78 protein-coding genes, 2 pseudogenes and 1 riboswitch are annotated in these 90078 nt (G+C 33.1%); of the genes and pseudogenes, 61 read left to right on the forward strand and 19 right to left on the reverse strand.

What is annotated here, in order from left to right; genetic code table 11:
* The 14 genes and pseudogenes from FS935_RS19205 to FS935_RS19270 all read left to right on the forward strand — a co-directional run.
* Nucleotides 1-1876: pre-toxin TG domain-containing protein (locus tag FS935_RS19205; RefSeq protein ID WP_240050965.1), on the forward strand; the 1876-nt coding region annotated here is incomplete at its 5' end.
* Between the two features lie 18 nt (nucleotides 1877-1894).
* Nucleotides 1895-2251, forward strand: coding sequence for a hypothetical protein (locus FS935_RS19210; protein ID WP_146950270.1), 357 nt, complete (start codon nucleotides 1895-1897; stop codon nucleotides 2249-2251).
* A gap of 450 nt (nucleotides 2252-2701) precedes the next feature.
* Nucleotides 2702-3148: pseudogene (locus tag FS935_RS19215) on the forward strand (hypothetical protein); the annotation flags it as partial.
* Entirely contained in the window at nucleotides 3148-3588 is a 441-nt protein-coding gene (locus FS935_RS19220; protein WP_146950271.1) for an SMI1/KNR4 family protein, read from the forward strand. The pseudogene FS935_RS19215 and the gene FS935_RS19220, both read left to right, overlap by 1 nt.
* A gap of 140 nt (nucleotides 3589-3728) precedes the next feature.
* Complete coding sequence (locus FS935_RS23740) at nucleotides 3729-4676, forward strand: HNH endonuclease signature motif containing protein (RefSeq protein WP_193559382.1); 948 nt, start codon at nucleotides 3729-3731, stop codon at nucleotides 4674-4676.
* A 2-nt stretch (nucleotides 4677-4678) separates the two neighbouring features.
* Nucleotides 4679-5140, forward strand: coding sequence for a YrhA family protein (locus tag FS935_RS19230; RefSeq protein ID WP_146950272.1), 462 nt, complete (start codon nucleotides 4679-4681; stop codon nucleotides 5138-5140).
* Nucleotides 5141-5620: 480 nt separating this feature from the next.
* Nucleotides 5621-6175 (forward strand): annotated as a pseudogene (locus tag FS935_RS19235) (T6SS immunity protein Tdi1 domain-containing protein); the annotation flags it as partial.
* 410 nt (nucleotides 6176-6585) lie between these two features.
* On the forward strand, nucleotides 6586-7308 hold the full coding sequence (locus FS935_RS19240) for a hypothetical protein (protein ID WP_146950274.1): 723 nt from the start codon (nucleotides 6586-6588) through the stop codon (nucleotides 7306-7308).
* A gap of 582 nt (nucleotides 7309-7890) precedes the next feature.
* A complete protein-coding gene (locus FS935_RS19245; RefSeq protein WP_146950275.1) occupies nucleotides 7891-8865 on the forward strand; it encodes an SIS domain-containing protein in 975 nt (324 codons plus the stop codon).
* Between the two features lie 36 nt (nucleotides 8866-8901).
* The gene (locus FS935_RS19250) at nucleotides 8902-10179 is read left to right on the forward strand and encodes an ABC transporter substrate-binding protein (RefSeq protein ID WP_146950276.1); all 1278 of its coding nucleotides are present in this window, start codon (nucleotides 8902-8904) and stop codon (nucleotides 10177-10179) included.
* A 72-nt stretch (nucleotides 10180-10251) separates the two neighbouring features.
* Nucleotides 10252-11136, forward strand: a complete 885-nt coding sequence (locus FS935_RS19255; protein WP_146950277.1) for a carbohydrate ABC transporter permease — start codon at nucleotides 10252-10254, stop codon at nucleotides 11134-11136.
* 5 nt (nucleotides 11137-11141) lie between these two features.
* On the forward strand, nucleotides 11142-12032 hold the full coding sequence (locus FS935_RS19260) for a carbohydrate ABC transporter permease (RefSeq protein WP_146950278.1): 891 nt from the start codon (nucleotides 11142-11144) through the stop codon (nucleotides 12030-12032).
* 6 nt (nucleotides 12033-12038) lie between these two features.
* Nucleotides 12039-12863: a PfkB family carbohydrate kinase gene (locus FS935_RS19265; RefSeq protein ID WP_146950279.1), complete on the forward strand. Its 825-nt coding sequence runs from the start codon at nucleotides 12039-12041 to the stop codon at nucleotides 12861-12863.
* Nucleotides 12864-12922: 59 nt separating this feature from the next.
* Nucleotides 12923-13648, forward strand: coding sequence for a GntR family transcriptional regulator (locus tag FS935_RS19270; protein WP_158638661.1), 726 nt, complete (start codon nucleotides 12923-12925; stop codon nucleotides 13646-13648).
* A 513-nt stretch (nucleotides 13649-14161) separates the two neighbouring features.
* On the opposite strand, the gene FS935_RS19275 is transcribed toward FS935_RS19270, so the two are convergent.
* Entirely contained in the window at nucleotides 14162-14308 is a 147-nt protein-coding gene (locus tag FS935_RS19275) for a BH0509 family protein (RefSeq protein ID WP_146950281.1), read from the reverse strand.
* 291 nt (nucleotides 14309-14599) lie between these two features.
* Between FS935_RS19275 and FS935_RS19280 the strand changes: the two genes are divergently transcribed.
* From FS935_RS19280 to FS935_RS19325, 10 genes are all read left to right on the forward strand, one after another.
* On the forward strand, nucleotides 14600-14860 hold the full coding sequence (locus FS935_RS19280; protein WP_146950282.1) for a hypothetical protein: 261 nt from the start codon (nucleotides 14600-14602) through the stop codon (nucleotides 14858-14860).
* A 149-nt stretch (nucleotides 14861-15009) separates the two neighbouring features.
* A complete protein-coding gene (locus FS935_RS19285) occupies nucleotides 15010-15489 on the forward strand; it encodes a hypothetical protein (RefSeq protein WP_146950283.1) in 480 nt (159 codons plus the stop codon).
* 82 nt (nucleotides 15490-15571) lie between these two features.
* Nucleotides 15572-16336: a MerR family transcriptional regulator gene (locus FS935_RS19290; protein WP_146950284.1), complete on the forward strand. Its 765-nt coding sequence runs from the start codon at nucleotides 15572-15574 to the stop codon at nucleotides 16334-16336.
* A 136-nt stretch (nucleotides 16337-16472) separates the two neighbouring features.
* Nucleotides 16473-16934: a glycine zipper domain-containing protein gene (locus tag FS935_RS24025; protein ID WP_240050967.1), complete on the forward strand. Its 462-nt coding sequence runs from the start codon at nucleotides 16473-16475 to the stop codon at nucleotides 16932-16934.
* A 114-nt stretch (nucleotides 16935-17048) separates the two neighbouring features.
* Entirely contained in the window at nucleotides 17049-17480 is a 432-nt protein-coding gene (locus tag FS935_RS19300) for a VOC family protein (protein WP_146950285.1), read from the forward strand.
* A gap of 54 nt (nucleotides 17481-17534) precedes the next feature.
* On the forward strand, nucleotides 17535-17993 hold the full coding sequence (locus FS935_RS19305; RefSeq protein ID WP_240050968.1) for an SRPBCC family protein: 459 nt from the start codon (nucleotides 17535-17537) through the stop codon (nucleotides 17991-17993).
* Between the two features lie 278 nt (nucleotides 17994-18271).
* Nucleotides 18272-18547 (forward strand): autorepressor SdpR family transcription factor, encoded by a 276-nt coding sequence (locus tag FS935_RS19310; protein ID WP_168714494.1) that lies wholly within the window; start codon nucleotides 18272-18274, stop codon nucleotides 18545-18547.
* Nucleotides 18537-19175 (forward strand): SdpI family protein, encoded by a 639-nt coding sequence (locus FS935_RS19315; RefSeq protein ID WP_240050969.1) that lies wholly within the window; start codon nucleotides 18537-18539, stop codon nucleotides 19173-19175. Before FS935_RS19310 ends, FS935_RS19315 begins: the two co-directional genes overlap by 11 nt.
* A gap of 29 nt (nucleotides 19176-19204) precedes the next feature.
* Entirely contained in the window at nucleotides 19205-20077 is an 873-nt protein-coding gene (locus tag FS935_RS19320; RefSeq protein WP_146950288.1) for an ABC transporter ATP-binding protein, read from the forward strand.
* Between the two features lie 14 nt (nucleotides 20078-20091).
* Nucleotides 20092-20886, forward strand: a complete 795-nt coding sequence (locus FS935_RS19325) for a DUF2705 family protein (protein ID WP_146950289.1) — start codon at nucleotides 20092-20094, stop codon at nucleotides 20884-20886.
* Nucleotides 20887-21249: 363 nt separating this feature from the next.
* Here FS935_RS19325 and gdhA read toward each other — a convergent pair whose 3' ends face one another.
* Nucleotides 21250-22632, reverse strand: a complete 1383-nt coding sequence (gdhA, locus tag FS935_RS19330) for an NADP-specific glutamate dehydrogenase (RefSeq protein WP_146950290.1) — start codon at nucleotides 22630-22632, stop codon at nucleotides 21250-21252.
* A 144-nt stretch (nucleotides 22633-22776) separates the two neighbouring features.
* On the opposite strand from gdhA, the gene gltC reads away from it, so the two are divergent.
* The 4 genes from gltC (at nucleotide 22777) to FS935_RS19350 (ending at nucleotide 25487) form a co-directional block, all read left to right on the forward strand.
* The gene (gltC, locus tag FS935_RS19335) at nucleotides 22777-23682 is read left to right on the forward strand and encodes a glutamate biosynthesis transcriptional regulator GltC (RefSeq protein WP_146950291.1); all 906 of its coding nucleotides are present in this window, start codon (nucleotides 22777-22779) and stop codon (nucleotides 23680-23682) included.
* A gap of 116 nt (nucleotides 23683-23798) precedes the next feature.
* Nucleotides 23799-24017, forward strand: coding sequence for an EndoU domain-containing protein (locus FS935_RS19340; protein WP_275669634.1), 219 nt, complete (start codon nucleotides 23799-23801; stop codon nucleotides 24015-24017).
* Nucleotides 24018-24037: 20 nt separating this feature from the next.
* Nucleotides 24038-24358 carry a tRNA-Val4 gene (locus FS935_RS19345; protein ID WP_146950292.1) on the forward strand — a complete coding sequence of 107 codons (321 nt, stop codon included), beginning with the start codon at nucleotides 24038-24040 and terminating at the stop codon, nucleotides 24356-24358.
* Between the two features lie 829 nt (nucleotides 24359-25187).
* A complete protein-coding gene (locus tag FS935_RS19350; protein WP_146950293.1) occupies nucleotides 25188-25487 on the forward strand; it encodes a hypothetical protein in 300 nt (99 codons plus the stop codon).
* Between the two features lie 295 nt (nucleotides 25488-25782).
* On the opposite strand, the gene FS935_RS19355 is transcribed toward FS935_RS19350, so the two are convergent.
* Nucleotides 25783-26646 (reverse strand): RNA polymerase sigma-70 factor, encoded by an 864-nt coding sequence (locus FS935_RS19355; RefSeq protein ID WP_146950337.1) that lies wholly within the window; start codon nucleotides 26644-26646, stop codon nucleotides 25783-25785.
* Entirely contained in the window at nucleotides 26636-27931 is a 1296-nt protein-coding gene (locus FS935_RS19360; RefSeq protein WP_146950294.1) for a phytoene desaturase family protein, read from the reverse strand. The genes FS935_RS19355 and FS935_RS19360 overlap by 11 nt, the downstream gene beginning before the upstream one ends.
* 408 nt (nucleotides 27932-28339) lie before the next feature.
* Here FS935_RS19360 and licT point away from each other — a divergent pair, with 408 nt between their 5' ends.
* The 4 genes from licT to FS935_RS19380 all read left to right on the forward strand — a co-directional run bounded on the left by licT (nucleotide 28340) and on the right by FS935_RS19380 (nucleotide 36998).
* Nucleotides 28340-29167, forward strand: a complete 828-nt coding sequence (licT, locus tag FS935_RS19365) for a BglG family transcription antiterminator LicT (RefSeq protein WP_146950295.1) — start codon at nucleotides 28340-28342, stop codon at nucleotides 29165-29167.
* Between the two features lie 375 nt (nucleotides 29168-29542).
* On the forward strand, nucleotides 29543-31384 hold the full coding sequence (locus FS935_RS19370) for a beta-glucoside-specific PTS transporter subunit IIABC (protein ID WP_146950296.1): 1842 nt from the start codon (nucleotides 29543-29545) through the stop codon (nucleotides 31382-31384).
* Nucleotides 31385-31438: 54 nt separating this feature from the next.
* A complete protein-coding gene (locus FS935_RS19375) occupies nucleotides 31439-32881 on the forward strand; it encodes a glycoside hydrolase family 1 protein (protein WP_146950297.1) in 1443 nt (480 codons plus the stop codon).
* 361 nt (nucleotides 32882-33242) lie between these two features.
* Nucleotides 33243-36998 (forward strand): alpha-L-arabinofuranosidase family protein, encoded by a 3756-nt coding sequence (locus tag FS935_RS19380; RefSeq protein ID WP_146950298.1) that lies wholly within the window; start codon nucleotides 33243-33245, stop codon nucleotides 36996-36998.
* A gap of 49 nt (nucleotides 36999-37047) precedes the next feature.
* On the opposite strand, the gene FS935_RS19385 is transcribed toward FS935_RS19380, so the two are convergent.
* A complete protein-coding gene (locus tag FS935_RS19385; RefSeq protein WP_146950299.1) occupies nucleotides 37048-37230 on the reverse strand; it encodes a hypothetical protein in 183 nt (60 codons plus the stop codon).
* Between the two features lie 180 nt (nucleotides 37231-37410).
* On the opposite strand from FS935_RS19385, the gene FS935_RS24030 reads away from it, so the two are divergent.
* Nucleotides 37411-42684 (forward strand): LysM peptidoglycan-binding domain-containing protein, encoded by a 5274-nt coding sequence (locus FS935_RS24030; protein ID WP_240050970.1) that lies wholly within the window; start codon nucleotides 37411-37413, stop codon nucleotides 42682-42684.
* 134 nt (nucleotides 42685-42818) lie between these two features.
* Here the strand turns inward: FS935_RS24030 and FS935_RS19430 are convergent, their stop codons facing one another.
* Genes FS935_RS19430 through FS935_RS19440 form a run of 3 tightly spaced genes read right to left on the reverse strand, consistent with a single transcriptional unit; the run spans nucleotide 42819 to nucleotide 45473 of the window.
* A complete protein-coding gene (locus tag FS935_RS19430; RefSeq protein WP_146950300.1) occupies nucleotides 42819-43376 on the reverse strand; it encodes an SCO family protein in 558 nt (185 codons plus the stop codon).
* A gap of 21 nt (nucleotides 43377-43397) precedes the next feature.
* Entirely contained in the window at nucleotides 43398-44798 is a 1401-nt protein-coding gene (locus tag FS935_RS19435; protein ID WP_146950301.1) for a sensor histidine kinase, read from the reverse strand.
* 3 nt (nucleotides 44799-44801) lie between these two features.
* Nucleotides 44802-45473 carry a response regulator transcription factor gene (locus tag FS935_RS19440; RefSeq protein WP_240050971.1) on the reverse strand — a complete coding sequence of 224 codons (672 nt, stop codon included), beginning with the start codon at nucleotides 45471-45473 and terminating at the stop codon, nucleotides 44802-44804.
* Nucleotides 45474-45688: 215 nt separating this feature from the next.
* Here FS935_RS19440 and FS935_RS19445 point away from each other — a divergent pair, with 215 nt between their 5' ends.
* The 6 genes from FS935_RS19445 to FS935_RS19470 all read left to right on the forward strand — a co-directional run bounded on the left by FS935_RS19445 (nucleotide 45689) and on the right by FS935_RS19470 (nucleotide 50618).
* Nucleotides 45689-47047: a PepSY-associated TM helix domain-containing protein gene (locus FS935_RS19445; RefSeq protein WP_146950303.1), complete on the forward strand. Its 1359-nt coding sequence runs from the start codon at nucleotides 45689-45691 to the stop codon at nucleotides 47045-47047.
* A gap of 17 nt (nucleotides 47048-47064) precedes the next feature.
* Complete coding sequence (locus FS935_RS19450; RefSeq protein ID WP_146950304.1) at nucleotides 47065-47535, forward strand: FixH family protein; 471 nt, start codon at nucleotides 47065-47067, stop codon at nucleotides 47533-47535.
* 475 nt (nucleotides 47536-48010) lie between these two features.
* A complete protein-coding gene (locus FS935_RS19455) occupies nucleotides 48011-48178 on the forward strand; it encodes a YjcZ family sporulation protein (protein ID WP_420828009.1) in 168 nt (55 codons plus the stop codon).
* 222 nt (nucleotides 48179-48400) lie between these two features.
* On the forward strand, nucleotides 48401-48934 hold the full coding sequence (locus FS935_RS19460) for a sigma-70 family RNA polymerase sigma factor (protein ID WP_439116679.1): 534 nt from the start codon (nucleotides 48401-48403) through the stop codon (nucleotides 48932-48934).
* Between the two features lie 2 nt (nucleotides 48935-48936).
* On the forward strand, nucleotides 48937-49347 hold the full coding sequence (locus FS935_RS19465; protein ID WP_146950305.1) for a PadR family transcriptional regulator: 411 nt from the start codon (nucleotides 48937-48939) through the stop codon (nucleotides 49345-49347).
* A 5-nt stretch (nucleotides 49348-49352) separates the two neighbouring features.
* Entirely contained in the window at nucleotides 49353-50618 is a 1266-nt protein-coding gene (locus tag FS935_RS19470; RefSeq protein ID WP_146950306.1) for an FtsW/RodA/SpoVE family cell cycle protein, read from the forward strand.
* Nucleotides 50619-50703: 85 nt separating this feature from the next.
* Here FS935_RS19470 and FS935_RS19475 read toward each other — a convergent pair whose 3' ends face one another.
* A complete protein-coding gene (locus FS935_RS19475) occupies nucleotides 50704-52347 on the reverse strand; it encodes a hypothetical protein (RefSeq protein WP_146950307.1) in 1644 nt (547 codons plus the stop codon).
* 2 nt (nucleotides 52348-52349) lie between these two features.
* Nucleotides 52350-53129 carry an ABC transporter ATP-binding protein gene (locus tag FS935_RS19480; RefSeq protein WP_146950308.1) on the reverse strand — a complete coding sequence of 260 codons (780 nt, stop codon included), beginning with the start codon at nucleotides 53127-53129 and terminating at the stop codon, nucleotides 52350-52352.
* 420 nt (nucleotides 53130-53549) lie between these two features.
* Here FS935_RS19480 and FS935_RS24400 point away from each other — a divergent pair, with 420 nt between their 5' ends.
* A complete protein-coding gene (locus FS935_RS24400; RefSeq protein WP_338036938.1) occupies nucleotides 53550-53663 on the forward strand; it encodes a hypothetical protein in 114 nt (37 codons plus the stop codon).
* 29 nt (nucleotides 53664-53692) lie between these two features.
* Here the strand turns inward: FS935_RS24400 and FS935_RS19485 are convergent, their stop codons facing one another.
* A complete protein-coding gene (locus FS935_RS19485) occupies nucleotides 53693-53899 on the reverse strand; it encodes a hypothetical protein (protein ID WP_146950309.1) in 207 nt (68 codons plus the stop codon).
* Nucleotides 53900-54110: 211 nt separating this feature from the next.
* Here FS935_RS19485 and dsdA point away from each other — a divergent pair, with 211 nt between their 5' ends.
* Nucleotides 54111-55427, forward strand: a complete 1317-nt coding sequence (dsdA, locus tag FS935_RS19490; RefSeq protein ID WP_146950310.1) for a D-serine ammonia-lyase — start codon at nucleotides 54111-54113, stop codon at nucleotides 55425-55427.
* 380 nt (nucleotides 55428-55807) lie between these two features.
* Here the strand turns inward: dsdA and FS935_RS19495 are convergent, their stop codons facing one another.
* Complete coding sequence (locus FS935_RS19495) at nucleotides 55808-56827, reverse strand: phosphotransferase (RefSeq protein ID WP_146950311.1); 1020 nt, start codon at nucleotides 56825-56827, stop codon at nucleotides 55808-55810.
* 241 nt (nucleotides 56828-57068) lie between these two features.
* Between FS935_RS19495 and FS935_RS19500 the strand changes: the two genes are divergently transcribed.
* On the forward strand, nucleotides 57069-57266 hold the full coding sequence (locus FS935_RS19500; RefSeq protein ID WP_240050972.1) for a hypothetical protein: 198 nt from the start codon (nucleotides 57069-57071) through the stop codon (nucleotides 57264-57266).
* Between the two features lie 708 nt (nucleotides 57267-57974).
* Nucleotides 57975-58075: riboswitch (SAM riboswitch) on the forward strand.
* Between the two features lie 127 nt (nucleotides 58076-58202).
* Nucleotides 58203-59315 (forward strand): 5-methyltetrahydropteroyltriglutamate--homocysteine S-methyltransferase, encoded by a 1113-nt coding sequence (locus tag FS935_RS19505; protein ID WP_146950312.1) that lies wholly within the window; start codon nucleotides 58203-58205, stop codon nucleotides 59313-59315.
* Nucleotides 59316-59384: 69 nt separating this feature from the next.
* Here FS935_RS19505 and FS935_RS23695 read toward each other — a convergent pair whose 3' ends face one another.
* Both FS935_RS23695 and FS935_RS19510 read right to left on the reverse strand, forming a co-directional pair.
* Nucleotides 59385-59531 carry a hypothetical protein gene (locus tag FS935_RS23695; RefSeq protein ID WP_168714495.1) on the reverse strand — a complete coding sequence of 49 codons (147 nt, stop codon included), beginning with the start codon at nucleotides 59529-59531 and terminating at the stop codon, nucleotides 59385-59387.
* Nucleotides 59532-59767: 236 nt separating this feature from the next.
* On the reverse strand, nucleotides 59768-61483 hold the full coding sequence (locus FS935_RS19510) for a methyl-accepting chemotaxis protein (protein WP_146950313.1): 1716 nt from the start codon (nucleotides 61481-61483) through the stop codon (nucleotides 59768-59770).
* A 901-nt stretch (nucleotides 61484-62384) separates the two neighbouring features.
* On the opposite strand from FS935_RS19510, the gene FS935_RS19515 reads away from it, so the two are divergent.
* Nucleotides 62385-65843 carry an alpha/beta hydrolase-fold protein gene (locus FS935_RS19515; protein ID WP_146950314.1) on the forward strand — a complete coding sequence of 1153 codons (3459 nt, stop codon included), beginning with the start codon at nucleotides 62385-62387 and terminating at the stop codon, nucleotides 65841-65843.
* Between the two features lie 125 nt (nucleotides 65844-65968).
* On the opposite strand, the gene FS935_RS23700 is transcribed toward FS935_RS19515, so the two are convergent.
* The gene (locus tag FS935_RS23700; RefSeq protein WP_168714496.1) at nucleotides 65969-66115 is read right to left on the reverse strand and encodes a hypothetical protein; all 147 of its coding nucleotides are present in this window, start codon (nucleotides 66113-66115) and stop codon (nucleotides 65969-65971) included.
* Nucleotides 66116-66347: 232 nt separating this feature from the next.
* Entirely contained in the window at nucleotides 66348-66911 is a 564-nt protein-coding gene (locus FS935_RS19520; protein ID WP_146950315.1) for a TetR/AcrR family transcriptional regulator, read from the reverse strand.
* Between the two features lie 265 nt (nucleotides 66912-67176).
* Here FS935_RS19520 and FS935_RS19525 point away from each other — a divergent pair, with 265 nt between their 5' ends.
* The 6 genes from FS935_RS19525 to FS935_RS19550 all read left to right on the forward strand — a co-directional run bounded on the left by FS935_RS19525 (nucleotide 67177) and on the right by FS935_RS19550 (nucleotide 76389).
* Nucleotides 67177-69123, forward strand: coding sequence for an efflux RND transporter permease subunit (locus tag FS935_RS19525; protein ID WP_240050973.1), 1947 nt, complete (start codon nucleotides 67177-67179; stop codon nucleotides 69121-69123).
* The gene (locus FS935_RS19530) at nucleotides 69123-70919 is read left to right on the forward strand and encodes a YhgE/Pip domain-containing protein (protein WP_146950317.1); all 1797 of its coding nucleotides are present in this window, start codon (nucleotides 69123-69125) and stop codon (nucleotides 70917-70919) included. The genes FS935_RS19525 and FS935_RS19530 overlap by 1 nt, the downstream gene beginning before the upstream one ends.
* A gap of 700 nt (nucleotides 70920-71619) precedes the next feature.
* Entirely contained in the window at nucleotides 71620-73554 is a 1935-nt protein-coding gene (gene fbp / locus FS935_RS19535; RefSeq protein WP_146950318.1) for a fructose-1,6-bisphosphatase, read from the forward strand.
* Nucleotides 73555-73847: 293 nt separating this feature from the next.
* On the forward strand, nucleotides 73848-74654 hold the full coding sequence (gene thiM, locus FS935_RS19540) for a hydroxyethylthiazole kinase (protein WP_146950319.1): 807 nt from the start codon (nucleotides 73848-73850) through the stop codon (nucleotides 74652-74654).
* A gap of 35 nt (nucleotides 74655-74689) precedes the next feature.
* Nucleotides 74690-75355, forward strand: coding sequence for a thiamine phosphate synthase (thiE, locus tag FS935_RS19545; RefSeq protein WP_146950320.1), 666 nt, complete (start codon nucleotides 74690-74692; stop codon nucleotides 75353-75355).
* A 131-nt stretch (nucleotides 75356-75486) separates the two neighbouring features.
* The gene (locus FS935_RS19550; protein WP_439116680.1) at nucleotides 75487-76389 is read left to right on the forward strand and encodes a glycerophosphodiester phosphodiesterase; all 903 of its coding nucleotides are present in this window, start codon (nucleotides 75487-75489) and stop codon (nucleotides 76387-76389) included.
* Nucleotides 76390-76637: 248 nt separating this feature from the next.
* On the opposite strand, the gene FS935_RS19555 is transcribed toward FS935_RS19550, so the two are convergent.
* On the reverse strand, nucleotides 76638-77261 hold the full coding sequence (locus FS935_RS19555; protein WP_146950322.1) for a cell wall hydrolase: 624 nt from the start codon (nucleotides 77259-77261) through the stop codon (nucleotides 76638-76640).
* Nucleotides 77262-77520: 259 nt separating this feature from the next.
* On the opposite strand from FS935_RS19555, the gene FS935_RS19560 reads away from it, so the two are divergent.
* The 3 genes from FS935_RS19560 to FS935_RS19570 are packed head-to-tail and all read left to right on the forward strand — an operon-like array spanning nucleotide 77521 to nucleotide 79758.
* Nucleotides 77521-78948, forward strand: coding sequence for a DUF2157 domain-containing protein (locus FS935_RS19560; RefSeq protein WP_146950323.1), 1428 nt, complete (start codon nucleotides 77521-77523; stop codon nucleotides 78946-78948).
* The gene (locus tag FS935_RS19565) at nucleotides 78923-79489 is read left to right on the forward strand and encodes a GDYXXLXY domain-containing protein (protein ID WP_158638662.1); all 567 of its coding nucleotides are present in this window, start codon (nucleotides 78923-78925) and stop codon (nucleotides 79487-79489) included. Before FS935_RS19560 ends, FS935_RS19565 begins: the two co-directional genes overlap by 26 nt.
* A gap of 47 nt (nucleotides 79490-79536) precedes the next feature.
* On the forward strand, nucleotides 79537-79758 hold the full coding sequence (locus FS935_RS19570) for a YdbC family protein (protein WP_146950325.1): 222 nt from the start codon (nucleotides 79537-79539) through the stop codon (nucleotides 79756-79758).
* A 45-nt stretch (nucleotides 79759-79803) separates the two neighbouring features.
* Here FS935_RS19570 and FS935_RS19575 read toward each other — a convergent pair whose 3' ends face one another.
* Nucleotides 79804-80793: a hypothetical protein gene (locus FS935_RS19575; protein WP_158638663.1), complete on the reverse strand. Its 990-nt coding sequence runs from the start codon at nucleotides 80791-80793 to the stop codon at nucleotides 79804-79806.
* 163 nt (nucleotides 80794-80956) lie between these two features.
* Between FS935_RS19575 and FS935_RS19580 the strand changes: the two genes are divergently transcribed.
* The 4 genes from FS935_RS19580 to FS935_RS19600 all read left to right on the forward strand — a co-directional run bounded on the left by FS935_RS19580 (nucleotide 80957) and on the right by FS935_RS19600 (nucleotide 85446).
* Nucleotides 80957-81862: a Gfo/Idh/MocA family protein gene (locus tag FS935_RS19580; RefSeq protein ID WP_146950327.1), complete on the forward strand. Its 906-nt coding sequence runs from the start codon at nucleotides 80957-80959 to the stop codon at nucleotides 81860-81862.
* A 358-nt stretch (nucleotides 81863-82220) separates the two neighbouring features.
* Complete coding sequence (locus FS935_RS19585; RefSeq protein ID WP_146950328.1) at nucleotides 82221-83156, forward strand: aldo/keto reductase; 936 nt, start codon at nucleotides 82221-82223, stop codon at nucleotides 83154-83156.
* Between the two features lie 1268 nt (nucleotides 83157-84424).
* The gene (locus FS935_RS19595; RefSeq protein WP_146950329.1) at nucleotides 84425-85018 is read left to right on the forward strand and encodes a hypothetical protein; all 594 of its coding nucleotides are present in this window, start codon (nucleotides 84425-84427) and stop codon (nucleotides 85016-85018) included.
* 92 nt (nucleotides 85019-85110) lie between these two features.
* Nucleotides 85111-85446 (forward strand): hypothetical protein, encoded by a 336-nt coding sequence (locus FS935_RS19600; RefSeq protein WP_146950330.1) that lies wholly within the window; start codon nucleotides 85111-85113, stop codon nucleotides 85444-85446.
* A 52-nt stretch (nucleotides 85447-85498) separates the two neighbouring features.
* On the opposite strand, the gene FS935_RS19605 is transcribed toward FS935_RS19600, so the two are convergent.
* Entirely contained in the window at nucleotides 85499-86461 is a 963-nt protein-coding gene (locus FS935_RS19605) for a D-2-hydroxyacid dehydrogenase (protein ID WP_146950331.1), read from the reverse strand.
* Between the two features lie 357 nt (nucleotides 86462-86818).
* Here FS935_RS19605 and FS935_RS19610 point away from each other — a divergent pair, with 357 nt between their 5' ends.
* From FS935_RS19610 to FS935_RS19625, 4 genes are all read left to right on the forward strand, one after another.
* Nucleotides 86819-87046, forward strand: coding sequence for a DUF2187 family protein (locus FS935_RS19610; RefSeq protein WP_240050974.1), 228 nt, complete (start codon nucleotides 86819-86821; stop codon nucleotides 87044-87046).
* A 707-nt stretch (nucleotides 87047-87753) separates the two neighbouring features.
* Nucleotides 87754-88131 (forward strand): hypothetical protein, encoded by a 378-nt coding sequence (locus FS935_RS19615; protein WP_146950332.1) that lies wholly within the window; start codon nucleotides 87754-87756, stop codon nucleotides 88129-88131.
* Between the two features lie 36 nt (nucleotides 88132-88167).
* Complete coding sequence (locus tag FS935_RS19620) at nucleotides 88168-89001, forward strand: SPL family radical SAM protein (protein WP_146950333.1); 834 nt, start codon at nucleotides 88168-88170, stop codon at nucleotides 88999-89001.
* 35 nt (nucleotides 89002-89036) lie between these two features.
* Nucleotides 89037-89918 (forward strand): hypothetical protein, encoded by an 882-nt coding sequence (locus FS935_RS19625; protein WP_146950334.1) that lies wholly within the window; start codon nucleotides 89037-89039, stop codon nucleotides 89916-89918.
* Nucleotides 89919-90078: the final 160 nt, after the last annotated feature.

Genomic DNA, 90078 nt, shown 5'->3' on the forward strand with positions numbered 1-90078 from the left:
AAAATCAGAATATACACTATCAGAGGATGATGAGCATTATGTTGTGGCACTATTTCAACAACTACTTGAGGCAACTCGTCAAGGAAATGAAATTCTCCCGATCCATTTTAATGCCGAACAATACAAATCTAGTGATGTATACCTATTAAAAGAACAAGCAGAAAATCAAGCAAACGATTATCTAAACTTTAAAGAAGAACAAGAAAAAGCCAGAGAACAAATGAAACGCCTTGAAGAGCAAAAACAACGTCCATGGTATGAAAAAACATGGGATGGTGTAAAGAACTTCACAGGTGAGTTAACTGGATATTACGATTATATTCGTGCCTCTGAAGGTGTTGATCCCGTCACTGGTGCTGAACTTACAACATCTCAACGTGTGACAGCTGGAGCAATGGCAGCAGCAGGTTTTATCCCTGTTGTAGGATGGGCAGGAAGAATCGTCAAAGGTGGAGGCGCCATCTATAAAACCGCCAAAGGAATTCATGCAGCGGATCAGGCTTTGGATGTTTACTTGAACGCGAAAACCTTCTCAAATCTTGAAAAAGCAGAACTAGGAATCTATGGACTTGTGTCGGTTAATGGCTTTAACGAATATATCTTGGGAAAAGATATGTTTGGAAACGAGCTAACAGATCTTCAGCGTCAACAAAGCTTATATTATAGTATTCTAGGCCCTGCGCTATTGGCTACGCCGTTTATCCCAAGTTTAGTGAAGAATGGTAAAGTGGTTACAGAAGAGACAATTGGAAAACTGCATCAGCTAACACTGAAAACAAAAACAGGGGCTATTTCTTTTGGTAGAGAATTACAAGGTGGTTTGAATGTCCTTCTTCAAAATCCTAGAAGCAATTTGGCGTTTAGTTCAATTGGGAATTCACCAATAAATGTTATGAATCCTATGAAAATATTGAAGGATATTGACCAGGGAATGTCGAAGTTTAGTTTTGGAGATATAAGGAGCAGTGCGAAATCTGCTGGAAGTACAATTAAGTATACTCAAGTTGAAAATGTAGCAGTAAAACAAACATTCACAGACGAAGAAATAGAATCCATCAAGAAATTTATGCAAAGCAATCCAGAGTCCAATATTAAAGATTACCTTAAAAATACACCGCCTCAATACACATCAAGCTTTGATGATATTCGAAAAGTTCTTGGTGGTCAATCCGAGCTAGCTGGGGATATGCATCAAGCAGGACATTTGAACAAAGCTACGCTTGATTTCTTATTAGAAGATGTCATGACGGTTGTAAGTAAAGATTCTAGTTTGTCTGAACGGGCTTTGGCTGGATTTTTTCTAATTAATAAGCCTGGTAAAGTTGTTGATAGAATATATGATAGTGTTGGAGATGCAGGTAAGGTTGGTAATAAAAAAGTAGCAGTTGGAGAAGATATTATTACTCAAAGGGTCTCGAAAGTAGAGCTGGATTTAACACCTAAGAATACTCCATTCAAATCTTTAAGTCGGGACCAAAAGAAAAAAATAAAAGAAAAAATTGCAAATCGCACGATAACAAAAGAAGAATATAATAGATATCAATGGGATAAAAGGTTTTCAAAAAGAAGAGCTGCAGGGGTTAATGAATTTTGGAAGCAAGAAAAGAAAAGGATTTTAGATGCAGAGCCTACAACAAGGAATTGGACTATCGAACAGACACAAGAGATTTTAAAAGGGAAAAAACCTAAACATAATGAGCAATCTATAATTGGACATCATACTTACAACGCAATGAATTACCCGCATATAAGTAACAGAGGAGAAATTATTTTCCCTGTAACAAGCAAGGAACATTTAAAAGGATGGCATGGTGGAAGCTATAGTAAGAATGCACCTGGAAAACCTGTTAATCCAAATTTTTTAGAAGAATTTTAACGGATAGGAGTATTATTAATGAGTAAAATCGCAATTAAAATAAGTACAAATGCTCCATTTAGTAAAAGTTTATTACCCTTAAGAAACCATACTGGTTTAGGAATTTCAGTTATAAAAAATAAAATTGAAAATAAAGATTTTTTTGCTGAAACAGATGCCAATGATATTGATGATATGGAAAATTTAAAAGGATTAGTTGATAAATTGTTTAAGTTAGGTGCAGCAGTAAAAATATTTGACAGTGATGAATATGGGGAAGGGATATTCGATTATCAAGAAATTTCTTACGAAGAATTTAGTAATAATATTGACAGATTAAAAGAAATTGCAGAGGAATTACAGGATTACGATGATGCTTTATCTGAGGAACGTTAATTTACAAATATCAATCGCTTCGAGTTTCTTTGTGAAAAAAGGTTATTTAGAGTAGTCATTATAAATTTAAACAAATAAAATTTAAATAAAATATGACCTTAGAGTAGCTAACTTTTTGAGATTACACAATATCGCTGAATTTTAAGTAAAAAACTATTTATTTAGCCCTTTACGTTTTAAAATTGAATTATTAGTAAAACTTTATATTTCAAATCATAAAGCACTTGATTACCATAAAGGTATCAGGTGTTTTTTGTTATCTATAAAATATTAATTCTTAGGATAACATAAATGTACTTTAAAGAAATACATAACTAAGTAGTAATATCTTAAGTTATTAATCTTACGATTGAGTTGCAGAGTTTTTTATTCAAGACGGTGCATGGGCGGTAGAATCCTCTAAGGTGGTGGCGTCATCTATAAAACAGCAAAAGTAATGCATGCTGCGGAGGTACGGGTAATAAGATAGATTCTGGTACAATAAAAAAATATATTAGAGATATAGAAGGTCGAACCGGCAGAGAGTTACCTAAAAACCAAATAGAGAAGTTGAAGGAAGCCTTAAGAAATAAAGAATATAAAAAAATGTCACCAATAGAAACAGCTAAGCATAGGGCAGAATTTGATAAAGTAAAAAATAAAGTAATTAAAGAGTGGGAAGAAAATACTGGGCAAAAGTGGCCTGTTTATAATGATAATATTATTTCAGAAAGAACAGGTAAAATAATTAGGAAAAAAGGCGATAAGTATGATGCTCATCATATAATTGAAAATACTTTTGGCGGAGAACATGAATGGTGGAATATGCACCCTGCAAAATTCCCAAATGAGCATCAAGCTGGTATTCATGGAGCAGGTTCACCAGCAAATACACTATTTAAAGGAGGTAAAAAATAATGAGCTATGAATTTATTAAGGCAACCCAAGAAAATAGTTTTTATCCAGTGACTGAAAACGAAATAAAAGAGGTAGAGAGGGAACTCGATTTAAAATTTCCTAAGGAGTTAGTTAATTTTTACATAGAGGTTGGCTACGGATTTATTAAAGGTTCAGAGTTTAATATTAATCGTATTATGGACCCATATTCAGTAAGAGATTTTCGATTAAGAGTTAATGATTTTGAGTTTTATCCCGACATAGAAATCTATGATGAATTTGAGAATAACAAACTAATATTTTTTGAAGGCAGTGAATCAGCTTTAATGTCAATAGAATTTAACGAAAATAATAGAAGTGCAGTTTATTATTATGATATTCAAATTGCGACTTCTCTTGAAGAATTTTTAAGAAAGATAGAAGCAAATGATAAATATTACTTGGATTTACTAGCTGATTAAAAAACGAAAATAAAACATACCTTGAATGGTTTTTCGCCTTTCAAGGTTTTTTTCTTTAATTTATTTGAGTGAGACAAAATGAAAATAATTTGTTTGTGAATCGAGAGCTCATGACGGGAAGAAGCAAGGGGACGGATCACTTGCTTCTTTTGTTTCTCAAAGCTAAGGAAGCAAAAGAAACGTCCCTATGGTTTTCTCTTGGAGATATGAGGGGTAGTACGAAAACTGCTGAAAGCACAAATAAGTATACTCAAGTTGAAAATGTGGCAATAAAACAAACATTCACAGACGAAGAAATAGAATCCATCAAGAAATATATGCAAAGCAATCCAGAGTCCATTATTAAAGATTACCTTAAAAATACACCTCCTGAATACACATCAAGTTTTGATGATATTCGAAGAGTTCTTGGTGGTCAATCCGAATTAGCTGGGGATATGCATCAAGCAGGACATTTCAACAAAGCTACGCTTGATTTCTTGTTAGAAGATGTCATGACGGTTGTAAGTAAAGATTCGAGTTTGTCTGAACGGGCTTTGGCGGGTTTCTTTTTGATTAATAAACCTGGTAAAATAGTTGATAGAGTCTATGATGGTGTTGGAACTAAGGGTAATGGTGAAATTGATAACTACTTCATAGGAACGTTAAAAGGAGAGAAAGTTCATTTACCAGGTGTAAAGGTAGAAGAAATTATTTACACAAAGAGACTACCAGAAGAAACAGCTAAACTTAGGAAAGAATTTAATAGTTCTATTAGGAAGAATTTCCTTAAAGAATTTGCTAACAACTCTGTAAGAGCTAAATATCTTAGTGAAGCTGGTTTGGGAGTAGATGATATTGCTAGAATGAAAGATGGCCTTAATCCTAAAGGATGGCAAGTGCATCATAATTTACCTTTAGATGATGGTGGTACAAATGAATTCACTAACTTAGTATTGATAAAGAATGACCCTTATCATAAAGCGGTTACCAATGAACAAAACTCACTAACAAGAGGATTATCCCCAAAACAAAGTAAAACGATAAATTGGCCAATGTTTGAGGATAATGTTTACCCAACAAAACCGTTTAAAAGAAGGGATGAATAGATATGCCGAAGTGGAAAGACCTGTTAATAGAAATAAAGAAGATTGAAGAAAAATACGGAAGTTCACTTAGAAAACCTACAACAGCTACAGAAATTATAAAAATGAATCATAATATTGAGCAGAAATTTGGAAACATTCTATTACCCGAGGCCTACATTGAATTTTTGAGAAACGTAAATGGGTTAGATTTTAATGGATTAGTAATCTACGGTGTAGATAAAGTTTTACTTGATAACGAAGTTGATGAAGACATACATGGTTTTATTGAGACAAACGAGCTCTGGTATGAAAATGAATGGCAAAAGAAGTATATATTTTTTGGAGATTCTGATACTGCATGGTATTGTTATGACCAACAAGAAAGTGTATATGTAGAACTTGATAAACCTTCTGGAACTTTAATTCAATCATTTGAAAACTTTGATTTTATGCTAAGTGATGCATTTGAAACAATTCTTTTGTAATCCTTATAATGAATGTTGTTAAAAATTTAATGATTGAGCTATTTGACTCAACACCGATACGAGCTTTACCTCATGAAATTTAAATTCAAAAAAAACAAGAAACAAAATTTAGTATACTTCACTATTTGAAGATCAAGTCTATACTGCATTAACAAGACTAGGATATACGGTTGATACCCAGATTGAAATGTCGAGATACTGAATAGATTTATCAGTTGTTCATACTAATCAGTCAGAGAAATAGAAAAATGGTATTGAAAGTTCTATGTACTATAATTCACCATCTGGAAAAGGACGCTATGTTTATAGGTAAAGTTTTTTCGAACTAAGGTTTGGATAATCATGAGAATATAGACCAACTTGTAAAAAAAGTTAGTGAAAGAAGATATTATTAAAAAGCAGGATGTAACAAATTAATAAGTGAACTGTTCGATACATACTTCATAATGTTAAGCTAACACATTAGAGGAGGTTTGTAATTTAAGCTTATTCAAAGATTTTAAGAAAGTAAGTGAAGTAGAGGAGTACACAATTAATAAATATAAAGATATGCTCCCAGAAGCTTTGATTGATACATGGAAAACATATGGGTATGGTACATTTATGAATGGGTATTTCAAAATAATTAACCCGGATGAATATAGCTCTTTAGTAAATGAGTCTTATTTAAGAAGCAAAGGAACAATACCTATTTTCAGTACATCTATGGGTGACGTTATACTTTTTGAAAAGGATGAAAACCAAGAATCCTATCTAGTAATGATTAACTACCGAAAAGGTAAAACAAAAGTTGTAGCTTCAAAATATTCCTTGTTTCTTAGATTTTTAGAGGAAGAGGCGTTTAGACAGAAGGCATTAGACTGGCTTCCTTATCCAGAAGCAATAGAAAAATATAAAGAACCAGAGTTTGATGACTGCTTTGGCTATACACCATTACTAGGTTTAGGTGGAGCAGAAAAAGTTGAGAACCTAAAGAAAGTTAAATTGAAGGAACATATTCTTATTATTACTGAATTTATGGGACCAGTTCAGTAATATTCAAGACTACGTTAAAGAATTAATTAATTATAAGTACATGTAGGCCTTATTATGAACTGTATCCCGAATAATGGACACTTATAAAAAAGTCCATTATTCGGGATTTTTGTGTTTTATCATAAAAAAACCGTTATAATCAAAACAAATAGAGTGAACGGGGAATTAGATATGAGTAAAAAACGATTTATACAGCCCTTTAGGTTTTAAAATTGAATTATTAGTAAAATTTTATATTTCAAATTATAAAGCACTTGATTGCCATCAAGGTATCAGATGTTTTTTGTTATCTAAAAATATGAATTCTTATGATAACATAAATGAACTTTACAGAAATACATAACTAAGTAGTAATATCTTAAGTTATTAATTTTATGATTGAGTAGCAGGTTTTTTTTTCAAGACGGTGCATGGGCGGTAGAATCGTCAAAGGTGGAGGCGCCATCTATAAAACCGCCAAAGGAATGCATGCAGCGGATCAGGCACTGGTTGTTTACTTAAATGCGAAGACATTCTCAAATCTTGAAAAAGCAGAACTAGGAATCTATGGTCTTGTTTCGGTTAATGGCTTTAACGAATATATCTTGGGAAAAGACATGTTCGGAAACGAATTAACAGATCTTCAGCGCCAACAAAGCTTATATTATAGTATTCTAGGTCCTGCACTAATGGGCACACCCTTTATCCCAAGTTTAGTAAAAAACGGAAAAGTTGTATTGGAAGAAACCATTAGCAAGTTGCATCAGTTAACACAGAAAACAAAAACTGGGGCTGTTTCTTTTGGTAGTGAATTACAGGGTGGAGTGAATGTTCTTCTTCAAGATCCTAGAACAAATTTGGCGGTTAGTTCAATTGTAAATTCACCAATAAATTTAATGAATCCTATAAGAATATTGAAGGATATTGATCAAGGGCTATCGAAGTTTTCTTTTGGAGATATGAGCGGAAGTACAAAAACTATCAAAACTGTTAATGTATTAGATGGTGTTGGGAAACATGTAGATGATGGGCGAATCCCTGAAAATATAAAGAAATGGGATTATTATACACCTAGTGAAGAATTATATAAGGAATATGAGAAGGTATATAAGAATTCAAAGTATTATGACCAAAAAACGGGAGAAATTAATTGACCACCTAACGATGATATAGAGTTCAAGGTAGAATGACATATAGTAATAAAATACATGAAAAAAATCGTGAATTACAGAAAAATATGATTTAATGAACAATAGAAAAACAAGCTGTTAATAAAGAATACCATATTCATGCCATTGGAAATTGTTAGCCAAGACCTTACAAAGATGAAAGTAGGTGCAATTGTAAATCGTTCTTTAATTTGTAAATAATGAACTGTGTAGGATGTATACTCGGAAGTGGTATAAACATACGATCCTAAGGTAATTGAGGAAGAGTTTAGATTTGATCCGTGTCTTGTAAGTAAGAATCGTATAATCCGAGAACCTAGTTCCATACAATCATAATCCCAAGATGGCAGCCAATTATATTTGGCTGCTATTTTTTTCTAAATGGATAGGAATAGGTTTTTTAATTAATTGTTAGAAAATTTAAAATAGACTGTTGACCAATAACATCATATGATGTACTATAACCTTATAGATGATGTTATATGACATCATATGATCTTAGGGAGGTAGTGTTGACTGAAAAAATCATTACCAAACTAAGTTAAACTTGAAGGGAGAGTTAAATTTATGAAACAAGAACATGTGGAACAAATTCAAAACGTTATCGAGGCTGTGAAAGGGAGGGATATTAAAAACATTTTCTTTGTTGCATGTGGCGGTTCAATGGCAACGCTTTCAATCGGGGATTATTTTGTTACAAAAGATACTGATATGCCGTGCTTTGTCTATACTTCAAATGAATTTATTCATCGTTCACCAAAAGCATTGGGTGAAAACAGTCTTGTGATACTGAGATCTCATTCTGGAACAACACCAGAAACAGTTGGTGCTGCTACATATGCGAGAGAAAAAGGTGCACTGACTGTTGCCATTTCAATGGATGTTGAGTCTCCTCTTTGTGAAGAATCAGAATATACTGTACATTACAATTATAAAGATGGCTCTGATGCAATTGATGGGGAAATAGGGGTATTCTACACGTTACTCTTTAAATTACTTAATCAAGTTACTGGAGAAGAGAAGTTTCAACGTGGTGTGGAACAATTATCTAAGCTAGGTCAATTAATTGAAAGTAACCAAGCAAAGCATAAGGATGTAGCTGACGCATTTGGAAAGAAATATAAGCGTGATAAAGTTATATACACAATGGCAAGTGGAGCATATATCCATCATGCTTATTCATTCACGAGTTGTTTGTTGATGGAAATGCTATGGGTCCATTCCAACGCTATTCATTCAGGAGAGTATTTCCATGGACCATTTGAAGTAACTGATTTTGATGTTCCATTTTTAATCGTAGTTGGAGAGGGACCAAGTACACCGCTTGATCAACGTGCACTAGATTTTGTGACGAAATATAGCGAAAAAGTTGAGGTTGTTAATGTTAAAGAGTTTGATTATAAAGGAGTCGACGAAGACCTTAAAGAGTATTTTGGAACAGCACTAGCGGGTCCTATATTACGCTTATACGCCGATGGTTTAGCTGAACACACAGGACATCCATTATCAGTAAGAAGATATATGTGGAAAATGGAGTATTAATAGTCTAAAAATTGGTTACTAGGGGGAAATAATTTAATGAAAAAGTTAGTAAGCTTTTTAGTTGTTATTTTGTCTATGTTTTTAGCAGCATGTTCTTCCTCCAATGAAAGCAATGGCGAAACATCTGATGGTGATCAAGTAGTAATTGATTTTTTTCATAGATGGCCGAATGAACCTAGAAAATCATTTTATGATGAAAAAATTGCAGAATTTGAAAAGCTGCATCCTAATGTGAAAATTAATGTTGATGCTGTTTTAAATGATTCTTATAAAGAAAAGATTAGAGTACTGGTTTCAAATGATGATCTTCCAGATGTTTTCACCTCATGGTCAGACATTTTTGCCGCAAATCTAGTAAGTTCCGGACGTATAATGGAGCTAAATAATATAATGGCGGAAGATACAGAATGGTCAGGTAATATTATCGAGTCTCAATATGCTGGATTTACATTTGATGATGTTACGTATGGAATACCGTTTACAGTTGACGGTAAAGCTTTCTTTTATAACAAACAAATTTTTGAAGAAAATAATATAGCGGTACCGGGGTCATATGATGAACTTATCAATGCGTTAGATCAACTGAAGGAAGTTGGCTATGAAACACCATTAGTAGAAGGATTAACAAATGGTTGGGCCATTTCTCATTATATGGGCACAATTTTTGATAGGGTCATAGATAATGAGGTTCTTCTTAAAGACTATAACATTGAGACAGGTGAATATACAGATCCAGGATATGTACGTGGCTTAGAAATCTTCAAAGAGTTGACCACTTACATGGGTGATGTATCAACGGCTATTGATCATGAAGCAGCAAGAAATATGTTTGCTGCTGGTGAAGTTCCAGTATTATATATGCAATTTGCAGAGGTTGGATATGTACAAGATGCTGGCGATGTGGAGTTTGGGTTCTTTAATTTCCCAGCAGTTAAAGATGGAGAAGGAAGACCTAATTCACTTACTGGTGCACCTGAAGGGTGGATGTTAAGTAAGAATGCTCCAACTGAAGCTGTAGAGTTCTTGAAATTCCTGACATCAGAGGAAACTGCTAAAGAATTTACGAAAGCAGATGGACAGTTGAATGCTGTTAAAGGCGGTGTAACGGAAGAAACCTCCAATCCAACAAGTCTAGAAGCCTATCAAATTATTCAAGATGCATCAGATGCGACCCCTTGGTTTGATAATGCGGTTGATATATCAATTGCTGATATTTTCATGAGAGGTGGTCAAGAATTAGCAACAGGTCAAACTACCCCAGAAGAGATATTGGCAAAAGTACAGGAAGCAGCTGCTAAACTACGTAACCAATAAAAGGAAAGAATTGCCCTAACTAAGAAATTAAAAGGTTAGGGCAATTCTTCAAAAGAAGGGTGGGGATTTGTAATGAAGTTAAAAAAGGTGAAAATAACTCCAATCTTATTCATGTTACCAACCATTTTATTTTTAGGTCTATTTATTTACATACCACTTATTCAAAACTTCTATAATAGTTTTTTTGAATTTAGTGTATTTTCTCAATCAAAAGAGTTTGTAGGTTTGAGTAAAATTAAACAATTATTTGTTGATGAAGTAGCTCTCAGTGCATTAAACAATAATGTTAAATATGCCATCATTTCTGTGTTACTGCAAGTGTTCTTCGCTTTAGTGTTAGCTTCTATTTTAGAGGATAAGTTTTTTAGACGAGTCGCTCCTGCTTTACGAGTTATATATTTTATGCCAGTTATGATTTCAATCTCTGTTATCGCCTTACTATTTGGATTTGTCTATAATCCCCAAATTGGATTAATAAATAGTTTACTTGAGCTCATTGGATTAGATCAATTGACCAAGCCTTGGTTAGGTAATTCAACAACTGCAATATATAGTGTTATCGCAATGTCTCAATGGCAAAGTATTGGGCTAATTACGATGCTCTTTATCGTTGCGATTCAGAAAATTCCGAAGGATTTATATGAAGCTGCAGAGATAGATGGTGCTGGAAAGATACGAAGATTCTTTAGTGTAACTGTACCTCAAGTGAAAGAAGCTACTTTTGTTAACTTATTAGTTACTGTGACTGGATCTATTCTAGTATTTAATGAACCTTACATTCTAACAAATGGTGGTCCAGGAAATAGTTCCATGACATTAGCGGTTCACATGTATCAAACAGGCTTCTTTAAAGATGACATGGGCTATGCATCAACATTAGCATCTCTTATTTTCTTATTATCTGCTATATTTGCGCTTATACAAATCAAAGTATCGAAAACAGGGAAGGAGGATTGAAATATATGATAAAATTGAATTTGAAGAAGTCAACATTCTCTAGTACCGTACCTACAAATAAAATAAAAATCCCAGTTCGCACACGAATTACCAAAAATATCGTATTTCTCGGTTTGCTGATCTTTGCTGTTATCATTCTATATCCACTATTCTGGATGTTTATATCATCATTTAAAAGTTATCAAGAAATTTACAGTAATGTGTGGGCTTTTCCAACGGAATGGAAGTTTGAAAATTATTCCCTTGCATGGTCAAAAGGTATTTCAAGCTATTTTATCAACAGTGTGTATGTAACAACATCAACGATTATTCTAACCGTCCTCATAGGATCAATGGCTGCATTCGTATTATCTAGGTATAAAAATCGATGGGTTGAAGCATCACTCTTATTTACTATTGGTGGGTTAATGATGAATCCACAAGTTGCTTTAATCCCTTTATTTGAAATTTTAACTCTAACAAACTTAATAGATACACATTGGGCACTCATTTTGACCTATGTAGCTTATCGACTACCTTTAACGATAATATTGATTCGAGCTTTCTTCTTAACAGTACCTAAAGAGTTATCTGAATCAGCTTTGATGGATGGCTGTACTGAATTTGGAATCTTTTGGCGTATTTATTTGCCTATATCACTACCCATTGTTGTTACATCTGTTATTTTAACCGCATATTTCGCTTGGAATGAATTCTTATTTGCAACCGTTTTCATTAATTCCAGTGAATTAAAAACGATCCCATCAGGGTTAATGGTCTTTAGAGATGCTCTACGGACAGATTGGGGGGTATTGTTATCAGGGATGGTTATTGCAACAGTACCAATGATTATTTTACTTATATTCTTACAAAAATACTTGGTTAGAGGTCTTGCAGAAGGATCTGTGAAAGGATGATTATTTATGAAACTAATAACAATTGGTGATAACGTAGTTGACTGCTATTTGGATCAAGATAAATATTATCCTGGTGGTAATTGTGTCAATGTAGCAGTAAATGCTAAACGTAATGGAGCTAGTGAAGTTTCGTATATAGGGATATTTGGGAACGATGAGCCTGCTAATCATATCAAGTATGTACTAAGTCAAGAAGGGATCGATTATGGTTTTTCACGCGACGTTTCTGGTATTACTGGACAGCCGCAAGTTACATTAACAGAAGATCATGACCGTGTATTTGTAGGTGGTCCTAAAAATACCGTACAGCATAAATTTAAAATTCAGCTCATTCAAGAAGAATTGGATTATATAAAAACCTTTGATTTAAGTCATGTGAGCTGCTATTCTTCCATGGAGAGTGAACTACCAAAATTGTCACAAGTGTCAAAGGTATCATATGACTTTTCAAATAGGAGGGACCTATCTTATATTGAAACGATTGCTTCACATATAACTTATGCTTTTTTTTCAGTTGCTGAACTTTCAGATGAAGATTTTGAACGTTTTATTAGAGATATAAGTTCATTTCGGTTTGAAATCATTGGGCTGACTAGAGGAGGGAGACCCGCAATCTTTATCAAAAATGGAGAGATCTATGAGCAGAAGTTAAAGGAAGTTGATGTGATTGACACAATGGGTGCAGGTGATAGCTTAATCGCAGGATTTTTAACTTCTTATATGAGTGGTGATGACATCGAAGTTGCGATTGAGAAAGGAACAAGATCCGCTGAAAAGACATGCCAAGAATATGGTGGATTCGGTTACCCAAAAGAAAAACAAAAAATTTAACGAGTAATATATGTTCATGTATAATTATTAGTAACGTTAGAAATATAGGAGCGAATTTTATGAGTAACCGTGATCAAATTCAAAATTATTTATATGAAGAAATCATGACCGGAATTAAACAATATATTGAATCGAATCAGCTAAATCATGGTGATCAAATTCCTACTGAAGCTGAATTATGTGAAATTTTTAAAGCTAGTAGAATATCCATTCGTCGTGCAATTAAAGAATTAGTAGACGAAGGTGTTCTTCAAATTAATCGTGGAAAAGGTACCTTTGTAAATACATTTCGTAAAGAGATTCACCTTTTACATTTTCAAGGTTACACCGAAGGCTTAACGACAAAGAGTGAGTTTATTACAAAAGATATTATTTCAATGGATAAAATAAAGGGTACACCCTTTATTAATTATAAATTTAACAATAAATTTGATGAGTACATTGAACTGGTAAGAAAAGTATATCGAAATAACCAAATTTTAAGTTTGGATTATGCATACTTTCCAACAGCCCTTTATCCCTCAATAGAAAATAAAATAACATCAGACAGTTCAACCTTTAAAATTATTAACGAAGATTATGGAATAAATTTCAAAAAAGTATGTAAGGATCTTGAGTTTGTACATCCAACAGAAGATGTACAAAAGCATCTAGAGGTCAATAGAATGACACCTATCATTTTAGTAGATAAGATTATCTATAATGAAGAATTAATCCCTGTCCACTATTCAAACTACCATTTGATCGCAGATCGGGTGAAATTACGACTAGAAACGGATTACTGAATAGGGCAACAATATAAGTAGAGGGATTGATTTAGACGTATAAAGCAGTGGTTTTGACTCTAGTGGTTTGATCTCTGATACAAAATCAAATAAGAAAGAATGGTCTTTTTTAAACAAGAATTATTTAAAACTGCCATAAAACAACTATCCAAATAAGATGCTTGAAATCTTAAAAACGTATATTGAGTTCATGCTAATATACTTTAAATTATAAAAGGTTAACTTGTAATATTCTCAAGTTAACCTTTTTATTTTTATATTACTTTTCTTTTACTTCAATAGACCTTTTTCACCAAATTAATGTGTTCCTTTATCCTGATTCCAATTAAATGGAATCAATCTATTCATATCCTTTAAAATAAGTATTGATTTGGTGAACTAGTTTTTTATTGTTTCTCACAACTTCCTGTCTTTTAATTTATATAAAGTATTACACAAACAAAAACAGCATTTGTATAAGCTACAAATGCTGTTTATTTATATTATCATTCAATTATTAACGAATATCTCACCTTACATATAATCGTAAACAGAATCTTCAAAATAGAGCCAGTGAAAGTATTCAATCTGTGGATCTGTCATATCTGAAATTTGTTTCTCGCTGAATTTTTGCTTATTTAATAAATCTTTCACTTTAGAATCTCTTGCTGTTTGGCTCATTTTAAATCCTCCCTTATGTACTTGTAAACATTTCCTTTGTTCTTCTTGATCTCATTATATATCTCAATTTGATATTAAACCAATATCATTTTGAGATGGATTAGTGATAAATAATATGGAAATTGCATTTAGTACAATTGCTATTTATGTTGCTAATAGGAAGGGGTATTTAAACACGATAAATAAAGAGATTTTTTGATATTAGTGTATTAAATATCATTATTTTTGATGGTTAACTATTTTAATGATGATATAATTAAGTATGGAATATCTTGAGCGGAGGTAAAAACTGTGGAGGATATATTAAACCAAATTTTAAGTGAGCTGAAAGACATAAAAACAGATGTTGTAGATCTGAAGGCAAATGTTGTTGATCTAAAAGCAGGACAAGAAAGGTTAGAAATCGGGCAACAAAAATTACAGAAAAACTTAATTGAAAATCTAGGATCATACACAGAAAAAATTACTGAACATGTTGATGATAAAACGGAAGTGCTAAACAAAAGAGTTTACAAAGTAGAATCTGAGATAGAGAGATTAAACAGACAGTAGAGAAGATATCACTTCAACACTGTCTTTTTCTTTTGGATAACTGATTTTGTGAATGTTACTTAGCAACATCATTCCAGAAAAGATCCTTAAAGACGTATATAAATATGGAATTAGAACAACTTCACAGTATCTGCAAAGTGGGGAATAAAATGAGAGCGTATATTTTGATTTTACTAGTATCTTTGTTATTAATACTTTTATCAGCTTGTTCTGTAAATGAAGAAGAAAAACAGAATTATTCAGGCATTATTGGTGAAAGAAATGTTTTGGGTTATGGTTATATCGTAACAAAAGAACAAAACACATATACATGGGAGATTATTTACAAAGAAGATAGATCTGTAATCAATGAAGGTAAGCATAATATAGATACTTTGGACAATTTTAGAATGGCTGTTAATGAAACTGAATCAACATTAGTAACATTAACTATTTCATTAGCATACATTCTAATTCTTGCTATAACGACACTGATTATATTTAAGAAAAATAGAAAGATATTAAAACAAGCGGTCCCAGTTTTAGTTTTAATGGCCCTTATTACAATATATATTTCGTCAGATGCATTTTTTGAATTAACTACAGCCTTTAAAGATGTAAAATACTATTACATAATACTAACTAATTAAGTACATTAAAAAAACAAAAATAATCTATTGACCTTCACGCAACGTAAATGTGTAAAGTAAAGTTATCAAGGAGGTTAACAAGATGGAATATACAATCCAAAAGCTTGCAGAGATCGCGGGAGTGAGTACGAGAACATTACGGTATTATGATGAGCTTGGTATTCTTAAGCCGGCTAGAATCAACTCATCAGGATACAGAATTTATGGACAATATGAAGTCAATCTTATGCAACAAATTCTCTTCTACCGTGAGCTAGGTTTGCAGCTAAATCAAATAAAAGACATCATAACGAATCCTTCCTTTGACTTTTCTAGAGCGTTAAAGGAGCATAGAGAACGTCTCCTTGATAAACGTAGCCAATTAGATCAACTAATTGAAAACGTGGAAAAAACCATTGCACAAAGTGAAGGGAGAATAACCATGACTGATAAAGAAAAATTTGAAGGCTTTAAGAGAAAAGCTTTAAATGGAAATGAAGAAAAATACGGAAAAGAAATCCGTCAAAAATATGGTGAAGAAACCATCAATAAATCCAATGAAAACTTCATGAATATGCCACAAGAAAAGTATGAAGAATCAGTTAAGATTGAAAGTGAAATGATGGAAACATTAAGTGAAGCAATGAAAACGGGAGATCCTGCAGGGGTATTAGGACAAAGAGCAGCTGAGTTGCATAAACAGTGGTTAACGTTTTACTGGCCAGCTTATAGTAAAGAAGCACATGCAGGTGTTACACAAATGTATGTGGAAGATGAAAGGTTTACTGTTTATTATGATAAAAAGCAACAAGGAACAGCCCAGTTTTTAAGAGATGCTGTTGCTATATACACTGGTATAAAAGAATAAGAACAATATCGTTTTGAAAAAAACAGCTAAAACAGTTCAGTACAAAAATGTGCTGAGCTGTTTTGTTTCGACTTGAAACTTTTTCACTGGTGTAACGTAAATAACTGTAGAAGGTTTTCATTTGGAGGTTATTACTTTGAAGGAACATGTTGAAAAGATAAAAGCAACATTAACTGAGTTAAGAAAAATTGATAACAAAAAAATAAATACAGTGCTTGTTTTAAATAAATGTGAAAGAGTTATCGATAAGTTAGGAAAGTTAGCAAATGAATGTCGAGAATGTGAGCAGCAATTAGTAGAGTTTGAGAAGCATTATACCCACATCTTGGAGAAGAACAACCAGCTCCAAGAATCTGATTACAAGCATCATAAAAAGCTCATTCGTGCAGCTTACTCCCATCTTCAAAAAAAACATAAGCTTTTGCCAGAGGGATATTATCTTAGTTTATTTATATCAGTAGGAATGAGTATCGGTGTCATGTTTGGATTAACGATATTTGATAATATCGCCCTAGGCTTACCGATTGGAATGTGTATGGGGATAGCCATTGGATCCGGCTTGGATGCAGATGCGAAGAAAAATGGGAAAACGATTTAATTATTAATAAATAATTGGTAGTGATGAAACGCTATTTTTGTATTAGCTGTTGCAGGAAAACCTCCTACTATTATAGAAAGTAACACATACTTAATTATTTAGGAGGTTACAATTATGGTGCTGCAGCGAGTAAGTTTGTTAACAATCGGGGCTTATGATTTACCTTTGCTTCGTTCTTTTTACCAAAAATTAGGCTGGGAAGAAACAGAATTTAGTTCAGATAACTATGCAGCATTTAAAACAGCAGGCGTGATGCTTTCGATTTTTCCTATTAAGGAGTTATCGAAAGATGCAGGTGTAGAAATCGCTCATCATCCAGAACAGTTCCGTGGTGTTACGTTTGCCATCAATGTTGATTCTTTAGAAGAAGTTGATGCGACCATCGAAGAAGTTCGATCTGTTGGTGGGAAAATTCTAAGAAAACCAAGTGATGCCTTTTGGGGAGGAAGAACAGCCTATTTTGCAGATCCTGAAAATAATCTGTGGGAAGTTGCTTGGAATCCATCAGCTGTTTTTGATGAAAGTGGTGCGATGGTTTCTTATTAAAATAGCTGTGAATATACTTAGGTGCTTTTGATAACGATATTGAATTAAGGAGGGGTGAATTTGAGTATTAATTTTGAAGTAAAAAAAACAACGGATGTATCTATACAAAAAGCTTACAAAGGTTTGCTTGATCTTGACGCTGCTAAGAATTGGATGCAAGGATTAGTGAAAATAACTCGCTTAGATGATGGTCCTATTCAAGTGAAAAGTGAGTGGAAGGAAACAAGGAAAATGTATGGCAAGGAAGCTTCTGAATACTTTGAAGTAGTTGAACTTCATGAACCTAATAAAATTGTGCTTCGCTGTGATGGAACAAAAGGTACAACAGGCAAAGGCGAATATTTGTATACATATTTACTTACTTCGGTAGAAGATAAAACAGAGATTACATTAAATGGTGAGATCCATGGACTTACTGGTATAACTAAATTGTTTGGTAAAATGATGGCAGGGATGTTTAAGAAGGCGTGTGCGAAAGATTTGGATGCGTTAATTGAGTATTTGGAGAAATGAAGGATATCGTTTAGCTGACGGATGAAATACTTTCGGATTTATCTATCAGAATATATATAATGAATCTTTTTAGGGTGTGCTAAGTGGTATACCCTTTTGTGCATAATCAAATGAATATGTAAAAGAAGAAATATAAATAAGAACTTTCTGATAAAGATCGAGTGACAATTGCACTCGATCTATTTTGATTTTTTTCTAAATAGGTATAGATTAATTTTACATAATATTGTAAAATTCTATTTAGATATATTTCTAAATACTGAAAAGGAGCTGTTATCGTGGGGTTTCCGGAAACATTTAAAGCACTCTCTGACCCCATACGACGAGAAATTTTAGTTATGTTGAAAGATGGGAAGATGTCAGCAGGGCAAATAGCAAAGCAATTTGATATGACTGGTGCGACTATTTCGTACCATTTGTCACAATTAAAAAAAGCTGGATTGATTTACGAAACGAAATATAAGAACTTTATCTATTACGAAATAAATGTGACTGTATTTGAAGAAGTTATGTTATGGTTTTCACAGTTTGGAGGGAAGGGAATTGACAAGTAAAATTGATAGGACGTTAATGACGACTACATTAGTTTGTTTGCTACCTATAATACTCTCGTTTGTACTATATAATGACTTACCTAAACAAATAGCCATTCATTGGGATTATGCTGGGAATCCAGATAATTTCGCCCCAAAATCAATAGCAGTGTGGGGATTACCACTATTTTTGGCAGGAATGAATATATTTACGCATATTGTCATAAATGGCGATCCTAAGAAAGCAAATGCATCTTCTGTTTTAAAACAGTTCGGAAAATGGATGATTCCACTTCTGTCAGTCATTATAGTGCCAATTATTTTGTTTAAAGCTCTTGGTTATCCTATTCAAATTGAAGTGATTGCTCCTGTGCTAGTCGGGATCATGATCATAATCATTGGAAATTATTTACCGAAATGCAAGCAGAATTATACGATCGGGATTAAATTACCATGGACGCTGAATAGTCACGATAATTGGAATAAAACACATCATTTGTCAGGGTATTTGTGGATCATTGGTGGATTATGTATTGCTGCGGGAGGTTTTCTAAATGGGTACTGGTTACCGATAACTCTTATAACAACAGCCATTCTAGTTGTCGTACCGTTTATGTATTCGTATTTCCTATATAAACAGGGGATATAAGGAAGCGAAAAATGAGGGAGTGATCCATCTTGAATGTAATCGAAATGAAACAACTAACGAAAATGTATAAAAAAGGTCGTGGAATTGAGAATATTTCTTTTTCAATTAAAGAGGGTGAGATCTTTGGTTTTATTGGTCCTAATGGGGCTGGGAAAAGTACGACAATTCGTACATTACTAAACTATATCCACCCGACTAGCGGAAGTGCAACAGTTTTCGGAAAAGATATTGTGAAGAATTCCAAAGAAATTAGACAACGTGTAGGCTATCTTCCATCTGAAGTCCATTATTATGATGATATGAAAGCACTTGATTTACTTTTGTACTCTGCGAAATTTCATCAATATAAACAAATAAATCGAATTAATGAGCTTGCAGAGAAGCTTCAATTAGATCTAACGAAAAAGATTGAAGATTTATCTTTTGGTAATCGAAAGAAAGTAGGAATTGTTCAAACGCTTCTTCATGAACCGAAGCTACTAATCTTGGATGAACCAACAGGTGGATTAGATCCTTTAATGCAAAATATATTCTTTGATTTGTTGAACGAAGAAAGAGAAAAAGGTGCAACAATTTTCTTTTCGTCACACATTTTAAGCGAAGTACAAAAGATGTGTGATCGTGTTGCGATTATAAAAGACGGTCAGCTTGTAAAGGTTGAACGTATTGAAACATTAACAAAAAACAACTTAAAGAAAGTAAATGTCAAGTTGGAAGATGGCAAGTTGTTTCATTCAACGTTAGAAGGGATCATCAATCTTGAGCATAATGGAGACAATAGTTCGTTTTTATATAGTGGTAGAATGAAGGACTTGCTGCAGCATATTCATACCATGGACATTTCCGATATTTCAATAGAAGAGCCTTCATTAGAAGAAGTGTTCATGCATTTTTATGAATAGAAGGGAGCGAGAAGATGTTTATTTATCAACGTGAACTAAAGAAAAATGTCAAGTCACTCATAATTTGGAGTATTATTTTGAGTGGTCTCATTCTTATGACACTTAGTGTGTACCCCCAGTTTACAAAAGATCAACAGATGTTGAATGATTTGCTGAGTGCATATCCAGATTCATTTAAAGAAGCATTTGGAATGAACCGGCTTGATATTGGCACATTATTAGGTTTCTATGGCATGCAAATACATTTCATGACAACATTACTTGGAAGTATATATACGGTTATGCTAGCATCTAACATCATTGTTAAAGAAGAAAATGAAAAAACAATTGAATTCTTATTATCTAAGCCCATTTCAAGGTTCCGTGTAATTGGAGAAAAACTACTTGCTGTCTTCACAAATGTTCTTCTATTAAATACTGTTATTGTTGCAACAAGCTTTATCGGCTTTCAATTTGCAGACGAACAAGTCTCCCTTAATACTTTTAATATTATCATTATCTCCACATTACTACTACACATGACATTTGGTGCTGTGGCTTTTCTATTATCGGCTGTGATGAAGAAATCACGCACAGTAACAGCGGTTTCGTTAGGAATTGTATTCATCTCGTATTTATTCAGTGTTATATCCGGTATCTCAGAAGAATTAGAAGTGTTAAAATATGTTAGCTTATTCAAATATGTTGATGCAGCTGATTTGATTACAGAAAATGCAATCCAACCACTTTATATAGTGATTATGCTAGCAATAATATTGCTTGGATCACTGCTGACATTTGTTGTGTATCAAAAGAAGGATATTGCTTAATGTAGGAGAAGTGTAAGGCTAAGGAATCGTGCAAAACGTATAAAACTTAGGACAATGTCGTTCATTTTTTATTTATCATTAAATTGATCATCACCAATTCAAATGTAGCTTTGTCATACTTAGTTCTTTACGTCTGGATTTTTTTATACCAAAAATGATAAAATCGAACATTTTGAGTAATGATCGATTGAAAATGTATAGTCAAATATTAAAAAGCAAAGTATGTCTCGAAAAGAACATTGACTAAGATAATGTAATAATTAAATGGTATGAGTCCGGTAAATTACCGAACTCATACTAAAAGAATTGCTAAATCAATTTATGTCTTATTTTTTTGTTTAGTTCAGACCTATTCCACAAAAATCAAATAACACCTTGCTCGATCATGGCATCTGCTACTTTAACAAATCCAGCAATATTCGCTCCAACTACAAAATTACCTGGAGCTCCATATTCACGGGCTGCTTCTTTACTATTTTGATAGATGTTTTTCATAATGGCTTGTAATTTGCTATCAACTTCTTCAAATGTCCATGATAGTCTTGAGCTATTTTGAGACATTTCCAATGCTGAAACAGAAACTCCGCCTGCATTTGCCGCTTTAGCAGGGGCGAATAAAACGTTATTTTCTAAGAAAATCTCAACCGCCTCTAGTGTTGAAGGCATATTTGCTCCTTCGCCAACGGCTTTTACACCATTTGAAACTAACATCTCTGCTGAAGCCGAATCAATTTCATTTTGTGTTGCGCAAGGTAAAGCAATATCACAAGGAACGCTCCAAATGCCAAGACAATTTTCTGTATATATCGCTTCTGGATGATCTGTTACATAGGCACTTATTCGTTTCTTTTCCACTTCTTTAATACGCTTAACAGTTTCTAAATTGATCCCCTTTTTGTCATAAATATAGCCATTTGAATCACTGCATGCTACTACTTTAGCGCCTAGCTGAGCCGCTTTTTCCATTGCATAAATAGATACATTTCCTGAGCCTGAAACAACAACTGTTCTTCCTTTAAAGCTTAAATTTTGGTCTTGTAACATTTCTTCTACAAAATATACAGTTCCATATCCTGTTGCTTCTTTACGAGCTAAGCTTCCTCCATAACCAATGCCTTTTCCAGTTAAAACGCCAGCTTCATAGCCGCCACGCATTTTTTTATATTGGCCAAACAAATAGCCAATTTCTCTAGCGCCAACACCAATATCACCAGCAGGAACATCAGTATCAGGTCCGATATATTTACTAAGCTCTGTCATAAAGCTTTGACAAAAACGCATAATTTCTCGATCTGATTTTCCTTTAGGATCAAAATCTGCACCACCTTTACCTCCGCCAATTGGTTGACCAGTTAATGAGTTTTTAAAAATTTGTTCAAAGCCTAAAAACTTAATAATACTGGCATTTACAGAGGGGTGAAATCTTAATCCTCCTTTATATGGTCCTATTGCACTGTTATATTGAACACGAAATCCACGATTCACCTTTACATTACCTTCATCATCAACCCAAGGAACACGAAACGAGATCACTCTTTCAGGTTCAACGATTGTTTCAAGGATACCTTGCTTAATATAGTGAGGATTTTTAACAAGAACAGGTATCAAAGAATCAAATACTTCTTTAACTGCTTGATGGAACTCGTTTTCATTCGGATTGCGTTTTTTTACTTTTTCAAATACACGATTAACATAATGGTGAACACTTTCTGTATATAATTCTTCCTTGTTTTCAATTGTTTTCATATGCTTACACTCCCTAATTTTTATTTTTATATTTACAGAATTGTTATTATGGAATATTTTATAATTAAACAAACGATCGAATCAATATAAAGAAACGATAATATTAATGCGTTTTTTGCATTAATTAAATTGGAGGATAAGACATTGGATTTTAGACAAATTCGTTATTTTATGGAAGTTGCCATTCGTGAACATGTAACAGAAGCAGCAGATGCTTTACATGTTGCACAATCTTCTGTAAGCAGACAAATTGTTAATTTAGAAAGTGAACTTGGAGTCGATTTGTTCATAAGAGAAGGAAGAAGGGTTCATTTAACGCCTATAGGTAAAATATTTTATGAGCGGATGAAACACGCGATGAATGTGATGGATGATGCAAGACGTGAGGTTGAAGAATATTTAGATCCGGAAAAAGGGACAATCCGTATTGCGTTTCCAATTAGTTTAGCCGCTTATACTTTACCTACTGTGATTTATGCATTTAGATTGCGTTATCCAGAAGCAAAATTTCAGCTAAAACAAGCACTTTATCGTGACTTAATTGAAGGTGTTATTAAAGGAGATTTTAATCTTGCCTTGATGGGACCACTGCCTCTTGAAGAAAAGAAACTAAATCGTAAAGCACTATTTACTGAAAATATCGTTGCTCTTTTGCCAATTAATCATAAACTGGCAAAAAAATCATCAATAAAACTATTAGAGCTAATAGATGAACCTTTCGTTTTATTGCCAAAAGGCTTTGTATTTCGAGATATTGTTGTAAATGCATGTCAAAACCTTGGTTTCACCCCACATGTTGCTTTTGAGGGTGATGATATTGATGCGTTAAAGGGTCTTGTTTCAGCAGGCTTAGGCGTTACCCTCATGCCTGAAGTGACATTAGTCGATAGCTTGCCAAGATCAACAGTGAAGATACCAGTAGCAGAACCAAATGTTACAAGAACAGTAGGTGTTATTACACCTAAAGATCGAGTATTATTACCAACAGAGAAGTTGTTTTATCAGTTTTTACTCGAATTTTTTGCGAGATTAGATCATTTTAAGTATTGAGTGTTAGTAGGAGTTCTAAAAACTTAATAGTAATTTAAATGATTACATAAAGTTAAAATTTAGTATATATAAGTAATGTTGATTTCGTTTTATACAGCTTAAAATATGAAGCCAAAATTGAAATAGAAGGGAAGAGAAAAGTAGCTAAATCTAGTTTCTTTCCAAAGGAATGGAATCGTGTCGATGTGTTAAAAGCTATTGATGAAGCGTATCAAAGTAAAAAACAGATAGGGTCTAACAAGTATATAGGTGAAACTTCAGCAGGAATTAAAATTGAAATGTTCTTAAATAAGGACGGTTCAATAGCTACAGCTTATCTATTATATAATAAATAGCATAGAAGGTGATAAACAATATGAAATATTCATATGAATTTAGAAAAGATCCATTTGGCATCACAAGAATAATACTACCGGAAAAATTATCTATTTTCTCGGATGTTTTCGAGGATATTTCAACAAAAGAAGAAGCAGATGAGTATATAGGATACATTAAAAAGGTTTTAGAAGGAGAGTATGAAGACTTTGAAATCACGTTGAATGCTACAAGTATAAATATTAAGAAAAACGTTACAATAGCTGAGCATCATTACCGGGTTGATGAGCCTTTTGTAAGTCCTATAGAAACTGATGAATTTTTAAAGTTGATGTTAATATGGCAAGAAACAATAGCATAAATAATAGGAGTTTGAGAATGTTATAGGACGTAGTTACTTAAGCACTTGATTGCTTATTAGGCAACAAGTGCTTTTTTATAAGAAATGTAAAATTGAACAAAATTAAAATGGTGAGTATGAAAATCATAACTCATGATGGTTAAACCATCAAAACATTATGTTTTAATAATTTCTCTACTAGAGTAGTACGATAAATAGTCGAGATGACATTTTACATGTTAAGAGCATTTATGATACTGTCAAAAAAAAAAAAAAAAGGTTTGAAAAAGCTTGTTGCGATAAAGAAGATGTAAACGTTAAGGGTTACAAGTTTGGCAATAGGGAGACAAAAATTATGTTATATTTTTTTACTAAAGACGGTCGTATAAAACTCGCTATTCGTTGAAAAAAGCGGTACACAAACTAAAATTTAGTAAACGGGAAGCTGAAAAGTTGAACGTTGTTGGATATATACGAGTCTCACTCAAACTAGCTAGAGATGAAGGAATAAGCGGTGCCAAACTAATTAAAAAGTATTGGAAATAAACAACAGGGTGGGCTTACAGGAGATGTTGGCTCACCTTTCGTCTATCACATTGATTATGTGATGCTCAACACAAATAATTATTGCGGTCAGATATTGTAAAAGTACTGATTCAACGAGATTAGAAGAACTATGGCTTTAACATTAAAAGCATATAACATCCCTTTATCAATCTCTATTAGAAAGTACAAAATGATTTTTGGTGAATGACTTAATGGCGTATTATAAAAATACAAAATCTAGAAATAGTTAATTTCTAGAAGATACGATGTAAATATAATATAGGTTATTGTTAGGGGGAAAGAAATGGCTGAATCAATTGGGTTTGTCATAGGAACGATCATAGGAGTATTTGTTATAGGGTTTATAGGATTTAAGGTTATTCAGATTATTTATTTAGCCATTGGAGGGATTTTTAGGTTTATTAGATTTCAAACAATGACTCCTGAACAAAAGAAAGAAGCAGTCTATAAGCGGAAAAAATATAAACGAACTGCCTCAAGATCAGATACCGGTGGTGGTAATTGGTTCTGGTCATCTTCGGATTCAGGCTATGATGGTGGAGGAGATTCCGGAGGAGGAGATGGTGGTGGTGGTGGTGATTAATTACCTTATCTAATAATTACTATCAAAATTTAAGACTGTTATAACAATATATAATTTAAACTTTCACGCATTAAAAGGTTGTTAATAAACAATTCTAAGTGAGGAATATAGGAAAGACAATAATGAGATCAACAGGTGTTTTTAGATAAGCCGATTAATTTATTAGTAGATATAAAACGAGGCTGTTCATAAGTACAAATAAATGTACTTATGTAGAACAACCTCATTTTTAATAGTTAACCAACTCTGAAAATCAGGACTATGGCTAACGCTGATTTTATTACATCGTTTATCTCTATAAAATAGGCAACTTATCAGGATTCATAGTTATATAGATTTCGTTAATTTTGTTATCACAAATATAAAAACTAAGGATGCTTTGAAGTGTTCCATTCATATAAATGATGATTGCAGGTTGACCATTGACATTTTTAATTTCAAAATAAGAGTCTTCTGGAGCCTTTTTTAGGATACCGAATAATAATGCCAAGACGTTTGGAAGGGATACAATTGGACGAACAGCAGCATTAACTTTTCCTCCGCCATCGGAATATAGTGTGACATTTTCTGATATAAGTTCTAATAAAGCATCCATATTTTGCATTTGAAACGCTACTATAAAACGATTAATCATTGACTTATTCTTCTCATAGTTTAAACTTTCGCCTTCAACAAAGGAGATCTTTTGCTTAGCTCTGCTAAAAATCTTTCTACAGTTTTCATCTTTCTTTTCTATGATGTTAGCAATCTCTGAGTATGGGAAATCAAATACCTCTCTTAACAGGAGGACTGCTCGTTCATCTGGTGTCAAATGCTCCATCATTCGTAAATATGCAATACTTAATCCTTCATTTTGTATCATTTTTTCAGATGGATCAAAGGTATGCAATTTCTCTAGTAATAGTGGCTCAGGATTCCAAGGACCTACATATTGTTCTCGTTTGTACCGAGCTGACTTTAGTACATCAAGACAGCGGTTGGTCATCATTTTGCAAAGATACGCTTTTTTATTATCTATGTTTTGTTCATTTATTTCGAACGCTTTTAAAAAAGTTTCTTGCATAATATCTTCCGTTTCTATGACTGAACCTAACAGCCTATAACCTAATGAAAACAACAATGGCTTAAATTGTTTATAATCCTCATTACTAATTTGCACTATTTTTCCTCTTTTCATATAAAATAAGATCTTCTGCCGCATCTTTTCCGCTGCTAACAGCTCCATCTGCCAATATGGAGTTTGGAGAAGCCCAGTCTCCTGCAAGATATAATCCTGGAATTTTTGTTTTCAAACGGTTCAACCAACGTTCATCTCCACTTTGCGGTAAGCGTTGATTCACCGTAATGTTAGGCAGAAAACGTTTTGTGATTACATATTGCTGCCATCCTGGCTGCAGCTTATCTAAGAATTGTTCAAGCTCAGTTTTAACACTTGCTTCATCGATATGCTCACCTGGGTGATGATATTTAAATACATGAAGAACAGCACTTGTTGTATCATCAGAGAGGCGGGCATAATGTGAATGAACAGAATAATAGAGGGGCTCAGAAATGCCCATGGCGAATAATATCTTTGGATTAGGTAACTGTGTTAAAGCAATATCCAATGTTGCGCCTTTTACAGGTGTTATTTGGTCATATACGCTGTCTTGTTCATGATTACCTTCTTCAATTAACATTTCATTTAGTTCATGAGGGCCAGTTGTACAAATTACATACTTCCCGAGAATTTCTTCGTTAGTAGAGAGAATCAATTTAAATTGATCTTGTTCTATAGGTTTTATTTTTTTAACAAGAGTTTGTGATTGAACCTGAACACCTGAAACGATTGCTTTATTGTGAAGTTGGTCAACAATCATTTGCCAGCCACCATCTAAATAAAGTACGCCTCCCATAGCAATTTGCAGATTCGATACCACTAATTTTGCACTTACCAATTCAGGAGCATGACAATAGGTAGCAAGTCTTCCAAGTGTATATAGTAATGATTCAACTTTTTTAGATTGTGTTACGTCTTTAGCCCAATGTTGGAATGTTTGATTTGCTAATTTTTCCGGGTTTATCTTCATTATTTTCAGCAAAACTGAGATCCACTCTAAACGTTCTTTCCAATTCAAAAGCTTAGTCGTAAAAAGGTCTAAAGGTGAAAACGGAGCAGCATATTCGATATTGTTTTCAATTAAAATGCCACCTAATTTTGGGGATTTCCCATTAAGAGTAATACCTAATTCTTCGAGAATAGACTTTGCTATTCCTTTATTATTAAGGGCGTGAGGACCTAAATTTAAATACTGATTATTCATCTTGTTAGTTCTCGCTCTTCCACCAACACTTTTGCCTTTCTCTAATATTAATATAGATAAGTTTGTTCTACTTAAAAGATTAGCTGCCACATAACCTGCTAATCCACCACCAACAATGACAACATCCCATTTTTGAGTCATAAGATAACCTCCTATTTTGTTATTTCATAACTTAAGACGACAAAGGGTGGTTAGATGTGACATCGTTTTAAAAATTTATTAGAGATTAAATGAAAGTGAGAATAAGAACCATTTTATTCATAATTGTACGTTATAACTTTTATCATAGCTTTTGCTTTTTCAGTCATATCCTTCTATTTGTAATGGGATATAAATGCATTCATAAACTATTTCTATTTAAAATCATTTGATGCTGGATATATTTGCAACAACCAAGCCAAGAAGAAAGGGGTTGCACATAAAAAAATCATGTAGTATAATCAACTCAAAGTTAATATAGTACGGATTGTTACTGTTAAATCAGGCAAAACCGAGTCCTTGTTACACAGGGAGGGTTTTGTCTTTTTTTGACTCTTCGGGGGTGATTAAATGAAGATTGCAAAGATACTAAATAACAATGTCGTAATCTCAGAAAAAGACAAACAAGAAGTGATTGTCATGGGCCGTGGTATTGCTTTTAATAAACGTGCCGGTGATGATGTAAACGAAGAACAAGTAGAAAAAGTCTTTATTTTGGAAGGTGAGGACCTAACAAGTAAATTCAAAACATTAATTTCATATATACCTATTGAATATATGGAAACCTCTGAAAAAATAATCCAGTATGCTAAATTACAGCTTGGTAAGAAGCTTAACGATAGTATTTATATCTCTTTAACAGATCATATCCATTTTGCTATAGAGCGTCACAAAGATAACTTACCGATTAAAAATGCATTACTATGGGAAACAAAACATCTTTATAAAGAAGAGTTCGAAATCGGGCTAGAAGCATTAAATATGATTTGTGATCAATTTAATGTGATTTTACCCGAGGATGAAGCTGCATTTATTGCGCTCCATATTGTGAATGCTCAACTGAATGAAGATATGTCGAACATCATGGATATGACAAAGGTGATGCAAGATATTTTATCAATTGTTAAATATCATCTTAAAATGGAATTTGATGAAAATTCCTTAAACTATTATCGCTTTATCACTCATCTGAAATTCTTTGCACATCGATTAGTAAAAGGCACTCATTATAAAAATAACAATGAAGATGACTTGTTAAATGTGATTAAAGACAAGTATCCAAAAGCCTATCAATGTACAGAGAAAATCAAACGCTTTGTTGAAAAACAATATCGCTATGAATTAACAGAAGAAGAAATGCTCTACCTAACCATTCATATCCAAAGAGTTATAAAATAATTTAATCATTTATTAGGATTGTTACTTTTATTAGGCAAAACCTAAACTAATCTTTTCAAAACTAGAAGAGATCAGTTTAGGTTTTTATTTTTGCCAAAGTTCATGTCATCGTGAAGACCTTTGTTTTCTAAAGTTAAAAACTGCGGAATGGAGCGGAAGACACTCGACTCCTGTGGGTGTAGAGGAAAGGTCGAGACCCCACAGGCGAAGCCGAGGAGGCTTGACTTCCTCCCCACGGAAAGCGAGTGTCTGGAGCGAAATGGAACGATTTAATTCTCTGAAAATTGATTACTAAGTAACATAGTTTGCGAAAAGAAATCTATTTATTAAAAAAAATATATAAAGCAAAAACACAACCTAGAGGAGGAAAAAACAATGAAGTACGAAAAATTAGCAAAAGATATCGTGCAAAACGTTGGTGGAGAAGAAAATATTTCTAGCCTTGTTCACTGTGCAACTCGCTTAAGATTTACACTAAAAGACATAAAAAAAGCTAATAAAAATGAACTGGAAAATAATGAAGGTGTACTTAGCGTCGTTCAAGGTGGCGGTCAATTCCAAGTTGTTATTGGTTCACATGTGTCAGAAGTTTTTAAAGAAATCTTGAAAAATACCAATATTAATAATGGAAACTCCTCAGAAGAATTAAAGGGATCCATTCCTTCACAAATTTTTGATGTAATTTCACGAAGCTTTTCACCATTATTAGGAGCACTTGCTGGGGCAGGTATGCTTAAAGCGTTATTAACCGTTTTAGTAATGGTAGGATGGTTATCAGCTGAAAGCAGCACGTATTTAATCTTGTCTGCTGCTGGAAACGCTGTATTCTTCTTTCTACCGATATTCCTAGGAATTACACTTTCTATCAGATTAGGATCTAATCCATATGTTGGTGGGACGATTGGGGCAGCTTTACTAGAGCCTAATTTAACTGGTTTAATTGGTAATCCTGCTTCTTTCCTGGGAATTCCAGCAATTGTTGTTGATTACTCTTCAACAGTATTTCCTGTGTTTATTGCCGTTTGTATTTATGCTGCATTAGAAAAAGGGTTAAAGAAAATGATTCACAAAGATATCCAAATGTTCTTAGTTCCGATGATTTCATTAGTTGTTATTGTACCGTTAACTGTTTTACTGTTCGGTCCATTTGGAACGTATGTTGGAAATGGAATTAGTGTGGTTATCGAATTTTTATCTGAAAGAAGTGGGTTATTAACTGGTGCTGTTATGGGCGCTGGCTGGACATTCTTGACATTATTTGGATTGCATTGGGGACTTGTTCCAATTATCATACAAAATCTTGGTGCAGGTGGAGATCCACTTACTCCTATGTTAGCTGCAGCACCTTTTGCACAAATTGGTATAGCATTTGCAATATTTATGAAAGCCAAAGACAAACAACTCAAAGCTTTAGCAGGATCAACAATGCTTCCTGGAGCATTAGCTGGTGTAACAGAGCCAATACTATATGGTATTATCCTTCGTTATAGAAAGACGCTTGTTTATGTTATTGTTGCTGGTGCAATTGGTGGAGCAATAAATGGTTTACTTGGTACAAAAGCAATGGTATTTGCTTTCCCAAGCTTTCTTGCTATCCCAGCTTTCTCACCAATGAGTTTATTTATCATAGGTGCGTTTACTGCCTTCATTTTAGGTGCTCTATTAACAATATTCTTAGGCTTTGAAAATAAAAAGATAGAGAATCGCGATAATGAAATTATTACACCAAATGATGAACAGTCTGAAGCTTTAACAAAAAGAGAAACACTTGTAAGTCCATTAACAGGTGAAGTAAAAGAGTTATCTGAAGTTAGTGATGCTGCATTTTCTTCTGAAGCAATGGGTAAAGGAATTGCGATTATTCCTTCAAACGATGAAGTTGTTTCACCAGTAAATGGTACTGTAACAGCAGTTTTTCCTACAGGTCATGCGATCGGAATTACTTCTAATGATGGAGCAGAAATCTTAATTCACATTGGAATTGATACTGTTCAACTAAATGGAGAGCATTTCACACCACTAGTACAATCAGGAGATACTGTCACACAAGGTCAGCTTCTAGTAAAGTTTGATAAAGAAAAAATTAAAGAAGCAGGCTTTGATATAATCACTCCTATCATTATTACAAATACAGATCGTTATATTGAGATTTTAAATGTAAATAAAGATAAACGAACTATTGATGCTAACGAAGATTTATTAACACTTATTGTTTAAATTGAAGGGGATACTTTCCCTTTCTTATTACATACATTTTAGGAGGAAAATCATATGACAAATTCAACTAAACAATTTCCAGAGGGCTTTTTATGGGGTGGCGCAACAGCAGCAAACCAAATTGAAGGTGGCTATCATGAAGGAAACAAAGGCTTAAATATTGCAGACGTTCTTCCGGGCGGAAAAGAAAGACTACGTATATTAACTAATCCAGGATTTGATTTTGAGATCGATCATGATAAATATAGCTACCCAAATCACGAAGCGATTGACTTTTATCATCGTTATAAAGAAGATATCGCGTTGTTTGCAGAAATGGGATTTAAAGCATATCGCATGTCGATTGCATGGTCACGAATTTTCCCAAATGGAGATGAACTAGAACCAAATGAAGAAGGCCTTGATTTCTATGATCGTGTATTTGATGAATTACACAAGCATGGAATTGAGCCAGTTGTCACAATTTCTCACTATGAAATGCCTTTAACGTTAGTAAAGCAGTATGGTGGATGGAGAAGTCGAGAAGTGGTTCCTTTCTTTGAGCGGTATGTGAAAGCTATTTTCGCTCGTTATAAAGACAAAGTTAAATACTGGATGACATTTAACGAAATCAATAGTGCTCTTCATTTCCCGATTATGAGTATGGGATTCTCGATTGAAAAGGAAGAAGACAAATATCAATCGATTTTCCAAGCATTTCATCATCAATTTGTCGCAAGTAGTATTGCTGTTAAAGCATGTCATGAAATGATTCCAGATGCTAGGATTGGTTGTATGCTGTTATCTGCTCCTGTTTATTCTTATGATAGTAAACCAGAAAACGTCATGTTTGCTCTGCAAGAAGAAAGAATCTTTAATTATTTCTGTGGTGATGTTCATGTACGTGGTGAATATCCAGCATTTGCGAAACGTTTCTTTAAAGAACATAATGTAAATTTAGATATTCATGAAGGTGATTTAGAATTAATCAAAGAACATACAGTTGATTATATTGCGTTAAGTTATTATATGTCTCTTACACAAGTAAAAGATAAATCTGGATTTGAGATAACACCTGGTAATCTGCTTGAAGGAGTGAAAAACCCATTCTTAAAAGCGAGTGATTGGGGCTGGGAGATTGATCCAGAAGGATTGCGTATTACATTAAATAAACTGTATGATCGCTACCAACTTCCTTTATTCGTCGTTGAAAATGGCTTAGGAGCTTATGATAAAGTAGAAGAAGATGGGTCGATTAACGATGATTACCGAATTGATTATCTACGTAGTCACATCAAAGCAATGGGTGAAGCTATTGAAGATGGAGTCGATTTGATGGGATACACAAGCTGGGGCTGTATTGATGTAGTAAGTGCATCAACAGGAGAATTCTCAAAACGTTACGGATTTATCTATGTTGATAAACAGGATGACGGTAGTGGTACATTGAATCGTAAAAAGAAGAAGTCCTTCGATTGGTATAAAGAAGTTATCGCAAGTAATGGAGAGAAATTATAAGTTTCAGAACAAGATAAATATAGAAATACCTGTGCAGTCATATTAAGTTGCACAGGTATTTTTGTGCTTAAAAATCTAAATTACATAATTAGTAGAGGATATAAAACGTTGCTTCTAATCTAAAGTTCAAAACAACAATTAGGTAGATATTTGTAGAAAAATTAACGAAATTTAAAAATAATAAACTTTACTATTGGGAAATAAGTAGTTTACTATTATAATAGTTATAAGTACAAGTTATAACAAAAACTAGATATTACATTAACTTGTAAGTACATGGTTAAACGCTTCCAAATTTATATAACCATAAAATGTACTTTTTATTTGTACTTACATATCTAAACAGCAAAGGAGACTATTCATGACACCAGACAAAACAAGCATATCATTTAATGACCGCATCCTAGCTCATTATCAATTTAATGATTCAAATTCTGTTGGTAAAGATAGTTCAAGTCATGCTAATGATGCAATTGCAAAAGGTACAATAAAACCACAAATAGGAACAGTAGGAGGAAGAAAAGCTGTTACGCTTGCAGGTGGAGATAACGGTACTTCTTATTTAAAGCTTCCTTCAGGATTTCTTGAAAGTATAAATGACTCTACTGGTATTACTGTTAGTACATGGGTTTATTTAAGAAAAGGAACAAATGTATGGGAAAGAATTTTCGACTTTGGTAAAAGTGCGGCAGGGCCATACCTTTTCTTGTCACGAAATTTACGTGGCGTTTGTTTTTCAGATTCAGATATTGTTGCTGATGCTGGCAAAACATATTCAGCTGGTGAATGGCTACATATTGCGATGTCTGTTAGAGGAACAGAAGGCGGAACATTAAGTAGTGCAGGACCAATTATTTATGTAAATGGTGAAGTTGTTGGAGATGGATCAATTAGCCAAACGTCAAGTGGTACGTATAAGAAGCTACGTAGCTGGTTTGAAACATTTAGTGATCAACAAGGATATAGTCATAACTATATTGGACGATCACAGCATGAGGTAGATACAGATTTCAACGGTTCACTGTCTGACTTCCGTGTGTATAAAGCAGGATTAACACAGGATGAAGTGATTGAAGTAATGTGTGAATCTCTTACAGATGCCCAAATCGTTCAGCTTGCGAAAGACAAATATCTATCATTTCCAATAAAAGTTGTTACAAAGGATGTTTCGTTAGCTTCATCTTTAATGGGTGACAAGGTTACAGTTGCTTGGAAATCAAGTGATTCAGCCGTATTATCTGATGATGGTGTAGTTGGACAAATCACTGAACCAAAAGGTGTAACATTAACGGCTGTAATAACAAAAGGAAATCAAACAACTGAAAAAGAATTTACTGTGTCTGTACTTCCTAGTGGAGTTCCATCACATTTGTTAACTATTGATGGTAATAATGAAGTGTTAGATATTAGTGAAACATTATATGGTCTATTTTATGAAGACATTAACAATGCAGCAGATGGCGGTATTTATGCAGAGCTTGTTCAAAACCGTTCATTCGAGTCATTTGTATTTGATACGTATTCTCATGCTTCAGGTGAGTGTGGCTGTTCAACAGGACGAAATCATCAACCACTTCATGCCTGGTTTGGAGATATTGAAAAAGTAACCGTACATAATACGGGTGGATTGAACGAATATTTTGGAGTAACTGATACAGAAGTTAACTCTCATTACATTACTGCGCCTAATGGCAGCACAATCGTAAACAAAGGATTTACAGATTCTAATCATCATTGTGCGATGTCAATTAAACAAGGTGATAAATATGACTTTACCATTTGGGCAAAAGCAGAATCAGAGGGAAGCATCACATTACAGCTTCAAGATCAGAACGGTGATTCAATCAGCGATTCAGTAACAATTCAAATTGAAGGCGCTAACACGTGGAAGAAATATGGAGTTGACTCGAAGATTGTGTTAACGGGTACGAAAAATGTACTTGGACAGTTAGCATTAACGTTTAATGGTAATGTTTCAATCGACATGGTTTCTTTAATGCCACAAGATGTATGGGGAGCTAGTGAAGAAGAAAGATCACAAACTGCTCATACAAATTATAAAGGCAACTCGAATTATCGTTTAAGAAAAGATTTAGTCAACGCACTTGTTGACTTGCACCCAACATTCCTGCGTTTTCCAGGAGGCTGTATTTCAGAAGGCTCATATATTTGGGATAATGTGTACGAATGGACAGATTCTGTTGGCGATGTTGAGCTACGTAAAGAAAACTTTAATGTATGGGGTTATATGATGACAATGGGGTTAGGTTATATGGAATATTTCCAATTAGCTGAAGACCTTAATGCAACTCCACTACCAGTTATGGCTTGTGGTGTACTTTGTCAGGCGCGATCTGATTATGTCCATCCCGCAGGTGGAGATTTGAGAGATTATTTTGTTAAAACATTTACAGATTTAATTGATTTTGCGATCAGCACAGATTTTGACGGTAACGAGTGGGCAAAACTACGTAAAAAGATGGGCCACGCGGAACCATTTGATCTACGCTATTTAGGTGTTGGTAATGAAAACTGGGGCACAGAGTTTTTCGCTAATTTTGAATACTTTAAAGCTGCGATTGATGATTATATGGAGAAACATTATCCAGATCATGAACTGCATATCCTTTCAACAGTTGGTGCTCAAGCAGATGATGACGCGTATCAAGAAGGCTGGAAGTTTTTAAGTGGTAATTTGAAAGGCTCTGCAACAGTGAACTTTACGGATGGTAAAAATGTAACAGAAGAAACCGTCACTTGGTATGAAAAACAGCCAAACTATATGGATACAATTGCTGATGAGCATTATTATCGTTCGAATGACTATTTATTAAACAATGTTGATAGATATAACTATTATTATAGAGCATATGAGCAAGATGGCAGCTTAAATGAAGCAGAAAGCTCAAAGGTGTTTGTTGGTGAATTTGCTTCAACTGATAAAAATACGTTAGCAGGTGCTGTTGCTGAAGCAGCGATTATGACAGGATATGAAAAAAATTCTGATGTTGTTAAGTTAGCTGCTTATGCACCGCTATTTAACAAAGTATTAACAGACGGCACTTACCGTTGGACACCAGATTTAATTTGGTTTGATGATGAAACAGTTTGGTACACTCCGAACTACTATGTTCAACATCTTTTTGCTAAATATCTTGGTACTACATTGTTAGGTACATCATTCTCAGCTTACCAAAATGGAAAAATGACAGAGCTTGCTCCACATGGTGGAATTGAAATTGCAGCTGGCAATGCTGAGGTACATGTGAAACGTGTAAAAGTTATTGATAATAAAACGGAAGAAATTCTACTTGAACAAGATTTTACAAAAGAATTACATGCTGAATGGAAAGAGATCCCTGGTTCTGTTGGATACACAATTGATTCAGAAAAAGGTCTTATTCTAAAAGCACAAAATGGTGGATTAAACGGTTTATATTTAATGAATGACAATTGGACGGATTATAAAGTGGAAGTAACTGCTTCAAAAGAAGCCGGAAACGACGGTTTTTATGTAGGAGTAGGCTTAACGGATATTTCACCTGAGAAAAAGAATGTTCACGAATATGCTGTAGGTTATAACGGAAATAGCACAGCTGTGAAGGTATACAAAGATGGCATCGAAGGTTATACACTAGGCGATTATTCATCTAGTACGGCTGCTGGTAACCTGCGATCAAGCTGTTATGAAGAGCTGGCAGATCATACTTCATACACGATTACTGTTAATTATGGAGCTGGAACAGGAGATCGCCTTATCTGCTCGTACACAGATGGAACGTTTACAAGTAAAGTGTTGGATTACAATTTAGAAGCTTATAACCGTGATATTTTCAACTCTGTTACAAAAGATGATCAACATGTTTATGTAAAGCTTGTGAATGCAGATCCATTTGAGAAAATAACAAAAATCTCATTAAAAGACCTTGCTGTAGCAGAAAAGGGGAAATTGATTACAGTAACAGGAGATGAAAGCCTCGTTCACACACCGAATGTGAACAAAAAGAACGCTGAACAAATTGTACCTTCAGAATCAGAAATCAACTTAGATGATAACTGTACTGTGGTTACTTTAGCAGCAAATTCAGTAAATATTATTGTGCTTGATAAAAACTAAAAGTTGTCAGGACATGCTTGTCATCACAAGCATGTCCTGTTTCAATACTTTAATGAAAGGCAATCTCCTCATAAACTTTATCTACAAGAACATCATCTGTTACATCAAATTCCATTCTTAAATTGTATCGAATAATCTCTTTATTAACTGAGCCTTCAACAACCTCAATAACATTTCCTTTAAGCCACTCGGCCATCTTTTTTATTTCGTTTTCATTTGTAGAATGATCCATCTTAACCTCTCCTTTCACGAGGAACCTTTTTTATAGAATTTTCTAATAGGAAAATTTATATACGTAATAGAAGTGGTACAGAAGGTCCTGATAAAAATAACAATCCTAAAAATGCATGAAAGATGAACATGTAGGTAAAACCTAATAAGTAAGATTTTAACGATAGAGGTGTTTTTTCTCATGAAGTTTGATCGCTATGAAGTAAAGTTAGATCAGCAAAATAATTATACTCTTATTATCTATCTTGACTCTTACTTAACAGAGTTTTCAGATGAATTTCATTCGTTGCAAATAGAAAAACAAGATTTACAAAAAAACATTCGACAGCTGATCAAAACAAAATTTCCCAACATTCCAATTAAAACGGCAAAAGTTATGGCGGGTACCATTATTGTGACCACTTTATATTTTTATGGAACACCTGGTTTACAGAATCAAAAAATGGTTAGTGCACAAACACTACAAGGAGTACAACACGATACGTACAAGGTTGCTCCAGGTGATAGTTTATCTTTAATAGGCAAAAAATTTAACGTTTCTATTTCCACAATCAAGACGTTAAATAATTTAACTTCTGATACAATTTTCATTGGACAAACGTTAAAATTACCTTTTTTCACGTATACCGTTGTATCAGGGGACAGTCTTTCATTGATTGCCAAACGCTACAATACAACAACTGAACAAATTGCTTCGTTTAATGAATTAACATCTTATACGATTAACATAGGTCAAAAACTTAAAATACCACTTAACATATCAACACCTGTGCAGGAACCAGTTTCAAGACCGATTGAACCTGTCATAAAAGAAGATACATACACAGTTGTATCAGGTGATACTCTTTCACTGATTGCTAAAAAATTGAATACAACTGTCGAAAACTTAAGAACATTAAACAATTTAACAACAGATATGATTTACGTTGGTCAGGTTTTGGTTGTTACAAAGCCTGTTCAAGAAACTGTTATACAAGAACCAACAAATTCTCCTGAACCAGTACCACCAGAAAATGCTACTACTTACACGGTTGTTGCAGGTGATTCGTTATCACTTATTGCTAAAAGATTTTCTACAACTGTAGCTTCAATTCAGGAGAACAATCAGCTAACTTCTACAGTCATTCGGGTAGGACAGGTTTTAAAAATTCCTACAAATCAAGAGATGGTAGTCACACCTGAGATTGTAAAAGAAGAAAACGCTCCAATAGTGTCTACTTCAACTTATACTGTGGTTTCCGGAGATTCTTTATCTCTTATTGCTAAGAAATTCAATACAACCGTCACTGCGCTAAAAGAAAATAATAAATTAACAACAGATATCATTTATATTGGGCAAGTGTTAACGATACCGCAATCAGCACAACAAGCACCAACTGATACGATTGCACCAACTGCTCCAGTAATAGAAGTCCCAAATGTAATTAACCAGTATCTTACATCAAATGTATCACTGTCTGGAACATCTGAAGAAAATGCAACAATCGTAGTAAGGATCAATGATCAACAACAAAATTCTAAAAGCTTTGAATTTGAAGCTGATAATAATGGTCATTATCAACAAAATGTAGATATATCAATGCTCAATGATGGTATTATCACTGTCACTGCAATTGCAATCGATCGTGCTGGTAATAAAAGTAACGAGGTAGAGGTTGCTGTGAAGAAAGATACGTTATCAACAACACCATCGATAACAACACCTGTTATGAAACAAGAAAATATGAATTCGTATTCTATATCTGGTACAGCAGATGCCGGTTCAATGGTAAGTATTACCGCTTCAGATCATACAAAAAATATTAGTACCGAAACGATCGCAAATGAACGCGGAGAATTTCAAATGTTTATCAATGTGTCATCATTACAAGATGGAGATATCACGATTACTGCTAAAGCCATTGATTCATCAAAAAATGAAAGTGATGCGACAACAAAGATTGTGACAAAAGATACAACAACTGCTATACCTAGAATGGTACCGATTTCTTTTATTAATTTAAATTCGTCAACAAATGTTGTTGTCGAAGGAAGTAGTGAGATGAATACCTCGATTTTGCTAACAGCAACAGACGGAATTCAAGAAGTTAGAGAAGAAGTGAAAACAGATGAAACAGGTACCTTTCAACAAACGCTAGATCTCTCAACTCTTAATGATGGAAGTATCACGATTACATCTATTTCAACAGATGCTTTTGGAAATAAAAGTGAAGCCGCAACAATTTCAGTTGAAAAGGATACGAAAAGTAGTGAACCGATTTTAGAGCTTGTTGATGATGTTACTTCACAAAACGCACATCAATATCAACTGAGTGGTTTAACTGAAGAAAATGCAGTGGTAATTCTATCGATCAGAGATGAACAAAATCAAACAATAGAGAAAGAAATGAGAGCTGATGAAAATGGCAGGTTTGCCGGAAGTGTTGATCTTCGCTCTCTTAATGAGGGCAATCTAACCATAAATTCTTACTCAATTGACGAACTAGAGAATAAAAGTAGTGTTTATCAAGGGACGATTGGTAAAAATACCTTCGTTAGTCCTCTCAATTTAGAGTTGCCTTCTTATATTAACATTGAAAATGAAACAAATGTTTCGATCGCAGGCTTTGCTCTTCCAGGGGCAGCAATCTTGATGACTTTTACAGACAAAAATAATACAGTGGAAAATGTGGAAACAACAGCAAATGAGGATGGAGAATATGAAGTTATAGTAGATCTAAGTGCTTTGCAGGATGAAGAAATCATTGTAACTGCTTTTCAAACGAGTGTAGCGGGAATCAAGAGTGAAGGTGCTGAAAATAGATTAGTCAAAGATGTTGGAATACCAATTGCTCCAACTTTTCATAATTCTTCCTACATTAACAGTGAAAATCAATATGCCTATGACTTATCTGGAAGTGCTGAAGAAAATGCGCTTATCAGCATAACAATTATTCAACAGAATGACCATTCCATTGATCTAGAAACAACATCGGATGAATCAGGAGAGTTTACGATTCCGGTTGATTTATCATCGTTCAATGATGGAGATATTCTATTCACTCTTACTCAATCCGATTCGGCGGGAAATAAAGGTGAGTCTATTTCTAAAGTTTTAATAAAAGACACGATATCACCGACGAATGTAGAGTTGAATGCCTTAAGATCAATTTTTAGTGGGAATGTTTACAATTATCAAGTCAGCGGTGTGGCTGATCCACACACATCACTTTCTTTGCTATTTTCTGATGGTGAAAATACACTAACACAAACAGTCGAATCAGATGAAAATGGAGTTTTTGAAATGAACGTTGATATGAGTACGCTAACCGATGGAGAAATTCATGTCTCTCTTCAAACAAAAGATTCTGCTGGTAACGTAGGAGAGCTTAGGCCTGCTATTATAACAAAAGATACAACTTCACCTGCAGAAGCGGTTGTGACAGTGGCGCCATATATTAATCAAGAAAATATGAGTGCATATAAAGTTAGTGGAGCAAGTGTTGAAGAAGGAGCGACTGTTACAATTACAGCAACTGATGGAAGTACAACATTGGAAGAAACAGCTTTAGTTATAAATGGAAGCTTTTCTACAGATCTTGATCTTTCAACACTAAAAGAAGGGGTCATTACTTTTACGATCACACAGAGAGACAGAGCAGGAAATACAAGCATTGTACAGGCATCTACGATTGAAAAAGATTCAATGATAAAAGAGCCGATCGTTTCTAAAAATGGATTTCGCTATGAAAACCTTCAGTCGGTTTATACATTGATTGGAACAGCTGAGCCAAATGCTACAATTGATGTGGGAGTTAGGAATCAAAATGGAGAAAGTCTTTTAACCACTTCTTCAGAAGCAGACAACAATGGCTTTTACACAATTTCCATGTATCTAGATGTTTTAGAAGCAAGAGGAAATATTACAGTATCCATCTCACAAACAGATTTGGCAGGAAATATAAGTGAAATCAAAACAATTACTCTTCAAGCTCATACAGTTAGTGAAGGAGAAACACTAGAGGATATTGCGAAAAGGTATAACACATCCGTTGTAGCACTAACATCTCTTAATCAGCTTTCAAGCAGTATTGTATCCGCAAACCAACAGCTGTTATTGCCTATTAGTGCTAGTGAAGTGATTAATTTAGGTTATATGTATTTTGGGAATACAAAAGATTATATCAATATGGTAAATTCAACTTCACATTCAGTAAATGTTGTGGCGCCGAGTTACTTTGATATTCATCCTGATGGAACTTTAAAACTCACGTATCAAGTAGATGCTTCTTTTATATCGATGATGCATATGCAAGGAAAACGAGTTGTTCCTTTCTTAAGTAATCATTGGGATCGAGAACTTGGACGTGCGATGCTAGCAAATAAAGAACTAGCAGCACAGCAAATAGCAGATGCTATCGAACGATACAATTTAGACGGTGTGAATGTTGATATTGAAAATGTCACAGCTGAGGATCGTCAAGATTATACAGAGTTTGTTCGTCTTTTACGTGAGAAAATTCCAAGTACAAAGGAAGTATCTGTTGCTGTTGCAGCAAATCCAAATGGATGGACAACTGGTTGGCATGGTTCCTATGATTATACAGAGCTAGCCAAATACGCTGATTACCTTATGATTATGAGTTATGATGAAAGCTATCCTGGTGGAGAAGCAGGCTCAGTTGCAAGCTATAATTGGGTGGAGAGATCTGTTCAATATGCATTAAGTCAAAATGTTTCCAGTGATAAGATCGTTCTAGGTGTGGCACATTTTGGAAGGTATTGGATGGAAGGAGCTTCATATGGAGGACATGGTATCTCAAACTCTCAAGTGCAAATGATGATTGACAGATACGATGGTGAAGTCATATTCGATGAATTAAGTAAAACACCAAAAGCGATCATTACGATTCGAGAAGGTGATCCGGTAACTGTTATTGGTGGAAACACTCTTGAACCAGGCACATACGAAATATGGTTCGAAAACGAAGAATCCATTTCACATAAGCTATCTCTAGTTAGTCAATATAACCTCAAAGGTGTAGGAAACTGGAGTATTGGCCAGGAAAACACAGAAGTATGGAAAACGTATGCCACATCACTTCCACAAACATTAGCAGTAGCAACAACAGCTGTCACATCACCTAGTTATTTGGAATACAGAGTAGTAGCAGGTGACACACTATGGCTAATTGCCCAAAGAAATAATACAACGGTTCAAACAATAAAAGAAATCAATGGATTATCATCAGATTCTTTAACAATTGGTCAAATTTTAAAGCTGCCTCAAAAACAACAAGAACCAGTTACTGAGGTTACTGTTAGTACAACTACGTATAAAGTGTTAAGTGGTGATTCTCTATCATTGATTGCTAAAAAGTTTAATACTACGGTTACAGCGATTAAGGAAGAAAATCATTTATCCTCAGATATGATTTATGTCGGGCAAGTACTAGTGATTCCTAGTGCTACATGATTTTAGTTATAAAAATAAGAGCGCAGATTGACTGCGCTCTTATTTAGTACATTATTTTAAAACAAAGTTTAAAGCTTGGTATTGATTTCTACCACTTTGATGATTGGAGAAAAATAAAGAAACTCTTACTTAGATCAGTTTAGTTCTCTTATCGCAGCAACTATTTCCTCAAAATGACTTTGCTGAAAGCCATAGCTATTAACAACCTCACCCTGTTGATTGATCAAATAAAAGCTTGTTGAATGAATAACTTGATCAGAAGAAGAGGGCTTTTGAATAAGTGTTTGAAATTCCTCTCTTGCAAATGCTTCGATTTCAGCTTGGTTATAACCAGTCAGCATATGCCAATTGGATGAATTCGTTGTGAATTTGTCCATGTATTTTTTTAATACATCAGGTGTATCAATTGTTGGATCCACACTAAAGGAAACAAGCTCAACATCAAGATTTTGGTTTTTTAGTTCTTTTTGAAGAGCTGCCATATTTGCTGTCATTGGTGGACAAACCGTATCACAATTGGTGAAAATAAAATTTGCAATCCACACCTTACCTTTAAGATTTTCAGAACCAAAGGATTGTCCATTTTGGTTAGTATACGAAAATGGCTCCATTTGAAAAGCTGCTTCTTTGTTACCGTTACAAGCAGACAATAGTAAACAACAAAAAATGAGTAATAGTAAAGTTTTTTTCATAAAATCCTCCGATACGATTTGCTAATCATAGGAAATGAGGGGTAGTTTAATTGTCACAACTGTTCCTTCGTAACTTTCACTTGTGATCGAAAAGGTGCCGTTGTGTAAAGCTATAATTTGTTTGACAATTGATAATCCTAAGCCTGTACCACCAGTAGATCGACTTCTAGCTTTATCTGTTCTGAAAAAACGTTCTCCAATTCTATCAATATCTTCCTTGTTAATACCTTGGCCTTTGTTGGTAACAGAAAGAACCATCATGTTATGTTGCTCTTTTAATTCAATAAACACTTCACCATTTTGTGATGAGTATTTAATCGCATTATCGATCATGTTATACATAACCTGCTGCATTCGTTTAACATCTCCGACAATGATGATATCTTCCTGAATGGAAGTTCTGCACAATAGGTTATTCTCAGATAAACGTATTTTAAAAAGATCAATTGTATCTAAAAGAACCTGGGCTATTGCAATGGGCTCTTGATCTACTACATATAAATTTTCCTCTAAATGATTGAGCTCGATTAAATCATGTAGAATTTGGTTAAGCCGATTCGTTTCTTTTTCAATTGTTGTTAAATAGCTATCCCTTTCTTCCTTTGATTCATATAGCTGCTGCTTGAGTGCATGAGTATAGCCATTAATATATGTAAGAGGAGTTCTTAGTTCATGAACAATATTGGAAAGAAACTCTTTTTTTCGTGTTTCTTGTTCCTCCAATGATGAACTCATTGAATTAAATGCTTCGGCCAGTTTTCCCACTTCATCTGAATTTGTTGATCTGATACGATTTGAGTAATTACCTTTTGCGATCTCCCCAGATAAATTTTGCATCGATGTTAATGGTTTAAAAAGAGAAAGCCTAATTTTATTAACTATCAACAACAAGATAATGAAAAAGATGCTTCCTGCTAAAATAAGAATTGGAAGACTCTCTTCAAACACATCATGTAATTCGGCTAAAGGAACATATATATATACAATTCCGATCAAATCTGATTGACTTTGAATGGGAAACATCGCTCCAACGATATTTCGATCAAACTCAGAAACATAGCCTTCTTTTAGGATGTAATTTCCTTTAGCTAATGTTGCTTGATCTTCAGGACTTATTAATGTGCTATTTGCGATTTGATAGGGAAAAAGAACCTTTAGTTCATCAACCGAATTCACCACGATAACCTCATATTCAGAGACAATATTAAACCAATGAATTTTTTCAATAATATCTTCATTTAATGATCCATAATGAAAATGGGATGCTGTATTTTCACCTTGATATATAACAGATTCCCGAATGCTTTTTAGGTATAAATCTTTATATAAAAAATGCAAAAAGAAAAATGAAAACAATATGGTGCAGCTAATACTAAGAAATATAAGAAGAAATACTTTTTTACTTAATGAGAAATTCCTCACTTTTTACACCTCAAATTTATAACCTTTTCCCCAAACAGTTTGAATAAGAGATCCATGCTGCTTTAGTTTTAAACGCAGAGTTTTTATATGTGTATCAACAGTTCTTTCGCTACCTGTGTAATAATCTCCCCATATGGATTGTAAAAGCTGTTCTCTTGAAAATAGCTTTCCTTTATTTTTTGCTAAGAGAAATAATAGTTCATATTCTTTTAAAGTAAATGAAAGTGGTTGATCCTCTAATTTAACAGTATGTGAAGCAGTATCGATAGCGAGTGGTCCTAAAATTAATCTTGAAGAAGGAAGTGATGAAACTTTTGCTCTTCGAAGAACAGATTCAATTCTGGCTAACAATTCACCTGGATGAAATGGCTTCACAATATAATCATCACCACCTAATTTTAATCCATGAACTTTATCCCATTCTTCTCCTTTAGCTGTTAAAAAGATAAGCGGAATATCGTGAATTTTCTTTACTTCACTAGCAAATGTGAATCCATCTATAAAAGGCATCATCACATCAACTATAAGAAGATCAGGTATGTTGTTTTTTATTTTTGTAAGAGCATCGATTCCATCTGTTGCTTGTAAAACTGTATAACCTTCCTTTAATAGAAAAGTTTGCACGAGATTTCTCATTTGTTCTTCATCATCAACAATCATTATGGTTAAATCCATCTTACGTACCTCACTCATTAACAATCTGATTATTTATCATACACCTAATTATAAAGACAAATTGTGAAGTTTTTGTGGAATTGAGATCTTTCTTCACTAGAAATCTACTACTGCATTAAAAACAACAACAAAAAAGTTCAATTTCTTCACTTTTTCAACACATTAGTTTTTTATGATGTTATCATAGAAAACTAATTGAAGAGGAGTTATAGAGAATGACGAAAGAGAAGATAAAACCTGATAAACAAACTCAATCATTATATAAAACAGTATGGAGATGGCACTTTTACGCAGCTCTTATTTTTGCACCGTTTCTGATTATTCTTGCATTTACAGGCTCGATTTATTTGTACAAGCCTCAAATTGAGAATTTGATTTACAAAGATCTTTACGAGGTAACACCTCAGGAAGATAGAGTCTTAGCTTCTGAACAGATCGAGAAAGTGAAAGAAAAATATCCAGATGGACTTGTGACGAAGTATCGACCTGGTGAAACCGATAATCGATCTAGTGAAGTAAGTGTAATAAATGATGGGAAATGGCTAACAGTTTATAGTGATCCTTATACAGGTAAAATAATCGCCGAATTAAATAACGATGACAAAATCATGGATAAAGTGGAAGAATTCCATGGTGAATTAATGGCTGGAACACTTGGTGATCGAATTGTTGAGCTAGCAGCGTGTTGGGGAGTTATTCTCGTTATAACTGGATTATATTTATGGGTCCCGAAAAAGAAATTTGCTATTTCAGGAGTCCTTATTCCACGATTTAATAAAGGAAAGAAGATACTAGTTAGAGACTTGCATGCTGTTCCTGCGTTTTGGATTGCTGGAGGAATGGTGTTTTTAATTATGACAGGACTTCCATGGTCTGGATTTTGGGGAACTCAATTTCAAAATATAGCAACACAATCTGGTGTAGGATATCCACCTTCAGTTTGGAGTGGTGAAGCTCCAACATCTACAATTAAAACAAAGGATATTGCAGATGTACCTTGGGCAGCTGAAAATTTAGACATTCCTTCTTCAGATGTTGAGGGGTTTACTCCGATATCAATCGATGAAGTTGTCACAATAGCAAACAGAGAAGGAATTGATCTTAGTTATTCAATTTATTTGCCAAGTGAACCGAGTGGAGTATATACGTTATCAGCTTATCCACCTAAAGCACAAGATGAACTAACAATGCATGTTGATCAATACACAGGAGCCATTTTGACTGACTATCATTTTAATAACTATGGAATTGTAGGAAAAATTGTTGCCTTGGGAATTACTTTACACAAAGGAACACAATTTGGTTGGTTCAACCAAATTATTAGTCTTTTAATCTGCTGGGGAATTATTTTTGTCGCATTAAGCGGATATTATTTATGGCTTCTTCGCAAAAAGAAACACGACATTAGCGCACCTAAAGCACCAAGTGCATTAAAAATGAAATCATATTTAATTCTTTTAATTGTACTTGGCTTGATCTTCCCATTAGTAGGATTGACTCTGATCATTGTGTGGTTAATAGATTTGTTGATCATCCAAAGAAGTTCAAATTTGAAGAAGACTTTCAATGCTTAATAAAGGAGGGTACAAAAATGAGAAATAAATCTTTCTATCTATTACTTATGTTATTACTATTATTTCTAAGTGCATGTTCGAATCAAAAAGATGTTGCCATGTTATACCCTCAGGAATCACCTATTAACATTGATATTCTTCTTCCTGAGACAATTACTGTTAATGAAAATACAAACTTCAAAGTTCAATTAACTCAAGCTGGAAAAGCAGTAGAAAACCCAGACTTTGTTCATTTTGAAATTTGGAATCAAGAAGGAACTGTTTATCATTCAATGGAAGAAGCTGTTGAAGAAGGAAACGGTATTTACAGTTTAAGTAAAGAGCTTGAACAGGAAGGTCTATATTTTATTAAAATACATGCGAGCAGCAATGGATCGATCATCATTCCTCAAAAGCAATTTGTAGTTGGGAGCTTAACGGAGAAGGATGTGGCATTTTTATTAAATGGCACAAAACCGGATGTAGAAGGACACGATTCCCACCATTAAATGTAAAATTCATTATCATCTGAATTAGATAGCTTGCATTCGATAAATAAGGCGTGAAAAGATGAGAAGATGACGTGTAAACCGAGATTGATGGTCGACAACATGATGAGTGGCGTGAAAAGATCAAAGAATGGTCGATAAAAAAGAGAGCTTGACACGTAATTATGAAAAGATGACGTGCAAACTGAGTTTGATGGTCAATAACTAAGCAAGCATGGCAGTGAAGAGGATTCGTTAGATGGTTAGTTGACTTACCGGTAGTAGGAAACACCTACAATTAAAAAATGGGCTTCATTTTAGGCTGTTTCATGAATACTTTCTCCAACTAGACGGGCTCCAAAGTTCGATAAACGTATATACTATTTCGAGTGATACTTTTAACAATCGAAAGGAAGATGTATAAATGTACGGTTACGAAAACAACAGTCCACATTTAGCTGGGGCAAACACTCCACATATGAATGCAGCAGCAAATATGCCTCATCAGCCTATCATGCCATATACGTATGAAGCTCCTGCTTACGGTTACGGATATTGTGCTCCTGCACCAACTTATAGACCTAATAATACATTCGCGCTTATCGTTGTGTTATTTATTTTACTAATCATTATAGGTGCAACGATTTATGGTAGTAATTGTTAACACAAATACGTAAAAAAAGACACTATGAATTAGTGTCTTTTTTTATTATGTTGTTTTTTATAGAGTCATTGATTTACTATTCACTATAGTGGTAAAACGAAATTATTATATTTTTACAACCTACGTAAACCAAGATATTATAAATAAACGGTAAAAAATTAAGAAGTGCCAAAACTTTTATTATTTTAGCATCGTCTAATGTATGGAAGGGAGCAGATTACATTGGAAGAAAGTATGACTCAACACCTTATTATAAATGATAGAGAAAAATTAATAGATCAATTAATGGATCAATATGGAAATGCAATATTACATCTTGCCTACTCCTATGTAGGGAATAAAGAGGTTGCAGAAGATCTTACTCAGGATATATTTGTGAAGTGTTATCAAAGATTAGATCAATATCAGAATAAATCTTCATTAAAAACGTGGCTCTGGAAAATTGCGATCAATCATTGTAAAGATTATTTAAGAAGCTGGCATTATAAACATATCGTTGTTTCTGATGAGCAGGACAAACAAACTTCAAGTAGAGATAATGAAGTAGAACAACAAGTTTTTCAAAAATATGAAGATGAACATTTAGTGAAAACGGTGTTCAGTTTACCAGATACATACAGGGAAGTAATCTATTTATTTTATTTTGAGGAACGATCGATTAAGGAAATATCCAATCTGACAAATGTGAATCAAAATACGATTAAAACCAGGCTGAAGAGAGCCAAGGAAATCTTAAAAGAGTGTTTGGAGGTATAGATATGGATGATCAATTGAAACAATTTAAACACGCTATGAAAAGAACTGTATTACAAGAGCTTAATTTTACAGAAGAACATAAAAAAAGCATTAGACAGAGAATGAAACAAATTCAAACAACGTCAGAGGCAGAAATATTATTGGCGGTTTTTCAGCTACTGAAGCTAAAACGATCAGGTTTTGAATTAAGTAGATTAATGCGTGCAAGAGGGATAGAAAGATTTGAAAATGAAGAGGGTCTTCTTTACATGTCTTTACATAAATTCGAACAAAAGGGTTACTTGAATATATATTGGGAAGATGATGATATAAAGCTTTATGAGCTTAATAATAAAGGATTGAAATTATTAAAAAAGCTTGAACATAAAAACGATGCTACGTCATACTTTCAAAAAGAAATATATGAGAGGTAACAGTTATGACTAATCGAAAGGAACACTTTCTAGCTGAAGTATTACAGTTCATTAAAGCAAAAGAAGCTAAGTCAGTTATATACAAAGAGTTGAATTATCATATAAAAATGTCAAAGTCAGAGCTAGTGTCAAAGGGAATTAGTGATAGCGAAGCTGAAGAGAAAGCAATAAGCCAGATGGGTAGTCCATCAGAGCTTGGAACACACTTTAATAAATTGTATCGACCGATATTTGATTGGAAACTTTTTGGTCTATTCATCATTATTATTTCAATGGGAGTTCTTCCTCACATTCATTCAACTGTTTACTCTGAAAATCTATTGATTAAACAAGTAATATATATTGTATTAGGAATTTTAGTGACATTGATAGTTATGTTTATTGATTATAGAAAGGTTAAAAGATTTGGCTGGTTTTTTCTATTAGCAGCGTTAGGCTTATTGTTTGTTCTTACCTTTTTTCTTAATACGGTCATTCAAGGCGTTGGTCATCTTGCCTTTTTTGGCTTTGCTATTAGTGGAAATTCGCTTTATTCTCTTTTTCTCGTTTTTTGGGCCTTTTATTTTTCTAAGGAAAAACCTAAGTTATACGTAATAGTTGGTGTCTATTTGTTTTCAGTATTCCTCTTTATGCGCTTACCAAGTTTATCCGCTGTATTTATATACTCTATTCTTGTGTTTACGTTATTTTTTTGTAGTTCAAAAAGTAAGAAAACTATTTATACAACGATTGGAGTATTATTAGGTTTAGTTATTGCCATTGTTTGTACCTTTTGGTTTAACACAAAAGAATACCAAAAGGATAGGTTACTAGGCTTTCTAAATCCAAATGAATATTCACAAGGTCCAGGTTATATGTATATCAAGTTAAAAGAATTATTATCAATGGGTGGATGGTTTGGAAATTCAGGTCAAGCCATTTTTGATAACGGGATGACATCAGATTTCGCTTTTGCTAACATTACGTTTTATTTTGGTTGGATATTATCTGGGTTTCTTTTCGCTACAATATTATTACTTTTATATAGAATGATCATTGTATCAACTAGTATAAAAGATCGTTTCGGTAAACTATTAATAATCGGCGTGTGTTCATTACTTACCATTCAAGTTATGTACAACATTGGAATGATTCTTGGACTTTTCCCAATTATCTCGATGACACTACCTTTTATCAGCTATGGACTACATTCAACTGTCTTAAACTCTATTCTTATAGGGATCGTACTTAGTGTGTATCGAAGAAAACACTTAATTATACATGTAGCATAAATAAAAAGAAACGCTGTTGATCAAAAATCAATAGCGTTTTGAAGATGAAAATTTAAAATTTCTTCTATAAAAAAAGATCTTCGACTTATTCATGAATCTTCTCCCAAGTAATCTGAAATGCCTTCTTCCATATAATCATCAAGAGCAAGATAGATAACACAAGATAAAGATAAATTCCATACGGCATCAATGTACTAATAAAATGAAGACCAGCAAATACTGCAGCTAACAGCATCAAAGCAAATAAAAGTCCACCATTGCTATTTTGATTATAAGCATCAAAAGACTCTGAAAAGGGAATGACCTTTTTAAGGATAATGAAGCAGATGACAGAATATAAACAAGCATTTATAAAGACAACAACAAGATCAGGTGTAACTCTCACACCAAATAGGACAATAAATGCTACAGATAATATCAAGTAAACTGGTAGATATAGATTCACGAGAAATGCCTTTATTGTGCCACTAAACATCGGCTTTAATTGATTAATTGGAGCAACCTTGAATATCCAAGCACCTTTATATTTTCCTGAAAACTTCAATAATAACATGATCGTCGGGATAACAATTAAGCTGAAGTAAATGGATAAATACGATTTACTTGTAGATAGAGCGTTAAAATCTGTACTAAAACCATTCATGATAAATATAAAAGGGATTACAATAGAAAATCCTAAAGAAGGGTAGACCTTCAGTTTAAAATCTCGTTCATTTTTCATCATTAAACTAGCAAACTTGAAAAACGTTCTTTCTTCTTGTGACCGACAAATAATACCAAGAAGAACTTGACGAAACTTACTGTGTCTTTTTTCTTTTGCTTTTCCATGATAAGTTAGCTTTTGAAGACTTTGCTCAAAAGCAGGATTAAATTTTATATAAATCGCTATTGCTAAAAGAGGGATCAAAACTCCTAAAGCTGAAAATAGTAGATAAAATGGTTGAAATTTACCTATCAGAATCATTTCCGTATTAGCTGCGTACCACATTGGAAAAATAAATACTTGCCACCATTTAGGTTCAAGTGAGACAGCTAAGTCGATAAATTCAAATGAGCGAACAAGTAATTGATACCCTACCATTATCGCAAGTGATAACATTATTTGAACAAAGTTTATAATATCCTTTAATTTCTCCCCATCAAAAAATCGTAAAATAGCCAAATAGATGAGTGCCGTAAGAGCAACTACAAATAAATCAATAAAAATGATGTTTACAACTGACACTAAGAAAAACAGAAACCCATGAACAAAAAGACCAATAATCAATGGAATTCCAACTAGAGCTAACGTTAGAAAAGAGAGGTAAATCATAACATGTACCATTTTAGCGGTACTAATCGTTCTTCTACTAACAGGCTTTGGAAATAAGATATTGCGATCACGAATATCCAACAGTACAGATGAAAAATCTGAGATCATAGATGTCATAACAAAAAAGGTGAAAATACCATAAAAAAGACTCATTTGAAACAAATAATTGTCACCCATAAGTAAAAAGGGGATCATAAACAAACCAAATAAAACGTAAATCCATAAAGATTTTATATACTGATTGTCATTTTCCTTGTCTTTTTTCTTAGCATTTTGTGAGAAAATTGTTGGAACTCTTCTTCCATCCATTGTTAATTTAATTTGTAGTATTTTTCTCATCATCTTATAATCAACATCAAAACTTCTGAATACTTTTTCGAATCGATCTAATAGCTTGAGTGTACGATCGTTCTTCATATCTACATCTCCTTTACAACAGAAACAAATCGTGAGCCAAGGTCTATATGTTCACTAAATCCAGTAAGCTGATTAAAAATCTGCTCTAGTGATCCTTCCGTACTTTCTGTCCTTAGCTCTTCGAACGTGCCATCTGCTGCAATTTTCCCATCATGCAGAAGAATGATCCGACTACTAATTTTTTCAACAACATCCATAATATGTGAGGAGTAAAAAATCGTTTTTCCTTGAGCAGCAAGCTGGGTCATAATTTCTTTGAAAATCATCACACTGTTAGCATCAAGACCATTGATTGGTTCGTCAAAGAACAACAATTCAGGGTTATGTATTAAGCTTGAGATAATTAAAAGCTTTTGTCTCATTCCTTTTGAGTAAGAAGCAATACGAGAGTGATAGACTTCACCAATACCGAATAGCTCCATTAAACGTTTCGCCTTATAATCAGCAAGATCATAATCAAGTCCATACAATTCACCTATAAACGTTAAATATTCACTTCCTGTTAAATTGTCGTATACTTCAGCAATTTCAGGCACATATCCAATTTTGTTTTTATACTCCATTTTTTCATTAGAAATATCTTCTCCAAAGATTTTAATGCTACCAGAATAATTGTCTTCAATTCCTAACATAATTTTAACGGTTGTACTTTTTCCAGCTCCGTTTGGACCAATATAACCGATAATTTCTCCTCGTTTCACTTTTAGAGACACACCGTTTAAAACAGACTTTGTGCCATAACTTTTTTTCAAATCATTAATTTCTAAAATAAATTCTTCCATAACAAATATCCCCCATGTCTAAATTTTCCATTTCATTCTTTTTCTAGTGTAACATTAACTATGTTACATACTAAAGATGGAAATAGAAAAAGTACGGATTATTGTTATATGAATATCTTTTATTATAAAAAACTTCTGTTAAGCTCGAGGTGTTCAGATTGAGAATATTAACGTAATGGAGGTATTGAATTCTTTAGCTGTAGAAATTAGTGATATCGCCCTTCAATCTATTAATCATTTGAATAGAATATAAATGCAAACATTAGAATTTCAAAAGATTCAAAGGAAAATCGGGGAAAGGGATATGGAACCGAGGCAATAAATCTCCTGTTAGAACATGTATTCGGTTTCTTAAATTTACATTGAATAGAGGTAAATGTATTTGCTTTTAACGAAAAAGCTTATAAAGTTTATGAGAAAATTGGCTTCAAAAAAGAAGGGGTACAAAGAGATGCTCTTTTTTATGACCATGAATATCACGATTCTATATTAATGGCTATTTTAGAAGACAAATGGAGATCGAAAAATAGATAAACAATGTGTCAGGGGAGGAAGAATGAGCCTTAATTTTCTTCCTTCAATAGTAGTTTTTTAGAAAGCTTGTAAATTGGTAGGAAGATCACCATCCAGATACCAAGATCAATTAATGCTAACAATAAATTAAATTTATCACTGAATATTTCATAATGAAACCCAACAAGAGTTGTAAATCCATTATAGATAATAACAGTTAATGAAATAGTAATGATGCCTAAAATAAAGTCCTTCATATGTTCATCCCCCAGCAGTTTATGGTGAAGCTAGTCAACTTAATTTTATCATAATTTTCCAATTTGAATTTAATGTTCTTTTTCATTTTAAAAGCATTCTTTTTACGCAAATCACCAAAGACTCTGTTGTAGCCTAATTTTCAAATATACTTTGATTCATGTAAACTAGTATAATGATTGAAGAAATTCCTTTTAAAGAGGTGTTATTCAGATGAAGAAAATTAATGGAAAAACAATAACACAATGGATTCAAACACACCCAATCATCGAAACGATTATCCATACAGAAGAAACACTATGGCTGAATCCAAAATATCAAACGTTTGAAAGTGTGATAAAGAACATCTCACTTACATTGGACGATGTGATTGAAGCAGAGGAGAGGTTAAATAGATTTGCACCTTTTCTTATGACCGTGTTTCCAGAAACAAAACCCTCCTCAGGAATCATTGAATCACCAATAGTGGAAATTCCTTCTATGAAAAAAGCATTGGAGCAATTTTACAATAAAAAACTAGGCGGTGATTTGCTTTTAAAATGTGATCATCTTCTGCCGATTTCAGGATCAATTAAAGCAAGGGGTGGGATTTATGAGGTATTAAAGCATGCGGAAGGAATTGCGCTCGATTCAGGAATGTTAACTATTCAAGATGATTATAGTATTCTAGCTCAACCTTGTTTTAAGGAGCTTTTTTCTCAATATTCAATTGCTGTTGGATCAACAGGAAATTTAGGACTTAGTATTGGGATTATGAGCGCAAAGCTAGGTTTTAATGTATTTGTTCATATGTCTGCAGATGCCAAGACATGGAAAAAAGATTTAATAAGAAAAAAAGGTGTTACCGTGATTGAGTACAATTTTGATTATAGTTTAGCTGTTGCTGAGGGCAGAAAACAGGCAGAAGCTGATAACAACATGCATTTTGTTGATGATGAAAATTCTACTGATCTCTTTTTAGGCTATGCAGTAGCAGCATTACGATTAAAAAAACAGCTTGATGAGTTAGGTGTCAATGTTAATGAAAAGAAGCCACTTGTTGTTCATTTACCATGTGGAGTTGGCGGTGGACCAGGAGGAGTGGCTTTTGGTTTGAAATTGATTTTCAAAAATAATGTACATATTTACTTTGTAGAACCAACTCATTCTCCTGCCATGCTTCTTGGTTTAGTCACAGAATTACATGATAAGGTGTCTGTTCAAGATTTTGGTATTGATAACATAACAGAAGCCGATGGATTAGCTGTTGGCAGACCCTCTGGTTTTGTGGGGAAGCTGTTAGAAGAGCTAATCAGTGGAGTTTATACAGTTGAAGATCAGCATCTTTATAAGTTATTATCACTGTTAGTTGATATAGAAAATATCTATTTAGAGCCATCTGCTGTTGCAGGCTTTCCAGGAATGATGAAACTAGAAAATGATAAAACTGCTTCTCAACATCCAACCCATATAGTATGGGCAACAGGTGGTAATATGTTACCTGATAGTGTTCATCAAGAAAATTATGAAAAAGGAAAAAGCTACTTATAAAAAAGCTAAAAATAAAACCTGTGGGATGTAACTCTAGCTCACTATCAACATAATGCTTCGTAAAAACACTTGTTTTACCTATTTAAGGAGTTAAAAAGAATGAAAAAAGTAAAAGATCTTCAAATTAAATTATGGTTAGGTTCTGTTTTAGGTTCTCTTTTGATTTTTCTTATCATTAAACAAATTTGGAATGATGTAAACAATTGCTTATTACTATTCTTGTTAATTTTCGGTTTTATAATAAACTATATCTTTACGAAGATAAAGTTAAAACATAATAATAGCATAGTTAAATCGGAAGAAAATACTTGAATCCTAGCTAAAGATTTTATTTAAAATAAAACATACGAATTGTTATTTACTTATGAATAGTAAATAGGTTAGTTTCGGAACAACAATTTTAAGTTCTCGCCACCTTCTTGTAACCATTGAGGATTTGCTGCAGCTTTAACGATTTGTTCCTCCAACACATGCATATCGTCAATATTTTCTAGGTAACGTCCAAGAAAATGAACGAATACATCTAATCTTCTTAGTTGAACCAATATTGGAAGTGCTTCTATTTCTTCTTTTTCTAATGAAATAAGTGAAGTGAAGCCGTTAACAAAGGCCTCTATATTTTCCCAAAGTCGTGTTTTGTTTTGTTCTCCTACGATTAGCTCTGAGATACACACTGCAGCTTCCATCACACGTAAATCGTTCGTAACAAACTCAAAATCAAGAATTGCCGATATTGTTTCAGAAGTCTGTAGTATATTCGATGCATTTAAATCACCGTGAATTAATTGATGTGGTAGCTTTTTAAGAGTGGGCACATATTGCTTAAAATCTACTAGTTGCTGTTTGATCCACAATAACTCGTTTTTATATTTGGTAAATTCGTGTGGTGGGTGGGAACACCATTCTGCGATTTTATCAATAGGCAAGTCCGGATAAGTATGTTCAATTTCATAATAAGGTCGATAAATGATCGTGTTATTTAGCTTTAATTCATTTAGAGCTTTTAGTAATGAACCAGCTGTTTGTCCAAACGAGGTAATAATTTCTGAATGATCTAATGAAGGATTTTCACCTACAATAAAATGATACATACACGCTATTTTCATAGAGTCATCATTTAATCGAACCATCGTATCACCATTCTTTGTCATGAGTGGAACAGGAACGTGAAATGGTAGATTTGGTATCTTTACAAGCTTTAATAAAACCTCATGCTCTAGTTTTACCTTATTTAGATCTTGGTGAGATTCATAAATTCGAAAAATATATTTATTGCCATTTTCTTCAATATAACGAGTGGTGTTATTATAACCACTTTTCCCTTCGGAAACAGTCCAAGTCATGTTATCTTCTAAAAATTGAGCTACAACATTGTTAATTGCATCTATAAGTTTACTCATAATCTTTTCTTCTCCTTGATCTTTTAAAAAATAGCTTTTTTATACTTATTATTACAGTTGTTTTTAACGAATACAACTACCTTTACTCTAAAGAAATTATCATATAAAAGACCACTAAGTATATTTGAGTTATAATTAGAACAGCTCATTTATTGTTAATTCTTGCGCGAAATTAAGGAATATACAAACATAAACATTTCTAAATTTAATACATTGATTAAGGGAGTATTCGTGTAAAACAATGATTAAAAAATATAAACTAAAGAAAAATTTTAGAGGTATAAAAAGAGGTACACATCTTTATTTAATTGCAGAATCTGAATTCATAGGTGTTAAAGAATTTGTTCTCCGCACAAAAGACCTGTCAATTAGACTATCAATTAATGAAAAAGAGTTGGAGGATAACTTCATTTTTTTGAGTTATGGAGCAATTGATTGACAATGAGTTAGATTATTGAAATCAGTAAGTTCATTATTTAATAAAATATAATTCTATATAAACTTTATTGGGAAATTAAAGGAAATAACAAGTGTAATAATGTTAATATAAGTAAACAGATAATTGATATAGAAAGGAATTATCATTGTGATTTATAAAATATTATTAATAATGCTATGGTTATTTTTGTATTGGAATTATATATATCTCCCACTTTCTTTAAAGTGGAAACAGATGAAAAAAGTTTATTTTTAGGTTTAACTTTCTTGTGTATCATTCTAGGCAAATTACTATCTGATAATTATAAAAAGAATGATGAGTAAACATGGAATCCATTCTGTTTTAAGTGAATGTTTGTGTCATAAAAAGGGACAATATTCTAAAAATCACTTCCTACATAAACATATATTGTATGATCAACCTTCATTTGTCTAAAAAGTGGACAATAATACAATAAGCGGTGCTACGATGGGTGACAGAATATTTTCGCTTGAAATCGATACAAGTGTTGCTCGTAAATGGAGATTAAAAGAAAGAAGCTATTAAAAAATTTTTATATATGGTGGAATGACAGGAATCGCAGTTTGATGTGTTTTAAAGAAAGGAAATATGGGAATATATTGATACCAAAGGAAAAATACCCATTTTAATGTTGACAATTTTTATAGGAATAGTTTATGATATGTTCATAACTTAATATTTTGATTTTTCTTATCAAGAGAGGTGGAGGGACTGGCCCTATGATACCTCGGCAGCGGACTTTTATAGTACTGTGCCAATTCCAAGTAGCGTAATGCTAGAGATAAGAGGAGCAGGTAAACTAATTTGTTTATTTAACCCTTCTTCTTATTACTAGAAGAGGGGTTTTTTGATTTCAGTTTTCATTGTGTTGTTCGTTGTTTTTTAAAAATTTTTCGTTAAGGGAGAGAAACACACATGACAAAAACATTAGTATCAGCAGCACCATTTAGAGCAGATCACGTAGGAAGCTTATTACGTCCAGAGAGAATTCATCAAGCTAGAAAGAATCATAAAGAAGGTAGTATTACATCTCAAGAATTACATAATATTGAAACGGAAGAAATCAAAAAAATCGTAGATAAACAAATTGAGGTTGGCTTACAGGCTGTGACAGATGGAGAATTTCGTCGTAAGTTCTGGCATACAGATTTTCTTGAGCATTTAACTGGTGTAGAAGGGTATGTACCTGAAACTGGTTTTAAATTCAATGGGGAAGAAACTGAAAGATATGATGTTCGAGTTATCGGAAAAGTAGCGTTTAACCAAGATCATCCACATATTAAGGAATTTATTCAATTTAAAGAAATTGTTGGAGATCGTGCTGTAGCAAAACAAACGATTCCAAGTCCAAATCAGTTATTTAACCCTGGAATTCGTAACCTTGAAATCTACCCTGATATTGAGGACTATACAAAAGATGTAATCCATACATATCGAGATGCAATCAAAGCTTTTTATGACGCAGGTTGCCGTTACTTACAATTAGATGATGTGTATATTGCCGCTTTAAATGCACCTAATATTAATTTTGATGCTGGTGGAACTTCACGTGAAGAATTAATTGAGTTAGCATTACGTGTTATTAACGGTGTATTAGAAGATAAACCAGAGGATTTAATTGTTACAACTCATCTTTGCCGTGGAAACTATCGTTCAACTTGGGCGTTTGAAGGAAGCTATGCAAAAATCGCTCCAACATTATTTGCAAAAGAGAAAGTAGACGGCTTCTTCTTAGAATATGATGATGATCGTTCAGGAGATTTCGAGCCATTGAATTATATTCCAAATGATGGACCACGAGTTGTTTTAGGTGTTTTCACATCAAAGCATGGTAATTTAGAAGACAAAGAAAATATAAAAGCGCGTATTGAAGAAGCAACTAAATATGTACCATTAGAAAATCTATGTATCAGCCCTCAATGTGGTTTTGCTTCAACACATCATGGTAATATCTTGACTGAAGATGAGCAATGGGCAAAGTTAAAGTATATTGTTGATATTTCAAAAGAGATTTGGGTACAGAACTAAGCAATTAAATAAACATGAAAACAGCTTTGTACAATGTACAAAGCTGTTTATTATCATTAAGTTTTTAACTTACATATAATCGTAAACAGAATCCTCTAAATAGAGCCAGTGATAGTATTCAATCTGTGGTTCTGTCATTTCAGACATTTCTTTTTCATTGAATTTTTGTTTTGCTAATAATTCTTTCACTTTTGAATCTCTGGCTAATTTACTCATTTTAAATCCTCCTAATATATGAGAAGTAACAAAAGCTGCTACATTCATGTAAACGTTTTCTTTCTTTTCTTATTTTTATTATATATCTCAAAATGAGATTAAACAAATATCATTTTGAGATGATTTATTGAAAACTGATATAAAATTGTTATTAACGAAAGAAAGGAAGATTTTCTTAATAAAAAAGGGAGGAGGTTATTAAAAAAAGTCGACACTAAGTGCCGACCTTCTATTCATTATGATAATTTAAATTTGCCGATCATTTTGTTTAACTGTTCGGCTAGGGTGAATAAAGAATGAACATTACATGAGATCTCTTCCATAGCACACGTTGTTTGTTGTACAGATTGTGAGGTTTGTTCAACACCTGCAGCTGATTCTTCCGAAATACTTGCCACATCTTCAATTGATGTAAGGATATGATTTGTTTTATTGTTTATCGTATCAAAACTTTCTGAAATTGCTGAGATACTTGTAACCATAGTAGAAAATGAATGCTCAATATCAACAAACGTTTCTCCTGTAATTATAATTTGTTTAGTACCTTCTTTAATCTGTTGATAACCATTTTCTAATGAGTGAAACATTCCATTTGCTTCTTCCTGGATATTTGTGACGATTGTTGTAATATTTTGAACCGATCCAGAAACTTGCTCAGCTAGTTTTCTAACTTCATTTGCAACAACTGAAAAACCTTTACCATGCTCACCAGCTCGAGCTGCTTCGATTGCGGCATTGAGTGCTAGTAAGTTCGTTTGTTCAGCTATATTATTTATAACATCAACAAGCTGTGAGATTTCTTGTGCTTTTCGATCTAGTCCTTTAACTTTTTCAACAGAGTGATTCATAATTCGATTAATTGTTTCCATTTGCTGTACAGAGTCATTCATATGCTTACTACCTTTATTTGTCATATCCATTACAATCGCAGAAGACTCTCCTATGGATTGCCCTTCTTTATGAGCTTGTATGATATGGTGATGAAACTCCTTCATCGATTGTGAAAGATCAGATGATTTTCGTGACTGTGCATCTGCACCACATGCTAGCTCTTGCATAGTAGCTGCAACTTGTAGGCTATCTTGTTTCACTTTGTTGGAAGATAAAGTTAACTCTTCACCTTGATGTGAAATCGATTCCGTAGCACGAGAAATGTTAGATATTAAATCTCGGAGATTGTGTTGCATTTTATTGATAGCTACTGCTAATGTTCCAATTTCATCATATCGTTTTATATGTATTTCTGTAGATAAATCTCCTTCACCAACCTTTTGTACCTTTTGGGTTAGGCTAATTAATGGTTTTAGTAAAGAAGAAGTGAAGTAAAAAATAACAACTAAACTAATAAGTAAGATTAAAAATGTAAAAATCATTAATACCGTTTTATCTTTATTCATCGTCTTATAAACTTCTGTTGCATCAAGATCGGCACCAATAATGCCAATTACTTCTCCAGTAGTTGATTTTATAGGTATATAGGCAGTTACTAATGCTCCCCAATCTTTGTCATTCGTCATTTCCACTTGCATGACATCTTTATCAAAAGCTTTCTCCAATGATAGGGATACATCTTCCTTATCTCCAAGTGCTGAAGCATCATCTTCTTCAACAGGCATACCATCGACAACATAAAAATATTCATAATTACCATTAACTTCTTTGCGGTTCATCGTATAAAGGTATTCTAATCCTGTTGTTTCACGTAAGATATTTAATTGTTCTCTTAGTTCGAAATAGTAATCTGTTTCACCTGATTCTAATGTAATTTGCTCATATTTCTGAATATCTATTAAATCTTCTGCTGATTGAATAATATTGCCTGCCATATTACTCAAAGAATTTTTAACAAGTTTAACCGATGCAGAATAACTTACAAATGCTATAACCACACAACTGATTAATACAATTAAAGAGAAGGTAAGCAACATTTTTACTTTTAGACTCTTCTTCATTCATCAACATCCTCTAAGTGAAGTAATTATTATGTGAGGAGATTTAGCTTTCCTATTAATTTAGAGAAAATTGAAGCTTCTCATATAACAAGAATATATTAACATATTAGTAGGAAAAAGGAATCAGTTTTTTTATTTTAATAGTTTTCAATTACTTTATTATCAGTAAGTTAGAAGTTCTAGTAAATTCAGATTGTATTGAGATATGAAGATGATTGGAAAGAACCAAATTCATGTTAGTGATGTTGTGAAATTATGACAGAATGAGTGGGGAAGAAACGATTTAAGTGAAACGCATTTTATTCAATATAAAAAAGAGATACAAAATTATGTATTGTAGATCTTCTTTTATATTTATATGGTTATTAGTGTTTAGTTATTTTGCAACAACAAAATAACACCATATTTATCCACAAATTATAATAAAGTACAAAATCCTAAAAAAATTACAAATTGTAAACACTTACATTTGTAAAAATTTCAGAAAAATTCATTTCACGTTCTAAAGATCTTTCTAACGATTGTTAGTTATTGTTGGTAGTATTGAGATAGCGCTTACATAAGAAGGAGGCTAAATAGATGAATGTACATCAATAATGAATGTTTATAGTAAAAATAAAATCAGTAACGTGTGAAACCAACTTCAAATACATACCTCTAGATCGTGCATATACATCAGATTCCTATTATAAAACAGATTGATTTATCAGTTTTAAGATGGTAGATATATCATGAAAGTTTTTCCGCAAGGACAGTAAATTTCACAAGCGAATAATGTGTTTCTCTATATTTTTTATGTATTTTAAACAAGTAAAACCACAAATAAGATAAAAATTAAGATTGAAAGCGCAGCTATAATGAAAAATCGGAAATGAAAAATTAATATTATCGGAGGTTCTATATGAAAAAGGGGAGAAGTATTTTTGCACTAATGATAACAATTCTTTTAATATGTACTAGTTTTAACATAAAGACATTTGCTGTAAGTGAGGGGACTGAAGTGAATATGGAGAACAATGGTTCCTATAAAGTTATATTACCTAATGAGTATGGAGATGGTAATGGGCAATCTTATCCGGTTCTTTATTTAATGCCTGAAGATGGGAAATCTTTATACAATAATAAAATGATTTCAATGATTCAAGGTGAAATGGAAACTGATCAATCAGGAAATATGATCATTGTTATGCCGAACTTTGATTCAAATGAGGATTTTCGCATCACAATGAAAAAGATTATTGCTGATGTTGATAGTAAGTACAATACAATAGCTACAATAGATCACAGAGCCATTCTTGGTGTTGGAGTCGGTGGTTATATGGCCTATATTTTTGGGATGACTGATAATAATTCAGCCCTAAATACACCTAATATGATTAAAAACATCGGAAGTATTCGTGGACATTTTAGTGAAACTGATCATCCATTATATGAAGAATATGGTGATGTTTATGACATAATCTCGCAAATTAATAAAGATAACATCGTAAACTACTATACTTATTTAGATAGTCCAACAGAAGATCCTTTCACTTATCAACCTAAATCGACAAATGAAATTGGAGCTTTATTTATTAATTGGTATAGAACTTTGTCATATGATATTCATGAATATACAGCACGTTATGGTACTTATGATGATGACTATTTACAGGAATCAGTAAGTCGAGTAATGAATCGCTTTAGTGAGCAATTTTATTCAAAAATGATAAGTGGTGATATTTCGTTATCTCCACAAGTAGCAGCAAGTTCTGTTGAAGAAATAGAAGTTAGTTACAATATCGATGTTAATCCTATTTTTCCAGAGATCTCTCCTCATTCAACAGATATGACAATTGAAGTTATATTAACAGATCCAGCTGATGGTTCTGTGCTTCATAAAGAAAATAAGACGGTATCAGTAGATGGAGTGGCTACTTATGAAGGGACTTTCAAAATTCCGAATACTGTTAATGGTACAAATTCGAAAGTTTCTATCACAGCTAATATGCTTGGATTTACCATAAACATTGGCAGTGAATCATTAGTACGTATCATGGATACAGGTTCAAAGCCAGATGAACAGTTAATTGATCTTATGGGAGATTGGAAGTTCAAGGCTTATAAACCTTTTTCAAATACAGGAAGTGAAGCTCTCGATCAAATTACTAATCTAACAAAGGATGTATGGACAACTTGGGGTACAGTTCAACCAGCGCTAGGATGGTGGACAGCTGATTTTGATGAAAGTCTTGAAAATAACTCAAATTGGACGGGCTATGCATGGTACGTACGTGAATTTAACATAAATGCAGATTTTGCAAAAGAAGACTTACTATTGGCTCTTGGTAAATTTGATGAAGCAGATGAAGTATATGTAAATGGTGTTCGTGTTGGTGCAACTGGTATCCCTGAACCTGGTGGTCTTTATGATGGAAGCAATCCATGGGATGTGGACCGTTTATACAAGTTAGATTCTGATATTTTAAATTATGGAGGATCAAATACAATTGCAGTTAGAATGGCAAACTCCAATGGTGGTGGTGGCTGGTATCAAGGTCCAGTAGGGATTTTCTCTCCAGCAGCTTATAACAAAATTGTAGGTTTACCTTCTGACTTAGCAGATTCAACTGCAACAGCTCAAATTAAAGAATTTGTGGATACACAAAACACTGCACTAGAAAGCAAAGATATTGATGCTTATGCTAAAACGATAGCACCAGATTATTTTCAATCTGGTTATAATAAAGCTCGACTAATCGAAAAAGTGAACAAAGATCTTACTGGAGATGGAAAGGTAACAGTATCTGATTCATCGGTAAATGTTTATAATTTTAAGGGTATGTATTTGTATCAAGCCCAAAGAAACATAACAAATGCTTCTGGTGAAATTAAAACAGAAACAGTTAATGCTTATTACAAAATTGAAAATGATAATGTGGTCATGTACGGTGATCATGAGACTTTCTATGTCGATTCTTACGCGTCATCATATGCTGCAAGTGCAAAAGGTCTTGAAGGTAGTACTGAAATGAATTACCGTGTTTACCTTCCAGAAGGCTATTTTGATTCAAATAAAAGATATCCTGTTACGTATTTATTGCATCAATTTAGCTCTACTAGTAAATCTTATGAAATTGATGGCATCCAAGATATTCTTAAAAAGGGTATGGCAGATGGAGATATTCAGGATATGATTGTTGTGATTCCGGATAGTGATGGAATGAGCTGGTGGCGAGATGATTGGGAATTAATGGTCACAGAGGACTTAGTGCCATTTATTAATGAAAATTACCGAACAATTGCTGATGCAAGGTACAACGGAACAGCAGGTGCTTCTATGGGTGGACAAGGTGCATACGGTATTGGATTATCTAATCCTAATTACTTTTCATCAATCATTAGTTTCTTTGGTGCATTTACTTATGGTAGAGAACATAGCCCTAATTCTATAGTTGAAAAAGTAAGTGATGAATATTTACAAAACTATTCACATTACTTTATATCTGGTAACCGAGATGTTTATGGATTTGGAGCACCAGCCATTCAGTTAGATAATCAGCTACGAGAAAAAAATGTAGATCATGTTTTCATGATTGAAAATGGTGAGCATGATAGTGTGTTTTATCTTCCACATGTTATTGATGCATTTAGCTATGTAAGTGAGGAAATGTACACTACAGGCGGTAAAATTGCAGATTCTGCATCAAGTGAAATGGAAGCAGAAGTAACAGATGATAAACTAAATATCTCAGCTAAACTAAGCTTAAATCAAGAATTTGATCAATGGATGAACACAATACCAGAATCAGCTTATACGAAAGATACTAACCCTGATATGGTCATTCCGATTACTTTCAAAATTGAACAAAATGGTAAAACGGTATTTAATCAGATGGAAACTTCAACAGTATCTGGTTCAACTTCATTAGAATTCGAGAAAGAAATTATTCTAGGTGGTTCAGTTGCTGATCCAGATAATGTAGTTGCAGGTGATGTTGACCTTACTAAGAATTTCACCCTTTCTGTATTTGCTTCTTTATTAGATACAAATATAGATTTAGGAACCTTTGAATATACGGCTAAAACCGTAGATGAAGGAAAACCAACACCAGGTGATGAACCTAAAACACCTAATCATGAAGAAAAGCCAAAAGGAGATGAGGTAGTTGGTGGTAAAAACGAGGACACAAGCAAAGATAGTGAAGTAGATAAAGACAAAGAAGAAGGTGATTCTACTAATTCTGATAAAGTAGAAGGAAAAAATCTTCCGAATACTGCAACTAATCATTACAATTCTTTCCTGGTAGGTTCGATAATCGTACTATTAGGATTATGTTTTGGTGTTTTAGGATGGAGAAAGAGATTCATAAAAGAGTAAATTAATTCTAGTGTTGAATAGTTGATTTGTTTTCTAATAGAAAGCAAATCAACTATTTTTTTGAATATAACAAAAAACAGCTTTTGTACATGTACAAAAGCTGTTACCTAGTATTATTTTTCAACTTACATATAATCATAAACAGAATCTTCAAAATAAAGCCAGTGATAATATTCAATCTGCGGATCAGTCATTTCAGACATTTCTTTTTCATTGAATTTTTGTTTTGCTAATAGTTCCTTCACTTTTGAATCTCTGGCTACTTTACTCATTTTAAATCCTCCTAATGTATGGGAAGTAACAAAGCTGTTACATTTCGTGTAAACGATTTCTTTGATTTCTTATTTTTATTATATATCTCAAAATGAGATTAAACCAATATCAATATCAGATGATTTTTCAAGAAATGATATAGAATTGTTATTTGTTGATTTTACATAGGAGAATTTACTAAATAAGCCAGTTAGGTTAGTGATTAGAAGGCTTTAATTGTTTAGGGGTAATTTATTGCACCCCTAATAGTCCATTTTTGATAATGCTATTTATCATCTCCGCCATTTCTCTTGGAGATTTATCCATTCCATTGTTTAACCAGCTTTTTGTCACATAGATACTTCCACTGATGACAAAGATACTCAAGTATTCAGATAGTTCTTCATCAATGTGATTATTTGCTTGCCAGTTATTCATAAAGAAATGTTGGGCGACGACCATCACCTTCTTTTGAAAGGTAGTGTCAACTTTTTCACTAAGAAGTGTTTTACAGATTTCAGCTTTGGAAGCAAAATATTCTAATAATCTTTCAATCATCTGTATATCATCATCTTCGTAAGTGTATTGACTCAAATATCCTTTCATATCTTCAATAAGTTCTTCTTCAATTTTGTCGAGAAGGTCAAATTGATCATGATAATGTGTATAAAATGTCGAGCGATTAATGTCAGCTTTACCACAAATCTCTTTAACTGTAATGGAAGAAATCTGCTTTTCCTTCAATAAATGGATAAGACTATCCTTTAAAACCATTCGGGTATATTTTTTTCTTCGATCTAATTTAGAAGTACTCATATAAATCTCCTTTAAATTTATGAGTTATCCGACATAATTAATAAATATGTTGGAAAAGTCACAAATGAAGAATAACTGTTTGTTGAATAGACAACACCGTGTCCATATAATAATAGAGTGTATACGAAAAAGTAGCAAGAGAGGGTGAATAGCAATTAACATAGCAGCACGAATTATTAAACATAAAAAAGCTGTTGCGATTACATTTATGGTTCTGACAGTACTCTGTGCCATAGCAACCTTAAAAGTATCAGTGAACTACGATATGACAGACTACTTACCAGATGATGCAGGTTCTACCGTAGCAATGGATATCATGCAAGAAGAATTTGAGGGAAGTGTTCCTACAAATCGAATCATGATTCAAGATGTGACAATTCAGGAAGCTCTTGAATTTAAAAATAAACTGGAGAATATAGATGGTGTTTCAAATGTAACATGGTTAGATGATGCAATTGATCTAAAATCACCGCTTGAAATGGCTGATCAAGGTGTTGTTGAAACGTATTATAAAGATAATAAAGCATTATTTTCATTTAGCATTCGTGAGGGTGAGGAAGTTGTCATAACAGATAACATCTATGAGCTCATTGGAGAAGATAATGCAATGTCTGGAGAATCACTTAATACGGCTACACAACAAAAAATGGCTGGAACTGAATCAATGTACGCAGCTGCCTTATTAGTGCCGATTATCATATTGATTTTAGTTTTATCCACTAATTCTTGGATAGAACCATTATTTTTCTTAACAGCAATAGGTGTTTCCGTGTTAATTAATATGGGTACAAATATCTTTCTTGGTGAAGTCTCATTTGTTACGCAGTCTGTTGCACCAATTCTACAACTAGCTGTTTCACTAGATTACGCCATTTTCCTACTTCATAGTTTTGCAGATTATCGAAAAAAAGTAGAGGATCCTCATCATGCGATGGAGCTCGCTATGAAAAAATCATTTTCTGCGATTACAGCTAGTGCTTCAACAACTTTCTTTGGCTTTATTGCCTTAACATTTATGAATTTTGAAATCGGGGCAGATTTAGGAATTAATTTAGTTAAAGGAATTTTATTAAGCTTTATTAGTGTCATGATCTTTTTACCAGCATTAACATTATTGTTCTATAAATGGATTGATAAAACAAAACATAAACCTTTGCTACCGAGCATCAAGAACAAAGGAAATGCTGTAGTGAAAATGAAAATTCCAAGTATATTACTTGTACTGCTTGTGATTGTACCTGCATTCTTAGCACAAAGTCAGACGAATTTCATCTATGGAATCGGAGATCAACCAGAGAACACAAGAGCTGGTAGTGATATCGTGAAAATTAAAGAACAATTCGGTGAAAGCACACCAATTGTTTTACTTGTTCCTAAAGGAGATGTCGCAAAAGAAGAGGAATTAGTGCAGGATTTAGAAAAAATCGAACATGTATCAAGTGTTCTAGCTTTTGTTAACACAGTTAGTGCAGCAATTCCACCTGAATATTTAGATTCTTCCATTACAGATCAATTTTATTCAGAAAATTATGCACGAATCATACTCCAAACTGAAACCAAAAATGAAGGAGAAAAAGCCTTTCATTTAATTGAGCGAGTTCAAGATAAAGCAAAATCCTATTATGATCAAGATGTATTTATGGTAGGTGAAAGTGTAACGTTATACGATATAAAAAATATTGTTCAAAAAGATAATCAATTAGTTAATCTTTTAACAATTTTAACTGTAGCTTTCGTTTTATTAGTAACCTTTAAATCAATTTCGATTCCTTTTATTTTATTGCTTACAATTCAGACAGCCGTCTGGATCAATTTATCAGTTCCTTATTTTACAGACTCTCCATTAGTTTATGTAGGATATTTGTTGATCAGCATTATTCAACTAGCTGCAACGGTGGATTATGCGATCCTACTGACAGATGCATATAAGGAATATCGACAGGAAATGCCTGCACTAGCAGCTATTAAAAGAACATTAGATGAGAAAATATTTGCTATAGGAATTTCAGCTTCCATATTATCAAGCGTTGGATTTATATTATGGATTACTTCCTCAAACCCAATTGTTACATCAATCGGTTTATTACTTGGAAGAGGAGCGTTACTAGCGTTTATTATGGTTGTGTTTTTCCTACCAGCATGCTTATTGGTCTTTGATAAATTGATCACAAAAACAACATGGAAAGCAAACTTTTTTAAGGAGGACCGATAATGAAAAAAATCCTGATTTTAATTTTAATAAGTATAATAATGATGCCGTCTATTCTAGTAACAGCTGAAGAAGTTTCTAGTGAAAAAGGAGAATTTTCTTCAAAAGATGAGGTTGTTTATGCGAACTTAAGTGCAACTGGTGAAAAACAAGAAATTTATGTTGTAAACATATTAGACATAGAAAAAGCGGGAAAGATCATTGATTATGGACCGTATTCTAGTCTGAAAAATTTAACAAATTTATCTTCTTTAAATCAAGATAATAATTCTGTAGAATTCTCAGCTCCAGAAGGGAAATTTTATTATCAAGGTAATATGAATGAAAAAAATCCATTGCCATGGGATATCACCATTTCATATTTAATGGATGGAAAAGAAATAACACCAAAAGAGATTCTTGGAAAAGAGGGACATGTTCAAATTAAGATTGCTACTTCTGCCAATGATGAAGTAGATCCAATCTTTTTTGAAAACTATTTATTACAAATTTCTCTTTCCCTAAACACTGACCAATATAGTAACATTAAAGCTCCTGACGGAATGCTAGCAAATGCAGGGAAAAACAAGCAAGTAACATTCACAGTGATGCCTGGAAAGGAAGAGGAATTAGTACTTGAAGCAGACGTTATTAATTTTGAGCTAGAAGGTATTAACATATCTGCAATTCCTTCTTCCATGTCAATTGATGCACCAGATATTGATGATATGACAGGTGATATGCAAACTCTTACAGATGCGATAAAAGAAGTGAATGATGGTGTTGCAAAATTAGAAACAGGAGTTTCAGAATTAAATAATGGTGTAAAAAGTCTACAAAGTGGTTCAAAGGAATATAGTGATTGGATGAATGCACTCAATGATTCTTCCTCTGAGCTAATTAACGGTTCGAAAAACATTCAGCAAGCACTTGAAGCGATGAATGGTTCATTAGCAAATAATTCAGAGCAAATTGATCTAGCTGATTTCAAAAAACTAGAAGATGGACTCAAGCAAATGTCAGCTGGTTTAAAAGAAACATCAAAGAGCTTAATGACGTTAAAAGAAAATTATGAAGCAGCACTTTCTTCACTCGACAAAGCCATAAATTCTATTCCTGACTACGTCATTACAGAAGAACAAACTCAAAACTTATATAATAGTGGAGCAGATCCGAAAGTACTTGATCAATTACTAGAAACCTATTCAGCTTCAATAACTGCAAAAGAAACTTACGCAGCATCAAAAAAAGCATTTACTTCTGTAAATGCTACACTTCCGCAAGTTAGCGGAACTCTTACAGCAATGGCTAGTAATTTAGACACTATGACAAAAGAGCTTTCAACATCTCTTGAACAAATGAACATAGATGATTCACTCGCTAAATTACAGGAAGGTATAAATGGGTTAGCTTCCAATTATAAGAACTTTCATAAAGGATTAGTAAATTATACAGAAGGGGCAAGTCAATTAACTAGCTCGTATAATAGTCTGCATAATGGAATCAACGAATTATCTCAAGGTACAAGTGACCTAGAAAACGGTGTTAGTCAACTACACGACGGAACTACAGAACTCTATGAATCTACAAGTGACTTACCTGCTACAATGAACAAAGAAGTGGATAAAATGATGTCAGAGTTCGATAAATCTGACTTCGATGCTGTATCCTTTACTTCACCTAAAAATGAAAAAATTAACTCAGTTCAATTTGTCTTCAAAACAGAAAGTATAAAGCAAGATGAAGAAGAACCAAAAGTCACGGAAAAACCTGAAGAAGAAAAAGGATTCTGGACTCGCTTTATGGAGTTGTTTTCTTAGTAATATGGAGAAAGGTACTATCCAAACGGGTAGTACCTTTTTTGATGTAATTGTACATAAATTAGAAATGTATATGTATGAGGAATAGATACTGTCCCCCGACTAGAGGAACTTTTTGTTACAAATAAACCAATTTACAGGTCACAAGAAAGATGTGTCCTGATATCAAAGAAATGTCGACCATTAAAGATAAAATGTAGATCATAAATGAGAAATTACACATCATAAGCTTGGATTTGCGCGCATTCGAAGAAATATAAACCATTAGAAAGAAAATACAGGTCATAAAAGAGATATTACACGTCATTAACTTGGATTTGCGCGTCATTCAAAGAAATACAAACCATTAAAAAGAAAATACAGGTCATAAAAGAGAATTTACACGTCATTAACTTGGATTTGCGCGCCATTCGAAGAAATACAAACCATTAAAAAGAAATCCAGGTCATGAGCACAGCTTTTTACTCCACATGATGAAATGAAAATTATAAACTAAAGATCGCATGTGATAGTTAGTGATCTCACATTTCAAAGATCATTTAACTTTTTAGAATATTCAGTATCTGATATACTAGTTTAAAAGATAAAAAAAGACCCTGAAATTAATTAAAATACAGTTTATATAAAACAAATAGTAGTATTTTAATCTATATTTCGTAGTGTAAAATAGAGGGGTAGTTGTGAAGGGGGATACATAATTTTGAACACTAAGTACTTAGATTTATTAGCCCAGAAATATGATTGTGAAGAAAAAGTAGTTACAGAAATTATTAATCTTGAAGCGATTCTTAATCTACCAAAAGGCACAGAGCATTTTGTCAGTGATTTACATGGGGAATATCAAGCTTTTCAACATGTTTTAAGAAATGGCTCTGGAAAAGTAAAAGAAAAAATAGAAGATATTTATAAAAAAGTATTAACCGAAAAAGAAATCAAAGAATTTGCCACATTAGTCTACTATCCAGAAGAAAAAATTCAACTTATTAAGAATGATTTTGATAATGAAAAAGAATTACATCAGTGGTACTCCGTTATCATTGAGCGTATGATTAAACTCATTTCTTATGCCTCCTCAAAATATACACGCTCGAAATTACGAAAAGCCTTACCAGATCAGTTTGTTTATATTATAGAAGAATTACTTTATAAAACAGATGAATTCACAAATTTTAAAGAGCCATATTATGCTAAAATTGTTCAACAAATTATTTCTCTCGGACAAGCTGACAAGCTTATTACAGGTCTTGCTTATACAACTCAGAGATTAGTTGTTGATCATCTCCATGTTGTGGGAGATATTTATGATCGTGGTCCAGAGCCAGATCAGATTATGGAAGCACTCATTAATTATCATTCTGTTGATATTCAGTGGGGCAACCATGATGTACTATGGCTAGGTGCTTTTGCTGGATCAAAGGTTTGTTTAGCAAATATTATCCGAATTTGTGCTAGATACAACAATTTAGATATCATTGAAGATGTTTATGGAATCAATCTTAGACCTCTTCTTAATTTAGCGGAAAAATACTATCAAGATAATCCTGCTTTTAGACCAAAAGTTCATTCAGATGAAACAATATTCGAAGAAGAACAATTACAAATTACAAAAATTCATCAAGCGATCGCAATCATTCAATTTAAACTTGAAAGTCCTATTATCAAACGACGACCAACCTTTAATATGTCAGAAAGGCTCTTACTTGAAAAAATAGATTACGAGAAAAACGAGATTATAATTCACGATAAAACATATCCATTAGAAAATCCGTGTTTTGCAACAATTAATCCTATACAGCCTGATCAATTATTAGAAGAAGAAAAACAGGTGATAGACAAGCTGTTATTTTCTGTTCAACATTCAGAAAAGCTTGCAAGACATATGAATTTTCTTATGAAAAAAGGCAGTCTCTATTTAAGATATAACGGAAATTTATTAATTCACGGCTGTATTCCGTTAGATGAAGATGGAAATATGGAGAAAATGCTAATAGAAAATAAAGAATATGCAGGTCGTGAATTACTTGATATTTTTGAACGTTATTTACGACATTCTTTTGCACATCAGGAAGAAACTGATGATCTTGCAACAGACATGGTTTGGTATTTGTGGACAGGTGAATATTCATCACTGTTTGGAAAAAGAGCGATGACCACCTTTGAAAGATATTTTATAAAAGATAAAACAACACATAAAGAAAAGAAAAATCCTTACTATCATTTACGTGAAAAAGAGGAAACCTGTGAAAAAATACTAGCAGAATTTGAACTAGATCCTAATCAAGGTCATATCATAAATGGTCACACACCAGTAAAAGAGATTAATGGAGAAGATCCTATTAAAGCTAATGGAAAGATGATCGTGATTGATGGCGGATTTTCAAAGGCTTATCAATCAACAACAGGAATTGCCGGTTACACCTTATTATATAATTCATTTGGCATGCAGCTTGTCGCACATCAGCATTTCAATTCAAAAGAAGAAGTTTTGTTAAATGGTACCGATGTGTTATCAGTAAAAAGAATTGTTGATAAAGAACTAGAGCGAAAAAAGGTGCTAGAAACAAATGTGGGAGAGGAATTATTGCAAGAAGTTTCTATTTTGACTAGCTTGATGGAATATCGGTATATGAAATAGATTAATAGTAGAATAATAATTAATGTATTATTGAGTGTAAAACCCTTGTATTTTATTTATTAATTAAGTAAACTACGTGTAAATTCAATTTTCGGGTGCTAGTGGAAGCTGGCTGAGATTGCAACTATTCCGTTGTGGACCGTGATAACCTGTTGGGTAATGCCAGCGTAGGGAATGTGAGTAGGTAAACTATGAGCACTTTGCGCTATATGCAAGGTGCTTTTTTCAATGATTTTATATAATTTCTGGTTTATCTTGATGGATAAAAACGATTTAGAAGGGACGGATACAAAATGAATATAGAAAAAATTGAAGTAACATTAACGAAGGTAAGAGAAAAAAATCCACTTGTTCATAACATTACTAATGTTGTTGTGACAAATTTTACAGCAAATGGACTTTTAGCATTAGGAGCATCACCTGTTATGGCTTACGCTAAAGATGAAGTAGCAGATATGGCCAAGATTGCAGGTGCACTTGTGTTAAATATCGGAACATTATCACATGACGAAATTGAGGCGATGTTGATAGCAGGTAAATCTGCAAGTGAACATGGTGTACCAATTATTTTTGATCCAGTGGGAGCAGGTGCAACACCTTATCGTACAGAAACATCACGTCGTATTGTTGATGAACTACAGATTTCAATTTTAAGAGGAAACGCAGCTGAAATAGCTAATGTTATTGGAACAGAATGGGAAATTAAAGGTGTAGACGCTGGAGAAGGAACAGGAAATGTGGTGGAGTTAGCGCAAAATGCAGCAAAAAAACTTAAAACAACAGTCATTATTACCGGAAAAGATGATGTCATTACAGATGGAGAAACAACGTATCTTGTGCATAATGGACATCCTATTTTGACAAAGGTTACTGGAGCTGGATGTTTATTAAGCTCAGTTGTTGGTGCATTTTCAGCTGTTGAAAAGGATTTGATAGTTGCTTCAGTTTCAGCAATTACTATGTATGGTGTCGCAGCAGAATTAGCAGCAAATCAAGCTTTAGATCAGGGACCAGGAAGCTTTCAGGTTGAATTATTAAACAAATTAGCAAGTGTTTCTCCGGGAGATATTCGTCAATTGGCTAAGGTTGAAAAAATCTAACATGTCTAAATAATCGAAAATATGGAGGAAGCAATATGAAAAAAATAACGAAAAAGAAAATAGAAAATCTATTACCCGTTTATTTTATAATGGGCAGTAACAATTGCCAAAGTGAGCCTACACTTGTTTTACAGCAAGCCATTAAAGGTGGAATTACTCTCTTTCAATTTAGAGAAAAAGGTACAGGTGCTCTTACAGGAAATGAAAAAATCAAATTTGCAGAGCAGTTACAAAACATTTGCAGAATAAACAATATACCTTTCATTGTAAATGATGATGTTGATTTGGCACTAGCACTTGATGCAGATGGTATACATATTGGACAGGATGATGAATCAGCTGAGCAAGTTAGACAAAAAATTGGAAACAATAAAATACTCGGTGTTTCTACGCACAATCTTGAAGAAGTCAAAAAAGCCATTGCAGAAGGTGCTGATTATGTTGGAATTGGACCAATCTACTCAACCACAACAAAGGAAGATGCTAAAACAGCACAAGGAACAGCTCTTATTCAAGAAGTTAGAAGCAATAATATCGAAATTCCCATTGTAGGTATCGGGGGTATAACTGTTAAAAATGCGTCGCCTGTAATCGAACATGGTGGAAATGGAGTTGCTGTTATATCGGAAATTAGCTTAGCAGAAGATCCAGGAGAAAATGCGATGAAATTAAATAAAGTGGTTAAGTCATTTTTAAAATAGCTAGCTGAAGAAACAGCGTTAATTAATAAATCGATTGTAAATTCAATTTTACAATCTCGGATTATTAAATTTACATTTTATCTTTAAAGAAAGTAATATACTTACTTTAAGGAGTTGATGGTCAAATGGATATGTTAAAAAGAATGCTTGTCCTTTTTTGGACGTTCGGTATGGCTCTTCAAGATAGTATTCCAAGTAGTAATTCTATCAATCCAACAAATTTACTAACATCATCATATGAAAAAATAGTGAATGTAGCACACCGCGGCGCATCAGCTTATGCACCAGAACACACGCTAATTTCTTATCAAATGGGCGAGAAAATGAATGGCAATTATATCGAAATTGATCTTCAGATGACAAGTGATGGACATCTTATTACAATGCATGATGAAAGAGTAGACCGAACTACAAATGGTACTGGTTTAGTCAAAAATATGACTCTTAAAGAAATCAAGCAACTTGATGCTGGCTCATGGTTTAATGAAAAATACCCACACTATGCTAAAAATGAATACGAACATATTCAAGTACCAACATTAGAAGAAGTGTTCAAAGAATTTGGTCAAGATGCTAACTATTACATAGAAACAAAATCACCAACCGTATACCCTGGTATGGAGGAAAAGCTACTGAAGTTACTTGAAAAATATAACTTAACAGGAGTTAATGGACAACCAAGTTATGTAATACTCCAGTCCTTCAGTACAGAAAGCCTGAAGAAAATCCATGTGTTAAACGAACACATTCCATTAATTCAGCTATTACCAGATTCAAGTCCTGAAATGACCGATTTACAGCTTGCATCCATTAAAAAATATTCAATAGGTGTAGGTCCAAGCTTTAAACGAATTGATCAAAAATATATTGAAAAAGTAAGAGAAAGGGGCCTACAAATCCATCCTTACACTATTAATACAAGAGAAGATATGAAAAAAGCATTAAAATGGGGAGTTAATGGTATATTCACAAACCACCCAGACCTTTTTCATGAAGTTTTAAAGAATGTTGAGCAAGAAACTAAACAAAAGTGACTACTAGCAGATTAAAAATCTGCTAGTTTTTTACTTTATCAGCGATTTTTTGTAAATATCAGCGATTCTGCAAATATATCAGCGATTATTAAAAATTATCAACGATTTTTCAGATTTATCAGCTATTAGACAAAAATCGACAACTTTTACAACTAAGAACCATGAACTGAGTCATGAAGTCTAACTAATTTTAATATATTTAATCCTATATGTAAGTCTTTAGAACAGGTCGAATAGGTAAGGAATAATCAATTTTTAAACACATGCTGTCCAATGACAACAGTTGTTTCTCTTGTGTCTAACCAGCGACTTGTTGCGATGTCAGGATTATAAAAGAATAATGCGTCTTTTGCGATATGTCTCATTTCTGATATTGCTGCTTGAGCGGCTTTGATTGATTCTTGATCGGCTGGTTTGTTGATTTGTCCATTTGCTACTGGTTGAAATTGTCCGCGTTGGTAAATAACTTCTTTTATTGTGTTAGGAAATTTCGGGCTTTCTACTCGATTTAATACAACACTAGCTACTGCTACTTTACCTTCGAAAGGTTCTGTTTGGGCTTCGGCTCGTACAACTCTAGCCAATAAATCAAAGTCTGATTGGGAGATTCCAGTTATTTTATGTGAGGTGTTTTTTCCTCTACTTGGCTTTTGAGGTGGGGTATTTGTTTTATTTATCTTTATTTCTTGTCCGATATATATCAAATCAAGATTCTTTATTTGTGGGTTTTCTTTGGCTAATTCAGTTAAAGATAAGCCATTTTGTTTAGCAATTTCTGACATTGTATCACCTTTTTGAACAGTATAAGCAAATGATGGCACAGCCATAAACAGAGTTGTCAGGAATGTTAGTAAAAAGATTAGTTTTTTCACAATATAGTCCTCCTAGTAGATTTCGTTTTTTGAACTCTTGTCTTATTTCTATGTAATAAAAAATTAGAATAGTGTTACAATTAGATTACAAGAGGTAATATTAGGAGAGAACTCTAGTGTTGTAAGGCTTTTATGGTCATAACTAATAGAGGAATTTTTTAAAAGTTACAATAATGTTGATAAAACATTTTTAAAAACACAATCAGCTATACTAGGCTTTAATCTAAAGAATTTGGTCTATATCGGAAGGTGGTTCTATATGAAACGAAAAATTTCATCTCTTCAATATGAAATACTAAAAAAAGAGCTGCGTTATCTAGAAGAGATCGGAAAATTACCTGAAAAAACATCCGAGGAACTGCTTCAAGAATATGAAATTATTAATAATGAACCGGTAGCAAAATCTACATCCAGAAAGACTGTGTCATTAAATTCTATCCAAATTATTTCGATTATTGGTGCAGTTTTAATAGGACTTGGTGTTCTTAGCTTTGTTGCAAGCAATTGGTCTGCAATGACAAGTATCGAGAAGTTTGTATTATTACTCGTTACACTCATTTCTTCTTATCTTTTAGCTTGGGGAACAGAGGAGAAAAAGCCGAATACGTCAAAGGCCTTGTATTATATTGGTGCATTTATCTATGGAGCTGAAATTTTTTATATTGGACAGATGTTTCATTTAGGCGGAGACATAGGCACCGCTTTTTTGGCTTGGTCCTTAGGACTTCTTCCTTTAGCTTTTTATCGAAAAGATCATATTCTTTTTGCTGTTGCTTTTGGCTTGTTTTATTTGGCAATAGAGTTAATCTTTATGATTCCAAGTAATGGCGAACCTTCATTATGGTTAATTGTGATTCTGCCTTTGTTATTTATAGGAATTCGTTTTATTACAGTATTTCAACGTGCTCTTCTCATTGCAAATTTCGCTCTTCTTTACCAATTTATTGAATTGCGTTTTATGGTAAATAGTGAACTACATATGGGGTGGATAATACTACTCTTAGCTAGTACTTTTGCATTAAATAAAATAGTGTTTCCTAAAGAAAAGTATTTGATTGTGGTTAATTTCCTTTTGCTTTATCAATTTATCGAGTTGATTTTATTTGTCAAAGCAATTGACCATATTACATACTTAATTGTTTTCGGTTTATTAACTGTAATCTTACTTGTTATTGGTCATATCTTTATGAACAAATCAATTGTACTTTTTCCTATTAATGTCATCATCGGTATTCAATTTCTTTGTTTGATTTTGTATCACTTCGATGTAGAGCAGTTATTTGTTTATTTCTTCGTTATTTTTGCAATTGGGATAGTGTTTACACATTACAGGATAAAAGAATATGATGATGTGATGAAATGGATGGGGCTTATCTTTCAATTAGTAACAGGATTGATGTTAACATTCCCATTTTCATATGGTCCGTTAGACATAACAAGAATTTGGATTTTCTTTGGATTAGCTTATATTGTGTATGGAATGTTTTTAGTTTATCAAAATAAAGTGTTTGGAGTTTTATTAGTCAGTTTATTAATTTTCCGTTTTTATGTTGATCTTTCACTAGTATTTATGAACAAATCAATTGCATTTTTCATTGGTGGTTTATTGTTATTAGGATTAGGCTATTGGTTTGAAAAAACAAGGAGAGGAGATGGTAAAGGTGAGTCTCAAAAGAAAACCAAGTAAAATGTTTTGGATTTCCTTATTGATCCCACTTCTTGTTTTATCAAGTATGCTAATAAAGCCAGTTAATACGATGGTTAATGGCAAACAAATAACTCTTGCAACCATTCCTGTTGATCCTAGAGATTTATTTTATGGCGACTATGTGATTCTAGATTTAGAAATTGAAGAAATCGATATTTCTCTCTTAGAAGCTTCAATGAAGAAAAAATTAGAGCAATCTGCTTATGATCAAAACCTAACAGTTTACGTTTCTTTAAAGAAAGAAGATAATGGTATTTATCAAGCGATTTCTGTTAATGAAGATAAACCAGACGGACTTTTTGTTAAAGGAAAAATGAGTCCTTACATCATGGATAATAGCTGGGACGAGGAGTCCGTTTCAAAACAAACAGTGTCTATTGAATATGGAATTAATCGTTTTTATGTGGAAGAAGGTACCGGTCTTGAGTTAGAAGATTCAGCAAGTAAAGGTCAAGTACTTGTATCTGTAAAAATTCATGATGGATATCCAATCTTAACAGATATAAAAGATGTAAAATAATCTTAGGTGTGAAATATGATTAAATGAGATAGATAGGAGAATCAATAATGGCTAATATTAAATTCGAAATTATAGAAAATATTGCAACTGTATCAGAAGGTCAAAAAGGCTGGAAAAGAGAACTTAATTTGATTAGCTGGAATGATCGTGAACCTAAATATGATCTTCGAGACTGGGATGAAAATCACGTAAAAATGGGGAAAGGACTTACTCTTTCAAAAGAGGAACTTTTACAATTAAAAGAGATTCTAAATGAAATGGATTTGTAAGGTTAATGGGGACTCAAATACTCACTGTGTCCCCATCTCATTTTATTAATAGGGAGGCTGGAAAGACTCTGTAATATAAGTTACTATTTCACTATATTTTGTTTGTGTATCAACTGGATACGTCATAATTAACGAGTTCATTATTCCATTACCAAAGAAGCTTTTTTTGTAGGTAATTATTCCATCTTCTTCATAAGATAAAACATACCAGTTCTCTTTGATTCTTTGATAAGCAATGTTAACTAAAATTGAATTGATCTCTTCATGATAAAAATCTTCAACAGTTTTACCCTCTTCAATTATATGGGCACCGAAAGCAGTAACCTCTATTTCTTCATTAAAGAAAGTTACACCATCTCCATTCGTTGGTGGTGGAGACATTGATAATGATGAAGGTACTTTAAAGGAAAAGCCAAATCGATCATTACTATATTGTTTATAGGTTAATTCCTTTTCTTTAATATTCTTCTCTTTTTCAACTGTTTTTTCTTCTTTTTTCTTATTTTCTTTCGTATCAGTTTCTTGCTTTTCGATTTTTTCCGTTAACTGATTTATATCAGCTTGATAAGAAGCGAGTTTTTCATCAGAAATAATCGTTTGTTCCAACTGCTTTAGTTGATCTTTTGCTTCACTGTAATTGTTTTTCTCTATAAGATTATTAATTAGCTCTATTCTTTGATCCAAAGATGTGAGTTGATCTTGTTTTGTCGTAATTTCCTCTTTTAGAGTTTGTGCTTCATTTTGAATTGTTTCTAATCCATTTTTATGAGCTAAAATCATATCAAGTGTTTTGATGGCTGATTCGTATTTCTTTGCTTCAAAGTCTCTTAAAGCACTGTTCATCTTTGTTGCTTGATCATAATAATGACGTGCATCTTTGTCACCATTTTTTTCAGTTAAAGCTAGTTCAAAATAAATTGATGCTTGGTGGTAATTTTTTTCTCCTAGCTGCTGAATTCCATTATCCATAGCTTGTTCGTAGTTATTATTAGAACAAGCAGGAAGAATGAAAAGTGTTAGTATTGATAAAATCACTGTAAGAGATCTCATTTTTCACCTGACTTTCTTTTTTCTACGTAGCATTATATCAAGAAAAAATTGAAATTAATACGCTGCTTCAAGGTGAATTTCATATGGTATACTTTGTAAAGTAAAGATAGAGCTACCGCTTAATCAAATTCAAAATAGAGGTGATTTCATGAAAATAGGAATGATTGGAATTGGTGATATTGCTCAAAAAGCATATTTACCTGTTTTAACTCAAATAAAAGATGTTGAATTACATATTTGTTCGAGAAATCAAGAAACATTATCGGAAATTTCATCTCAATATAAGCTTGAACATACGTATTCTGATATAAGTAAGTGGTTGGCAAGTGGTATTGAAGCAGCTTTTGTCCATTCTGCTACGTCTTCTCATGAAGAAATAATCGATCAATTACTAGATCATAATATCCATGTTTATGTTGATAAACCAATTACTGCTGAAGGTGAATCCTCTGAGAGATTAATTAACAAAGCAAAAAGTAGAGGGTTAATTCTAATGGTAGGCTTTAATCGACGTTATGCACCTCCATACTCGAAGTTAACAGAAGTAAAAGAGCCGAATTTAATTGTGATGCAAAAAAACCGTGGACATCTAGCTGCTGACGCTCGTACTTTTGTATTTGACGACTTTATTCATGTGATTGACACGATTCTTTATTTGTTTCCTTATGAAATTGAAAATATCTCAATCAAAGCCAAGCATAAAGGTGGCAAACTTCATCATGTAATTCTTCAGCTCGAGTCAGAGGAAGGAGCAGCAATAGGTATTATGAATCGAGAAGCTGGTACATCAGAAGAAAAAGTCGAGGTTATGAGTGCTAATGAAACAAGAGTGGTCAAAAATGTCAGTGAAGTATATACACATAAAGATAAACAGATCTTGGATTACGGCTCTAACGATTGGGAACCAACTCTACATAAGCGCGGATTTCATGCAATCATCTCCGCTTTTCTAAAAGCAGTAAGTGCTGGTGCTGAAAATTATGATGGTTATGAGCGTGATTTACAAGGTCATTTAATTGCGGAAAAGGTTGTACGTGAGGTTATGGGAAAATAAAGATGGTTTTATTTATTATAATTGTGTGCTTTTACACGAGAACTTGATTTCAAAAGCTAAGGGTATACCTTAGCTTTTTTTCGTGTAAATGATAAAAAAGTTAAGAATACAGTATCTAATTTAGAACCTATATAAAATACCGTTGATGATGACCTTAACACAACAAAAAATCGAAGCTATACGACTTCGTTCCGCAGATGAAGCTCTTAACACAGAAAAAATCCCTGTTGCAGCCACAATCTCAAAAAAATAAAGGAAACTCCATATAATTGTTGAAATAAGTTCTTTAAAGAAACTAGTTTTTCTAAACTCACCATTTAATACATTAAACTAATAAGCAAAAAAGGAGATTAGAATAATGAAATTTAATACATTGAAAAAAACAAACATAAGTATTTCTGAAATAGGACTTGGTACAAATGCTGTTGGAGGGCATAATTTATTTACTAATTTAAATGAAGAAGAAGGTAAGCAAATGGTGGCCAAAGCTTTAGATCTTGGTATCACTTTTATCGATACAGCTGATATTTATGGTAAAGGTCGTTCTGAGGAATTGGTTGGAGAAGTACTCTCTGGCTTCAACAGAGAAGATTACGTTATTGCAACTAAGGGGGCCAACCATTGGTATGAAGATGGTACAGTAAAAATTAATAATGATCCAGCGTATCTTCGCGATGCTTTAGAAAATAGTTTAAAGCGATTAAAAATGAATTATGTTGATTTATATTATCTTCATTTCCCCGACGATGTTACACCATTAGCTGAAAGCATTGGTGAATTATCAAAGCTGAAACAGGAAGGGAAAATAAAAGCTATTGGAGTCTCTAATCTAACTTTAGATCAGTTAAAGGAAGCAAATGCTCATAACGACATTTCTGTATTGCAAACAGCTTATAATATGCTTGACCGCTCTGCTGAGGAAGATTCACTTCCGTATTGTGTTGAAAATAATATTTCATTTATTCCTTATGGTCCACTTGCATTCGGTCTACTTGGTGGTCATTATACAAACAACTTTAAATTATCAGAAGGTGACTGGAGACATTCTGTACCATTATTTAATGAAGTGAATTTTGAAGGTGTGTTGAAAAAAGTTGACTTTCTAAAAGAATTTGCTGCTAAAAAAGAAACAAATGTATCTAATCTTGCTTTAGCATGGCTATTGGCACAAGAAGGGATAGATTCTGTTATCCCAGGTGGTAAGAGGAAGGAACAAGTCGAAGAAAATGTGAAAGCAAGTGAGATTTCCTTAACTCAGCATGATCTAAAAGAGATTAAAGAGATTTTAAAGTAAAATATCTATTACTAAATAAGATTAAAAACATCTATTTTTTCCTTAAGGGTAGATGTTTTTTTACTAATTACTTTTTCGTTTTCTTCTCAATAATATAAATATTGATTATTATTATTAAGGCTATGTTAAAGGTTAATGTTGATTTTTAGCACATTGTTGATTGGAGTGAAAGGCATGAGACTCCTGCGGGAGAAGCGTGTCAAAGGGAGACCCCACAGGCGCTTGCGCCGAGGAGGCTCCCGGACCGCCCGCGGAAAGCGAATGCCTGTAACGGAAATCAACAACAAAGTTTAACAGAGCCATTATTAAAAAGAATGTTACAATTACTGCTCCTAGACACTGAAAACTCCCATCATCAAATGTATCTGCTTTTGTAAATCTTCCATCACCACCTTCAATAGCGATTGTTTCTTGAATAATATTTAGTACCTATTTTATATGCATTAGAAAAGTTCCCAGAATACTGTTTCATATCAGAAAATGTAGTAACATTTCAATTACATGATCAACTTCGGTTACATATTCATCATGTACAACATAAATGTATCCATCCCAAACAACAAAAGGATATGCCCAAGATGTTGCTAATGACTTATATGGAAATAAAAGAACACACATAACTAAGATAAATAAAAATAGCTAAAAAACCATACTTTTTTCTCACCAGAAACCTACTTTATGAAAGTGACGTTCGCTACTTGCTTTTAGTTTTCTTTTGTCAACATAAAAGAATAGAATAGTTCCTCCATTATTTGCCGATACTTAAATTGATATTTCCATCATAGTAAAAATTTGGGCTGTGTAAAAGGAGCTAATAAAGATGAAGATCTCAACTAAAAAATAAAAGAACAGGTTCTCCATTTGTCTACAAGTGCTAGACCTTATATTAATCCTGACGATATTAATGTCCCTGAAGGATTAAAGTTGAAGTTGTTGCTGCAGGATTATCTTTTCCGACTGGAATGTGATTTGATGTGCTGGTGCAGTTGGATCTTGGCGAGAATTACATCATCTGCTTTTTTTAAATCTACAAGCTTTGGGTGCTTTCGCAGTTGCTGAGCAATTAGGTCTTTCACTAGGAATAAAAGAAATTGTTACTCTAACGTTTAAGGTGGCACACGATAAAACAATGCACCAGCTTTTACTACAAGAATACATGCTAGAAATGGCTCCTATATCAATTCTTTATACAGAAAGTATCTAAAAGGATCTTATCATGGTCTAAAAAGGATTAAAATAGCATTTTTTAGAAGGGGGGTGGTGAAGCAATGGAATGGTTAAAGAGCTTGTTAGACGATCGAGATGAAATTAAATCAATGAAAAGCAATATGTATACAGGAACAACGAAATTAATTTTAGGCGCAATATTAGCGTCTCTTGCTTGTATTTTTCAGTCGGCAGGTATATTTGTTGGTATTGGCTATGTAGTAAGTATATTAACAACCTTGCCGATTGTTGTTGCATCAGTTATATCGTTGAAAATTGGCTTTCTGACATATATCCTTACGATCCTTTTATTAGCAATCACCCAACCAAGTGAGTTGCTGATTTTTTCGTTTACAACTGGATTACTCGGACTTTCATTAGGAATTGGCTTGAAAATTCTCCGAAATTCTGTATTGATTACTGTGTTTTCTAGCTTTTGTTTGACCTTAGGTATTACATGTTTACTTTATGTTATTCAATTTCCTATTCTTGGACCATCTGTTACGACAAATTTTGATAGTAAAATATTGCTTTATATATTTGCTTTCTCCATTTTGTATAGCTGGATTTGGCTTAAGTTAAGTTTATTAACGTTGAAGGCTGTTAATCGTTTTGTATTTAGAAAAGTAGCGATCCTTTATAGTGAAAAAGGATAATTTAAACTTGTCATATAAAATCCCGTAAATTTTAGTATGAATCTGAAACTTCAGGTTATAAAAAACCGTCTATTATAAGCAAGGAGGGATATATGAAAAAGTTTGCAGTTTTGCCGTTACTCTTTCTACTAAACATAATGTTAACTGGCTGTATGGTTTATGATTCTAAATCATCTCTACCAATTGAGTTGATTGCCTTTAATAGCCTTACAAAGGAAGAACAGAATTCCATTCCTGTCAGCCCAAAGGATTCAACAGTAGAAAAAATAAATGTGGATGAAGAGAACAGGTTATTGTTTCATAAGGATTATGATAAAGAACAGGTTTACTCTGTTACATTTAACAATCTCGAAAAAGAAGATAAACTTACAGTTTTTGTTGATTTAGACAAAGAAACTGTTGTTGGAAAAGGATTTCTTACTAGATAAACACATAAAAAAAGGAAACGATAGTAGTATTTAGTTTCCTTTTTTTATATAATCAATATCCCTTATCAAAATTAAGTAAGTTTACAGAGGGTTGTTTACCATTAAGATAATCTTGCAGGTTAGGAATAAAGATATTTTCTAAAACTCTTTGGTTGTAGTATTCTGTACTACCTGAAGTATGTGGCGTGATGATGACATTTTCCATCTTCCATAAGGGGCTTTCCTTTGGTAGTGGCTCTATTTCAAAAACGTCTAAACCAGCTCCGGCAATTTGTTTTGATTCAAGTGCTTCAATTAGTTCAGTTTCTTTTACAATTGCTCCACGTCCAATATTAATAAAGATAGAGGAAGACTTCATAAGTTCAAATTCCTCTTTTCCAAATAAACCTTTAGTTTCAGGTGTTAAAGGCAAAGTAACGATTACAAAATCACACTGTGGAAGAATCTTATGTAAATCAGAAGAAGTGTACATTTCATCAACAAATTCTTCCTGCTCACCAGAATTTCTAATTCCTAAAACCTTCATCCTAAACGCTTTAGCAATTTTTGCTGTTTCTCTTCCAATATGGCCAACACCAATGATTCCCACAGTTTTTTCATGAAGTTCTTGATTCATATTTGCGTGATGCCAAGTTTGTTGTGTTTGCTGACGAACGTATGTATGAAGCTTTCTTGTGAATGATAACATATATGCGAAAATCGTTTCAGAAATAGGATACCCGTGAACACCGTTCGCAGATGTAAGGTGGATCTTTTTTACGTGAAAATAATCTAAGGGAACCTTATTTACACCAGCACTCCAGGTTTGCAGCCATTTCAAGTTGATATCTTCTTTTAAAATGATTTCCTCCATCTGTTTTTTCCAGCCTGCGATTATCTCCGCATCTTTAAGATGTGGTTCCCAAATTGAAGAATCACTACCAGTAATAATGGTCCAGTCTGGAAGAATGTCAATAACTTTATGTAATAAGTGCTCGTTAAGATTTTGTGTGATAACAAGCTTTCTTTTCATGATATTTAGCCCCCATTCACAGTGTTTTTCTAATTGGGTTGTTAACGATTGATATTATTTAGAATATATCAGAAATTACAGCTCCAACTAATAATCACTGAATACTCTTTTAATTATATCATGATCATATTTAAAGAGTGAAAAGTTGCATGAATATTTAGCAGAATAAATTTTCTATAAGACTGAAATGGGTTCAAAAGCAGAACAGAAGAGGAGATATGTTGTTAACAAAGTCCAAGCTTATAATTTAACTCTATTGTTGCAGCATTGAGCTGAAAAGCTTAATATTAAATAAAGTAATTTTCTATATTATTTTCTGAAAAAGAAGGGAAAATTACAACTATAAAGTAGCAAAATAGTATGTATCGTGCTATTTTAGGACAATCTAAATGGCGAGGTGATGGGATGGACATTGCAAAAATTGGCGATGTAATTTCCTTTAAACGGGAAGATATTTCTCATGAAGGTGTAGTAACAGGCATAAGAGATAATTCTGTAATGGTTCAATATGGTCGATCAAAAGAAAAAGATGAACCATTAAAAACGGTTGTTAATCATAAAAATTACAAAATTATAAGTTCAAGTTGATTTTATTGAGAGTGGCAGGTCTTACCCTGCCACTAATTGGATTCTACATATTAGAAATATTCAAGCTATAGTACCCCTTAACACTTCCATTACTTTAACCACAAAATAACCTGCATATTAATCTAATTTCACAAGCGTGATATCTTCAAATTAAGGAAAGAAAAATCAGAAAACATTATCTAAATCTAATTTTTTTATTTTACTTTATTGTTAGTACTATTAACGGTTAACAAAAATTGGTATTATCAAATTGATGTTTAATTGATTTCAAGCTCCTGATAAAATAACCATTACTAAAGAAAAAGCGTATGAAAAAATTGTTTGAGTTAAAGCCTTTCTATGTCTATGAATTTGAGTATAAGCAATATGTTTTATGTGTCAAAATTGATTGTCCGCATGGAGAAAACGCGACAAACGGTGAAATCACTTTTTATTAAGAGATTTGTAGTTTACAGTTCATAAAGAAAGATCTATTATTATTTTAAATATTATTTCGGCTTTAAAAGTAATTGATTTCCAACTGATGAAGAAGATGTGCTTAGAATTTATAGTACAGGAGTAAATCAATCATATCTATAATCTTTCTTTAATTTGGGGTGTTTTATATAAATCTTTTAGAATTATACTTCAAAAAATATACACGTATTGTACAAGCATCAGATTATGTAGATTGGGCTTATCACCATATAAAAAGTGATATAATCGAAGTGAAAAAGTTAGCTAGTATGAGTATAAAGAAACCATTAAATATATTTGAAATAGAAGAGATGTTTGCGGGTGTTATGAAAGCATTGCAACAAGATGAACCAAGTAAAGAACAATGCTTTGATTATCATATTAATCAGATTCATTCACAATTGTTATTGCCCAATAGTAATGCCTTGTCAATTGTGAAAGAGATCTATACTTTTACAATTCAACATGAGTTGTACGAGCAGCAGATGAATTGGCAAGAAATCAGTGATTTGATTGATGATTATCAATATGGTGATAATTATAATGAATATACCATGGACAAAATATATGAAATAATTGGAGATCATGCACGTAGAATTTGGATACAAAAAAAGACAAGTAATTTTTAATTACTAGCAAGTGTGAAAGAAAACGAGGTAATCAACATGAAAATACAGCTTAAAGATATTGTCTCAAAAAGTATTTTAACTCCTGCAAAAGGTGCAATAGATGATTTTACTCATTCTTTAAATCCTTATGTTGGTTGTGTTTTCGGATGTAAATACTGTTATGTAAGACAGCTTCCTGTATCCCTATTTCGTGAACAAGAGTGGGGAACATGGATTGATATCAAAGGTAATGCGGCAGAGCTTTTGAAAAAAGATATGCTGAAAGCTAAGAAAAAAGGTCCTGTAACGATTTTCATGTCTTCTTCTACTGATCCGTATCAACCAATTGAAGTAAAAACAGAGTTAACAAGAAGTTTATTAGAAGTCATGCTAGAGGCACAGCCTGATTTCATTCATGTTCAAACAAGGTCTCCATTAGTAAAGCGAGACCTTGATTTATTCAAGAAGTTCGGTGATAAAATAAGAATTTCTATGACAATCGAAACAGATAAAGAAGAGGTGAGAAAGGCTTTTTCGCCAACTGCGCCTCCTATTCCTGCAAGGATAGCTGCTATAAAAGAAATTACAGATGCAGGAATTATGACACAAGCAACAATTGCACCATTGCTACCTTGTTCAAGAGATTTCCCTCAAAAACTAAAACACATTGCTAATCGAGTAACGATAGATGATTTTTGGATGGGTGATGGAAGTGGAGGGAAAAGAACAGAAAAACTCGGAGTTTATAAAATTTATAAACAAATGGGATTAGAGAAGTGGTATAATCCAACGGCTTATAAAGTGGTGCTTAAGATGATGCAGGAAGAACTACAGAATTCTCAAGTTGAACTAATGATTTCAAAAAAAGGATTTAGCCCTGATGGAAATTAGATTTTACCAAATTATTAATAGTAAGGAGGGATTTCTTGATAAAAAAAGACACGATTTTATTTACTATAATCGGAATTCTTCTTATTTATAACATACTAAGCTACATCAAAATAAGTAAACTAGAAGAACGGCTGCAAATAGTTGATTCTATGCAAAACGAACTATCGAATGTAAATTATTCTGTTCAAGATATTTCTTCTCAAATAGATATGAAACTTACAGAATTCGTACAAAATCAGCTGTGGATTCAAAAGAAAGAATATCAGATAAATTCTGTAAATATTGAAGAAAATCAAATTGACGTTGTAATTGATTGGAGTTTGAGAGAGTTAGCTCAAGGTGAAAAAGTTACGTTACTGTACCGTGAAAAAACAGAGAAAAATTGGACTGAGCTTCAACCAACTCAAGCTAATAATCTAAATTATAGAGTTGAAACTTCTTTTCACCTTGACGGTAATTATGAAACACAGGTTGTGGCAACTTCAAGCTCAGGGAAAAGATCTGAAAGTTTAGTAGAACTGCCTTTTAAAGAACATTTGAATCAACGAATAACAACAGACGCATTTGTTCACCAAGCTGGTGAGGGGCAGATGGATATTAATATCTACATTCAAAATACCGTTAAAAATGAATTTTTCGAATTTGAAAATAATGATCAGTTGAAAATACAAAGTGCTAAAGCTCAGTTATTTTTTGATGGTAAAAGTATTAAACAATGGGATTTATTAAAAGAACAAGAAAATCTTCATTATATTTCAGATTCTTATAATGAAAGTATAAATTATAATACTTTCATTGATCTTAAAGAGAATGTTGGCAAAGAGATAGGCGATGTCAAGCTTCTTGTTACATTGAAGGATGGATATGGAATCACATATGAAACAGAAGGTATTTCTGAAGGCTCTATTAATTGGTAGATCTATTATTGTATTTTAGCAATTCTCCAGGAATGAGAAATACACTAAACATATTTAGTATTATTCTATTAAAACCCTTACCTTATTCGAATCAAAGTGAAGTGACCCCTTAAAGTTAGACACGGTTATTTCTTTAGGCAACTTGGGTAAAATGAGTTCG

The sequence above is a fragment of the Metabacillus litoralis genome (genome assembly GCF_007994985.1).
GTDB classification, from domain to species: domain Bacteria; phylum Bacillota; class Bacilli; order Bacillales; family Bacillaceae; genus Metabacillus; species Metabacillus litoralis.

Coding starts and splice junctions, on each gene's coding strand:
- FS935_RS19210 (WP_146950270.1), top strand. CDS start 1,895: ATGAGTAAAATCGCAATTAAAATAAGTACAAATGCTCCATTTAGTAAA.
- FS935_RS19220 (WP_146950271.1), top strand. CDS start 3,148: ATGAGCTATGAATTTATTAAGGCAACCCAAGAAAATAGTTTTTATCCA.
- FS935_RS19230 (WP_146950272.1), top strand. CDS start 4,679: ATGCCGAAGTGGAAAGACCTGTTAATAGAAATAAAGAAGATTGAAGAA.
- FS935_RS19240 (WP_146950274.1), top strand. CDS start 6,586: ATGGGCGGTAGAATCGTCAAAGGTGGAGGCGCCATCTATAAAACCGCC.
- FS935_RS19245 (WP_146950275.1), top strand. CDS start 7,891: ATGAAACAAGAACATGTGGAACAAATTCAAAACGTTATCGAGGCTGTG.
- FS935_RS19250 (WP_146950276.1), top strand. CDS start 8,902: ATGAAAAAGTTAGTAAGCTTTTTAGTTGTTATTTTGTCTATGTTTTTA.
- FS935_RS19255 (WP_146950277.1), top strand. CDS start 10,252: ATGAAGTTAAAAAAGGTGAAAATAACTCCAATCTTATTCATGTTACCA.
- FS935_RS19260 (WP_146950278.1), top strand. CDS start 11,142: ATGATAAAATTGAATTTGAAGAAGTCAACATTCTCTAGTACCGTACCT.
- FS935_RS19265 (WP_146950279.1), top strand. CDS start 12,039: ATGAAACTAATAACAATTGGTGATAACGTAGTTGACTGCTATTTGGAT.
- FS935_RS19270 (WP_158638661.1), top strand. CDS start 12,923: ATGAGTAACCGTGATCAAATTCAAAATTATTTATATGAAGAAATCATG.
- FS935_RS19275 (WP_146950281.1), bottom strand. CDS start 14,308: ATGAGCCAAACAGCAAGAGATTCTAAAGTGAAAGATTTATTAAATAAG.
- FS935_RS19285 (WP_146950283.1), top strand. CDS start 15,010: ATGAGAGCGTATATTTTGATTTTACTAGTATCTTTGTTATTAATACTT.
- FS935_RS19290 (WP_146950284.1), top strand. CDS start 15,572: ATGGAATATACAATCCAAAAGCTTGCAGAGATCGCGGGAGTGAGTACG.
- FS935_RS19300 (WP_146950285.1), top strand. CDS start 17,049: ATGGTGCTGCAGCGAGTAAGTTTGTTAACAATCGGGGCTTATGATTTA.
- FS935_RS19325 (WP_146950289.1), top strand. CDS start 20,092: ATGTTTATTTATCAACGTGAACTAAAGAAAAATGTCAAGTCACTCATA.
- gdhA (WP_146950290.1), bottom strand. CDS start 22,632: ATGAAAACAATTGAAAACAAGGAAGAATTATATACAGAAAGTGTTCAC.
- FS935_RS19345 (WP_146950292.1), top strand. CDS start 24,038: ATGAAATATTCATATGAATTTAGAAAAGATCCATTTGGCATCACAAGA.
- FS935_RS19350 (WP_146950293.1), top strand. CDS start 25,188: ATGGCTGAATCAATTGGGTTTGTCATAGGAACGATCATAGGAGTATTT.
- FS935_RS19360 (WP_146950294.1), bottom strand. CDS start 27,931: ATGACTCAAAAATGGGATGTTGTCATTGTTGGTGGTGGATTAGCAGGT.
- licT (WP_146950295.1), top strand. CDS start 28,340: ATGAAGATTGCAAAGATACTAAATAACAATGTCGTAATCTCAGAAAAA.
- FS935_RS19370 (WP_146950296.1), top strand. CDS start 29,543: ATGAAGTACGAAAAATTAGCAAAAGATATCGTGCAAAACGTTGGTGGA.
- FS935_RS19375 (WP_146950297.1), top strand. CDS start 31,439: ATGACAAATTCAACTAAACAATTTCCAGAGGGCTTTTTATGGGGTGGC.
- FS935_RS19380 (WP_146950298.1), top strand. CDS start 33,243: ATGACACCAGACAAAACAAGCATATCATTTAATGACCGCATCCTAGCT.
- FS935_RS19385 (WP_146950299.1), bottom strand. CDS start 37,230: ATGGATCATTCTACAAATGAAAACGAAATAAAAAAGATGGCCGAGTGG.
- FS935_RS24030 (WP_240050970.1), top strand. CDS start 37,411: ATGAAGTTTGATCGCTATGAAGTAAAGTTAGATCAGCAAAATAATTAT.
- FS935_RS19430 (WP_146950300.1), bottom strand. CDS start 43,376: ATGAAAAAAACTTTACTATTACTCATTTTTTGTTGTTTACTATTGTCT.
- FS935_RS19440 (WP_240050971.1), bottom strand. CDS start 45,473: ATGGATTTAACCATAATGATTGTTGATGATGAAGAACAAATGAGAAAT.
- FS935_RS19445 (WP_146950303.1), top strand. CDS start 45,689: ATGACGAAAGAGAAGATAAAACCTGATAAACAAACTCAATCATTATAT.
- FS935_RS19450 (WP_146950304.1), top strand. CDS start 47,065: ATGAGAAATAAATCTTTCTATCTATTACTTATGTTATTACTATTATTT.
- FS935_RS19455 (WP_420828009.1), top strand. CDS start 48,011: ATGCCTCATCAGCCTATCATGCCATATACGTATGAAGCTCCTGCTTAC.
- FS935_RS19465 (WP_146950305.1), top strand. CDS start 48,937: ATGGATGATCAATTGAAACAATTTAAACACGCTATGAAAAGAACTGTA.
- FS935_RS19470 (WP_146950306.1), top strand. CDS start 49,353: ATGACTAATCGAAAGGAACACTTTCTAGCTGAAGTATTACAGTTCATT.
- FS935_RS19475 (WP_146950307.1), bottom strand. CDS start 52,347: ATGAAGAACGATCGTACACTCAAGCTATTAGATCGATTCGAAAAAGTA.
- FS935_RS19480 (WP_146950308.1), bottom strand. CDS start 53,129: ATGGAAGAATTTATTTTAGAAATTAATGATTTGAAAAAAAGTTATGGC.
- FS935_RS19485 (WP_146950309.1), bottom strand. CDS start 53,899: ATGAAGGACTTTATTTTAGGCATCATTACTATTTCATTAACTGTTATT.
- dsdA (WP_146950310.1), top strand. CDS start 54,111: ATGAAGAAAATTAATGGAAAAACAATAACACAATGGATTCAAACACAC.
- FS935_RS19495 (WP_146950311.1), bottom strand. CDS start 56,827: ATGAGTAAACTTATAGATGCAATTAACAATGTTGTAGCTCAATTTTTA.
- FS935_RS19500 (WP_240050972.1), top strand. CDS start 57,069: ATGATTAAAAAATATAAACTAAAGAAAAATTTTAGAGGTATAAAAAGA.
- FS935_RS19505 (WP_146950312.1), top strand. CDS start 58,203: ATGACAAAAACATTAGTATCAGCAGCACCATTTAGAGCAGATCACGTA.
- FS935_RS23695 (WP_168714495.1), bottom strand. CDS start 59,531: ATGAGTAAATTAGCCAGAGATTCAAAAGTGAAAGAATTATTAGCAAAA.
- FS935_RS19510 (WP_146950313.1), bottom strand. CDS start 61,483: ATGAAGAAGAGTCTAAAAGTAAAAATGTTGCTTACCTTCTCTTTAATT.
- FS935_RS19515 (WP_146950314.1), top strand. CDS start 62,385: ATGAAAAAGGGGAGAAGTATTTTTGCACTAATGATAACAATTCTTTTA.
- FS935_RS23700 (WP_168714496.1), bottom strand. CDS start 66,115: ATGAGTAAAGTAGCCAGAGATTCAAAAGTGAAGGAACTATTAGCAAAA.
- FS935_RS19520 (WP_146950315.1), bottom strand. CDS start 66,911: ATGAGTACTTCTAAATTAGATCGAAGAAAAAAATATACCCGAATGGTT.
- FS935_RS19525 (WP_240050973.1), top strand. CDS start 67,177: ATGACAGACTACTTACCAGATGATGCAGGTTCTACCGTAGCAATGGAT.
- FS935_RS19530 (WP_146950317.1), top strand. CDS start 69,123: ATGAAAAAAATCCTGATTTTAATTTTAATAAGTATAATAATGATGCCG.
- thiM (WP_146950319.1), top strand. CDS start 73,848: ATGAATATAGAAAAAATTGAAGTAACATTAACGAAGGTAAGAGAAAAA.
- thiE (WP_146950320.1), top strand. CDS start 74,690: ATGAAAAAAATAACGAAAAAGAAAATAGAAAATCTATTACCCGTTTAT.
- FS935_RS19550 (WP_439116680.1), top strand. CDS start 75,487: ATGTTAAAAAGAATGCTTGTCCTTTTTTGGACGTTCGGTATGGCTCTT.
- FS935_RS19560 (WP_146950323.1), top strand. CDS start 77,521: ATGAAACGAAAAATTTCATCTCTTCAATATGAAATACTAAAAAAAGAG.
- FS935_RS19570 (WP_146950325.1), top strand. CDS start 79,537: ATGGCTAATATTAAATTCGAAATTATAGAAAATATTGCAACTGTATCA.
- FS935_RS19580 (WP_146950327.1), top strand. CDS start 80,957: ATGAAAATAGGAATGATTGGAATTGGTGATATTGCTCAAAAAGCATAT.
- FS935_RS19585 (WP_146950328.1), top strand. CDS start 82,221: ATGAAATTTAATACATTGAAAAAAACAAACATAAGTATTTCTGAAATA.
- FS935_RS19595 (WP_146950329.1), top strand. CDS start 84,425: ATGGAATGGTTAAAGAGCTTGTTAGACGATCGAGATGAAATTAAATCA.
- FS935_RS19600 (WP_146950330.1), top strand. CDS start 85,111: ATGAAAAAGTTTGCAGTTTTGCCGTTACTCTTTCTACTAAACATAATG.
- FS935_RS19610 (WP_240050974.1), top strand. CDS start 86,819: ATGTATCGTGCTATTTTAGGACAATCTAAATGGCGAGGTGATGGGATG.
- FS935_RS19620 (WP_146950333.1), top strand. CDS start 88,168: ATGAAAATACAGCTTAAAGATATTGTCTCAAAAAGTATTTTAACTCCT.